Source organism: Peribacillus sp. FW305-BF15 (assembly GCF_058783805.1).
Window position 1 is genome coordinate 1 of record NZ_JBYSYV010000019.1, and the last position, 111675, is coordinate 111675.

Genomic DNA, 111675 nt, shown 5'->3' on the forward strand with positions numbered 1-111675 from the left:
TTTACGTCCTTCAAAAAATTAGAATATGGTGGGCTTATTTTGTATGGCCTTTCACGAATATATTTTCATACAAAAAAAATTTTAAAAAATAGCAGCCAGTTAACACGAAAGTGGCAGGGAAAAGCCTTGTAAGATCGCTTCCTAATTTCACGAATCATTTTTTGTGGCTTTTGCAATTCCCAATTCTTCAGGATAATTCCGTGAGTAAAAAACATAACGGAAACTGTTCTTTATAGATTTCTTTTCCTCATTATTTGCAGTTCAAATGAAGGTCATGTTCCTGCATCGTTTTAAAGATAGTTTTTACCTTACCTTGAATATCTAATTCTGCAAAGAATCATACTTTAAGAAGGCCCCCGATGAGAGGCCTTCTTCTGGAACAAACTCAGTTTTTAGTTATGGAAAATAGCTTTATAGGGTCCAATCGATAAGCAATCCAGCTTGAGCTAATCCACCGCCGAAACCATATAATAAAACCTTCTCACCACCACGGAGCTTCCCTTCTTTTATCCCTATTTCCAAAGATAAGGGAATTGTTGCTGAAGAAGTATTTCCATACCCCACTAAGCTATATAAAGTTCGTTCGATTGGAAAGCCGCTTCTTTCACATATTGACTCGATCATTCTTAAATTTGCACTATGCGGTACGAACCAATCAACATCATTCAATTGATATTCTGCATTTTTCACCACAGTTTGCATTCCTTTTGGAACGGTCGTGACAGCCCATTTATAAACCTCACGTCCGTTTTGTACAAGGTTGCCGCTATCATTTAAGTCTTCACCATTTATGCGTGTCGACAGGTTTGTACTATATAAATGTTTTCCGCCTTCACCCTCCGAATATAAATGTGAAGAAAGAAAACTTGGCTGTTTTTCATCATATTCTACAAGAACTGCTCCTCCGCCATCTCCAAATAAAATACAAGTGGCTCGATCTTCATAGTCCATAAGTTTTGATAAAGTATCCGCTCCAATAACTAGGATTTTCTTATTTAATCCCGATGTTACTAATCCGTTAGCTACATGGAGCCCATAAGTAAATCCTGCACAGGCAGCGTTTAAATCAATAGCTCCAGTATTCTTAATGCCTAGCTTTGCTTGGACTAAAGATGCTACACTTGGAGTGTTGAAATCAGGAGTAAAGGTACAGACAATGATCATATCAACATCTTCGACAGATTTATCATACCGTTCCATTAAATCCTTTACAGCTTTATAACCTATATCACTAGTAAACTCCTCTTCATGTGCAATTCTTCGTTCTTTAATACCGGTACGTTTAACAATCCATTCATCATTGGTTTCAACCATTTTTTCTAAGTCTTTATTTGTTAACCTTTTTTCAGGAACATACGAACCTATCGCAGTAATACGTGCTTTGGATTTGAACATAGAATAGCCACCTCGTGTGTATGAATTGCATCATTTTATAACTTGATATTAACACCTGGTACTAATTATAAAGCAAAAAAAATCTTATGCAACTAACCGTTACATTTAAAAAAGAGCGGGCGGGGCAAAGCAACTTTAAAGGAAAGCACCTGTTAGTTCAATACAATCTTTAGAGAGAATGCCAAAAGTCATCTTCAAGACATTTCCTCTAATAATATTAAATTCTGCTTGCCTTACTGAACTTATCAAAAAAATCCATACTACTAGTTGATGCAGATCTTATTTATGATGACGACAGATTTGATCTTGCCTTTCGAGGTTTTGTTCGACTGCATATGTAGTGCCCCATTCACACATTGTATTTAATACAGGTACAAATGATTGACCTAACTCAGTTAAACTATATTCTACTTTTGGTGGTACTACTTTATATACTTCTCTTCGGACAAGCCCATCTCTTTCCAGCTGCTTTAATTGGTCGGTTAAGACTTTCTGGGTTATGGTCGGTATTAGAATATAAAATTCTTTTGTCCTCATTGGTTTTTGACTCAGAAAAAAGAGGATTAAGCATTTCCACTTTCCTCCTACAGTATTCATGAAAATATTTATTCCCGTATTTAGACTCTTCATTCCTCATTCCTCCTGAATAGGCACATAAAGGTGGCTATGCCACTTTATTGTGCGTTATTTTCTTCTACATCATGGGTCCATTATACTCTGATTATAAAGCAAATATAACATTGGGAGTGAACACGATGAGTGTAAGAGAGACTATAGAAAAAAGACGTTCCGTAAGGCAGTATGATCCCCATTATAAAATTAGTCCAGAAACGTTGGCGACACTTATTGAAGGAGCAAGTAAATCTCCTAACGGAAACAATATTCAAGCAACCCGATACCTGGTTATAGATGAACCATATTTAAAGAATTTGTTACTGCCCATCGCTTTTAATCAACAACAGGTAATTGAAGCCTCAGTACTGATTGTTATACTAGGTGATTATCAAGCATTTGAAAAAGAAAATATCATAATGATACATGAGGATGAATTTCAAAAAGGTTATTTTGACGCATCTGTAAGAGATTATCTAACAAACGCGGCAATCAATTATTATCTAAATAAATCAAAAGAAGATTTAAAGGTTGAATTAATAAGAGACGCAAGCCTGGCGTCAATGTCGTTAGTTTTATTGGCGAACGAGGCAGGTATAGAAACCATTACAATGTCCGGGTATGATTCCGAACAATTAAAGTCAGCCTTAAACATTTCCGATAGGTATTTAGATGTTATGCTTATTGCCATGGGGAAAGGAATGAAAGAAGGTCACAAAACAGTAAGACACGATGTTAGCAAAGTCATTTATAAAAACAAAATATAGTGAGTGTATTGGAAAGAGGGTTAAAAAGAACCCTCTTCCTCTTTCTTCTTAATTTTTCGTAAAACTTTAGTGTTTTAGCTTGTAATAGGTTACCGCGAGCGCTAGGGCAAGAACTGTTCCTTTGATGATATCAATCGCATCCATGATAAGGAATCCGCTCAGGACTGCACCGCTGAAGCCTCCAAAGGCATTCGGTTTCCCGCTCCTAAAACGGAGGAACCAATGAAGGCTGCTGCGACGGCATCAATAGCGGGATCCTGAATTGATTTCCGATTTCATGCCCCTTAATGCAAGGACAATTCCCCCGATTGCAGCAAATAGAGCTGGAATCAGATGGGTATTAACTGATATCCCGGAAAGTCTAGCTGCTTCCTTATTTCCCCCAATCAAAAGGAATCAATCACATCTCTTACAAATTCCCATTCCAGGCGCTTTTGTTTAAAGCCTTCTTCCCCCACTGATGTAAGTCAATTTTGGCTAATTCAAAGCCGTACATATCCCTCCTATATAAAAGTGACTATCTGACCTTTTAAGATTCCCTTATTAACATCTTCTTCATATTGGAATTTACAGATCGTTTTTTTAGTTAAACCTGATTTAACACTCTCCTTTAGGTAAGTACCTATACTAAAAGTGCATACTTACGCACTTGCAGAGTGCACTTTATACTTAAAATAAATAATAGTTAAGGAGGAGAAATCTTTGAAAACTCTTGTTATCGTAGCACACCCCAGTCTGGAAACATCCATCATAAATAAGCGATGGGTAGATTCGCTAAGGAAATATCCGGAGAAGTATACAGTACACGAATTGTATAAGGTTTACCCTGACGGAAACATGAATGCGGAAAAAGAACAGCAATTAATCGAATCGCATAGTAATCTTGTTTTACAGTTCCCTTTTTATTGGTTTAATTGTCCGCCTCTCCTAAAAAGATGGCTTGACGATGTTTTTACTTATGGTTGGGCTTATGGTTCAAATGGAGGCGATAAATTAAAGAATCGCAAAGCGGCTTTAGCTGTATCTGCCGGAATTAACGAAGAGGATTATAGTGAAGAAGGAAGATATCGCTATACACTTGAACATTTATTATCTCCCTTTGAAACTACCTTCCTATACTGCAATGCAGATTATCGTTCATTCTTTGCGTTTTATGGTGCTGAAAATGAGCCAGCCGTGAGCGAATTGGAAAAAAGCGCACAAGATTATTTGAATTTTGTCGATAACCTATAATAGGCAGTTCATTAAAAAAGTATTTCCTTGTCAGGGAAATACTTCTTTTGATTTATCAAAATAGCTACACCTCCGGCTGTTTAGTATCCTGAGCTGGCAAACTGTTTTTCTCTCCCCACTCGCACATCATATTTAACAATGGGATGAGAGATAGACCACGATCAGATAATGAATATTCTACTTTTGGAGGTATTTGGGGAAATTCCTTGCGTATGATAAGGCCGTCTGCCTCCAACTCTTTTAACATGATGCTTAGCGTTTTAAAGGAAATGGTACCGATACTTCGCTTCAGTTGATTATGACGCATGACCTTATTTTCAGACAGCCAATACATTATGATCATTTTATATTTGCCACCTATCAAGGACAGCGTATATCCAAAGCCAGTTTCATTCGGTTTCACACCTGCCGGAACACAGGTTTCACGCATAAATTTACACTCTCCTTTAGATAAGTATATGATATGAATGTTCATACTTTACAATAGATCATTATCAATCTTATTAAAAGGTAAATAAGGTTCCTATAAAAATTACAATTGCGGTCAATCTTTATACTCCGACAATGAGGGTTCAAAAAGTGCTCCTGCCACCATTTTAGCGTAAGTAAAATGATGATGATCTCCTTAACCCATCCCTTTTTAAAAAGGAAAAATCCTGTTGCATTACAACAGGATTTTTTCATATTTTTGGATTTCTGTAGAGTAACGTAACGAATTCTTTTTAATGTTTTTGCTTATAATAGGTTACCGCGAGCGCAAGGGCCAGCACAGTTCCTTTGACGATATCCATCGCATAATACGGAACGGACATCATGATGAGTCCATTTTGAAGGATTCCGATCAGGACTGCACCGATGAAGGTTCCAAAGGCATTAGGTTTTCCCGCTCCCAAAACGGAGGAACCAATGAAGGCTGCCGCGACGGCATCCATTAAATAGGGTGACCCTGAATTGATTTCCGATGTCATGACCCTTGAAGCAAGGACAATCCCCCCGATTGCAGCAAATAGAGCCGAAAGCAGATAGGCAAGGATTTTGTATTTATTAACCGATATCCCGGAAAGTCTCGCCGCTTCCTTATTTCCCCCAATAATGTACATATAACGACCGTGCTTCGTATAAGTCAAAAAGATATGGGTCGCTATCACAATGACGGCCATGATCAGGATTATCCACGGTACCTGGCCAATTTTGGCGAAAAACGGGCTGATCAGTCCTGTTGCGAACGTCCCGTCTGGCATGACCATATTTTGCGAAACCGTGGCCCCTTTTGTATAGGTAAGGGCAATTCCCTGGATAATGAACATGGTAGCCAATGTCATCAGCATGTCGGGAATTCTCAATTTAACGATCATGAATGAATTCAAAGCCCCTACGAAAAGTGAGGCACCGACCGCAGCTAATATGGCGATGAATGTATCCTGGGAAAACCAGACAAACATCGAGATGACGATGGCATTGGCCAATGATGCGACGGAGCCGACGGAAAGGTCGAAGCCATCCACGGTCAGTGATATCGTAATGCCGATCGCAATGATGGTCACGATTGAAATGGAACGCAGGATGTTTATCAGGTTAGACGTTTGGATGAAAGATGGATTGGATACGGCGAAAATTCCAATCAGAATGATAATCGTCAATATTGTGCCGTATTTATAGAAAAAGTCGAATAGTTCCACCTTTTTCTTCGCTTTCGCTGTCTGTGTAACAGGAATGGGTATGCTCATCCTATTTACCTCCTGTTGAATAGAATAGTAGTTCTTCTTCATTCGTTTTGCTTGTTTCTAATTCGATGACAGTGCTCCCGTCATATAACACATAGGTCCGGTTGGTAATGCCAATGATTTCGGTAAGCTCGGAGGATGCATAAATGATCGCTTTTCCATTCCTTGCAAGCTTTGCAATCAATTCGAATATATCCTTCTTGGCTCCGACATCGACCCCTTTCGTTGGTTCATCGAATATGTATACATCCGCATCTGCCATAAGCCATTTTCCAATCGCAACTTTTTGCTGGTTACCACCGGATAGGTTTTCGACCTTCACTTCCCCTGAAGGTGTTTTAATGCCGAGACTTGCGATCATTTCCTTCGCCTTTTCCTTTTCCGCCTTACGATCGACGACACTGAATATTTTGCAGAATTTGCCGAGACTGGCTGCAGTCAAGTTTGCCGAGACTGATTCCTGTACAAGGACCCCTTCTTTCCTGCGTTCCTCAGGTACAAGTGCCAGCCCGCTTTTTACTGCTTCATGCGGTGATTTCAGAGAAAGCTTTCGACCATTCAGTATGACTTCACCCGCTGTGATGGACGTATGACCGAAAAGGGTTTTACACAGCTCCGTTTTCCCAGCCCCGACCAGCCCAGCCAAGCCGATTATCTCTCCTGCTTTAATATTCAGACTGACATTCTTAACTTTCTCGGCATCTGACAATCCGTTCACTTCCAGAATTACGTCTCCAATCGAAGCATTCACTTCAGGAAACTGTTCATCCATGGTTTTCCCGAGCATGTTCTCTACCACTTCGGTACGGGTTATGTCCTCGATTTTTCGACAAGTGACACGCTCCCCATTCCTCATGATCGTAATTTCCTCACAGATTTCAAAAATCTCAGGCAGACGATGTGAAATGAAAATGATTGCCACGCCTTTTTGCTTTAACTCATTTACAATTCGAAAAAGTTCTGTCGTCTCCGTATGACTTAACGGAGCAGTTGGCTCGTCGAGAATCAGGAATTTGCATTCTGTCGAAACGGCTCTTGCTATCAGGACCATCTGTTTTTCAGCCAAGGTCAGGTCTCTAACCAACTTTTTCGAAGGGACATGAATTTTCATATCTTCAAGAATAGAAGTGGCTTTGTTGTGCAGTTCTTTCCAATGTACCCTTTGTTTTTTTCCCATGTTTTGGACCATATCATTCAACATTACATTTTCCCCAACTGTTAAATAAGGGATGAGGGCGGTATCCACTTCCTGATGAACTATTTGAATGCCCTGTTCCTGAGCAGCTTTTGGCGAGCGGATATCCCGCTTCATCCCATCAATAAAAATGTCACCTGAATAATGAACATGGGCTCCCGATAAAACTTTCATTAACGTCGATTTCCCTGCTCCGTTTGCACCGACCAATGCGTGGGCTGTTCCTGATTGTACGGAAAAATCAACATCACTTAGCGCCTTCACCCCCGGAAATTCAATCGAAATCATCTTCATTTCTAGTTGCTTGCCCATGTCCATTCCCCCTTATAGAACAGACACTCCCTTCGCTGGAAAGAGAGTGTCTCTTTTTATTTTTTATAATGATCTTTCAAAACCTTCATCCAATCTTCTTCAAATTCCGTCGATACACCCCAGCCATCGACAATATCAGACAGGTTTGCCATGTTTACCGCTTCTTTTGAAGCTTGGATTTGCTTTTGCGAAATGAGTGATGCCTCCAAATCATATGTTTGCGGTGTTTCTTCACCCGCTAATTTTTTAGCCAATATCCTCATATTCACTGCACCGATCAACTTGGGATCGACTGCTGCCGTGTAGGACCAAGAGCTATCAGCCGATTGGATTTCCTGGAGATCTGCATTCGAAACATCAATTCCATATATCTTCACTTCATCGCGGCCCGCTTCTTTAATCGCCCGGGCTGCACCGATGGCAAAGGCATCCCATGTTGCGAAAATGGCATCCAATTTGCCTTTAGGGTATTTATTCAGCATTGCGGCTACAGCATTTTGTGTCTGAACCGAAGTATCAGCGGATGCCACTCCGAATCTTTCGACTTCTTTAATCCCTGGATTTTCTTTTAGTTTTTCCTGATAGACTGCATTTCTTCTTACCATTGGAGGAAAACCATCCACCCAAAGATATGCAATTGCCGCTTCACCTTTCTGTTCTTTTATCAGTTTATCGAAAGCCAATGTTGCCAGCGCTTCATCATCTTGTGAAGTTAATGTCACGCCCTCTATTTTAGATAGATCGCTTATTGAATCGAATGTGACAACGCTTTTACCTGCATCAACCAACTTCTGAACGTCATTTACAGTTGCGGCATCATCACCATGTGAAATGATATAGCCGTCGTAATCTTCCTCCAAAGCCTGTGCTATCGCATCATGGAATTTAGCCGTATCACCATTGGCTGTGTACGTATCGACCTGAAACCCCAGTGCTTCTCCTTCTTCTTTCGCCCCCGCCAGGTATTGGGCAGTATGATCATCACCGCCAATTTTACGGATCACTTTGATTTTGGCTCCATCGCCATCAGCAAATCTCTCCGGGACATTTTCAAATGATACTTTTTCTTCTTTCTTCGATTCTGTGGAACTCTGCCCTGCAGAGCAACCCGTTAAAAGCAAAGCCGAAGCGATGGCAGAAATGAATATCCCTTTAATAGACCTTCTCATCTTGTTCCCCTCCATGTTTTCTAATTAGTCTTATCAGTTAAGTCGGTGTAAATCCCAAAATAAAAACCTCTCTAATATAGAGAGGTTTAATCGGCTGTTTTGCAGACTTGTCCCTCTCTTATCTGTCAAAACATTTCTGTTTTGCAGGATTTAGCACCAATTCCTAATGGAACGGTTGCTGGGCATCTTAGGGCCAGTCCCTCCGCCACTCTTGATAAGAGATATATTGTGTTACGTTTTCGTAATTATCACTTTATAGGGATATAGTCGTAAAGTCAATAGATTTTTGAATATTTGAAATGTTTCCTGTTATTTTTATTTTCTTTGGAGCTGGGCTAGACGCTTTTTCTCGATTTTTTCAAGCCTCTCCAACTGCCTTAATTTCACTTCGAACAACGTGATCGGATCACGGTAAACCTCAGGATTTTCTTTCATATGCTCCAATGCAGCCTGGTAGTCTTTTATTTCAGTCTGAGTCTGCTCTATCGTTTTTTGAAGTAAGGCAAATGAACTGCGATAGAAAAGTGAGATGTCCCGATCCAATGATTTTTCAAACAATCCAAATTGGGTTAGGAAACGTTCCGTGATCATTTCAGCAACATCCAGGTAATCTTCACTTTCCAGGTATTTCTTGTAACGATTGTACATATTGGCCTTATTTTGCGGTATCGCCCCAAATAGCTTACCTGCTCCTTTAAGCAGCAATTGTGATGGAGTCCTGCGCAAAAGGATATTGACGTTTTCGATGCGGATACTGCTTGTCATCCGGTCGGCATCACGGCGCCAGTCATCCAATACCCTGAAGTCACCTGCCAGTGTAATCCGTTCTTCTTTGTATAATTCATTGAATCCGGCACTCATCTCATCCATGAACTGCTGGCTTTGTGAGAACTCCATTTGGGAACTGGCAATCCAGTCTTGAAGAGAACGGTAATATTGAGGCATGATCTTGTCAGAAATGAAGTTTTGAATCCGCTCATTCATTTCCTGGTTTAACTGTACATGGACCTGACTGAAATCACTGCTTTCCGTTAACGATTTAGAGCAATCCCTCAGTAATTCAGGAATTTTTGAATATAGCTGACTTTTCACTTCGTCCTTAAGCGAACGATACGACCTTATGATATTTTCACTTTTTTCTTTTTCCAGATCAGCCAGTTGATTGACCGCTCCATTCAGTTTGACTTCCATCTGCTCATTCCAAGAGATGGAATGCTCGCATTTCCGCTCATTGGCTGTCCGTTTTTCTAATAGATAAGATAAAGTTTTACGAATGAATGCCAGGATTTTTTCAGATCTTCTTTCCTTCCAATTATCATCTTGATAATTCGATTGAAGGAAGGCTGAAAGGTCCTTCAATTGCTGCCTGCTGTCATAATGTTTGGAGAAAGCGAACACTTTCGCATTCGGGAAATATGCATTCACTTTATCCCATGTTTCGTCTTCCATCCGGACTGCGACCTGATCACTGTATATCGTATCCATTTTATTTAATAGGAAATGGATCGGCAGTTTAGGTGCCATCATTTGAATTTCCAATAACAGATCCCTTTCGCTGCCGGTGAAAGGAGCCCGGGCGTCAAGAACGAACATCAGGCCATCACTGCCATGTAAATAGCCTTGGAAATCGGATTCCACGCTTTGTTCCCCATTGAACCCCGGTGTATCCAATAATCGCAAATGATTATTTCTTAGGTAGTCACTGATGATTGTCACATCGACTATAGTCCCGCGCTGACGGCGTGTTTCATCCAAATCAGTTAGCTCCTCGACAACTTTGCTATCTGTATCGGTAATTTCAAGGATTTCCAAATCATCCCCGTCTTTGACACTGACTAGGGAAGAATGGTCCTCAGCAGCAATGCTCTCTCCAACGATTGACTGAATAAAGGATGTCTTGCCATTTCCTGTACTTCCTGCAAGAAGGAGATTGAAATTGCTGGTATCTTTAAGCCCCTCCACCATCCATTTAAGCTTATTTCCAACCCTTAAATCATTATCTTCAGCCCACTGGATAATGGAATTGAACAGTTTCTCTCCCGCTTCCAGTCCGCCTCCCAATTTAGGCGATTTCGAAAGCAGGCTCTCCGCATCCTGAATGACCAGCGCATTAATCGTATCCGGGAAGATTTCATTCCAGGACAACGTGGATGCCGCCGCAAACAGCGAAAGCTCCCCGTCTGCGATTTTGAGCCAGTTTTCCAGCAACCTTGGCACGACAGGACTTAATTCTTTGATTAGATGCGTTCCTTCTAACAAACCTGCATATGCATCCCTGTAATAGACGGAAAGCTCATCCCATACATCCGCATGGTTCAATTCGATGTTATCTATCAAATTATTAATCACTCTTAACCATTCGAAATAAGCATCCGTATATTTATAATTTTTCCAAAGGGCAACCGTCATTTTCTCGAAACGTTCCTGGTCGAGTGTGTATAGCGAACCAAGGACAGTTGAGAAATAATCCGGCTCCATCGATTGGGCAACACCCTGCTGGATATACGTTTTCAGCACATCGAACCAGCCCATTGACTCTGTACGGATACTTTCATTCGCCGCTAATACCACCGCACTGTTCCAATCCTTTTGTTCTTCAAAAAAGGCGCGTGCAATTTCAGTGACATTCGGGTAGTCTGGTTGAAACTCGACTGCTTCTTTCACGACTTTGGAAGCCAAATCATTTCTTGATTCCACTATGTACAGGGAAAACAGCTGCAAAAGAACTTCTGTTTTCAAGACAGCTTCATCCGTATCGACGGATTTATAGATATCCTCTGCGGTTGAATACATTTCCAATTCAAAATACGCATCAGCGATGTTTTTCTTCGCCCATGAACCAAGTTCCCCTTCTATGTTTTCCCATTTAAAAATGGCTGCTTCATAGTCATGGTGCTGAAAATATACCTCTCCTTGAGCAAATCTAATTGCGGTTAAATCGGATCTTTCCTTTTTTTGTTCCACGAGGAACATTTCACCCAAAGCTTGAATGGGATGCTTCCTTGTATCCTCAAGCATCGTTTCATAATATTTTTTTCCGATCAGACGTTCGTCCATCTTTATTCCCCCGATATATTTCATATTTTCAATTAAAGGATCATCACTGATTCTATAAGACTCATAGCAGACCTAATATTCAATTTATAGGTTCCTTTAGTTAAAAAATCATTTACAAAACCTTAAAATGTTATTTTAACAAAACAATATGGTAACAACATGTCACCACTCTTACAATTTTAAAACAGAACCAACTAGAACTGTAATGTTTTTAATAAACCGATACAGAGATGTCATTTCCATTTTCGAGAAAATATGTTTTTCTAGTTTTACCACATATCAGCTAGAAGTGAGCGAACCATTCTCCATCCCTCTAAATGACCAGAAGCCCAGCCCTTCAACTTACCTATAAACGGTAAAAAACAAAATCACTCTGGCTCGTCCATTACTTGATCCCCATTTTTGCATTCATATAAAAAAGCAGTACCCTCATTCATAAAAGGTAACTGCTCACTGATAAGCTCCGAACAGTACTTGTCCTTTGACGAATTAGGATTATACCCCTGTACGCTTACGTTGGTTATTCGGCTTTTTGGTCAACTGGCTTTTTAGCTGTTTCGTTTTCTTCACAACGCCTGTTTCCAGTTTATCTTTACTTGATCCTGCTTGCTTTTGAGCCAGTTTTTGTTTGACTGCATCCGCCAGGCTTAATTTTTTATTTTCAGACATGTTGTTGTCTCCTTTAGTGTTCTGCCTTCTATTATAATATAGTTGCGATTAGAAAGATAATAGGGAGTAATATCCTATTCTTCTTCAAAAAACACTCTTGATAAAGTTGGTTTCGCCAAATGGGGACTAATTTCCTGCTCCTTTGAAAGGATTAATGATAAATTATGTTGACTTCATAATCAGAATTTGCTAAATTATCTTTATATTATAAAATCTATGAAGAGAAAGAGTAAGATGAGAACCCTGTTCCACAGAGAGTCGACATGTGGTGGAAGTCGATGTCCAAGGCCTATCCGAAAATCATCTCTGAGATGCAAAGCTGAAAATGCAGTAGGCTTTGACGGGTTTCCGCCGTTACAATGGATCACGTATGAATTCGTACGTTGACTGAGTGCCGCAGCTTCTTTGAAGTGCGGAATATGGGTGGTAACGCGAGCACAAACTCGTCCCTGATTTTTCAGGGGCGAGTTTTTTATTTGCACAAAACACTTTAATTAGCCTTTTTCAGGCCAGTCGGCGGGAGTTATCATTTTAAAAAAAGGAGAAATCACCATGAAAAAAACAGACACATTATTTATCGGCCTTATGCTTTTCTCAATGTTTTTCGGAGCCGGGAATCTCATATTCCCTCCATTTTTAGGAGCATCTTCTGGAACTTCTTTCTGGCCAGCCATCGCCGGTTTTGTCGCCACCGGAGTCGGCCTGCCAATTTTGGTGCTTCTTGCAGTCTCACTTGTTAAAGGCGGCGCACAAACCATCGGTGCCCGGGTACATCCCCTATTCAGCACGTTGTTCATGGTCGTAATCTATTTAAGCATCGGGCCGTTTCTGGCCATTCCGCGGAATGCGAATGTTGCCTATGAAATGGGCTTCAAGCCGTATCTTGGCGACTCTGTGGATCAACCACTATTTCTATTCATGTTCACAACCATATTTTTCATCATCGTTTATGCCATTTCATTGAATCCGGAAAAAATGGAAACCTTCATGGGACGCTGGATCACTCCCGTTCTACTTTTGTCGATGGTCATTCTCTGTGTCGTTGGGTTCGTAAAGCTTGATGCTCCTTTCCAAGCTCCAACCGAAGCATATGCTGCAGGTGCCTTTTCGAAAGGGTTCATCGAAGGCTACAACACGATGGATGCTTTAGCTGCCTTGGCCTTTGGGATCGTCATCCTTACTTCAATCCAGCAAAGGGGGATTTCCGAACGAAAACAATTGACGAGATATACAGTAAAAGCGGGTCTCATCGCTGGCGTTTTGCTTTCTTTAGTTTATATCTCCTTAGGTGTAATGGGAGCACGCATGGCGGCCGGTGGGTCATTCAAAAACGGAACGGATATCCTCACTGTCGCTTCCACCCTTTTACTAGGAACCGGCGGGAAGGCCCTTCTTGGCATCATTTTCACTTTGGCATGCTTCACCACCGTTGTCGGGTTGACGACTGCTTGCGGACAGTATTTCTCGAAACTTTTCCCCAAGCTGAACTATAAAACCGTCATTCTGATTGTAACAATCGTCGGTTTCATCCTTTCAAATATGGGTCTGAATCAAATTCTGAAAGTATCTGTACCATTCCTTGTGATGGCTTATCCGCTAACGATCGTCCTGATTGTCCTGACATTCTTCAGCCGTCATTTCAAAAATCCTAAGAAGGTTTATCGCAGTGCAATGACTTTCACAGGAGTCTTCGCCTTGATGGATGGGCTGAATGCTTTTGGCTTACAATTAGGACCCGTACAAACCTTGACTGATGTCCTTCCCCTTTCCGCTTACGGCATGGAATGGGTCATCCCTGCTCTCGTCGGTACAGCCCTTGGCATTCTGCTCAGTCAAATCGGACAAACAGCTTCCGCTGAGGAGTTGGAAGTCGAAACACTATAATAATGAAGTAAGCAGGTGATCTTTCCGGTCATCTGCTTATTTTGTACACACCTTCATTGCTTTATTTTGGAAATCGGCAACTACTTTTTGTTATGATGGTGTCAAAGGAGATGATAAGTAATATGTCTAAGCAAACCCGTATTGGTAAAACAGATCTGTATGTAAACCCGATTGGCCTTGGCACGAATGCAATTGGCGGACATAACCTTTTCCCTAATCTAAGTGAGGATACAGGAAGGGATGTTTTGAGAACGGCATTGGAAGAAGGAATCAACTTTTGGGATACAGCTTACATTTACGGTCCTGAACGTTCAGAAGAACTTATCGGTGAAATCCTTAAAGAGAGCCGCAAACGCGAAGACATAGTCCTTGCCACTAAAGGGGCACACAAATTTGTCGATGGCAGCATCGTTTTTGATAACTCTCCCGCTTTTCTGAAAAATGCCGTGGACTCGAGTCTAAAAAGGCTCCAAACAGACTACATCGACTTATTCTATATCCATTTCCCTGATGGTGATACCCCTAAAGATGAAGCAGTAGGTGCCTTAAAGGAATTGAAGGATGCAGGCAAGATAAAGTCAATCGGCGTCTCTAACTTTTCGTTTGAACAATTGAAGGAAGCGAATAAAGACGGCTATGTCGATGTCCTGCAATCCGAGTACAATCTATTCAAACGGGAGGCAGAACAAGACCTGCTTCCCTATACAGCCGAAAATGATATTTCCTTCATTCCTTATTTCCCCCTTGCTTCCGGTTTGCTCGGCGGCAAATATAATCAGGATTCAACATTCGATGACGGCCGGGCAAAAAGTCCGCTTTTCCAAGGACAAGCCTTTGTAAGCAACCTGCAAAAAGTGGAAGAAGTACGGGCGATCGCCAACAGGAAGCATACCGATGTCGCCGATGTCGTACTAGCTTGGTATTTAACCAGGCACTCGATAGATGTACTGATTCCCGGAGCGAAAAAACCAGAACAGGTCACACGCAACCTACAAGCATTGGACGTCGATTTAACCATGGATGAAATCGCCGAAATCAGTGCCATTTTCGCTTAATATAGATGTGTGAAAAGGCTGTTCAGCTAAAGTTGAACGGCCTTTTTATCCTGTCCAAAATTGACTGATAAGGCCCCCTATATTGCTTAGGTACCCCTATTTTGCTATATTTAGTGAATATTCCATAAATTTAGGGAGAGGCAGTCTGATGAAAAAATCTATTGTTATTTTATTTCTTATCTTGGCAAATTTGTTCTGGGCCGGTAATTATATATTCGGAAAGTACGTTGTGACCGAACTTTCCCCGATCCAACTAACCTTTGCGCGATGGCTAATCGCCGTTTTCTTATTGTTTCCTTTAGCGCAATGGATTGAAAAACCAGACTGGAAGAGTGTATGGAAAGCCTGGAAATTACTATTAGTCATGGGTGCACTCGGAATCATCAGTTATAATTTTTTCCTTTATTGGGCTCTGACCTATACAACTTCCATGAATGCAGCTCTTGTCAATTCCATGAACCCTGCATTAATTGTTCTTTTTTCCGCTTTGCTGTTAAAGGAGAAAATTTCATCCCTACATGCACTTGGACTTATCATATCTTTATTCGGCGTTTTATTGGTCTTGACAAAAGGACACCTTCTGGATATATTCCAGCTCAATTATAATAAAGGCGACCTATTGATGATCCTGGCGATTCTCGTTTGGACCTTCTATTCTATAATCGGTAAAAAACTGAAAAACATTCCGATCATCTCAGCTACTGCCGTTTCCGTATTTCTCGGTTTGTTTCTCATTGCTCCATTTGCCATTGGCTCGGGAATGAACCTTGATTTAAGCAGTAAAGCCATCACCGGTCTTTTATATATCGGGATTTTCCCTTCTGTCGGCTCATTTATTTTCTGGAATATTTCCCTTCGCCATATCAATGCCGGTCAGGCTGGGATTTATCTAAATCTGATTGCTGTATTTACCGCCATTCTTAGCCTTATTTTGGGTCATGCGATTACGACCATCCAAACCCTCGGTGGCCTCCTTGTTTTCCTCGGCGTCTACCTGACAAGCAAAAAGAAAAAAGCAGATCCGTCAGCTGTCACGAAGAACATGTAAAGGGCATCCAGTGATACACATCAACGAACGCTTTCTTCTCTTTTCCCCTTGTCTATGCACCATGATTTACGTTATCCTTTAAAGAAGAAAATCTGAATGTAAAGGTGTGCTTTAGTTGAGGATCAATAAATTTATCAGTGAATCCGGAATTACCTCGCGACGAGGCGCAGACAAATGGATAGCCGAGGGCCGTGTGACGATTAATGGCACTGTAGCTGAGCTCGGCAGTCAAGCTGAACCCGGCGATGATGTCCGGGTGGACGGCAAGCCGATAAAAGTCGAACAGCAAAATGTCTATATTGCACTGAATAAACCGATAGGGATTACAAGTACGACCGAAAAACACATAAAAGGGAACATCGTTGATTTTGTAAATCATCCGCTTCGCATTTTTCATATCGGACGGCTGGACAAAGACTCAAGCGGTCTGATCCTTCTTACAAATGACGGAGATATCGTTAATGAAATCCTTCGTGCAGAAAACAAGCATGAAAAAGAATACATCGTAACCGTGGATAAGCCACTTACCGCTTCCTTCATCAAAGATATGTCATCCGGAGTGGAGATTTTGGATACGAAAACACTTCCTTGTAAAGTTGAGCAGTTGACCAAATACACATTTAACATCACTTTAATGCAAGGACTGAACAGGCAAATCCGCCGTATGTGCTCCGCACTAGGTTATGAAGTCCGAGATTTACATCGAATCCGGATCATGAACATCCATCTGGACGGACTGGCGATCGGACAATGGCGCGACCTGACCGAGGATGAATTGACGGAACTATTTAAGGAATTGGATTATTCCCCTAGGAAAAGATGATAATGATGATGCCCCCAGAATTCCGGGGGCATCGCTTTTTTAATTTCAGAAGGATTTCCTGTAATCATTTTGCTTTTATTCGTAGTTTTGCTGATTTACTCGTGAGCTTTGCGGTTTTACTCGTGAGCTTTGCGGTTTTACTCGTGAATTTTGCGGTTTTACTCGTGAATTTTGCGGTTTTACTCGTGAGTTTTGCACTTTTACTCGTGAATTCCGCGGGGAGCTCCACGCATTTTATGATAATGAAAGGAATCTATTTTTAAAGACATTGATTACCAAAGCGGTTTTGTTTCTGGATCTACTCTTTTCCTGTCAATTACTATGGGCTTTATTCTTTTCATTTCTCCTCTGCGAAGGACCCACTACCCTTTCGCTGTAAGTTCTTCTCAAGCAAGCATGGCAAAACACATGATGGAATAAGTGGCCGCCACCTATCACACCAATTTTAAGGTTTCCATGATTTCATCGATGGTTGCCCCGGCATGTAAGCAGTCCTCCATGTGATGCATCATCGCATCGGCTGACTATGAAATGACCAATCCGATAATGGTGTACTTACCCGAACTGGCGTTTAAATACTTTACTGGCGAAGAAGTAAGCGATGACCATGATGCCGACGCACCAGGCAAGCGCAATCCAAATATCGTTCCCAACAGACCCTTCATACAAAAGGGCACGAATCGCATTCACGATTGAAGTCACTGGCTGGTTCTCGGCGAACGCACGGACAATTTTAGGCATGGTTTCGGTGGGGACGAAGGCCGAACTGATAAACGGCAGGAAAATCAGCGGGTACGAGTAGGCTGTCGCCCCTTCCAAAGACCCCGCTGTCAATCCAGGAATGACCGCCAGCCATGTCAGCGCCAGCGTAAACAGCACGATTATCCCAGCTACCGCTAGCCAATCCAGGATATCAGCGCTGGAACGGAAGCCCATCAAGAGTGCGACGAGGATAACCACGACGACAGTAAGCAAATTGGATATTAGCGAGGTCAACACGTGAGCCCACAATACCGACGAGCGCTTGATGGGCATGGTAATGAAACGCGCCATCAACCCGCTCTTTACATCTGTAAACAGCCTTACTGAGGTGTAAGCGACGCCGGATGCGATAGCCATCAGCAAGATTCCCGGCAATAAATAATTGACGTAGTTGTCCGTGCCTGCCTCTATGGCGCCGCCAAATACGTAGACAAACAGCAGCAGCATCATAATCGGCGTGATCGCCACCGTGATAATTGTATCCGGGCTGCGCATGATGTTGCGCATTAAACGCCCTAGTAATACCCCTGTTTTGCTTTTCATTTACATCTCCTCCTTTTTGCCGATGATTGCGAGGAAAATTTCCTCCAATGTCGGCTGCTTCTCGATGTACTCTACTTTCGCTGGCGGGAACATCTCCTTGAGTTCGGTAAGGGTCCCGGTCGAGATGATTTTTCCGCCATGCAGGATGGCGATACGGTCCGCCAATTGTTCGGCTTCCTCCAGGTACTGGGTCGTCAGCAAGATTGTCGTTCCGCCGCCAGCTAGCTCCTTGACCGTATTCCAGACTTCAATCCTCGCTTCGGGGTCAAGCCCTGTCGTCGGTTCGTCGAGAAAAATGACTGCTGGCGTCCCGATCAGGCTCATGGCGATGTCAAGCCGGCGCTTCATCCCGCCGGAATATTTATCCGCCCGGCGGTTGGCCGCATCGGTCAGGCTGAATCTTGCAAGCAGATTGTCGGCGACTTGAGCGGGATTGGAAACTCCCCGCAACTTGGCGATCATCAGCAGGTTTTCCCGCCCGGTAAGCATGCCGTCTATAGCTGCAAACTGCCCTGTCAGGCTGATGCTCTGGCGAACCTGATCCGGTTCACGCTGAACGTCAAAGCCGCAAATACCTACTTCGCCGCCATCGGACTTCATCAGCGTCGAGAGGATGTTGACCGTCGTCGTCTTGCCCGCTCCATTTGAGCCCAGCAGGGCAAAGATTTCGCCACGCCGCACCTCAAAATCCACCCCCTTTAAGACTTCATTGTCTTTAAAGGATTTTTTTAACCCTTTTACAGTAATCGCTGCATTGCTCATACTTTTTCCTCCTTTTAATAGCGCAGTAATGCCGCTTGTAAGATTCGTATTTATCCTTCCGAGCGCCTAGCGGACTAGGTTGCCTATTCTCCTCTATTTAGTCTGACTGATAATCTGTATAACTTACTACCGAGTTAAAAATATAACTGAATAGCGAAGGTGGCATTTCACATTTGTAACCAGCTATTCAGTCGGAATTATTTATTGAATTTATTTTTTCCCAATCGCTTCATGATACTGTCATTCAAATCCTCACGATATTTGGCGAAATAGGTTCTAGCATTTGCCACTAGTTCGTCGGCAAAGGACGCCACATCGTCCCCAGTGATTTCTAGCACTTGCCTGCCTTCCGCAGCACCGGCTTCGAACAACTCGATTAATTCATACTGCATGTGCAGCATATCCATCCCGTTGCCCGCTGAGAAATTCCACATATAGTTTTGAATTTTCTTAAATACAAATTGGTAGTCCTCTGGTAGGGCTTCAACCCGTGCCATCATCATTTTATACTCTTTTTTATCACCAATCATTTTTTTGAATAATTCCATCATGTTATTTTTCCTCCTTTTTTATAAACAAGACACTCCAAAAATAGCGTACGGAATATCTTATGAAGCTAGATTGACTTTAAGACATTGATTTTTGATGATACAAAATCCCATTTTTTCCAAAACAATTCAAGTTCCTGGCGTCCAGCCTCATTAAGTGAGTAAAACTTGCGGGGCGGCCCCATATCTGACGGTTTCTTCTCTATGTTCACCAGTTTTTTCTTTTCTAATCGCACGAGGATGGTGTAGACCGTCCCTTCCACGACTTCAGTAAACCCAAGCTCATTCAGGCGGCGGGTAATCTCGTAGCCATAGGTTTCATGGCGGCTGATGATTTCCAGCACGCAGCCTTCCAGCGAACCCTTCAGCATTTCAGTTAAATTTTCCATGTTCAGCCTCCTCTATTTGTGACTTATATTAAAACGTAGTTCCGAGGGAAATTTTTATACTGAATAGCTTTTGGGAAATCACGCTATTTAGTATTACTTATTACAACTAAACTGTAACACCGAGTAGCAGAAGTGTCAACTTTCTTTCTTAAAAATATTTCTGCAACTTCACTACTCGGTGATATTGGTATCTTGCGTTACTTACTACAAGGTATGCTGTAACACGCAGTAGGGTGACTGTCAAATTGATTTTTTTAAAAAACCAGCTCTCTCCATAAGATACAGCCGACGTACATTATGCTGTTTTACTCGTGAATTTCACTTTTATCCGTGAGTTTCGCACTTTTACTCGTGAATTTTATGCTTTTACTCGTGAGTTTCGCACTTTTACTCGTGAGTTTCGCACTTTTACTCGTGAGTTTCGCACTTTTACTCGTGAATTATACTGTTTTACTCGTGAGTTTCACGCTTTTACTCGTGAATTTCACTTATCCACTTTTGCACGAGTGAGGGCGAAAATAAAAAGCAACCTGCATTAGGCTGCTCTTTTCGGCTCTAAATTATACCCACCATAAATCAGTTGGACTTTCGTTGATGAGTACAGTTTTCAGATTGGTTACGGCCCGTTGGAATCCTTCTTCAACTGACATCAGCGGATCTTCGTGTTCGATGCTGACGACGTAATCGTAACCGTATGTGCGAAGGGCGCTCATGATGTCGGACCACTCTTGCAGGCTGTGGCCGCATCCTACAGAGCGGAAGTTCCAGGCACGGCTCTGGATATTGCCATAAGGCTGCATGTCGGTCAATCCATACATATTGATGTTATCCTGATCCAGGTATGTGTCTTTTGCGTGGAAGTGGTAGATTGCTCCCGCTTTCCCTAGGATTTTGATGGCTCCGACTGGTTCGATGCCCTGCCACCAAAGATGGCTTGGATCAAGGTTGGCGCCTATTGCATCAGATGTAGCTTCCCGCAGTTTTAATAAGGTGTAGGGTGTGTGGACGAGAAAGCCCCCATGCAGTTCAAGGCCGATTTTTATATTGTGTTCATCGGCAATGGCGGCCACTTTCTTCCAATAGGGGATCAATTTTTCTTCCCATTGCCATTTCAGCACATCTGTATACTCATTCGGCCATGGGGCTACGGGCCAGTTTGGATATTTAGCTCCTTCGTGATCACCCGCTGTACCAGAAAAGGTATTGACCACCGGGACGTTCAGTAAGGATGCAAGTTTGATTGTTTTGATCAGTGTTTCATCACTTTCTTTAGCGAAGGTTTCATCAGGAGAGATTGGATTGCCATGGCAGCTGAATGCACTGATCGTTAACCCTCTTGTTTGAACGGCTTCGAGGTATTCTTGGCGCTTTTCTTCACTTTCGAGCAGTTCATCGAGTGGACAATGGATATTCCCTGGATACCCGCCTGTACCGATTTCAACTGTTTTTAATCCGGAATCCGCGACATAATCAAGCATATCCTCGAATGATTTTTGAGCAAATAGCACTGTAAAGATCCCTAATTTCACATGCCCCACCTCACCTTTTCATTAATTTATGCTCATGACCTTCCCACTTGCCGAGCTTTGATAAATCGCTTCGATTATTTTCGAAACTTTCATGGCTTCCGATGGTTTTACCAATGGTTCCGCTAACCCCAGGCAGCTGTTGATAAAGTTCTCTGCCTGTTGCAGGTCTGGTGTATCCTCTCCTGGCATCCATACAGCCTCACTGTTTAAAAGCATGCCGTGCTTAGCCTGATTCAAGACCAGCGGAAATACATCAAGTCCGCCCTGCGTTCCGGATAAACTCAAAACAGTTGCTTCTTCACGGATATTCGCGGCCCAAGATGTTTCGAATAATAGAGATGCTCCGTTGGCAAATTTGATATATGCCGTGGCATGGTCATCCACTTCAAATACCGAGGCATCGAAATTGCCCCATAAATTGACCTGATCGACACCCTTACTGACATAATTATATGTCGAACCTACGATTTCAATCGGTTCTGGGTCATCCATCAGCCATAATGCCAAATCGAGCAAATGGCAGCCGTAATCGATCACGCTTCCCCCGCCTTGCAATTCCTTGCTTGTAAAAACCCCCCAGCCAGGGACTTTGCGCCGCCTGATTGCCTGTACACGCGCTACATACGGTTCACCGATTTCACCGGCCTGAATCATTTTCTTTGCAGCCTGGGCTTCCTTCATGAAGCGGTAATGATAGGCAGTCGATAACACTTTACCGGATATGTTTGCAGCCTCGGTTATCGCTAAACATTCCTCGGTTGTAATGGCCATCGGCTTTTCGCATAACACATGTACACCCGCTTGCAGGGCAGCAATGGAAATCTCAGCGTGAAACTTGTTTGGCGTTGCGATTGTAACAGCATCCACTTCAGCAAACATTTCTTCATAATTCGTGAAAACCTTTTCGATATGAAATTCCCGCGCCACTTCCCGCGCCTTCATTTCATCTATATCCTGAATGGCGTATAAAACCACTTTATCTTGAAATTTTTGAAAAGCTGGGATATGCCTTTTTTGGGCAATTCCGCCAGCACCGATAATACCCATTTTTAATTTGTACATGATGACTTTTAACCCCTTTATAAGCGGATGATTTTTCGGGATGCATTTGATTCCATCGCGCCAAGAATGACTTTTAATGACTTTAATCCTTCAACTCCTGAGACAAGAGGCTCCTCATTGTCCACCACACATTTTACAAAGTGGCTGATCACTTCGGAATCATGCTGTCCTTCTGAGTCATTAGTCTGGATGCTTCCTAATTGGGTGGTTTCTGTCTTTCCATTATCATGATGGATGATCAGTGAGTATTTCGGATCGTCTTCAAGGCGCAATACCGCTTTTTCCGCATAAATGACCGTAGCATTGTCTTCTTTTGCATAAGACCAGCTGGCGGTAAGAGTTCCGATGATACCGTTCTCCGTCCGGAGGATACAGGCCGCACTGTCATCAACGTCCGTGTTTTTCTTGGCAGTCGTTTCCACAAAGGCTCCCACTTCAACAAATTCTTCTCCAAGGATATACCGTAATAAATCAGCTTTATGAACGCCTAAATCGCCCATTGCACCAATGACCGCCTGATCCTTTTTAAAAAACCAGCTTTCCAGTCCGTCCACGCTCCAGGTTTCCGGCCCGGAATGTCCAAAAGCCGTCCGGAAGCTATAGATCTTCCCTAGCTCCCCGCTCTCAATAAGCTGTTTCGCTTTTTGATGAGAGGGAACAAATCGCTGATTATGGCCAATCATTAGTATTTTGCCGCTTTTCGCTGCTGCTTCATTCATTTTTTCAGCGTCTGCTAAAGAAGTAGCCATTGGTTTCTCACATAGGACATGCTTACCCGCTTCCAAGGCCGCAACCGTGATGCGCGCATGCAGGTAATTCGGTGTACATACACTGATCGCTTCAATCTCCTCATTCTTCAAAAGTTCTATATAATCAGTATATGCTTGCGCTCCATACCTTTGTGCTGCTGCATTCGCCCGGTCCGGCACAATATCACAAACGGCAATGATCTCCGTTTCCTGATGTGATTCATACTCCGGAAAATGCCTGTTTTTTGCGATACTCCCGCATCCAATGACTCCTACCTTCACTATGCCCATTTTGTTCTCTCCTTCACTTCATCTCTTTGGATGAGATGGATTCCAACGGTTCGGCTTTACCATAGTTCGTTGCGATTCCGAATTCCGGCTTGACCCAATCAACGGCATTTTTAATCACACGCTGAATCTCCGGATTATGGTAGGTAGGATATGTTTCATGTCCTGGACGGAAATAGAAAATCCTCCCTTTACCCCGCTGATACGTGCAACCGCTTCTGAATATCTCCCCGCCTTCAAACCAACTGACGAATATTAATTGATCTGGTGCAGGAATATCAAAATATTCCCCGTACATCTCTTCCTTTTCAAGCTCGATATATTCTCCGATTCCATCAACGATAGGGTGACTCGGATCGACTACCCAAAGCCGTTCCCTTTCATCCGCCACCCGCCATTTCAAATCACAAGTCGTTCCCATCAATCGTTTGAAGATCTTTGAAAAATGACCAGAATGGAGGACGATGAGACCCATTCCCTCAAGTACTCGCTTGTGAACCCTTGCAATGATTTCATCCTGAACTTCATCATGTGCAACATGCCCCCACCAAAGCAGTACATCGGTTCGTTCCAGTACTTCCTCGGTTAATCCGTGCTCTTCTTCATCGAGAGTAGCGGTCCTCACTTCGACCTGTTCACTTTGTAAAAATCCGGCAATTGCACCATGGATGCCATCCGGATATACTTTTGCTACTTCAGGCTTTGTTTTCTCGTGACGAAACTCATTCCATACAAGGACTCTCATGAACAACCTCCTCCATTCAAGAATCATTTCACGGCAACTTGTTTTGTTGTTTAACTATTACCTCTTTATTCAAAACGCAAACGTTTGCGTTAGGGATGATCAAAATATAAGAACATACTTATCGGCCTTAGAAAGTATGAATTTTCAAAAATAATAGTGATAATCTATATTGTAAATTTATGTTAGCAAAAATCAAGCTTTAATTGGTAAAACTTTTCTACAATTTTCATTTAATTTCCTTTTCAGCAACAAAATGCGACTCTCGTTTTATGATTTTGGTAGGAATGCTGATGCTCTTTTCCATCATTTCCGGATTCGCAATAAGATCGAACACGCATTTTGCGGCTTCATACCCTAACTGATACGTATGGATATCAACCGTTGTCAGCGGGGTACTTAAAAATTCTATGAATTCTGAGTGGTTAAAACAGACGACGCTTATTTGCTGCGGCACTTTCAAGTTCTTTTCGGCTAACACTCCAAGTAAGAGCACACCCAATAAAAGATCCATAACCAAAAAAGCGGTTGGTGCCTCCTTCAATTCCAGCAATTCGTCAATCGCCTTTATTCCATCCGTTCGATTTAAAGGAATCAATTTGATATATTCCTGTCGCACATCCACCCCGGCCTGTTCCATCGCTTGTTGAAAGCCTGTCAAGCGGTCCTGGATCACTTCAAACTCGGGGCTGCCTCCTAAAAAGGCGATTCGCTCATGTCCAAGATTGATTACAAACTCCGATACTTCCCTGGCCGCTTGAACATTATCGTTATCAATGAATGTGATACCGCTCATGTTCGTACTTGGCTTCCCGATCAAAACGAACGGGAAGCCCTGCTTCAATAAATACGGCACCACTTGATCGTCCTTTTTAGAGTACAAAACAATCATGCCATCCACTCTTCTGCCCTGGACCATTTTCACGACATCCTCAAAGATGGAATCCTCCGTCTCGCCGGTAGTCAGAGAAAGACTGTACCCTTCTTTATTACAGAAATCTCCGATGCCCCGGATCACTTCGGGGAAAAAAGGATTATAAAGTGATTCCCTTGCCGAACTTTTCATGACGATCCCAATGGCCTTAGTTGACTTCGTGACTAAGTTCCGGGCATTTTCATTCATATGATAGCCCATTTCCTTTAATACCTTGCGTACCTTGCGCTTGGTCTTTTCACTGATTGTCGGGCTGTTATGGATTACACGCGATACCGTTGATGGAGCGACATTTGCTTTTTTGGCAACGTCTTTTATAGTAACAGACAAATTCATCAACACTCCCCGTTCACCGCACATGGTTTAATATTCCCTATATTTAAATAGTTATTTAACGGCTCCATCTGCAATTCCTTTAATAATTTGCCTCTGAGCAAAAAAGTACGCAATGATGACTGGAATGATGGATAAAGTAAGTCCAGCCAAGGCGAGATGCCATTGCTTCGTATATTGTCCGAAGAAGAAGAATAATTTAAGTGGAATGGTCTCCGATCCCGCGCCGCCAATAACAAGGGATGGCAGCAAATAGTCGTTCCATATCCAAATGACATTCAAGATCCCAACTGTAATGGACATCGGCTTTAATAGTGGAAATATGATATACCAAAATACTTGAAATCGGTTTGCACCATCAATCTTTGCTGCCTCATCTAGTGAGAGGGGAATCCCTTTTAAGGTACCATGATATAGGAATATGGATAGACTGCAGCCAAAACCTAAATACATGAAAATCAGTCCAGCCTTGTTCAGCATCCCAAGCTGTCCGAATTGGGCAACGAGCGGTATCATCACAGACTGAAACGGGATCAGCATGGCTGCTACAAACACAAAGAAAAGCAGGGAACTTATTTTACTTTTGTTTCGGGAAAGAGCGTATGCTGCCATCGCAGAAAAGATGATGATGATGACTACACTGACGCCCGATATCAATAAAGAATTGAATAAAGTCCGGAGGAAATCCAATTGCTCGAAAGCTTGAGTGAAGTTTTCCAATGTCCAGGTTTCAGGCAGTCCCAATGTATCGGCAAATATATCCCGTTTCATTTTAAAAGCATTGACAAGCATTAAATAAAACGGAGTGAGCCATAATATGGCCAAAATGAATCCGATGAATCCAATCAGCCACAATTTCCATTTTCCCCTCATTACAGCTCAACCTCCCGTTTTTTATTGAAATAGACTTGTGTCAGCGAAACGACCGCCACGATTATGAAAAAGATAACGGCTTTTGCCTGTGCATATGCCATATCGTTTTCGGTGAAGGCGGATTTTACAATGTTCATCGCAACCATTTCAGTTGAATTATAGGGAGCTCCATTCGTCAGGGAAAGGTTTTGATCATAGATCTTGAACGAGTGGGAAAGCGTCAAAAACAAACTGACGGTAAAAGCAGGTGCTACTAGTGGAAAAGTTATATGGCGAAAGCGCTGGAAACTGTTAGCTCCGTCAATTTTTGCCGCTTCGATCAAGTCTTCAGGAACTGCCTGCAGATAGGCGATATAAATGATCATGATATATCCGGCCATTTGCCAGGACGTTAAAATGATCAATCCCCAAAATCCGGTATCAGTCGTCGATAACCACCCATTAAATGCTTCGATCCCCGTCAAATCACCAATCGCACCGAAGACCTTAATAAAAATGAACTGCCAAATAAAGCCGAGTATCAAGCCGCCAATTAAATTGGGCATAAAGAAAACTGTCCGCAATATGTTGCTTGATTTAATTTTCGAAGTCACGATGAGAGCCAAACTTAATCCGATGATATTGATTACCACAATTGCCGCTACGGAAAATTTAATCGTGAACCAAAATGTATCAAGGAACCCTTTATCCGTAAACAAGTCTATATAATTCTTAAAACCGATGAAATCCGGTGTCCCTAAACCGTTCCAATTCGTAAAGGAATAATAAAATCCGTAGATGAGTGGCACGATCACAACCAAAATGAGTGCAGCAAGAACAGGTGTTAAAAACAGCCAATATGCGGCATCCCGATTTCTCAACGAAACCGACCTCCTTGAAATGATTTAATAGTTAATGGGTTAGATCATGACTGGGTTATTGGGATGAATCCCTTTGCGACTTTTCTATTAAGAAGGAACAACCAATCGACACGTTTTTCTTGCCGATTGGTCACTTGCATTTCCCAACTCTTATTTGCTATGAATCTTCTCCCAATTTTCAATGTTCTGTTGGACAAGTTCCTCCCAAGTCAATTTACCAGTTACGTATTTTTGGACACTTGCACCAAGATCATCATTCCAACCGACCGGATATCCATTAAACACCCATCCAATCGTATTTCCTTCTTGAGAGTATTTATAAATTTCTTTTGAAATTGGATCGGCAATTTTTTCTACATCATATCCTTCATAAGCAGGAATGAATTTAAAATCTTCCAAAACAGCTTTTTTCCCTGCTTCGGATGTATACATCCAGTCGAGGAACTTCTTCGCTGCTTCCTGTACCTTTTCATCCGATTTCTTGTTCACTGCCCAATAGTTCGGTACACCGACCGGCATGCCTGCATTGTCTCCATTTGGAATCGGGATGATGCCAATTCCCTTTTCAGCTAACTCAGGATCCATATCATAGACTGTGTTATAAACCCAGTTACCTTGCTGAATGATCGCAACCTTTTCAAGCGAGAACAGCTCCTCCACTTGTTGGGAGTAATCAAGACTTGCTGTCGGCTGGACGGAATACTCATTTTGGATATCGACCAATTGTTTAAACTTGTCACCATCCGTGAATTTAACCGTTGGTGCCTTACTTGCTTCTAACACATTCCCATCAAACTCCGGTGATAAGAATACATTGGATAAATGGTTTCCTGTCACCCACTTCTCTTTGACCGGATACGCGAAAACTGCATCGATTTTCAATTTGTCTTTTTGTGAATCGATTTTCTTAACTGCCGCCTCTAATGTTTCATAACTTGTAATGTCATCAGGATTAATTCCGGCTTCTTTAAATATCCGTTTGTTATAAATCAAGCCGTATCCTTCCTGGTTAAATGGAAGTCCAAGGACTTGCCCGTCCTCTTCCACGCCATCCAAAGTACCGTCAAGCGCTGCAGCAGCAGCCTTCGTGTCCTTTAAATCTGTTAATCTATCTTTATATTGTGCGACATCTACCGGTCCGCCAATGTTAAACACCGCTGGCTCCTCACCTGAAGCGAACTTTGCCGTAATGGCTGATTTATAATCATTTCCGCCGCCGACTGTCGATACCTTGATCTTCACATTTGGATTTTCTTTTTCATATTGTTTTGCCAATGTCTCGAATTGCGACTTGAATTCTACCTTGAATTGAAATATATCCAGCGTCACGACGTCCTTTGAGTCGCTGTTTCCGCCTGTTGAAGAAGAGCATCCAGCCAAAATCACACTAAAAATCAATAAAACAGTAAGAATTCCCCCGTACCATTTTTTACGCTTCATGCCTACCCACTCTCCCTTTTTCTCATAATATTCATGCAATTTTAAGAAAACGTTTGCATAAAATTAGTAAAATAAAAGCCATTCATTCTATAAAATTCGTAGTCTATCGTACTTCTTTTACATCACCCCCTCACAAAAACATTGCAAACGTTTACATTTATGCGCTTTATATTACCACCAAATTCCATACTTTACAATAAAATTGTAGTATATTGTAAAAAAAGGATATTAAGAACTCTCTTAATCTAATTATATGATTCAGAAACCTTTGATTATTCCTTTATCCGATTATTTATTGTACGGGCATTTTCATTCCCGGCATTATACGAAAAAAGGGAAACCCGTCGGTCCCCCTCTTTTCACTTCAATATCATCTTTACATTGGAAGGACCGTATTCATCCTTCAATTCATAATATTTATCGCTTGCTTGTCCAAATTCCTTAAACACACCGCTAATGATCAATTCATTCGTTTCCTTATCAACGACACTGTACTTGATATTGCTTTTCCCAAACTTTCTGTCATCCACTTTTAAAAGGATCATCTTGGACACCTCCACATTTAATGGCTGCACTCCTCAGGGTGTGTGGTTTCTTACTTACATAATATAACAAATTATTCAGAATTTATAGATTTTTCGCCATACAAAATAAAAAAGCCTATTAGGCCTTTTCATTTCGCTTATACATTATTACCATCAGGACTTCGAGATATCCAGGAAACCTTCACCGAATACGTCCCGAACATCATGTATGGCTATAAAAGCATTGCTATCCGTTGACTGCACTATTCTCTTTAACTTCAGTACCTCTTGCTTACTTATAACGATATATAAAATATCCTTGGATTCTTTTGTATAGTATCCATGACCACTAAAAACAGTGACCCCCCGGTCCATCAATTCGGTTACTTGTTTTGCAATCTGGTCCGCTTCTTTTGAAATGATGGTGATCGCTTTTTTCGGATTCAATCCCTCAATGATGAATTCCATCGTTTTTGTTCCAATATAAAGCATTAGTATAGTGAGCATCAGACCTTCAGCGCCAATTATGAAATAAGATGAGAACGCAACGATTAAATCGAAAAACAGAAGTCCGTAGCTTAAGCTCCATCCCAAATACTTATTCGTAATTCGGGCAAGGATCGTCGTACCGGCAGTAGTGCCTCCAACACGAATGATCATGCCAATACCTGCACCGGCAAAAACCCCGCCAAATATCGCATTGATGACCAATTCATCTGAAGATATCGTCCAGCTTTCGGTTAAATGAAGGAAAAGTGAGTTAAAGGCAACGGCTACGATTGTATATACCGTTGTCATTTTCGACAAAAATTTATAACCGACAATGAGCAGGAAAGCGTTAATGATCAAACTTAACAGCCCTGGTGACCATTCAAAAAGATAAAACAGTATGATGGTTATCCCTGTGACCCCTCCCTCACCAAGCTCATTGGGAATGACGAAAAGATTTATTGCCAAAGCGAAAATAAAAGCTCCTATTAATATAAAGAAAACATCTAAAGAAATCTTTTTCATATTTATACCCTTCCTTTATGTAATGGTTAATGTGAATTCTGTTAATTTTCACTGCTCTATAGTAACATGGAATTCCATTTAATCCTTCAAAGATTTGAAGGTTTAACAAAAAGACTACCTTGGAAGTTAGATTATCTTCAATGAACGAGCTTAATACAAATTTTTATACATTAGCTTAACAAAACCACTGCTGCCCGATTCTCCTTAAACTGATTTTTCTGGTTAGATTCATGTTCCTGGCTGGGACCTAAATAATCTACCAGCCTTTTCCGACCCTTGAATTCTCCCAGATTAATGGATCATTACTTTATTCTCATGCTCGTTTTCAAAGCTTGACAGTTTCATTGAGTCATGATTAGAATATTTTATGTGTTAACATATATTATTTTTAGTTGACATATAAAAAGGAGAATGGCCATGCACAGTGAAAAACGTTTACTTTGTTGGGAAGAAAAAATAAAAAAAGAACTGGCTCATTTAGAAGAGATTTCGCAAAAGCGCGAACTCGTATCAACCGTATGTGCCGAGCAGCCTTGGCTTACGATCAACGGGTGCAGGATGCTTAATCTAGCTTCTAATAACTATTTAGGATATGCAGGAGATGAGCGGCTGAAAACGGCTATGGTTGATGCCGTACATACATATGGTGCAGGAGCAACGGCTTCACGTTTAATTGTTGGCAATCATCCTCTTTACGAGCAGGCGGAACAAGCTCTTATCAATTGGAAGAAGGCCGAAGCAGGACTCATCATCAACAGTGGTTATAACGCGAACCTTGGAATAATCTCCACCCTGCTGTCCCGTAACGATATTATTTATAGTGATAAATTGAATCATGCAAGCATTGTCGATGGAGCTCTTTTAAGCAGAGCAAAGCATGTACGCTATCGTCATAATGATTTAGATCATTTAGAAGCATTTTTGAAAAAATCACCGATTGAAGCACGTAAATTAATCGTGACGGATACGGTCTTCAGCATGGATGGTGACTTCGCTTATCTTGAAGACCTAGTTCGGTTAAAGGAACGTTATAACGCAATGTTAATGACAGATGAAGCACATGGAAGCGGCATTTACGGTAAAAACGGTGAAGGCTATGCAGGTCATCTCCATCTTCAAAATAAAATAGATATCCAAATGGGAACATTCAGTAAAGCGCTTGGTTCATTCGGTGCCTATGTTGTCGGGAAAGAATGGCTCATCGACTATTTAAAAAATCGCATGCGCGGATTCATCTATTCAACTGCACTTCCCCCTGCCATACTCGGTGCTATAAAAACAGCGATTGAACTCGTACAGCAAGAACCAGAACGCCGCTCACTGCTCCAAACACATTCAGAATACTTTAGAGAAGAACTCACAAATTACGGGTTTAACATTTGCGGAAGCCGATCACAAATTGTTCCTATCGTCATCGGGGAAAACGAAAAAGCGATGGAATTTGCTGCACGTTTGCAAAAAGAAGGAATTGCCGCTATTGCTGTCAGGCCGCCGACCGTTCCTGAAAATGAAGCGAGAATCCGGTTTACCGTAACGGCTCTCCACGATAAAAAAGATCTTGATTGGGCAGTTCAAAAAGTTTCGATCATTGGAAAAGAAATGGGTGTTGTTGAATGAAGCAGCCGAATTTAGTCGTGCTTCCTGGCTGGGGAATGGAAAAAGAGGCGTTTCAACCGTTAATCAAACCGCTGTCAGAACTATTTCACCTTTCATTTATAGATTGGAGAGATATGAAGGCACTAAATGACTTTGAAGAACGGGTCATAAACACAATCGCTTCCATCGATGGTCCTGTTTATTTATTGGGCTGGTCATTAGGATCACTAGTATCACTTGAACTTTCAAGTTCTTTTCGAGAAAGAATAAAAGGTTTTATCCTTTTTGGCGCAACAAGTCGGTTCACTACAGGGGAAAATTATTCAGTTGGCTGGGATCCGCGAATGGTCGAGCGCATGAAGAAACAACTGCCGCGCAATAAAGAGAAGACTTTGACTTCCTTCTATGAAGCGATGTTTTCCGATGCTGAAAAAGAAGCAGGTTTTTATCATCAATTCACCAGGATCAGTCAAAGCGAGTTTAATGGAGATGATGTGTTTTCGCTTCTGATTGGACTGGATTATTTACTTCAGAAAGATGCTCGAGCAAGACTCGACCGGATTGAAGCCCCCTTTTTAATGCTTCATGGGAGGGAAGACAAAATTTGTCCACTTGAAGCTTCATCTTTCATTAAAGAGAATCTGGGTGGGAAAGCCGAGGTTCGTATTTTCGAAGGTACTGGTCATATTCCATTTTTCACAAAACCAGAGGAATGTATGGATCATATAAAAACATTTATTCAAAAGGAGTACGTTCATGATAGATAAACGATTGTTAAGCAAGCGATTCAGTGAACACGCGCAAACATATGATGCGTATGCCAATGTTCAAAAAAACATGGCAAAGCAATTAGTGGATTTGCTTCCTCAAAAAAAAACCAATCATAAAATCAATATTCTTGAAATCGGCTGCGGCACCGGTTACTTAACCAGGTTACTCGTCAAAACATTCCCTAATGCCGCCATTACGGCTGTTGATTTGGCACCCGGTATGGTTGAAGTGGCAAAAGGATTAACAAAGGAAGACCGTGTTACATTTTTATGTACGGACATCGAAGAAATGGCGCTAAATGAAAATTACGACTTGATTATTTCCAATGCAACGTTTCAATGGCTGAATGATCTTCCTGCAACCCTTGAAAAACTTTTTACACGATTAACGGCGGAAGGAAGCCTGATATTTTCAACGTTCGGAATAGATACCTTTCAAGAGCTTCATAGTTCATATGAACAAGCGAAAGAAAAGCTTCAACTTTCCATGGATAGTTCACCAGGTCAAACGTTTTACACTCTGGAAGAATTATCCCAAGTTTGTGAAGCAGCAATCCCCTATTCAGCAGCAGCTCCAATCGAGATTACAAAAATAGAAAAGCTTGAACTGGAGTACTTTCAGACAGTTCGTGAATTTTTCACTTCAATCAAAAAGATTGGCGCTGCTAACAGCAACAAAGAAAACTACTGCCAGCGCCCTTCCCTTTTTCGAGAGTTAATCAACATATACGACACAGAATTCCGAAATGATTCAGGTGTGAAAGCAACCTATCACTGCTTGTTCTTTAAAATAAAAAAACATGAATGATCCGAAGATAACCAGCTGGGATACAAGCAAAGTAAGTATTATACATAATCGCAAATCGTTTATATAAAGTAACTACTAGTATTCCATCCGCTTACTGTCGGTTAACCATCCCCTTCAAGCAATTCAGTCCGCCGCCACTCCTAATTCCTTTGGAGAGGCGGCGGACTTTTTACGTATAACTTCATCCAAATACCTTGCCATCCGTAATATTGACCACTCGATCACATAAATCCAACATTCTTTCATCATGCGTTACCATGATGGCCGCTTTATTTCTTGATTTCACCTCATGTGCAAGCATTTCAACAACATCCCTGCCTCTTTTGGAATCAAGACTTGCGGTTGGTTCATCCGCTAAAATGATTTCTGGATCATTCATCAGCGAACGGGCGATGGCTACACGCTGCCGCTCACCGCCCGACAGTGCTTCTGGCAGGTGATCTGTCCGATGTCCAAGTCCAAGGTGGCTAAGCAATTCGTCCGCTTTTTTCACAGTTGTTTTATCTCGCTTGCCGATCAATTCGGAAAGCAGCAGAAGCTGATCTCGTACGGAGAGATATGGCACAAGATTCGACGATTGGAATACAAACCCGATCTTTTCAAGGCGCACCCGAGTCAATTCTTTTGGGGATAGTGTTGTAATATCCTCACCATTCAGCAGTAAGCGGCCTTTGCTCGGGGATAGTAACGCACCTGCTATCGAAAGAAAAGTACTTTTTCCTGAACCTGAAGGACCGACGATGGCGACGAATTCCCCCGCTCTCACATTCAGGGAAATATCATCAAGGGCTTTCACCTTATTATCGCCTTCCCCATAAACCTTACTGACGTTTTCAAATAATAGTTTATCCCCCATCATGATACCCTCCCTATTGCTTCGATCGCGTCTATCTTCGCTACTCGGTATAGGGATAGCAGCGAACCCAATACGGATACAGCCAAAAGTAATACGGAATATTTAATGACCAAATCGGCACTCAATTCAAATGGCATTCCTTCTGGCATGATTAAAGTGACGCCGAATGTCAGGGCAACACTGATGGCTATGCATGTCACGGCAAGCAGCATTACTTGACCAACGATGCTTTTTGCCAGGTAGCCCGTATTGGCCCCCAGTGCTTTAAGGACTCCAAATTGATTCGTCTTCTGCAAAGTAATCACATAAAAGAATACGGCCAAAACGAAAGCTGCAATGACAAACAAAAAGGCAATCATCATCGTCAATGTCCCCTGTTCCTCTTTGAACCCTGGTATACTCTGAAGTGATTCTTCTTTCGAAATGAGCGTTACACCTTCAGGCAATGATTCACGTACATTCTCTTCTGACTTCGAATCCATTTGCACGGCTATTGCGCTGATTGAGTCTTTACCTTGATTTTTCAATCCAGGATTAATCTCCTGCCACCCCTTAACATTCATGTAAACTGCCGGTGTATGGCTGTAAGACTGATTTTCAGTAAAACCAACAATGGTGAAAACCTTACCTGATAGGTCATCTTTAAGTGAATCACCCAATTTATAACCGACTTCTTTTAAAGAACGATCTGCAACGACTTCACCTTGTTTCTTATTGTCATAGCTCGTTCCTTCTATGACCTTTGGTGCTAAAATCCCACTGGCATCGGTCGCAAAAATAGTGGCATCCGTTTTCTCCGATGATCCGATTTTATTCAATGTGATCATCATTTGCCCCAGCCCTTCGGCTTCTTTAACATCCGATATAGCCCGGATTTCATCAAGCTTTTCCATCGATATGATCGATCGATTCAATTTATTTTTAGAGTCATGCTCCATGACGAAATAGTTGCCTTTCATGTTTTGTATGGATGAAGCATTATCTGATGAAAGTCCATTAGCTAATCCTGAAATGATAAAAACAAGCAAAGCGACCAATACCATGATCAGTCCAACCAGCAGATAACGTAACTTTGAATGCTTTAGTTCACGCATTGCCAAAAACATCATTTCATCTCCCTTTCTTTTGTTTACCAATCAAGTCCTGCTTCAATCGGTATGACTCGATTGTAAACACTCAATATGAATGGAAGATGAACAACTGATTACATAAAGGGCAGCCGTATATAAAAAGTGGTCCCTTTACCAAGTTCACTTTGGACTTCAATCGTTCCTCCATGAAGTTCAACCGTCTTCTTCGTGATCGAAAGTCCTAATCCGCTGCCTGTTTCACTTCTGTTCCTCACTTTGTCGACTTTATAAAAGCGATCAAGGATATAAGGGAGGTCTTCTTCTGGAATTCCAATGCCCGTATCCGCGATCATCACTTCAACAGTACTGCCTATACTTTTAATCCGAATATGGATTGAACTGCCGCTTTCCGAGTATTTAATGCTATTGGTTATCAAATTCGTCCAAACTTGATTTAAAAGTTTCTCATCTGCAGAAATGGCGGTGGACGGCAAATCCATTTCGATCACCATATCCTTTTCCCGCCAATTCCATTCCAGCATGAACAACACCTGCCGGATTTGCTGCGCTAAATCGAACTTTGACCGCTGCAGCGGATCATCTACTTTATCCAACGAAGCAAGCATGAGCAGCTGTTTGCTTAACGACGACATGCGCCTGCTTTCTTTTTCAATGATGGATAAGTACTGATTTCTTTGTTCCTTTGTTAATTCCTCCGATTGAAGGGTTTGGGAAAAACCTTGGATGGATGCAAGCGGAGATTGAATTTCATGAGATACATTCGATACGAACTCCTGCCTCATATCATCCAACCGCTGTATGCTTTGAGTCATTTTCGAGAAGTGCTGTGCCAAGTCCCCTATTTCATCCCTTCGGGAGACATTCAATTCACTACTATAATCCCCATCGGCGATTCTTTTTGTAGCCTCCGTTAATTTCGTAATCGGCTTAACGATGAAACGTGTATTAATGATCACAAATAAAAAACTAAGAAGTAGCGTCAGAACGAGTAAAACTGCAAGGAAAAAGCGAAATTCGCCAAACTGCAGCTCTATATTGGGCCTTACAAACAATGCATGCTTTTCACCATTCACGTTCATCGGGACCCCAATGCTATTAATTAATACATCTTCAAAAAAACCCGTAATAAATAACCCATTATTATAATTGGCGATCCCTTGATAGGTATTCCCATTCAAAACTCCGGAAATCGTGTCGCGGTCCAAATTCGTTTCCCGAAACGGCTCACCATATAAAGTTCCTTCACCCTGCTCATTAAATAGATACATTTGATAGTGCAATCCTGCAATATGGGTTAAATACGCATCAATATCCTGATCAGGATTCTCCTCATATAAGGAGACGATCTCACTTGCGACTTTGCTTATCTTCTCACCATTGTTGGGTTTTTGAACCTGATGATAATAGACATTGGAAATTAAAAAAGCGATGACACTGGCAAGCACCATGATCAAAATGGTTTGAATAACTATCCTGAAATAAAGTGTTTTCACTTCTTGTTGACCTCCAGTTTATAACCTAAGCCACGGACAGTCGTTATGACAAAGTCATCGGTCCGGCAGGCAAAACGTTCCCTCAACCGTTTAATATGGACATCAACCGTTCGATCATCCCCTGCAAAATCAGCACCCCAAACCAGTTCAATAAGCTGCTCACGCGTAAAGACCTGATCAGGAAAACTTCCCAGCTGAGCCAGCAGCTCAAATTCCTTAAGCGGCAGGAGCAGCGTATTCCCCTTTATTCGCACTTCGTAACTTTTACGGTCAATCACCGTTTGATTCAATGAGATGGATTCAGAATTCACCATACGGTATCTTCGCAATAGCGCTTTTATCCGAAATAGAAGTTCCCTTGGCTCAAATGGCTTCACGAGGTAATCATCCGTACCCGCAAAGTACCCCTTTTCCTTATCGATAAGTTGATCTTTAGCTGTCAATAAAATGACGGGCAGATCATATTGATCCCGGATTTCCTTACAAAGATCCAGTCCGTTTTTATACGGCATCATTATATCGACAACAGCCAGATGGATCCGTTCCTTCTCCAGTAACAAGGAAGCTTCATTACCGTCCTTCGCTTCCGATACCATGTACCCTTCCTTTTCCAAGTGAAATTTAAGCAACTCCCGAATATGCCGATCATCATCCGCAATTAATATATGTATCAAAGAAACCACATCTCCACTTCTTTTATAGCCCTGGCTAAACATACAATAGCAATAATTAAACCTGTAAAACAACAAATACTAATTCAATTTCCGGTTCCTTATAAACTAGTTTGCCGCTAATATACAGCACCTTCTTATTTTTTTAAAAAAATAAAGTCAAAAGCAAACAGATTCTAAAAACCCTGTCCGCTTTTTTCCTATAGTAAACCGTCATATTCACACAAGTTCAGCCCTATTGATATTTTTATTGTCCAAAAGGGTTTTAAATATTCTGAATATAAATTATAATTGTTTTATTTTAAAACATCTAGGAGGTCACTATGGGAGTAGTAGAGAAAATCAGCGGATTTGCTGGTAAAACGTTTACCTTATGGGTCATTTTATTTGCAGTTATTGCGTATATCTTACCTAATCATTTTATATGGATTGGAGCCTATATTGTTCCATTATTAGGAATTGTCATGTTTGGCATGGGACTTACATTATCAGCAGCGGATTTTAAAGAAGTATTCCGACGGCCGAAAGAGGTCGCACTAGGGGTAGCAGGTCATTTTATCATTATGCCCTTATTGGCATTCGGATTAGCAATAGGGTTCGATTTGCCCAAAGAAGTCGCTGTTGGTGTTATTTTGGTAGGATGTTGCCCTAGTGGAACGGCTTCGAATGTCATGGTGTTTCTTGCGAGAGGAAATGTTGCGCTTGCAGTTGCCATTGCTTCTGTTTCCACTATTCTAGCGCCTATCGTAAGGCCCCTGCTTATTCTGCTCTTGGCAAGTAAATGGGTCAACATCAGTATTGGGTCATTATTCATTTCGATCATTCAAGTGGTGATTATCCCACTGATACTGGGATTTCTTGTTAAGAAGTTTTTCGGCAAACAGGCAGAGGCCGGTGCAAAGGCTTTACCTCTAGTATCTGTCATTTCCATCGTTCTGATCGTATCTGCCGTAGTAGCTGGCAGCCAAGATCAGCTGGCTAAAACAGGGTTGCTGATTTTTGCAGTAGTCGTTCTTCATAATGTTCTTGGCTTTTTACTCGGCTTCTTCTTTGCTCGTTTATGCGGGATGGATTTAGCTAAACAGAAAGCTGTTGCAATGGAGGTCGGTATGCAGAACTCTGGTTTAGGTGTAGCCATAGCAACAGCCCACTTCTCGCCTTTGGCCGCTGTTCCAAGTGCCATTTTCAGTGTTTGGCATAACATATCAGGTTCCGTTCTGGCCTATATCTTCAGTCTCATGAAAGATAAAAAAAATCTAGGCACCGATAAAAATAATTCGATAAAAACAGACGCATCATAATATGTTGGAGATGAACAAAAAAATGCTTTTCAGTAAATGAATAAAAAAAGCCGATTGAGTGAATCGGCTTTTTTTGTGCATTTATCATCAGAATATTGAACATTCAAGGGAAAATGACAATATTCAAGGCCCAAAAATAATGAACTTACTGCCTTGTTGTGGTTATTTTTTTGTACTACCTGCTATACTACTAGATGAAAGTAAGTTATAAAATTTGCTAATGATTCGGGTTATAGTAATTGACTATCATTTTAAGGATGAGGGAATATAATGTCACCAAAAATAAAATCTTCAAGAAAAATAGCTAGATATTCACTAATTATCATGGGGGCGGGTTACATTGCAACCACTCCATTTCAAGGTACATTGCCTTTAGATTTATTACATGGAGGGTTTGAGGCTGGTTTAGTCGGCGGATTGGCAGATTGGTTTGCAGTCACTGCATTATTCCGCCATCCGCTTGGATTACCAATCCCCCATACAGCGCTTTTGCCCAACAATCGTAAAAGAATGACAAATGCACTTGTTTCGATGTTAAAAAACGACTGGCTTTCTAAGGAAAGCATTCAGGACAAAGTAAAACATATTCCTTTTACTGAAAAATTGATCCCTATTTTAGGAAAAGAGATTCAAAGTGATACTTTTAGAAAAGTCCTGATTAAACTGATCAAGCAAATGATTGGTTATATAGATATAGAAAAGATTTCGCCTTTCGTTGCAAAAAAAATTAAAGCATCACTTTCTGGCATAGACATGAGCAAGATTCTTCATTTAGTAAGTTCAGAGTTACTTAACGAAGAGTTTGATAAGAAGGCTTTGGATCATGTTTTGAAAAAAGCTGAAGATTGGTTAGGAAAAAAAGAAACCAGTCACCGACTTGGCATTGTTTCCATGGATGTACTCAGCAAGATTGAACTGGAAGGTATGCTTCAGTTCGCCGTTAAGTCCATTCAAAGTCTACTTAACGAAGAGAAACTTGGGAATATCATCCAAAACCTGCTATTAAGTGTCGTAAATAATTTACAAAACGAGAAAGAACCAAATAGAGAGGCTTTAATCTTATATTTCAGGAAAGAGATACAAGGCATTAACCATAACCGGGAACTGTTAGAAGGAGTTGAAAAATGGAAAAAACAACTTCTGACAAAATGGGAGCCTGAGGCGACAATAAAGGGAAGCCTAAAACAAATTCAACAAGAAGCATTGGATTTCGTCGAAGATGAACATTTCATGGATACTTACCTGACTCCAATGATTCATCATATACTGGACAATATTAAGGAAAATAGCACCCGCATCGATCAATGGATACAGAAACAAATTACTGTTCTCATTGAAAAAAATCATACGCAAATCGGCAATCTTGTACAAGAAAACTTAGATAAGTTAGACAACGAAACGCTGATTGATATGATGGAAAATGGTGTAGGAAAAGACTTGCAGTGGATTCGGGTGAACGGGGCGGTCTGCGGTTTTATCATAGGGCTTATCCTAACAGGTGCACAGGCTTTGCTTAGGCTATTATAATCCAGGCATAACGGCAGTATACAGTCGTTACCAAATCAACTGGGACTGATTCGTTTTTCTGAAAATGAAGAGATAAACAAAAAGCCAGCCAAGGTTTTCATGAAACACCTCGGCTAGCTTTTCCTTTTTATCAATAGACCTAGATTACAGGTATACATATAAGTCAAAGCCCCACTTAAAGCAGGGCTTCAATTAACTAAGGGTTGCATTGCTGATCATTAAGCCAGCCATCAATATGATCCAAATTAAAAATCAGCAAATTATCGATGGGTCTGAGATGGGGGATCTTTTTATTCAAAATTAGATCATTGATTTCCTCTTCGGTAATTGGATAATTTACCGACTCAAGGTAAATCATCAAACTTTTTATACCATAGGCTTTCCTCATTTAATCACCTCCCACCAAATTCTCCTTATTCAACATAAAGAAAACTTAGTGCTAGATATTAAATGAAAGACCGCTTAACTCTTAATACCCACTTTTTGAAGAAATAATCGCTTTTACTTTATGTGGGCACTTTAAATCAGGAAATTAATCTAATGTATAGGGTTTTCTCTCCTCGATTATTTTCACTGCATCCCATTCCACAGATTTGGAGTACATATATTTATCTGTCTGTTCAAAACCCATCCTTTTAGTAAGTTCAGTGTTTGTTGTATCCAACAATACTTTTCCAGTTCTTCTTTCTTCAGATGCTGGAAACAACTCTCCCTTATATATTGCCTTCGAATTTATCTTAAATAAATTTTCTACCTCTTCTACAGAAACATTTTTTATATAAATATTTTCATCTAAATGTTTGATACCTTGAGATAGATCAGCATGCTTATTACTTATTAACCTTAAAGACTTTTCTTCCAGTAGACTAATACTATACTCGCTACCATTATGTATTGCATACCTTCCTTTTCTTATCATAGTTTTCTCCATTTTTCAGGTAAGTATTTATCATAAAAATAAAATTCCATTTCATTCATATACTATTCAACTTCATTATATAGTCTCTAACTTCTCCCCTAGGTATAACCTTCCTGCTTTCAGGTAAATCTTCAAATATTAATAGTGGTTTTTTCATCTCAATAATCGCTTCTATGTCGTTAAGAGGCACGTCCTTTTTAAAAACAAATTGCTCTTGCTTTTCGAATTCATAGCAGGCTGCATCATTACTATCCATACTAAATAACGAAATCTCATTTTCATCCAAGATATGCCTGCCTAATGAATATGGCTCAAACTCTTTACCTTTGTAAGCTACCAAAAACTTTAGTTCATAAACTAAATCAACTTCTTCTTTAGTCACATCCTTGATAAATAGATTTGTCTTATTCCCTGTTTGATCAAAAACTTCACGAAATCCTTGTTCAGGTTCATGGGTTCTTAGTCTTAACCTGTCGTTACGGATATTTAAGAGGTAATCCTTATGATTATATATGGCATATTTCACCTTTAGCTTCACCTCGTCTAACTTGATCTTATTTAATATTTTATAATGTCACTTGTATTGAAGAATGAATATTAATTCAGAAGTTCCAAAACTGTTTTATAAAAATATTCACATGCATCATCTTCTGTATCAAATTTCTTTAAATTTGATTTCAACCCACGTTCACTATAATAGACTTCCAAAATATTATCTCTTTTATTTAAGCAAAGTACCTCATTATGTAGTCCACCATTAAGGCTATATAGATTTTTTGGAACATTATCTTTAATTAATAATTTCTCCAATTCCAACTTTTTCAAATTAATTCCCTTCTCGTCTAATTATGTACATTTTCTTTTATATACTTAACCTCAAGAAATATATAATCCGAGTTATCTTCTTAGACGATTCGGATATACACCTTTTTCTTTTTATCTTTGAAAATATAGTATGCTGATTCCTGCATCACATGACCTTGGATCATACCATTGCGTAATCTTACCCCATTCGAAAACATTTTCAGACATTATACCTTCTGGATACCCAATTTGCTCTGTAAGCCATTCGCCATGCTGCGAAAGTTTTTCTTCATAGTCCCATTGGTTAATGGATGGATCACTAACTTTTAAGCGTATTCCTTGTATTATGTTATTTTCGAAAGAAATTCTAACAGAAAATCTTTTGCTTCCCAATTGTATAGGCCTTAAAGATCCAACTGTTGCTTCATTTGCCTGCCTTTTCCTAACCTCAAAATTAGGATTTTTTGAAAATGACTTCTCCAAAAAATCTAAATTTGTATCTTGTTTTACTTCAATTCCATCTATTATCATTATTCCATTTTTTAAGTTATTCATTAGCGAATCCCCATTTCAAAATAAATCAGCAACTCCTATCGCTTCAATATGCTCAGCTTTAGTTAATTTGAAATTGTTTAATAACACTAGAGCCTCTTTTAATATCTTTTCATATTCACAATAAACTTTTAAAGTACATTATATACAAAGAAGAAAGTGAAGCCTTACAAGATTTTATTGACAGGATAAGAGGAGACAAAGCAATGAGAACTTCTGCAGTTTCCCCTTTTTGGGAACTGGGACACCAAGCATCGCCAATAATACCGCCATACATACTCGGTAATACTCTTTTCTTAATAGCTAAACTCTTGTTTATGCTTCCTATCTGTCTACAATTCTTCTGCCTGCTATTCCTTACACTTACTTTTTGTTTAAGTCTAATACAAGATGCAATTCTTTATGTAAGTTTTCAGCTTTATGTAATTCTCCTAATAACGGATTTTGATAGTCATTATAACTATCCATATAAGCCCTTACGCCGCCAATAATATTTAATTCCCTTATATCTTCATTACACTCCATTACATCCAATGCATTCTTATATCTAATATATATAAGTTGAAAAACGCCGCTAGTAATTTCATTACTATAATCTTTTTCAAGATTATTTATCACAACTTTTAATTGATCGATTAACTGCTTTTTCTTATCCATTTCATATTCCTATCTACTCGCCTATAAAGGAGACCCTTAACAAAACAGTTCCAAAGCTCATTAGAGGGGATAGTGCAATAAATATTAATCGAGTTTGAAATGTGGAAATTAATCTAATGAATAAGGTTTCCTCTCCTCGATTATTTTCACTTCATCCCATTCCACAGATTTGGAGTACATATATTTATCTGTTCGTTTAAACCCCATCTTTTTAGCAAGTTCAGTGTTTGTTGTAACCAACAATACTTTTCCGGTTTTGCTTTCTTCTGATGCCGGAAACAGTTCTCCCTTATAAACAGCATAGGGATTAATAGAATATAATTCTTTAACTTCACTTACACCTACCATTTTCGTGTAAATATTATTTTTGTAATAAGTAAAACCATTGTCCATATCTTTTTTATCATTGCTAATTAATTCAATAGCTTCTACTGTATCAGATTCTGTGAATCTATACTCTTTCCCATTATAGATCGTATACTCACCTTTTCTTAGCATTTTCCCACACACTCCATTATTTAATTTTCCATCACCCAAATTAAAACTGCTTCGCTTCCCGTTTAACATAGCATAAACTGGACTCTGGACATAAAAACCCCCTATAAAGGACCTTTATAGGGGGGTTTTTATGTTTATATGGGGGATTTACATCAAGCCCCATACTCTTCTTTAATTGCTTTATCTGCACAAAAACTATGGAATTGCTTGATTAATTCATCGATATCTTCTTTTCTTGTGATTTTCTCAAGCCATTCTTTAGGAATGTCGTCCATTTTATAGTACATACCTGCCATTGTCCCTGTAATGGCACCTACTGTATCCGTATCATCCCCTAGATTCACTGCTGTTAAAACGGCATCGCTAAATGAATCTGAATTTCCTAAGCACCAAATGGCTGCTTCCAACGTATGAACGACATAACCATCTGACTGAATTTCTTCATGTGGTAATGAAAAGAAATCTTCCTCAAAAATCCTTGAATAGGATTGAAGCTCTTTTTGGTATATATGATCTTTATCAAAATTCTCATCAAAAAGTTCTTTTATTTCCCTTTTTGAAACTTCAGGAGAATTATTATAAGAAAGTCTAAGTAAAAACTCGACATAAATAATGGAACCTACCACAGAACGCGGATGAGAATGTGTAACTTCCGTATATTTTTTAATGGTTTGGATTTTTTCAATGAAATTAAAGTTATTAAAAAGGATAAATGCTACTGGAGCGATCCTCATCAACGCCCCATTTCCATTATCAAACATGGCATTTCCGCCACATTCTGGTGCCGGGGTTCCATTCCTAAACTTGGTTATGGCTTCACTGGTCGATCTGCCAATATCGAACATTTCATGATGCGGGGTCCAATAACCAGATTCCATATACTGAACGAATTTTTGCATGAGCTCCGCTGAATCGCCTTTTTCAATTAAGTTTTCAATTAAACATAAAGTTAATGAAGTATCATCCGACCAAGTGCCTGGCGGCTGATTATAGGTTCCATATCCCGTTATATCATTAATAGTGAAAGTCCCTCTTTTTTTAAATTCAACTGGGACACCAAGCAAGTCTCCAACAATACCGCCATACAGACTTGGTAACATTCTTTTTTTTAGATTATATCTCAAAAAACTTTTACTATCGTCTTCCCATCTGTCTACCATTCTTCTGCTTGTCATTCATTACACCTACTTTTTGTTTAAGTACCATTTTGTCTGCTTCTATACTCCTTGCTAAATTCAATGTACTACTAATTGATTAAGGTAACACTTTGGTTTTATACAAATTAACACCTATACTACAAAATTACTATAGGTTTTTCCCTTTTATAAAAAAACCTTGAATGGCTTTAGCCACTCAAGGTTTCATTTTATTCTAGCAAAATACATACGGTTTTCATTTTCGATAATCTTAACTCTGTTACCACGGCTTGCAATGGTTTTGGAGCTTTGGTTAAGTAGTCTGGTTTTTAAATCAATTGGATTATCTCCAATAATTCTACTTTCCTATTTTCCCCATCGTTATCATATATAAAAATTTGAAAATTCGATCCTCGTAACCTCTTTCGATAATTGAAGAATTTTGTCTTTCATCCACATCATACAATATCCAATTTCCATCTTCAAAGTAACAACCTGTTGAAATTGGTACATTAGTTTTTCTTCCTATAACAATATTGAGTTCTTGTAAATCTACACCTAACTCTTTTATCTTATTTTCATATTCACTTCGTGTCATTTTACCACTACCCCATTGAACAAATTCGGCATCTTGACCATTATTATTATTCAGGTTAAAAAAATTCAAGCATTTGAAGGTGCGGTAAAACAATTAAAAAACTTCTATATGAGTTCCTTAGGTTGGTATTTTAGGTTTGAAAGATGGTTATAATCGGCACTAGGTAACCTCATCTTAAACGCTTCATTACTTATTCTTGGAGACTAAAACAATAATTTTTCCGTTCTTAATCTTTTTATAAAGTTTTCTAAAGCATCACTTTCATTATTAAATTTTGTAATAGAACCTGTAACCACACTAGCCCTTTCATCAGTTACATATACTACCCATTGATCACCATCAACTCTAATTCCTACCTCATTTTCTCTTTGTGGATGTTCATTAAACCAATTATATCTTTTTAATTTCTCTTGCTCGATTATTTCTTTTGCTTCCTGTTGTGTCATTTGTTTATTCTCCTTTAATTTAAATAAATAGAAAAATATCTTTTTGAATTGATTACTTAATTTCTTTTAACATCCCTAACCCCTCAAGCCATTCTACAGGTAAAGGAAGTTCATATTGTATTCCACCTCCTGGTGACCCAAAACCTTCTGCAATTCCTCCTTTTTGGGTTAAAACTTTACTGTAATCTCCATTGTAGTACCTTTCAATTTGAGCTTCTACTTTCATCTTTAATTCTTTATCCGTACAATTCATAACATACTCTTTTAATCTTGAAAAATCCCCTATTACTTTGTACTGATGATATTTCGTCGCATCCTCAACATAAGGCAATGACCTCTGTACATATTCATACGGTTTTCCATCCATAACTGGTGAGGTATATCTACCATTTGGTGGCCCGTACCTATCAATGATTCCCCCTACTTTAGGTATAAATTCTTCTTTTATTGCATTTCCATTCTTATCAAGCACATATCCACCTTGAGGAACTTCTGACCAATTAATTGAACCATCTGCATTCAGTAAGCTAGAATCTTTGGGTATCTGGATGTCCTCAGGCCACTTACCAAATGATTCAAATTTGTCAGCATAATTTGTTCCTTTGTATTCATCTATTTTCATGAGATAAGTTTTAAGCTCAACTGCATTGCATGTCGATTTCTTTAATAAGTTTTCTACATGTTTAACCGTACCCTTAGAAATACTCTCCCCTGAAACACCCTCTACTTTGCTATCCTTCACCGTGAATTTCTGATAGGCTTCCTTAATTGTCTGCTTTTCCATCACAACTTGGGGAAGGGTTGGTCCTCCTGCGAGGGATACTTGTTCCATACTTATCCGTTTAGGGATCTCTTTTTTACCGATTTCTTCACCTATATTTTTTAACGTGGTTTTTCCTGATCTCGCTATGTCTGTTATTGTAGCTTTTGCATACTGAACCTGCTTTTGCGCAAATTCTTTGCTGTAAGGGACGAACTTTGTACCACTTGCTACTTTATCGGCGACTTTAGCCGCACCTGCCACACCGCCGATTCCAAGTGCCATTAACAGCCCGTTCTGGCGCTGTTCCTCGGTTAGCTGGTTGCCGAACATGTCTTTGCCGGTGGCCGCTTCACCGAGGCCGTTGGCTGCGAGGAGCCCGTATATTCCGTATTCGGTTTTCTGGAGGAGGCTAAAGCCTTTTGTCGTTTTATAGGCATCGAGCGCGTGGTTTGCTGCGTTGAGCCCTTTCGCCGTTTTGTAGATGGCGTTGCCGCCTTTGATGGCCCGTCCGGCCCAGCCGACGACGGGGATGAATCCAGCGGCGGCCATGGCGCCGGCGGCGATTCGTTCGGCATCGGACAGCTTGCGGCCCGTTACTGGATCGACTCCGGTCGAGGCCCTGATTGAATCATAATATCCCGTGAATTCCCCTGTAAAGGTTTTTGTCGTATCCCAGGCCTTTTCGTACCATGGACGATTTTCGAGTTCTTCCATTTCCTGTTCGATTTTCCGGGCTTCTGCTTGTTCCTTTTTGAAGGTTTGATAGTCTTTCATCTGACCGGCGACTTCATCCTTCACTTGATAGACGTCACTGCTCTTGAATGCCGATTGGTTGAATGTCATCGGCGAAACGTGGCCGTCCTGTTTGGTGGCATCAAGCAGGGCACGGAAGAGGCCAACGGCCACGTTTTCCTGCCCGATGGACACATCATATTCCTCGACCAGTTGCCGGTCGACATTCTCGACCTTTGTCACGGTGTCATCCATCCTGTGCCCGGCCAGCGTGATTTTTTCATTAAAGTCCTTTTGGTCGAACATATCAAGAGGCAGGATATCGTCAATGCTGTTCAGGATCCTTTGAAGATCGTTCGCTTGTTGATCGACAAGCGACTTCGCTTGGTTGATGCCGTTTGAGACTTCGCCATCTAAAAAGGGGACCTCGACCACCGTATTTCCGGAGAGGTCCGCTTCTTCCAGACTGGCCCGTATGCCTTCCAAAAAACTGATCTGGGTTGTGAATAATTCCATCCAGGCGTCCGCCACCTCGATTTGTGCTTCATAGAAGCTTTTGATGGCGGTAGCACCGGCTCCCTGGAACTCGTCATCCAGGCCGACAATGCCCTGAAATTCCTTTTTCAGGGCTGTGACTTCCTTCTTTAGTTCTTCATATTGCTTGGCGCGCGACTTGGTTGCGGCCGTCAATGTCTCGGATTCAAATATCTTCATCGCTGATACCCATGTGAAGACGTATGGGCGATGGCTTCATCCTGTTCTTTTAATAAGTCAATGTTAGCACGGGTATCTTCCACATTTTTCTGGACGATTTTGATATATTGCTCAAAGACCTTCTCCAGGTTCGTTTCGCGATCGATCCATTTCGAGGTGAATTCCAATTTATTGTTGCCAAGCTCGCCTGCCGGTAAATTTCCAAGCGTGACTGTACCAAGTGCCGTCTTCACTTGATCGACTTGCTTCGTTACGGCAGGATGATTCAGTTTGATTGTCGTCATTTAAAACAACCACCCTTTTAAATATGATATTTTACTTTCCAATTGATCTATGACGGCTTCTCCTTTGCCTAAAAGAACATCCGCTTCATGTGCTATCGTACCTGCTGCACTCAGAGCCTTTTTCTCTATATTAAGCATCATGATTTTACCGTCGATTTTCTCTTGATAGTCATCATAATCATCATGAATGATCGTTGACATTGCCTTGTATGCATCACTGCGGGCATCTTGAAAGTCTTCTGCCCGGTTTCCCGTCCAGCTTTTTGCCAAGTCCGGGTTTTTAATTTTAGCTATTTCCCCAAGACAAGCATTCTGTTCTTCTTTGATTTGTCTTTTTGCCTGCTCCAAACGATTGATTTTTTCATTCACATCGGAAGTTTTACTGGAGAGGGCAGAGTGAATTTCACTCAATGAATTTGCATACACCTAAAAAATCACCTCAAACATACTATTCTCATTATGTAGACTGTCATATTTTTCATAATTTTTATTATAAGGATTATAGTCTTAGAGTTAAATAGGGATAAATAAGCTATTTATGCTACGGAATTAGGAGATTCAGCCCGCACGCTCCAATTCCAAATTAGACTTTTTACCCTCACATTTCCATTTTTAAACATAAAGAAAGGGTGCAGGCTGCACCCTCTGAATATTTACTGCATTATTTGAATTCCTTTTCGCCAAATAAATGCGGAACTTTCACTTTTTTCCCTTTTTTATGATTGAAATCAGGTTTTTTAGCTTCGATTTTTGCTTGGTCATAGACAGCTGTGCCGACAATTTCAGCAACATCTTGAAGCTTTTCTTTTGAGATTTTATCAATGGTATCATCAGGAGTATGATACCAAGGTTCTGATGGACTGTGGATGAATAAAGCAGCGGGTATTCCAGCCTCAGCAAATGACACATGGTCACTTCTCCCGCCTTGTCCATATGGAGTCGGCTCACCATTCAGTCTTGTACTTGATGCCTGGGCCAGCTCGGTTACAAGGTTCATTTCTCCATCATTAGTCAAAATGACCAAATCTCCGGCATCCCTGCTTCCCACCATATCCAGATTGAAATTGGCAATGGTCCGCTTGATTTCATCATCAGGGAGATTGCTCACATAATGCTCCGAACCCAACAATCCATTTTCCTCTGCCCCAAAGGTGACGAAGCGAATTTCCGTATCTGTAGGAAGATTCTTCAGAACACGAGCAAGTTCAAGGGTGACGGATGTTCCAGATGCATCATCATTCGCTCCGGGTGCCCCCGCGACGGAATCATGATGTCCAGTAATATAAATGATATCGCTCTTTTTTGCTTTATTGTTCTTTGTTGCTTTTTTCGTTGCCACTACATTATAAGAGGTTTTTTCTCCTGAATGGGCTCCTTCAATTTTTAATGATGCTGTCAATTTGACTCCATCATTCAATTTTTCCAAAAGGGCTTCTCCATCCTTTTTGGTGATCGTGACGGATGGAATATACTTGTCATTATCCTCTCCGAGTGTCCCGTTTAATTCCCCATCTGCATTATTGAAAAGGATGACTCCCGCTGCCCCTTTTTCCGCTGCATTCAATACTTTCTCTGCAAAAGTGAGGTTCCCTCTTTGTATAAGGGCAATCTTCCCTGCAACATCGGTTTCCTCAAGCTCTTCTTTTGTTCCTAAACCGGCATATACCACTTCACCGGATAGGTCCCCATTAACTGAATAGGTTAAATGGTTCGCTTGGATTTCCCCATCGAATCCGGCAACGGACAGCTCGACCAAATTTGGGTCTGTATAAGATAAAAAATTGAACTCTTCAATATCGGCTTTATAGCCATAAGATTGAAACTGATTTTTGATGAATTGGACGGCTTTATACTCAGAATCCGTACCGGCCACCCGAGGTGTTTGTGAGAGGTATTCAATATTCTTGTAGATTTTATCGGCATCGATTCTTTTAATGACTTGCTTGTCCGTGGATGGCGCTGATAGCACCGGCGATGAATGTGGCGCTGATAATGCGGTGGTTGTCCCGGCTGTCCCGAGTGTCAATGCTGTGATTAATGTTAACGACAGAAATTGTTTTTTCATAGAATGCCTCCCAGTTTAATAGTTTCTACCACGATTTTACAATATATAGAAATTACTAACTAGGTAGGTTTATCCCTATTCATGCATGTCTAAAGTACCGAAATTACAAATACAAGAAATTACCAAGCTATTTGACCTGCATCAAAAGACCTTATCCATTCGATATTTTGTCATATTATATAAAAATACCTGTAATCCAAACAGGATTTTCGCACTTTTTCGGGAAAATAATACAGAAGATATTGAATTTTTACAGGGAGAAGGCGCAAAGATGTCGATAACTAAATTCGTGATGCCGGAAGTGATTTTCGGTAAAGGCTCGATTGAACAAGCTGGCGAGGCCTGCTTGCGGCTGGGTGCCAAAAAGGCGCTGATCGTAAGCGACTCCGGGGTGGCCAATGCTGGCTGGTTGGATAAAGTCATTGAATCCTGCCAAGATGCAGGCCTTGCTTTTGCTACCTTCATTGAAATGACAACCAATCCGAAGGACAGGGAGATCGAAGCCGGCTGTTTGACATTTAAAGAACAAGAATGTGATGCCATCATCGGTTTGGGCGGAGGCAGTGCTTTGGATGTTGCCAAAGGGGTAGCCCTTTTAGTAACGAATGGCGGCATCATCAGTGATTATGAAGGTGTTGATAAAGTCCACTCTCCCCTCCCTCCCATGGTGATGATCATGACCACTGCAGGATCGGGTTCGGAAGTATCCCAGTTTTCGGTGATCGTCGATTCATTCCGCGAGAAAAAAATGACGATCATTTCAAAATCACTCGTCCCCGATATTGCAATAGTCGATCCTGCTACCTTAACCACCTTGGGACCGGATTTGACCGCAGCTACCGGAATGGATGTTTTAACCCACGCCATTGAATCCTATGTTTCAATCGCTGCGACACCTTTGACCGATGTACAAGCTAAAAACGCGCTTTCCATCGTTTCTCGCCACTTACGCCCCTCTGTTGCATCCAGGCATAATGAGGAAGCAAAAAAAGCGATGGCGATGGCGAGCCTGCAGGCTGGACTGGCTTTTTCGAATGCCATTTTGGGAGCTGCTCATGCCATTTCACATGCCATAGGCGGCAAGTACCTCCTTCCGCATGGTGAAATCAATGCGATACTCCTTCCCCATGTCATGGATTTCAATCGAATTGCCTCACCAAGGCGATTCAGCGCGATTGCAAACATCATGGGCATCGATACACGGGCATTGACGGAGCAGCAAGCAGGAATGGCTGCCATTCACTTCGTAAGGGAATTATCCCGGGATATAGGGGCTCCCAAGAGTTTAAGTGATGTCGGCATTACGAAAGAAATGATAGATCCCATAGGGATGACCGCTCTTGAGGATGCCTGCATGATCACAAACCCCCGTGATATGTCATTAGAACAGATTAATCAGCTGCTTCTTACAGCCCTATAAGAGGTGAAAAGCATGAACAAACATGAATTGATAGATTTAATGACAGGCGTTAAATCTTCAAAAAAAACGTATTACACGGAACTTAAGAAAACCGTGGATCAGCTGAAGAAGAAGAATATGCAGCTTGAAATCATGAATGACATCACAAAAAATATGAATATGGAAATCGACATCCAAGAGATTCTCCGAAATGTTATTGAAAAACTTAAGCAGCTCATTACCTTCGATGACAGTCATTTTGTCATATTGTACGAGGAAGAACCTGCCCTGCTTCACATCTGCCCTAATGGTCACTGCGATCTTGAAATGGATCCCAAAAACCTGTTACACCCTTTTCAGGAATTCTCATCGGCCTTGAAAGAAAAGCAGCCGATTCAGGTGGAAGTTAACCAGTTACCGGACTTCCCAGAAAAGGATCGTCTATTATCCCTTGAGATCGAATCACTTCTATTAGTCCCTTTATACGGAAAAAGTAAAAAAATCGGAATTTGGACTTTCGGCAGGAAGAAAAAGAAAACATGGCAGGAAGATGAACTCGAATTTCTTGAGCAACTATCCAATCAGCTTGCGTTAACTTTGGAGAATGCCCAGCTTTATAAGGAAGTTCTTCATTCCAAACAGGAGTGGGAGGATACATTCAAGGCAGTTGAAGATATGATCATCGTCTTCGATCACAAAGGAAAGGTCTATCAATCCAATGATTCAGCCAGGGGCTTTTCCAACTTGGTTCCTTTAATTGAAAAATCACAAAATCTGATTCAAGATACCTTTTCATTTAATAAGCCAGGGTTTCAGGAAATACTCCTTCAGCATGATACCATCTTGGAAATGCATGCTTACCCGATTCAGAATAAGGAGCATCAAGTATATGGGGTCATTGCTTATTATAAAAATGTCACCGAAAGAAGACAGATGGAAGTCCAGCTATTACATGCCGGTAAACTTGGGGCGATTGGTGAAATGGCAGCTGGGATTGCCCATGAGTTGAACAGCCCATTAACGGCCATTCTTGGTAACTCGCAAATTTTATTACGGAAAACCCCACAGGACAATCCGGATTATATGCTATTGGACGACATTAAGATTTGCGGGGACCGATGCAGGCAAATCGTGAAAAGCCTGCTTACCTTTTCTAGGCAGGATGAGTATAGGTTCCACTATTACTCTATTAACGAAGCCATTCACCAGGTTCTGAACCTATTGAAGTTCCAACTTGGGAAGAAGCAAATCTCCCTCCATCTTAGCCTTCAGGAAGACCTTCCTTTCATAAAGGGCAGCCAGCCGCAGATCGAACAGATCATCATCAACTTGCTATTGAATGCCAAGGACGCATTGGATGAGTCTGCGCAAACGGAAAAATCGATTTCGATCGCTACCTATTCAGAAAACAAGTTCATGGTGGTTCAGGTGACTGATAACGGAACGGGGATTGAACAAGAACGCCTTCCCTTCATATTCCATCCCTTTCATACGACTAAAGACCGTGAAAAGGGAACAGGTTTGGGGCTGTCTGTAAGCCTTGGCATCGCCAAGGACCATGGCGGAAAGATCGACGTTTTGAGCACACCAGGACATGGAAGCACTTTTTTTCTGAGGCTTCCTATACAAGGAGAGGAAAGGGGATGATAAGGTGATTCATTTACTTGTGGTAGACGATGAGAAAGAGGTTGGGACTTTTCTATCCCGCCTTTTTACGATGAAAGGTTACCTCGTACAAGTTGTGAATAGCGGGAAGGAGTTTCATGAAATCGACTGGAATCAGCAGCGTTTTGATGTCGCAATGATAGATTTGAAGCTTCCGGATTGCGATGGACTTTCCCTCCTGCGGCATCTAAAACGACTTCAGCCGCGTTGCAAGGTACTGATCATGACCGGATACAGCACCGTCAAGACCGCTGTTGATGCCATGAAACTCGGCGCGAGTGATTACATGGAAAAACCCTTCGTGGATATTGAAGTACTGGAAAGGCAGATTGACAACCTATTGAATGAAAATGAAGCTTTGAACCAGCATTTCATCCATAAGCTTGCCGAGGATTCAGGACTCATTGTCGGTGAAAGTCCTTTAATGAAGAATTTGATTGAAACGGCCTTCAAGGTTGCCCAAAAATCCGTCAATGTATTAATCGAAGGAGAAACCGGAAGCGGGAAAGAAGTGCTTTCACGCTTCATCCACATAGCCAGCCCCCGAAACCATGAACCTTTTATCGGCATCAATTGCGGAGCGATCTCTGAATCCCTGCTTGAAAGCGAATTATTCGGTCATGAAAAGGGCGCTTTCACCGGAGCGACCCAGCTGCGAAAGGGTTTTTTCGAAATTGCTGGGAACGGGACGCTTTTCCTTGATGAAGTTGCGGATGCAAGTCCGGCCATTCAAGTCAAATTGCTTCGGGTTTTGGAAACGCGGGAATTCATGCGGGTTGGCAGCAGCGTGACATTACGGACGAACGCCCGGTTAGTGGCGGCCTCCAATGAAAACCTGCAAAAGGCAGTGGACAAGAATAAATTTCGGGAAGACCTATTTTACCGACTGAACGTCGTGACTCTGGATATCCCGCCATTAAGGAGCCGAAAAGAGGATATTCCGTTGCTTGTCCGACACTTGGTTGAGAGAAATGGTCATGGAGATATCTCATTTTCCAATGAAGCCATTGAAAAATTACAGCAATACAACTGGCCAGGCAACATACGCGAACTATCTAATGTGGTCTTGCGCACGCTAACTCTTGCAGACAATAAGTCAGTAATAACCGCCAATGATATCTCACTATCCAACAGCCAGATCACACCTGACAAAAATGTGTCACCTGAGATACAGTCAACAGAAAACCTTCTTGAAGAGTGGCGAAAAAGGCTGGTGGCTGATTTTAATGAGAAGGATGAACTGATGCTTGAAGAAATCCTTACGGAAATCAAACAGCTTCAATCAACAATTGGAAAGGAGCTCGTCATGCAGGCACTGCAAAAAACCTACGGCAACCGGAATGAAGCTGCCAAACGCTTGCAAATATCCATAAGGAAATTGCGTTATATATTAAATGAGAAGAGCCAGACATAATAAAAAGGAGGATGCCCCGGTTCCAGGGCTTCCTCCTCTGTTCCTATTCTAGCGTCAATACGATGCGGCCGTTGATTTCTCCCTTTTCCATCATTGAAAACACGTCATTGATTTCATCAAGCTTTCTTGTTTCAATATTCGTTCTGACTTTACCCTCAGCCGCAAATTGAACAGCTTCCTGTAAATCTTTTCTCGTCCCGACGATGGACCCTTTTACAGTCACCCCATTTAACACTGTATCAAAAATCGGGATTGGAAGTTCATCATTCGGCAATCCGACTACAACAAGTGTGCCGCCCCTCTTGACTGAACTGTAAGCCTGTTCGAATGCTTTTTTCGTAACCGCCACAGAAATGGATGCCTGCACGCCGCCAACCTTATCCTTAATGGCCTGTACAGGATCGGTCTTAAGCCCATTAACCGTGTAATCCGCCCCAAGTTCCGTTGCCAGATCAAGCTTATCATCTTGAATATCGACAGCAATGACATTAAAGCCCATCGCTTTTGCGTATTGCAGGGCAACATGTCCCAATCCGCCAATTCCATAAATCGCTACCCAATCGCCAGGTTTTGCTTCTGATACCTTAAGCGCCTTATAAGTCGTTACACCTGCACAGAAAATCGGTGATACCTCCGCAAAGTCAAGCCCTTCAGGAACCTTCACCACATACTTGGCTGGTGCTTTACAATACTCCGCATACCCGCCGTCCACGGAATAGCCTGCATTCAATTGATCCAGGCAAAGCGTTTCCCTGCCGGTCAGACAATATTCACAATCGCCGCAGGCCGAATAAAGCCAAGGGATCCCAACACGGTCACCCACTTTCAAGGAAGTTACGCCTTCCGCCACCTTTTCTATAATGCCCACACCCTCATGTCCCGGGATAAGAGGAAGCTTGGGTTTTACCGGCCAATCACCATGTGCAGCATGTAAATCGGTATGACACACGCCACAGGCTTTAATTTTCACTAATATCTCACCATATTCCAATTCCGGAATCGGTACTTCCTTAATCTCAAGTTTTTGGTTAAATTCATTGACGACCGCCGCTTTCATTGTCTTGACCTGTTGTTTTGCATTTACAGTGCTTGCCCCTTGTTTTACATTCATGATTACTATTCCTCCCTTAATCTAGTGGATATTATTTCTTGCTACTACTTATACAAGATGCAAGTGCCATGCCACTGCAAAAAGGCCAAGACGACAGCATTCACAAAAAAAAGTGCCGAAAGATCGGCCCATTTGGACGAATTAACGGCTCAAGTTGGACGAAATCCGGTTTGTATATTGCAAGAAAAATGGTTCACCCTATAAATAGGAGGTGTCTAAACCATGGACCAATTTGAAGAAGCCTATGAGTCATATAAACAGCAGGGAACACCGCAAGCAAACCAAAGTGATTCAGCAGCAGGAAAAGAAGAAATCATCGCCGTAAGGAAAAATGAAGAGGACAATATTATCGCCATCAAGACGAACTCCGGCCGCGAACTCGACTACCCCTCAGCCCTTGCGGAAGCCAAAGCTGGTAACCTGGCCAACGTTGACGTCTTTCATAAATATGGACGTGACATATTACGGAGTGAGCCCGATGGGATAAAAGAAAATAACCTGGATCAACTGCCGGAGTTTTGAATTTTTCGGGGAGACTGCCTGATACGGGCAGTTTTTTTCTATCTGGATGCGCAAAAAAAAGAACCAGCATGATTAGCCGGATCTTATTTTTCATAAGGATAGGATTCAGAGATTTCGAGCAGTCGGCCGCAGGACTCGACAACCTCGATGATTTCCATCCATGACATGTCTAGACCCAGTTCATTAGCATGGGAAATCTTATCCCGTAATTTTCGGATGGCATTCGCATCCTTCTTCCCTTTACTTTTCGAAGGGATTTGGAAGAAGTACCTCAATTCTTTATCTTTATGTATAATATCGAATTTATCACTGATTTGCAGGCACTCTATTATATTGATATCCTCATTTTTATCGATTCTCCTTTTATATAATTCGGTTGCCTTTTCTAAACGGTCTTCGCTGATCATTGGATACCAGCTGCCATCGCCGAATCTATCCAGGATGATATCGCTCATCCTCATTTCCAATAAGGTAATATATCCAAATATCAGCATCCTGATCGGAGGCTTTTGGAGGTCGGCATGGGTAATCAACATTTTAATTGAATTATTCTCTAATACGAACACCCTTGTCTTATTCTTAAAAATATTGAGAAGCTGGATCAAAGGGGTTGAATTCGAAACCATTTCCCTTGGTGAGAAGTTTCTCATATATTCAGAAATACTTCCCTCACCTAGTTCTTGCCTTTCTATATATCCGATGATTTCCCCTTGATCTTGGACTGCCAATATATCAAAATTCTTTTTTTTCATTGCTTTCTGGATATCCAGCGCCAGATCGTTTTTATGGCAAAACTCAAGTTCCTGGGCAATGCTCTTAACCGTTATATTTTCTTCATAAAGAGTTTTAAGACTCAGATAGCTGCTATTGCTTTTTCTTTCGCTTCCATTTAACATCTTTCAACCTCCGATCAGGAACACTTTCTGCCCGTTTTCCGCTTTAATAATAGAAATGAATGCGGCCCCAAATAAAGTTCACTTTAGTGGACTCCATCCCATTCATCAAATGCCATCAACTGCATTTCCTGCTGCCGTTTCCACATTCCCCTTCTCTTCCCACCCCTTACAAACATCCACCCAATCCTTGGCACCTGAATATTCAAATAATTCAGCGAGTGTAAGTTCTATTGCAGAGTTGGAACTGCCGCAAGCCGGAAACAATGACTCGAAGCGCTTCATCGATACATCAAGAAAAACAGCTAAATCGTTTGCCAGGCCAAACGGGCAAACGCCTCCGATTGCATGGCCGGTCTGTGCAAGCACTTCATCAGGTGAAAGCATTCGTGCCTTGAAACCGAACGTCTGACGAAATTTCTTATTATCCACTTTCGCGTCCCCTGCGGCAACGACCAAAATCGCGTGTTCACCTTCCCCTTTAAAGGAAAGGGTCTTGGCAATCCGCGCTGGGATAACACCGATGGTTTCCGCTGCCTCAATCACCGTGGCACTAGATGTTTCGAACTCCTTTACGTCGCCTTCCCGATTCCATTGTTTAAAATGGCTTTTGACACTTTCGATCGACATATTAATATTCACTCCTTTTTATGTACATATTGAAATAATATCATCCTTCATTGCAATAATTCAAAATCCAATTGTGCTGCTTCATCTGATTGGAAACCTATAAATTAAAACCATTCTTTACAAATTGACGAAACAAGCTTACATGGGCTACTATTAAACATCGGGTAAACGCCTGCACGTGGTTCGTAACCATCCCACGATAAAAAACTAGGGAGAGAGTAAAATGAATGTTCGTACACTCGTGATAAACGGGTTATTGGCTGCCTTGTATGTGGCGGTCTCATTGGTGTTTAAACCAATAGCTTTTGAGATGTTCCAATTCCGTGTACCGGAAATGTTGAATCATCTGATTGTATTCAATAAAAAGTATATCTACGGTATCGTTGGAGGAGTCTTCATATCGAATCTGCTCTTTTCGCCGATGGTGCCATATGATTTGATTTTTGGGGTGGGCCAATCCCTGCTCGCCTTATTGCTTGTCATTTATGTGTCTCGTTTCATAAAAGGCATTAAAGGACGTATGGTCGCTACGATTATCTTTTTCACGTTCACAATGTTTTTAATTGCAATTGAACTGAACCTTGCCTTTGGCTTGCCATTCTGGCTAAGCTGGATGACTACAGCTGTCGGTGAGTTCGTTGTCCTTTTGATTGGAGCGCCAATCATTTATGGAATGAACAAAAGAATTCAGTTTGAAAAGTGGCTTTAAAAGGAATCTCCGGGCCGTTAAGCCACTATAATGGAAAAGAGCTGTCTGCATGATGCGGCAGCTCTTTTTTTTCACCATTGAACTCGAAAATGATAAACTATTAGTAAGAATGGTGGTGGCCCTTTGAAAAAAGTCCTGACCATAATCGGTCTACTTGTAATCGCAATTTTTATATACTCTAATGCAGAACTGTTCACTTTGGTTTGGAAAAGTGATTTGGATTCTGTTATTGGCATATTGAAGGAAAATCTTTTGCTTACATTTATTGTGACATTCGTATTGATGTTTGTACAAAATTCTTTTACAATCATCCCCTTAATTTTGCTCCTAACCATCAATGTCACGATATTCGGATTCATATATGGCTATCTATGGAGTTGGTTTACAAGTGTTGTTGCCTCAGGATTCATTTTTTATGCAGCAAGAAACTGGTTTCAGGAGCTTCTTTTAAAGAAGATTGGTGAAAAGTGGCAAGAATCTGTAGTGGAGCATGGCTTCATGTACGTGTTTACAGGCAGGATTTTCCCGCTTATCCCCACAAGCTTAATTAACTTGGCAGCCGGAGTCAGCACCGTCACTTTCAAAGACTTTTTATTGGCGACGGCACTTGGCAACCTTATATACTTTTTCTTCCTATCACTGATTCCCTATGGACTGCTATCTGTTGAAATGAACCAATATACGCTAGCTGCTCTTGCACTCCTCTTCTTACTATTCTTCATGATCTATAAGCGTGCAAAAAAGAAGAAGAAACTAACCCTCTTCAGAAAAAACAGGTGACCACATTGGCCCCTGTTTTTTTATTTAGAGATTCTGCATATATTTTTTTCCGATAGTTTGTTAAAATGTGTATGTATTTTTACCTTTGAAATGTCTTAAAAACAGGGAGAATCTCCATGTCCAAACGCTCCATCTTAGCAATATATATCCTATCCGGGATTCTTACATTAGTCGTATTCGACTATTTTTTAACTACAAATATCCATAATAAAGAGGTCTTCATTCAACTCCAAAGGGTGGAAGGCATTGTTTTCCTTTTATCAATAGGCTTAATTCTATATCTTTATTTAGCTAAAAAGGAAGAATTCAAACGATTAAAAGAGGCGGAACAACGTCGGCGCACACTCATCAATTCAATGGTGGATTTCGTTAATTTCAAGGATGGGGATGGCCGATGGCTTGAATCCAATACCTTCGGGCTGCAATTATTTCAATTGGAGCATGTAGATTATAAGGGAAAAAGAGACAGTGAGCTCGCAGAATACACCGAATTTTATAAAGAATCGTTGATCTACTGTGAAATTTCCGATGAAGAAACGTGGGTAAAGGGGGAAATTACTAGGTGCGAGGAAATCATCCCTCTTCCCGATGGCAATCACAAGACCTTTGATACGATTAAAGTTCCCCTGTTCAATGAAGATGGTTCACGTAAAGGCTTAGTCGTCATTGGCAGGGATATATCTGAAAGAGTTGTCGCGGAGAATCAATTATTTGATAGCGAACAACGCTATAAATCATTGTTTGAGCACAACCCTTATCCGATGCTGATGCTTGATTTAAATGGAATGATCACGACCGTGAATCCAAGGTTTGAAACGGTAACAGGCTTTCAACAGGAAGAAATACATGGCGCTTCATTCATTAATTTGAATTTTTCAGCAGAAGACGCGGAATTGATCCGTACATCATGCCAATATGTCATGGAAAACCAAAAGGGGATCAAAAAAGGGAAAGATATAGAATTCCTGACGAAGTACGGGAAGTCCATCTTACTTTCTTGTACGTTTGTCCCGATGATGGTTGGCGAGGATTTAGTCGGAATCATTACTTATGCTAAAGAAGTCACTCAAATTCGAGAAACCGAAGCACGCTTAAGAAGAACCGAAAAATTATCGATAGTCGGCGAACTTGCCGCAAGTGTAGCCCACGAGGTACGAAATCCGCTGACTTCTTTAAAAGGTTTCGTCCAACTGCTTAAAAAGAGCGACCATCCCTTTGAACAATACTACACGATCATGTTAAGTGAATTGGACCGGATCAATCTTATTGTAAGCGAGTTACTCGTTCTGGCAAAACCACAGGAACTTCCATTCAGCAAACATCAAATCATCGACCTGATGAATGATGTCAAAACCTTGTTGAAACCAGAGGCGGACTCGTACCCCACCAAAATATCAATATCTGTCAAAAATGAAATACCGCTTCTATTATGTGAGGGAAATCAATTAAAACAAGTTTTCATAAACATGCTCAAGAATTCCATGGAGGCATCCGCCGACCACATTTGGATTGATTTTGAACGAATGAACAATAACCTTTCCATCACCATCAAAGATAACGGTAGCGGAATAGAAAAAAACCGCATAAAACATCTTGGAGAGCCTTTCTATTCTTCAAAAGAAAAAGGAACCGGATTAGGACTGACAGTCAGTTGCCGAATCATTGAGGCGCATCGGGGAAAGGTCCGGTTTAACAGTGAACTGAACCAAGGAACCGAGGTCCAAATCATTTTGCCCATATAAATATGAACTTCGAGGACAAGCCTGAACCTTGTCCTTTTTTTGCAGGATTCAAAACCATCCTATTTTACCAGAGAGTGAAGAATTCCTTTATATTCCCAAAGAATGAAACCGTCTCAACAGGTTGTTTCCCATTAGTCTGGCCTCCTGGATCATTGGATGTTTCGTTCTCCGTCATACCAGCTGTACTCGTTTGCGCTGCCTCAACTTCCACCTCTTTTGTTTTGACATCATCCACGGTTTCTTCCTCATCCATTTCAACATCCATGTCCTTTTCGAAAACAAGGACGTAAGTACGACGCTCCCCATCCTTTGAAACGGTAACGGAAATGGCCGTTTTTGCTTTATCCTTGATCTTCACTTTCGCACTGCTCGCACCGTCATATTCAATCGTTGCTCCGCTGGCATTTGTCGTTGCATTCAATTTGACTGAAGAAATATCATTATCGACCTCTATATGATAGGTATGCTCATTAGATTCAAAAGATTTGTTCCATACGCCGGATGATACCGTCAGGCTGTTCAACACTGGTCCATTATTGCCTTCCTCGCCTAAAGAATCTGCGGACGTTACTTTCTCAATAGAATCCGTTTTCACTTTTTGTGCTGAAATACTTTCAATTTGCTGTGCATTCGTTACTTCACTGACACCACTGCTTGGCTTTTGATTATTAGAGGATTCCGCTGATGTTAAAGATGTTTTACTCCCCTTATCCGTGGAAGGTTGGGCTTTACTCGTTCCTGTTGAGGGGGCCTTTTGAACTTCATCCTCTTTTGGAGCAGCTTTCGATTCCGTTTCCTTTGCTGCGGCTGCAGCCCGTGTAATCGTGAGTGTATATGTTTTTTCATCACCATTTTCCGCTGTAACGGTTATCTTCACCGTTGTCTTACCGACTGGAAGGGTAACCTTTACACCTGCACTGGTTGCATCCTTTCCATTTACCTTTACAATTGCCTTACTGTCACTCAATGTCGGAGTTACCGTAACCGACTGGACTTCATTTTCAACTGAAGCATGATAAGCTGTCACCTTAGAATCGAATGTTAATGAGCCTTTTGATAATCCAATCGATGTTAAAAGGTTATCATCATTTTCATGTTTTTCGACCTTGAGAGTATAGGTTACGGTTTCATTTTCCCCATCGCTGACGGTGATTACAAACGTATTCATGCCAGTTTGAAGAGTTAAATCCTTCAATTTACCATCCGTCATTTTGACACCATTCACATATATGGCTGCATTCTCGTTAGGGCTTGCTGCAAGCAAGGTAATCTTTTCCACATCATTCCCCACTGTTGAACTATAGTCGTGTACATCTTCTGTAAACTTTTGATCCAGTGCTATACCCTCTATCTCTAGCTTTGAAAGACTATTTACCGTTTGGGCCTCTTCCAAAATGACAGAAGTGCCTTCCGCAGCTTCTGTCATTGGCGTATAAATGGATGTTCCCATCCCCACAAGGGAACCAACCAAGATCACCTTCACACTTGTTTCTTTTAATCCCTTCTTCATCAAAACCTATCCCTCCAAATTCCTTAAACATGATAGGCTCAGATTACTAAAGGAACCTTAATTATTTCTTAATGGAGTTTATATCAAAAGGAGGATGTCTATTTGGTATAAACTTTATGCAAAGTGGAATTCCCACCACTTATTTATGGCTATACTGGAATGGAAGGCAAAACTAAAACTTATTGTTCTCATTTTATAGCGAACCTCTTAAACTGCCTTTAGATAACTAAATTATTTTCACTGTTTTTTCACATTTTCCTTTTATAATGGGCTTACATAATCGGATGAAAGGATGATGGCACACCAAGATGAAAAAATATTTATGGCTGGTAGTCAGCCTATTCAGTTTGCTTTTATACCCGGCAATGGCTTCTGGGCATGCTACAGTAATCAGCTCTAATCCTAGCCCGAATGAAGCAATAGATACTCTTCCTGAAAAGATCACCATTCAATTCAGCGAGAATATACAACCAGCTTTTCATTCGCTTGAGGTATTCAGCCAAGATGGAGACAAAATTCAAACTCAAGACAGTACAATCTCTGAACAGAGTGAAAAAATACTGGAAGCTAAGTGGAAGGGCACGATCGATGAAGGGATTTACTATATTAAATGGAGAGTGGTTTCGAGTGATGGCCATCCTATTGAAGGAACTATCCCCTTTCAATTCGGAGATTCGGCAGGCCTATCAGATCAAAATAAATCCGAAGTGAATGAAAGTTTTCCGAATTCCATCAACGTTTTTCTTCAAAGTCTACAATACATATGCTTCGCTGCCCTTACCGGAATCCTTTTTTTCAGATTATCGCTAATGAAGGATTCCCGACTTTTTGAAGCCAGCAGAAGAACCCGTCTATACCTTTGGCTTTCATATGCTGGTTTAGCATTTTCCATCTTCTGCAGCCTGCCTTTAAGAGTTACGATCGATGCTGGCGTAGGTTGGACCGATGCATTTAATGTTAGTTATATAAAGGAAGTATTGAATGCTACAAACTTTGGGACAATCTGGATCATGGAAATTCTAATATTGCTCCTTCTATTTTTAGTAATTTATTTCATGCTCGAGAACTCATTGAATAAATCACTACCTTTCATTTCATTCATCATAATTGCCAGCTTGATGATTTGTAAGGCATTCACCGGACATACAGCAGCCGTTCCTAATCAGGCTCTGGCCGTTTTGATGGATTTCCTTCATTTATTGTCCATGGCTTTATGGCTCGGCGGACTTATGGCCATATTGGTGATTTTGCCTGGGCTTGCAGATCGGCAGGCAGTCCAACAAGATAAGAAAACCTTTTACTGGTCGATCATTCAAAGGTTTTCCAAATGGGCATTTCTGTTTGTAATCATCCTGATTATTAGCGGAATATATAGCAGTTTTCAGCATGTGCCAACTATCCATTCAATGTTTAACACAACATATGGCCAATTGTTACTAGCGAAAATCGGTCTCATGTTAATCATGATCGTTTTAGGCGGCTTTCATTTTCTCAGAGGGAAAAAGCAAACGAAAAAACTTGGTTATAGTGTGGGAATGGAGTTTGGTTTAGGAATCGTCATCCTTCTCGTTGCAGCTTTATTAACAAATGTCCAAACTGCCATGTCTTCTCCCGGCCCCATTGAAAAAACGTTACGGACTGATGAAAATAACGAGGTTACATTAATGGTGACGCCCAATGAAGTCGGGGATAACATGATTCAAGTAAATCTATCCAATGAAGGCAAGCCAATTGCTGAAATAGAGCAACTTACGATCACGATGCAGCCATTGGATACGCCACGCGGTGAAATAAAGCTGCAAATGAAGGAGAAAAACACAGGGACATTTACATCAAAGTCTATATTAACCATGCCAGGAAAGTGGAATATCCATGTTCATGGATTGACTGAAAGCCTGGATTCAATCAATGCTGATTTTATAATTTTCATCGGGAATTCATAATAGGAGGGATTTATAAAAATGAAAAACATTTCAAAGCTACTTATTTTTACATTTGCTGCATTATTCATTTTTTCCGGTTCAGCATATGCTCACGTTTCGGTCAAGCCAAGTTCATCTGCACCTGAGGCGTGGGAAACTTATACAATTAAAGTACCCGTAGAAAAAGAAACTGCCACTACAAAGGTGACTTTAAAAGTACCTGAAGGGGTTACTTTTGAAAGCTATCAGCCTGTACCGGGATGGAAAGTAACGACAGAAGGTGACAAAGATGGGCATGTAAAAACGGTAACTTGGGCAGCAACTGACAAAGGAATAGCTGCTGGACAATTCCAGCAATTCTCTTTCGTAGCACAAAATCCTAAAGAAGAAACGAAAGTTGCCTGGGATGCATTTCAATATTACGAAGATGGTGAAATCGTTGAATGGAGCGGTGAAGAAGGCTCAGACCTACCGCATTCTGTAACTGAAATCACGGTTGCTCCCAAGGCTGATGCTGAACCTGCGGATCATGGTCACGAAGATGAAGCTGACACTAATGATTCCACGACACCTGACAATTCAAAGGATGCAGCAACAACAGAAGGTGATGGCAACCAAACGCTGATCATTACCCTGGCTGTCATATCATTAATTCTTTCCATTGTAGCCCTTTTTGCTGCTCTAAGGAAAAATAAAAAATAAAATAATCATTATGGAAGGTGCCCCAAAAATTTCTTGGGGCACCTTTTTTCTCTACTATTCCATGACCACCGATTTACTCGGTAACTTTAGATTTTCTGATTCTATCGTAATCTTAATCGATTTTTCAGCTCTTTGTTCCGTAATCGTTAAGTTAAGCAGTCCATTTCCCTGCGCTTTTTTGCTTATTCCCAGATCTTCCGTACTTTTCACCAGCTGTGCATATAATTCCGCTTCAGTTAAATTGCGCTCAAATTCTTTTTCAGCAATCACTTTCAAGAGAGCTGCCGCACCGCTTACATGAGGCGTAGCCATTGACGTTCCGCTCAACCTGGCATATTTATTTCCTGGATACGTAGAGAGAATATCAACCCCTGGCGCCACCAAGTCAATTTCATCATTTGTATTTGAAAAATCCGCTAAATTTCTGTTTAAATCCACAGCCCCCACTTCCACTACCTCGGGATATGCTCCTGGATAATCCAATTCATCCGTTTCATGACGCCCATCACCGCTATTTCCAGCTGCACAAACAACAAGGATATCGTTCTGAAGGGCCTTTTGAATGAGTTTGTGTTCAGTCTCATCGGGAGGTCCGCCAAGCGAAAGTGAAATAACCGAAACCTTTTCTTCATTTGGCCCCCGCCAATTGATGGCATACTCTAGAGCACCATTAATCCAATCAATGTCGCCTTGTCCTTGACCATTCAGGGCCTTTAACGCTAATATGCTTGCCTTCGGAGCAACTCCCACTACACCAGCATTATTAATGGCAGCAACAACCGTACCGCTAACATGTGTCCCATGTCCGTTATCATCTTGATAATCCCCGGTATTGGTAAAATCCTTCCCGCCAATGATTCTTTCCTTGAGGTCTGGATGTCCCTTGTCTATGCCTGTATCAATGACGGCAACTACCACGCCCTCACCATAACTGCTTTTTTCCCAAATTGCCGGTGCTTTCACAAGCTCGACACCCTCAGGAATCTTCTCTTTCACCGTTTCCATCACTTCAAGAACTTTGTAAGGTATTAATCTTTTTTCTCTTGTCATTTGATTACCCCTTCCTTCGTTCAATAAGTTAAACTGCCATCAGTGTAGGGATTTTCATCCCGTCTGGTTGCCGTCTACCGTTGAAAGAGATGAGATCAAAAAACTCTTCTCTCTTATATATACCAGATTTATGAAAATAAAAAAGAAGTTTTCGGAAAATTCCGTCTAAATAACTAGTTTTTATTTCTTTTCGTGTTATTATCTGGTACTCTTATTATAGAACAAATGTTCGTTTTATGCTACACTTTTTTCTCTTTTTTTTCCCAAGCACGCTCTTTTCCAATAAAAAAGAAGCGACTCCGAATCGAGTCAGCTTCCAAGATGTTAAGCTGCACCGCAGCATTTTTTGTATTTTTTCCCGCTTCCGCATGGACAAGGCTCATTTCTGCCAATGACCGGTTCTGCATGAACATGCGGCATTTTAGCTGCCTTTGCACTTTCCGTGATAATTTGCGTGCCTTTTTCCTTCATTTGCTGATACCGCTGTTTAAATAACTCCATTACATCTTTACTGTACTTCAGCGTATCTTCCGCGATATCCATCGCCTTTTGCTTCGAAATATTATAATCCTCCAGGACGAATTGATTATCCCCGAAAGAAACCCTCACTCCAAAATGCTGTCCCGCCTGTTTATTGCCTTTAAGCTCCTCAACGAATTCAAGGTATACTTCCTGGCAATCACAAGTCTGATGCATGCAATAATAATCATATATCCAATACGATTTATCTTCGTATTTACTCTTTAAAGCAATGCCATCCTCAACGCCAAATACATCCAAATATTTTATCGCTTTTCCATCGAGTATCTCAAATGGATCAATCGTTCTCATCTATAGACACATCCTAATTCATCAAAATTTATTCTTCCTTTGTATTGTACAACCTAATTCACCAATCGTCACTTGAAACGAAGCCTGACAATGTCAAATCCCTTTCAGTAAAAGCATAATTAAAGAGGCCTTATTGAAGGCAATAAAAAAAGCTGCATCAGTGTCTATAAACTGATGCAGCCCCTAATCCTAATCCTCATCCGATCCATGTGGTCAATTCGTCAATCGGTGTTTTCTTAGCAGGTTTCGGCTCCATGTCAGGATAACCCAAGTATATGAAAGCCAATACCTCTCCCTTGGAGGATAAATTGAAAAATTCACGGACTTTGTCATGATAAGTTATTTTCCCCGTTCTCCATACTGCTCCCAAACCTAGAGAATGTGCTGCAAGAAGCATATTTTGGATGGCACTGTTCACAGCCGCATATTCTTCTGCGACGAGGACATTATTCTTATCACTAGGCTCCATGCCCACCGCGATGATGACTGGAGCCCTTAATGGATTCTTTTTTTGCCTTTCGAGCTTGCTGATTAAACTTTCAGGGGTATCATCAGCATTTTCGATTCTTGTTATTTCTTCGAATACCTGCCCAAGTTTATTTCTTCCTTCCCCTGTCAAAACAAAAAAACGCCAAGGCTCCGTCCGATGATGATTAGGTGCATATGTTCCGGCTTCAATGATTTGCTCGATCATTTCTTTAGGAACCGGATCTTGCTTAACGATTCCGATGCTTCTTCTCGTTTTTATAGCCTCGATAGTCTCCATGTTATCTCCCCTTATCCCTTTATCTCTAATAGTTTCTGTTTCAGTTCATTTTCCATTGACGCCAATTCCTGTTCAGCTTGACGGCGTTTATGCCTGCCTTCTTCTTGGATCCGCATGGTCTCCTCAAGCGTGGATATCAAGTTAGCTTGAGTTTTCTTTAATGTTTCGATATCGACAAGTCCGCGCTCATTTTCTTTTGCGGTTTCAATGGTATTCGTTTTCAGCATCTCGGAGTTCTTCAATAATAAGTCATTTGTAGTCTTGGAAACCTGTTTTTGGGCTTCTACAGCATGCCTTTGCCTGATTAGGGTCAGTGCAATCGCAACCTGGTTTTTCCAAAGTGGGATGGCTGTCATGATCGAAGATTGGATTTTTTCGACTAGTGCCTGATTCGTGTTTTGGATCAGCCTGATCTGCGGTGCGCTTTGAATCGTGATTTCACGGCTCAACTTCAAATCATGAAGCCTTTTATCCAACCGTTCAGCAAATTGCAGCATATCATTTACTTCTTGAAACTTCATTTGATCATTACTTGATTCAGCGGACTTCCTTAGCTCCGGAATCGTTTTCTCATGGATTTCTTCGAGTTTGATTTCCCCAGCTGCAATATAGACATTCAATGCCTGGAAATATTCCTTATTCGTTTCATATAGCTTTTCGAGAATTACGATATCCGATAACAGGATATTCTTGCTCCGATCGAGTTTTACGCTGATTCGGTCGATTTGGGCACCGGTTTTTTGATACTTGGATAGCACCTCCTGTACAGATCCCGAGAGCTTCCCGAACATACGCGCAAAAAATGAGGGCTTATCCGGTTTTAACTCATCCGGGCTGAGTTCGTTTAACTTTTTCATTAAATCATTGATAATGCTGCCCACTTCACCCACATCTTTTTTCTGGACATGCTCAAGCATGGAATTAGAAAAGGTCAGGAGCTTTGATTGGGCGGGTGTACCATAGGATATCATTGCCTGATGATTCGTTGGGTCGATTTGTTCGGCAAGCTGATAAGCTTTGGCCCTGTTCTCTTCAGGAATGACATCAATCAGTTTAACCGGTTTCGCTTCCTGGGAAGATACTTTCTCAAGCTCCTGCACCCCATCAAATGGATTGGCTAAAAGGTCATCGATCAAACTGGCGTTATTCGTTTTATTCAACAGGTTTGGATCATTGTTATTCATTTTAACCTCCTGCTTTCATCAATTACTTGTGACTCTTTTCTAGTTTTAATGGATTGCTTAGCAACATCCAATTCGAAGTTAAGGTCATCGATATCATCGGCAATCACTTTATATAAATCCTTTTCTATCGTATTAGTAAGTTCCTTTAAAGTTTTACGAGTCTCCGTTAAGGAAAGTTCAAGTTCCCTATTCTTTTTTGGCTGCTGTGCTAGAAAAACATATTTCTCCGCAAGCTCCATGGCAGAATCCAGATGCGAGTAATAAAACTGTTCCGCTTGATAAAACCGCTTCGGTTCTTTTTTTGTCAGACTGTATATTTTCCTGATCATTTTAATCATCTCTTTCCTCTGTTTAAAAGAAGAGATATGCCTGACCGAGATTAGTGCTTTTTGCACCCTCCATATCTTCGGTTTTGCTTCGATTAAATTTTTCTTTATATATTGATATTCTTTTCTCGTCAATTCATGTTTTTTGAGGTATCTTGATGAAAAATATACGGAACTCAGCCAGTATGCAAGTACCCCTCCTGCTAAAGATATGACAATGGACAGGGCAAACGGTTGATTCAATACGAAATAGCTAATCATCCAAACCGGCAAAACCATTGGAAATGCAATCAATATTGGAACAAAATCAGCAACAAATCGATTCATTATCATTACACTCCTGACTTACACTCTTTTCTTTATATACGGATTATCCTTGGAATTGGTTTCAAGATGAAAAAAAGAATTTCTCCTACCCTAAACGATATATGAACCGGATCGTTTCTGCAAATTTATTGAAATTTTTTCTGTGAGTTCCCTCTTCTTCCCATTCATATGGGCTAACGCCTAGTCACTTCACCGGAACTGACATAAGTTATAGGGTATCCATCCTGATTTTAAAAAGGAGAGTTGACCATGAATTCATACGGATTTTATCCTTATCCACAACAAAACGGAAATCATCAGTACTTTGAACCAAATTTTAATCCATACTTCCAACAGCCTGAACGATTTGATTATATGCCACAGCAAGATTGGAACTTTCAGCAGGTACAAGAAAATCCATATAGCCAGGTGCCAGACCAATTCGATATTGAAAGGCAGCCTCAACAACTTGAAAGAAGAATCCGGGAACTTGAGCGTCAAAACGAGCGTCAAACGAGGGAACTCAATCGGCAGAACCAAGAAATCACGCGGATAAATCGTGAAGTGAACCGAATTAACCAGGAAATCACCAGGCTAAGTCAAGCGGACCAGCGACATACGAATAGGTTAAACAGACTGAATCAAAGACTTCGGGCCGTGGAAAGAAACCTTAACATCCCCTTCACCGCAACAGATGATGGTTTTTAATGAAGGAAATAGCAGGAGCTCATTGTGAGCTCCTGCTATTTGCTTTGAGATTTAATCAAACGATTGATTAATCTTTAAAGGTTCAACAAACCCTTGTCCAGGGTTACAAAGCTTTACGATTTTCACTATTTGTCATATACACAATTGTTTTCGCCGCCTTAAATATGAATCCTGCTACTTGCTTTAAAAAAGTAGTTACACAATACTGATCTGCAGAATAAAAAATAGGAATCTGCCATATTCCCGCGGAATTCATCAAGTTATTTATAAGAAAATGGATGTTTTTACATACTTTGTTGCTATTTACCAAGTGGTGAGGTGTGGTTGATTTCCCCTCCAGATGCTCGCTTTCCGCTCCAATCAACCTTAGATAGTTTCGTTTTAAAACAACAACCTTTACGAAAAGAGCCAAGAAAATAAAAGAGCAGGAGTCATATTTACACTCCTGCTCTTTCTGATTTACAACATGATCCGTTTCAACTTTTCGTTTCTAGATTCCTGTTCCTCCTGGGTAGACAAGTCATACTTCTTCAATAGATGAAAAAGTTCATTCAATGTTTCCTGCGAATTCCCTTTTTCAAGATATCGATCTAATGTTTGACTCAATTGTGTTGGTAAAAATGCCTTTTGGCTCTCAAATTTCAGCCTGACATCTTGCCGCGAATGATTAAGATTGCATACACCCATTTAAAAATTCACCTCTTACTTGATTTTACCATTGTATTATAGATATTACCTTGTCAATTCTTCATCCTGCTTATAGTAATCCTCCACCTTGATGAACTCCGGCGAGGTATGTGTGGCCATGATGCCATGATAACTGATATCCAACCCAAGTTCTTCTTCTTCTTCAGTCGATCTTATCGGCAGCCATACATTTATAACTTTAAAAACAAGCCAAGTCACTGAAAAGCCCCAGATGCATAACACCACTAATCCTAATATTTGAACTCCGAGCAAATGCCATCCCCCGCCGGCAAACAATCCATTTTCAGTGGAGAAAAGGCCTATCGCTATCGTCCCCCACATTCCTGATGCCGCATGAACAGGAAAGGCACCGACCGGATCATCGATTTTCCGGGCTTCCAACCAATTTGTCGCAGCTAACATCAACATTCCAGAAACTGCTCCAATCAGCAACGCCGCCAGATCACTAACGAATGCACATCCAGCTGTAATCCCGACAAGACCAGCAAGTGAGCCATTGATGACGGAAGGTGCATCCGAGCGTCCATATCTAAACAGTGTATAAAGCAGGGTAACCGCTCCCCCTGATGCCGCTGAGAGCATCGTGACAATGGCAATATGTCCAATTCGGACATCTGTAGCTTGCAAGGTGCTTCCTGCATTAAATCCAAACCAGCCAAACCATAAAAGGAATGCCCCGACAGATGCCAAGGGGAGATTACTCGGCAGCGAAATGGAGCTGGTCCCCCTTGAAGTGAATTTACCTGCTCTCGGCCCGATAACAATGGCAGCCGCAAGTGCTGAAAAACCGCCTAGTGCATGAATGACAGCAGACCCTGCGAAGTCCTGCATGCCCATCCTACTTAACCATCCGCCACCCCATACCCAGTGACCGGCAATCGGATAGATGAATGCTGTCATCATTACGACAAAAATAAGATACGCCCGAAAATTGATCCTTTCCGCAACTGCTCCCGAAACGATGGAAATGACGGCGATGACGAATGCCCCTTGAAATAACCAATATGCATCCATGGAAATCGTAAGGTCGATGTGCGACAAATCACCTTTCAGCAGAAAGCCACTTGCCCCGATGATTCCAAATACATCCTTTCCATACATTAAGCCAAAACCAACGACGAAATAGCAAAGCGTTCCGATCGTAATATCGGCAAAAACCTTCATGATGATGTTCACATTATTTTTCGTACGGACGAACCCTGCCTCCAATAAGGCAAACCCGCCCTCCATCAATAGTATCATGGCTGCTGTAAGAACCACCCAAATCGTATCCAAGCCTGCGTTTAACGTTTCTAGAGTCATCTCGGCGTTCCCTCCGCTTTCTGCCAGGCCATTATTTCTTTAATGATGTCTGATGGCAAATTCATTTCCCTTTTTTCTGGTTCAGCCTCAAGTAAACCGATCACCTCATCTAAAAAAGCGACCCGCTGTTTTATTCTCTCGATTTGTTTATATCTATCTTTCACATTCACCAAATGTTCAACCGCCTGGTGATGACTTGGGGCACGCCCTGTAAAAAAACGTTTAAATGGTGACAGTGATTGATACCAAGCTTCCTCAGCTCGTCGTTTTTGCTCATATTTATGAATTTTACCTTTGATCGATTCAATTTCCGACTCCTGTTTGCTTTTGTGGAATAGCAGTCCTTTCATCACTTCTTCAGATGAAATTTCAATAACAACCCTACTATATAAATCGTCCATAATATAAATGTCATATCACCTCACGTAACAACGTTATGTTTTCTACAATTATATTTAAAATTCTGAATTCGGTCAATGATTAAACAATAAAAACGAGTCGCACAACGAAAAAGGAGGATTAAAACAATGAATTCTGCCTGTTTCCATTCCATTAATCAAACGTTTGATTAATGGAAGAAGCTAAGTGATTTCAATCATGGATATATTTAGAAGGTATGTATATTCAATTTTTCCTCACTCTAATAAGGCAGATAAAAACTAGGGGGTTCATATATGACAGTTATAAACGATGTCAAAACAACTATAGCAGGGTTAAAAAGCGCTCAAGCGAGCTTTGAAACTTTCGCCCTTTCAACAGATAATGAGCAAGCCAAACAATTGTACCAACAAGCTGCCCAACAAACACAAACGATTGTCGACAGCATCACTCCTCGCATAGAAGAGATTCAAAACGAGGAACCTCAATATAAACAATGATCATCCATATAAAAAAGGTTGGTTAAAGCAACCAGCCTTTTTTATATCTTTCCATAACCAAGAACAAAATCTTTAAGCCAATCACAAACTACCAAAGGGTTACATACCTGACTTGAACTGCGGATGAAAGAGCTGTAATTCTTAAAATATGATCGACTACAACTTCAGAATCATCGTAGAAGATCGTTTTGAGAATTACGATTGTCCTGGACTTCAGAAAGACTTTTAACGCCGAATGATGTGATACAAGGATGTTAAATGATAAAAAGTAAAAGCTGACTGCTTTATCTCCGGATTTTGTTTGACCGAATTGGCCGCTTTGTTCCTTTCAGGTTGCGGTGATACTGCAGCCATTGAACTCCGGGCCAAAGGTTTCGTGGCTGTACTATATTCAAATTGACTGAAGGATTTTTATGTTATTCCTTTGTTTAATCTTACTGACAATACTCATACAATGGGGTGGTTTAATAATGCTTACGGGGCATCGCACTTGGGTGTTTGATCAAAAGCCTGTCATCGTCTCCACTGGAACCGTTGGCGGTCCATTTGAAGCAGACGGTTTGCTTGCGGATGATTTCGATCTTCTCCATTCCGATTTATGGATCAATCAAGATACCTATGAAAAAGCACATAAAGTCTTATTGGAGGAAGCGAGTACAAAAGCAATCGAGAAGGCGGGTCTTCAAAAGGAACAGATACAATTTTTCCTAGGAGGCGACCTAATCAATCAAATAACCCCTACCAGTTTTGCCTGTCGAACACTAGGAACACCTTATCTCGGCTTATTTGGCGCCTGCTCCACCTCCATGGAGGGACTGGCTCTTGGTGCATACCTTGTCAACACAAAAGGGGCAGAGTACTTATTGACAGGAGCATCAAGCCATAACGCTGCAGTGGAAAAGCAATTTCGCTATCCAACTGAATACGGAGGGCAAAAACCTCCGACAGCCCAATGGACCGTTACGGGGGCAGGAGTGGCTTTATTAAGCAGTGCCGGGGAAGGCCCAAGGGTCACTTCAGCTACGATAGGCCGTGTCATCGACATGGGATTGACCGATCCTTTCAATATGGGAGGTGCCATGGCTCCGGCCGCTGTAGATACGATTGAAGCACATCTCAGAGAAAGAAACCTCGACCCATCCTATTATGATTTGATAGTGACTGGGGATTTAGGAAAGATTGGACATGAAGTTTCTTTGGCAATATTTAAAAAACATGGCACGCCGATTAAAGAAGAGCAATATAAAGATTGCGGTTTAATGATATACAGGGATGGTCAACCGGTCCTGGCCGGGGCAAGTGGCCCTGGATGTTCCGCAACCGTCGTTTATGGTCATTTATTAAATCGCATGAAAAAAGGGGAAATTAAACGATTGCTCGTCGTGGCTACCGGTGCCTTGCTATCTCCCCTATCCTTTCAACAAAGTGAGACGATTCCATGCATCGCCCATGCCGTATCGATTGAATATGACGGAGAAGCACAAAACTAAGGGTTGATGTTTGAACAGACACCTGTAGCGTTAGCGGATGTGAAAAAGAATCGATTGATCGGTTGTTGCCACTGGCATGCTGGAAGCAACCAGTGCCTGGATAACAGCTGCTCATGGTTCCGAGTCATTATTATAGACCTAAAAAGATAAGGAGGTTGCTGCATGACGATAGCTTCCAATGTCAAACAATGTGTCTCCAGCCTAAAAGGAATTGAAGCAGGCTTATCCAGCTTAGCACTCAGGACTCAAGATGATAAATCTAAACGGATTTTGCATGAAACGATGCTGGTGGTTAATGAAGTTAGGAAGGATGTACAGAAGCGCGTGGGCGAGTTAGAACGGGAAGAACCACAATATAAAGGTTTTTAATGATCAAGCAGGAGGTGTTTGGTAATGCCGGGTTGGTTAGAAATTGTTTTGCGTTCATTTTTCTTTTTAATTGTTCTTTTTGTAATCACTAAAGTGTTAGGAAAAAAACAATTGTCCCAGCTCTCCTTTTTTGAATATGTAACGGGCATAACCATCGGTAATGTTGGGGCAGAATTAGCTACAAAAGTGGAGGGCAATATTATACATGGCGTCCTGTCCATCCTTGTTTTTGCCATAGCACCTTTCATTGCAGGATTAATATCCTTAAAAAGTAAAACATTCCGTGATCTTGTGGAAGGAAAAGCATCGGTTTTCATCAAAGATGGGAAAGTCATGGAAGATAATTTAAAAAAAGAGAAATATACCATCGATGAATTGCTGGGATTACTCCGAAAAAAGGATGTCTTTGATATTTCCGAAGTTGAGTTTGCCTTATTGGAAGCCAATGGGGATTTTTCCGTAATGTTAAAGAAGCAAAATCAACCTGTAACACCTAAGGACCTTAACATGCCAGTGGCTGCAGTAAAGGAGCCACAAACCATCATCATGGATGGCCGTATACTTGATGAACCACTTTCCACGATTGGTCTGAACCGAAATTGGCTTCTTACTGAACTGGAAAAGTTGGGGGTAATCCTCGATAATGTATTTCTTGGTCAGGCCAATTCTAATGGAGAATTAACTGTGGACCTTTTTGATGATAAACTAAAAGTTCCTTCTCCTCAAGAAAAACCTCTTTTGCTCGCGACCTTGAAGAAATGCCAAGCGGACTTGGAGTTATTTGCACTTGGAACTGAATCAAAAGAAGCTAAAGAGATGTTTGGCAAAAATAGCGAGAAGCTGCAAAAGGCGATAGATAACGTAATCCATATCTTAAGGAACTGATTATATATTCATTCCCTCACTTTCATAAGCGATGTGACCAGTCCAATAATCACGATCGTCACACATGAAAAAAGAAAAATTTCGATACCTAAGGTGAATGCTGCAGCTGAAATGATTAATGTATCTATGACGATAATCGCCAAAGCAATATCCATGGAGGTGGATTTTGAGATGATTTTGGCTAGCATATCCGTCCCCCCGCTGCTTGTCTCATATCGAAGCATGAGTCCTATGCCCATCCCTATGATGACACCGCCAATCAAGGAGCTTGCCAGTATTGAAATGGAAAAAACCTTTTTCACTGGATTAAGCCAATCCATAAAAAGGGATGTCAAAAGCAATCCGTGAACGCTGCTATAGAAAAAAGGGCGTTCATAATACCAGGCATATAAAAATATAGGAATGCTAAGGACCAACATGGATAGTCCCGTTTGAAAACTAAAGAAATAATGAAGGATGAGTGCAATCCCAATTACGCCGCCATCTATTAAATGATGAGGAACCAAAAATCCATTTATTCCAATGCCCACCAAAAAGCTACCAACAATGACAGCCACCGCTTTTTGAAAATTAATAAAATCACCTTGCCTCCCAATCCATATATTTCTTAATATATGTACAAGTCAGAGCGTCAAGAATAATCATTCAAAAAAAAATCCCCCTCCCTTTTCTTCAATTTAACTACGTGAAAAAGGTCCCGGTCATTTAGACCGGGACCAACAGTTTGTTGACAAGAAGGTTCGGGAACCTATCTTTCTTCAAATATTCTCCCGAAACAACCTGACCCAAAGCAGCCCTGCAACTCCTTTAGGCATGGTCTCCTTTCTAACTGTTGTAACTAAGTTATTTGGAGAGACTCCTGCGGGAAAAGCGCGCCTAGTGAACCCCCTCCCTCAGGCGCATGCCGAGGGACGACCGCCCGCAGAGAGCGAGTGTGTGGATCGGAAGTCAATATTGTACAAACATAAAAAATGCGGGCCCAGTCAATTAGACCGGGCCCGCATTCAATCATTTCAACTCTAATAACACTACATTTTCAACATGTGTAGTCATTGGGAACATATCGACAGGCTGGATATCAACTGCTTTATATCCGCCTTCTTCCAAGATATGAAGATCACGCGCTAGAGTGCCTGGGTTGCATGATACGTATACGACTTTATTAGGCTTCATCTCGATGATCGTATTCAGAAGGGATTCTTCACAACCTTTGCGTGGCGGATCCACCACGATGACATCAGCAGTATTGCCCTTTTGATACCATTCAGCAATAACGTTACCTGCATCGCCGACCATGAATTCTGCATTTGAGATTTCATTCAATTCAGCGTTGCGCCGTGCGTCTTCGATCGCTTCTTCGACCACTTCGACACCGATTACTTTTTTCGCTTTTTTAGCTAAAAATAAAGAGATGGTCCCAATGCCGCAATAGGCATCTATCACCGTTTCTTCACCAGTCAGCCCTGCATAGTCAAGAGCTTTATTATAAAGGACTTTCGTTTGATCTGGATTGATTTGGTAGAAAGATTTTGCTGATATCGCAAATTTCACATCACCGATCATATCATGGATCACTTCGTCGCCCCATAGCACAGTCATTTTATCGCCTAAGATAACATTCGTTTTCTTGGAATTCACGTTTTGAACGATGGATTTAACTTGTGGAAGACGTTCAACGATTTCCTTCACGATGGTTTCGATGAAAGGGATACTTTTCGTTCTAGTAACAAGAACAATCATTAATTCCCCTGTTTGCTTGCCATAACGGGCCATGATGTGCCGCAATACACCTTTATGTGCCTCTTCATTGTAAGCGGGGATACCAAGTTTACTGAAAATCTCTTTAACGACTTGAACGGCTTCATTAATCAATTCATTTTGGATAATGCTTTCTTTCGTTTCAACGATTTCATGTGTCCGCGGTTTGAAGAACCCTGCTATTAGCTTGCCATCCTTTTCACCAACAGGCACTTGCGCTTTATTGCGATAATGGGTTGGATTCTCCATCCCGATGATCGGGTGAACCTTCACATCCTCAAGTTTCCCAATGCGTGTCATCACTTCACGTACTTGCTTTTCCTTGAATTCCAACTGTCCTTCATAGCTCATATGCTGCAGCTGACAACCACCGTACTTATGGTAGTCTTCAGTCGTGACCTCAACCCGGTATGGACTGTTTTCGGTAATCTCCATCAAGCGTCCGAAGCCATAACCCTTATTAGCCTTCATCACTTTGATTTTTGCTTTTTCACCTGGAAGGGCGCCCTGAACAAAGATCGGGTAGCCATCGACTTTAGCGACGCCAGCTCCTTCATGTGTTAAATCTTCAAATAAAACCTCTACTATATCATTTTTAGCAACTGGTGCTGTTTTTTTCATATCATCTTCTCTTTTCTTTTTTATGCTAGCCTGTATTTTACCACAATAGAGGCCTTGCCACAAAACCACTCACCAATTTACCCTGGTTTTCATAAAAATATAGTGGAAGGAATTACGGATTTTTCATAGTTCCATGAATAAAAGTTCAATAAAAAAAGAAAAATAAGGAAAAACAAAAGAGGTGAGGAAATGGGTTTATTTAACTCTATATCGGCCTGGAATGCTACAAGGATAGAAAAACATCGAGCGAGTATGGAGGAAAAAGGCCTCTGTCCGGATTGTTACGGACGTGGATACAGCTCCTTCGTACCTACGGAATATCATTTTTCCGATATACACGACTGTCCCGGCTGTAATGGCACCGGAGCTTACGCTGATTGGGCAGCCATGAATGGGCAGCAAATGTAATCGCATACAATGCCAAACTTCAAAGAACTAAAAAGGACCCCCTGTTAAACAGGAGGTTCTTCTATTTCCTTTACCATATAGCGAAATTCATGGCCGCTAATCGAAATGGTTTTCATTTCTATATATCCTAATCTGCCATAGAGACGATTCGCTGCTACATTTTCATTTTCAACGACTAAAGAAATTCTTGGATACCCCTTATTTTTAGCGTATTCCTCCACATATTGAATCAGTGCACTGCCAATTCCTCTTCCTTGAAAATTCGGGTCGACGGACACGGTATCCAAATAAAAGTCTCTCATTTCCGCTTCCTTATCGAGCGTAACGCTTGGGTCTTTCATTTTCATCCTTAATTGTTTCACTATCGGTTCATCCAAGCTTTCGGCATCCTTGCCATGGTAAGCAATGATCAATCCAGATACTTGTCCATCATGTTCACTGACAAGCGTATTTTCATAGCTGACCCGATTCCCACTTTTCCTGAACAAGTCGGCAAGAACGGAAAGTATTCTTTCTTCTTCCGTTTCACCTGTCAAAACCTCTGCAATTTCCTTAATCGCTAACCGGGTCAATATGGCTGCCTTGTCCGCATCCTCCGGTGTCGCTTTCCTGATATACATGTTGCAATTCTCCTTGCTTCATTAAACTGAAAAGGCCACCAGATTCAGTGGCCTTTTCACCTTATTTATTTGCCGGATCATCCGGCAGTAGTCCTTGCGGGATGAATACATCAAAATGGCGGTACTGATTGACGAATTCAGCTGGGGCCATCCCGCCAAATTCCCCATCCAAATTAAGCATCATATCCTTTTTGGCCTGTACTTTAATTCGATTGGCTTTTTCATAAATGACATTTTTATCATGGATATGCTCACCGCGCATTGCCAATGTTGCGACACGGACAATATCAGCCAGGTTTGCCTTTTTTAAAATAAGCAACGTGAACATACCATCATTCAAAGAGGCGTCAGGGGCCAGTTTCTCGAAGCCCCCGACCGAATTCGTGTTAGCCACCAAGAAAAGCATGATCTCCCCTTCAAAAAGCTTTCCATCATATTCAATAGAAACTTCCGTCGGCTTAATTGAAGGAAGCATTTCAATTCCTTTAATATAGTACGCTAGCTGACCGAGCATCGTTTTCAGCTTGATCGGCACGTCGTAGGTCAATTCGGTCAATCTGCCCCCGCCAGCAATATTGATAAAATACTTATCGTTCATTTTCCCGATATCGATCGGCATCGTATGCCCGCCGGCAATAATTTCGGCTGCCCCTTCGATCGACTTCGGTAAATGCAGCGCCCGGGCGAAATCATTGGTCGTTCCCGTCGGGATGATTCCTAGTTTCGGACGTTTCTCTGCAGTGGCCAGTCCATTAACAACCTCATAAATCGTACCGTCGCCCCCTGCTGCAATAACTACCTCATAGCCGCGTTCAATCGCTATCTTTGCCGCTTTCGTCGCATCCCCAGCACCAGTCGTCGCATGTGCAGAAGCTTCATAACCAGCTTCTTCAAGCTTCGCTAGCACACCTGGCAGGCTCTTCTTAATGGCTTCCCGGCCCGAAGTCGGGTTGTAAATCAACCTTGCTCTTTTCATTTCCCATCATCCTTATACATATTGATTCCATAATTTACATCTTAATCCTTCATTACATGAAAAGCAATATTCGAAAAAAAGAGGACCGTATTTCGGTCCATATCTTTTACATTTTACTAGAAATCTTATCAGGGAAAATTATAATGCTTTTTACAATTTTATTCTAGTAAATGATTTCAATCATGGATATTGAACGTTCACGTTAAATGTATCGGTAACCGTTAAAGTATGTTTCCCATCACCATTATTGAATATCCCATTCTTTTTTACAATGCCTTCATCACTTGTTCCTTTTTTCACTTCAGTCATCTTCCAGCCACTCTCGGGGCCTTCAAGTTCCTCTACCCCTCTAGCATCTATCTTGATATCACTATTATCCTGAAGAACTACACTTAGATTTCCGCTGTCCTTTACACTCCAGTCATTCAAGAGCTTTCTAGGCTTCAAGACAAGATCGGTACTTTGACCGTCTATCTCCACTGCCAACTCAGCAGGGATTATAAGGGTTGCCTTAAGATTCCTTGTACCACTGTCCAAAAGTCCATTTTGACTCGGTAAATCCTTGAAGCTAATATAAAGAGTATCACCATTTCTTTCAACAAGTAAATAATCTTCCGCATTGTTCAACAATGAATCATCATCTTCCATTACCCGCTCACCATATGTTCCAAAAACGGAAACTTCTTCGTCCTTACCACTTTCAATTGTCAATGGGTATGAACCAGTGTCCAGGACAACTCTCTGTATGCCCTTTCCTGCCTTTTGATTGAAACCAGGCAAATTGACCGTTTTCACTTCACTATTAACGGCAGCCCTAACTTTATCCAACAATCCGCTGGATGTAAGCAGAATTAAAACTATTCCCGTCGTTCCAAGCAATCCAACGAAAAGAATGCTAAGAATATCATATTTTACAAAAGAACTTTCTTTTCTGGAAAAATAAATATAGAAGAGAATCTCTGTACCCAAGATTATGAACAGCAACGGCCACCATGATAGCAGAATCGTCGTCAAATTCATATCCAAAATTCGGGAAACGAGTAAAACAAAACCCAAACCAACCAGGGAGATCCCCATTGAAATCGTTCCGACTCTCCATGTTCTCATTTTGTCTCCTCCTTGACGCTCCCTTTTTTACTTCCCGACAGCAATTTGATTCCTCCGCCTATTAGAAGGATGCATACAAGGCCTTTTTGAAAATAATCCCTAAACCAATATTCCAAGTTGCTTCCAATCCATTCATCTAAATGGGGAGCGATGGCCGGGACGATCATATTACTGGCCAAGAAATAGATTCCAATTCCCACCAAACCCAATCCTAACCATTTTTGATGATTGACCATTCCCGAAATGATGGGCGTATCTTCTACTGGCCCCTCCTCCATTTTTGATGCTTTTTGCAATCCATCAAAAAAACTATAAAACCAGATAATCGGAATAAGGAAGAAGAAGAAACCCAACCGGAGTAAATCCAGTATGTAAATGGCGAATAAAAAGCCGGCCATCAATTGTATCCCGCGTTTTTGCAGCCCCAAATATAAGTGACCTGCACCAGGGAAAATAGCGAATAAAGTCGCGACCGCTTTACTCTTCTTCCCGGATTCCCGTCTCTCCTCGAAATCTTCCAAAACGGTCCGATCGATAAGCTCCTCACCTCTTTGCTTTTTATTCAGCTGTTGAACAGAATCAAAAAAGCTGTAAATCCAGATAACAGGCAATAGTGCCATGAATATTAACAGGCCTTCCATTTGTGTCATCACACTGATGAATATCACCATGATGCCAAAGCCTAAAAAGCTGATGAGAAAAATGAGCCCACGGTTCATGAGGCCTAGCTGAAAATGCCCTAACCCAGGAACGAATGAAAGGATGATTACATAAAACCTTTCCGCTTCCGGCGGATTTGCCATTCCCTCTTCATCCTCTTCACTTTTAGGATTCCTCAGTGAGGTGACCACCAAATCAAATATACTGATGAAATAAAACACCATTCCAATAACGGAAAATGCCAGAAACGCATCCGATTGACTGATTAACGAAAGAAAAAGACCTCCAAGCCCCAATCCAGCTGTGGCAAGAAAATAAAATAGCCCTTTATATTGCCTTCCTAGGTAAAAATGTCCGAAACCTGGCAGAAAGGATAATAAAAAAGCTAATACCGGACTTTTATTCATTTCTAAACCCCTCCTTATTTTTCTTTTCGATTGTATCCATCCAATTAAATGTTTTATCAATAAGGTCCTCGGTCAAGGACTGCGTTTTCTTTTCACTGCTTGATTCCACAGAATCCACGTATTCTGTCAATGATTGAAATACCCCGCCTGCCATTAATAAAATCGTAAATCCTGCCGCAATCAGGTAATGCCTTGTGATTGTCCGAAGTGACTTCTCTTTTCGATGTGGCCAAGACTCTTCAACAGAGCCGCCTTTCAATCGGCTAATCGAGTCCATGACTGGACCTGCAATATCAAATCCTTCAAGGTCAAGACTTGTTTCTTCTTTTTCCATCGCTTCCATATAGACGGACAAACACTTGTCACAGGAGTATAGATGATTTTCATATTCAATTTTTAAAGCCTCTGGTATTTCATCTGCCAAATATGCAACCCATTGTGCCTCTGAAACATGATTCATGAAAAATCCTCCTCTTTCCAATGTTTTCTCATCCAATTTCTTGCCCTGTATAGCTTTACTTCCACAGATTTCACTTGTATCTGCTGTTCCTCTGCAATTTGCTTGAATGTCTTTTCCTTTATGTAATAGCCATATACAACGTCTCGATATCCCTCTGGAAGGTCATTCAGCTTCCGTAATACTTGCTTTCGCCTTTCATTCCGAAAAAATACTGCCTCGACATCATCCGTTAAGCCCAAATTAACTTCCGATGAATGTTCGTCCTGTAATTCTTCCTTTTGGCGTTCCCTCTTTCTCTTTAGATCAATTGCATGATTGACGGCAATTCGGGTAATCCAAGTTTTGAAGCCTTGGTTCTTATATTGAGGAAGAGAAGTGTAGATTTTGATAAAGACTTCCTGGGTAACATCTTCTGCATCCTTTTGATTCCGCAAGACGGAATAGACGGTTCTATAAATCGTCTGTTTATAATTTTCAATCAACATTCGGAATGCATGATCATTCCCAGCCCTTACCTTCTCAACTAACTCATCGGACACTTCTCTTCCCCCTTTCCTGATAAACATTCATGTAATAGACGACACAAAAAGGAGTTACCCCTACAGATAACTCAAAATTATTTTTCCGCTTATTATTTTTCTCAGCCTTAGTCAAGAGAAAACCGTACCACTTTAAAAGTGATACGGTCAACATTAACGTTTATTGATTTCTTCCACCAAAATTTTATTAACAAGTTGTGGATTGGCTTGTCCTTTTGTCGCTTTCATAATCTGCCCGACAAGGAAGCCGATTGCCTTTTGTTTACCGGCTTTAAAATCTTCAATGGATTGCGGGTTATTATTCAATGCTTCTTCAACGGCTGTACGCAATGCGCCTTCGTCGGAAATTTGGACTAGTCCCTTCTCCTTGACGATCGTTTCAGCATCCCCGCCGTTTTCAATCAATTCTTTGAAAACCTTTTTAGCGATTTTAGACGAAATCGTGCCATCTTCAATCAGCTTGATCATTCCAGCCAATGATTCAGCAGTCAATTTGACATCATGCAGCTCTTTGCCTTCTGCATTCAAGAAAGCGGAAACCTCACCCATGATCCAGTTAGATGCTAGTTTTGCATCGGCACCTGAAGCAACTGTCGCTTCAAAGAAATCCGCACTTTCTTTCGTTACCGTTAAAACGGCTGCATCATATTCAGGTAAGCCAAATTCTTCGACATAGCGTTTTTTCCGGGCATCCGGAAGTTCCGGAATTTCGGCAGCGATACGAGCTTTCCATTCTTCATCAATATGGATCGTCAATAAGTCCGGTTCCGGGAAATAACGGTAATCATCGGAGCCTTCCTTAATTCGCATTAGTACGGTTCTGCCTGTAGCTTCGTCGAACCGGCGAGTTTCCTGTTCGATTATGCCGCCTTCATTCAAGATTTCCGCTTGGCGGATTTCTTCATGCTCCAACCCTTTGCGAACGAAGTTGAATGAATTCAAGTTTTTCAATTCGGTTTTCGTACCGAATTCCTTTTGGCCAACAGGTTTCAAGGAAATGTTAGCATCACAACGGAGTGAGCCTTCTTCCATTTTACAATCGGAAACGCCCGTGTATTGAATGATGGATTTCAGCTTTTCCAAATAAGCATACGCTTCTTCTGGGGAAGTGATATCCGGTTCGGATACGATTTCAACAAGAGGCGTACCTTGGCGGTTATAATCGCAAAGCGAATAGTTCCCTTTATGTGTTAGCTTTCCAGCATCCTCTTCCATATGAATACGGGTAATGCCAATTTTCTTTTTCTTGCCGCCCACTTCGATTTCAATCCAACCATGTTCACCGATCGGTTGATCGAACTGTGAAATTTGGTATGCTTTAGGATTGTCCGGGTAAAAATAGTTTTTCCGGTCGAATTTCGTAACTTCCGCCACTTCGCAATTCAGGGCAATTGCAGCCTTCATTGCAAAATCAACAGCCTTTTTATTGACGACAGGCAATACACCTGGGTAGCCTAGGTCAATTACAGTTGTGTTACTATTTGGAGCGGCACCAAAATGATTTGGGCTCGCTGAGAAAATTTTAGAATCCGTTTTTAATTCTACGTGTACTTCTAGACCAATCACCGTTTCAAAGTCCATTATTTTCACCCCTTACAGCTTAGGAAATTGTTTATGAAAATCTGTTGCTTGCTCAAATGCGTGAGCCGCGCGGTAAATCGTGCTTTCATCAAAATGCTTCCCAATCATTTGCAGTCCAAGCGGAAGACCATTCGCTGCGAATCCACATGGCACGGATATACCCGGTACGCCAGCAAGATTGACTGGAATCGTCAGGATATCATTCGCATACATCGTTAATGGATCGTCGACTTTTTCACCAATTTTAAATGCAGGCGTAGGTGTAGTCGGTCCAACGATGACATCGTATTTTTCAAAGACATCTTCAAAGTCTTTTTTGATTAATGTACGTACTTTTTGAGCCTTTTTATAATAAGCATCATAATAACCGGAACTTAAGGAGAACGTTCCAAGCATGATACGGCGTTTCACTTCGTCACCGAATCCTTCTGCACGGGTTTGCTTATACATTTCTATAAGAGTTTCTGCATTATCTGTCCGGTGTCCGTAACGTACACCGTCAAAACGTGAAAGGTTAGCCGAAGCTTCCGATGAAGATAGCAGATAATAGGCAGCTAAAGCATATTTGGAATGCGGCAAGGAAACCTCTTCCCATTGAGCTCCAAGACCCTCTAATACTTTTAATGCTTCAAGTACGGAATTACGCGCTTCTTCACCAACGCCTTCACCAAGGTATTCTTTAGGCACAGCTATTTTCAATCCTCTAACATCGCCTGTTAATGAATTCACAAAATTCGGCACGTCAACATTAGCAGAGGTCGAATCCATTGGGTCTACTCCTGAGATCGCTTCAAGCAAATAAGCGTTATCTTCAACAGTTCTTGTAACAGGTCCGATTTGGTCCAATGAAGACGCAAATGCTACAAGGCCGAATCGGGAAACCCGTCCATATGTAGGTTTTAAGCCGACGACTCCACAATATGCCGCTGGTTGGCGGATCGATCCACCCGTATCGGAACCTAAAGAGAATAGGACTTCACCGGAAGCGACAGATGCAGCTGAACCACCCGAAGAACCGCCTGGCACATATTCCGTATTCCAAGGGTTGCGTGTTGCTTGAAATGCGGAGTTCTCATTGGAAGAACCCATCGCAAACTCATCCATATTCAATTTACCGATCGTAACCGTTTCTGCCTTCTGTAGCTTTTGAACAACGGTTGCATCATAGATTGGATCAAAGTTCTCCAAAATTTTGCTCGCGCAAGTCGTACGTAAATTTTTAGTGACAATATTATCCTTCACTCCGATTGGCATACCAAATAAAGCGCCTTCGTTCTCGCCTTTTACCAATTGATCATCCAAACGTTTTGCTTGATTGCGGGCGTTTTCTTCATCAAGTGTCAAAAATGCCTTCACCTTGTCCTCTACCTGTCCGATTCGCTTATACGATTCGTCCACAAGATCAGTGACACTTATCTCTTTCTTATGTAATCGTTCATGAAGCTCAGAAACCTTTTGTTCGAACAACGACATCATTGTCCCTCCTTATTCAATTATTGATGGTACACGGATATATCCTTCTTTGCTATCCGGTGCATTTTTAACTACTTCTTCCACTGGCAATCCTGGTTTTGCGACATCTTCGCGCATAACATTCTTCATATCCAAAACGTGAGAAGTCGGGTTTACTTGATCCGTATCAAGCTCATTCAACTGCTCCGCGAATGAAATCATTTGGTCAAGCTGATGCTGAAACTGTTTTGCTTCTTCTTCCGTAATGGCCAATCGGGCCAAATGGGCAACGTGTTTAACTTGTTCCATAGTAATACGTGACATTCTCTTCACCTCCGAAAAAATATCCAAATCGACTGAATTTCGTCGCTTTTCTCCATATAATCATCGTTTAAATCATATCAAACTATTGCACAGTAAAGCAACAAGAGATACAATGTCGAAATTCAATTATTTCATAAGGAAAAAGAGATATTTTCCGGGAAATATGGGAAAGTTGCCGGAATTTCCGGAGAAATGACAATAAGGCTTTTAAAATTCGACAAATGTTGCCTTTTTAAAGCACTTGTTCCCTAAGATGAAAGGGTTTACTTTCCATTATATATCTTTGTTCATTGTTAAAGATTATTTTGACATTCACAAGAAATAGATTCCAGTCGAAAAAAAGGATGAAGCCGCTAAGCTTCATCCTTTTTTCATTCGTATATATGAACGGTTGGTTCGTCCTGATTCGCTTCACGGACTATGAGCGCTTCAGGTCCATTTACAGATGTAATGGATACCTGTACGGCAATATAGTTCGGGAAACGCTCCATTATGAGCCCAGCAACATATTGGGTAAAGCCTATCGCTTCCGAGTTCCCATAAAATTGAATGGGGATATCGATGTTCAGGCTTTGCAATTGATCATCCATATAGAACGCCCTGCCGATGACTCCATTAAAGTTAGGGAAGTATTCTTCGACATCTTCTTTAAAGTTCGTGAAAGTATTGACGTCATCACGGTATTTCTTTTCAGCAGCAGCAGAAGGAAATAGGAAATACTCTTCGTCCAAGTTCGTCCATTTTCCAATATTGTTCGAGTTTTTATCGATATTTGTATAGGAAATGAAATTCCCAGGGACTACTGAAGATTTTTCATTTTGCTCGAATAAGGCAATCGTAATCGGAACATTTTTCAGCTTGTCCATTTTACGCAGCCTTTTTAAAACTTCTGCAGCAATTTTTTCCCCTTCTTGCTTTAGCTTTTTACTATCGATTTTTTTTTCATAGGTGGCACCGAATGCCTCTTTTTGATAGTAATGCACTGAATTCAACGCTAGACCGATTACAACTCCGCCAAGGCTTACTGAATTATCTTTTGTTTTGACCAAGTAATTATGTTCTAAAATATGGGCGAGATAGATCGGATTTTCTTCATTTCGCTTATCAATGTCACCTTTGCCCGGATCAACCGGATTCAAGCCAAGGTTCTCTTTGGCCTTCATCTTCTTTTCTTTTAACTGACTATCGGTATATTTTCTGTTCAGCCAGGAAGATATCTCGGAACTATCTAGCATTTGCCCCTCTTGAAACAGGTAATCTTCCGGGTCGAATTGGGTTTGGGCCAACCGCATCAATCCATTTTCGAATTCTTCAATGTCATATCGGGTATTTAGATTGGATACGACCAAACCGCGTGCTTTTGATGGTTCAAACGGTAGGATTGTTTGATAATATTCTTCCGAAATTTTATACTTCGGAATAATTGCCGTTTCTTTTTTGTCTTTGGAGTCTTGAACTACCTCTTGCTTATCCTCGAAACTAGGCGCACATCCAGCAAGAAGCAGTATAAGAATCATCCCCAAAATGGAGTGTTTCCTCATAGCTACACCTCTTATTTATTTAGTTCCTCAATCAGTCTCTCTTCATCCCATACCATGACGCCTAGGCTTTCGGCTTTTTCCAGTTTGGAACCGGCATCTTCACCAGCTACGACCAAATCGGTTTTCTTGCTGACACTTCCAGCAACGTTAGCTCCTAGCGCCTCTAATTTCTCTTTAGCTTCGTTACGTGTTAACTGATGCAGTTTTCCCGTTAAAACGACTGTTTTACCGGCAAAAAAAGAGTCGATATCTTCTAAAGCAACAGCTCTTTGCCCTTTGAAAGTAAGATTCACACCGGCTGCATCCAGCTCATTCAATAATGCATGGACTTCTTCCAATTCAAAATAAGCTACGATGGAATCAGCCATCTTATCGCCTATTTCATTAATGGCCGTTAGTTCTTCACGGCTCGCCTTGCTTAAGGCTTCCATCGTCCCGAATTCCCTCGCAAGCGTCTTGGCAGCTTTGGAACCAACATGGCGAATGCCCAGCCCGAATAGTAATTTTTCCAACGAGTTGGTCTTCGAAGCTTCGATTGCTTGAAGAAGTTTAGTGACGGATTTATCCCCCATCCTTTCCAAAGCAATCAGTTGATCGTATGTAAGCTTATAAATATCAGCCACATCTTGTATGAGTTCTTCTTTAAATAACAAGCTAATCACTTTTTCACCAAGACTGTCTATATTCATAGCTGTACGGGAAACAAAGTGAATCAAACCTTCCCGTATTTGTGCAGGACACTTCGGGTTGATGCAGCGTAAAGCAACCTCCCCGTCCAGCCGGACAAGTTCACTGCTGCACTCAGGGCACTCAGTCGGCATCTGAAACTCGACTTCTTCCCCTGTACGGCGCTCTGCCAGTACATTGACTACCTCTGGAATGATATCACCCGCTTTTTTCACAACCACTTGATCTCCGATTCTGATGTCCTTTTCACGGATTAAGTCTTCATTGTGAAGTGAAGCTCGCTGCACAGTCGTACCTGCTACCCGGACGGGATCCAAAACGGCAGTCGGGGTCAATACACCCGTACGGCCCACATTCAGCTCGATATCCCTTAGGGTTGTAATGACTTCTTCAGCTGGGAATTTATAAGCAATGGCCCATCGCGGACTTTTTGCAGTAAAACCTAATTCATCCTGCTGTTCAAGGGAATCCACCTTTACGACAATTCCATCAATATCATAGGCTAAGTTTGGACGTTGTTCCGTCCATTCTACTATATAGGCCAGTACTTCCTCTATATTCGAGCATGTTTTTCTTTCCCGGTTCGTCTTAAACCCGAGTCTATCCAATAAATCCAGACCCTCGCTATGGGAACGGACCCCCGTTTCCCCCAAATCGGCAATCGCATAAAGGAAAATATCCAAGTTCCGTTTCGCAGCAAGTTTCGGATCAAGCTGCCTTAACGAGCCGGCAGCGGCATTTCGCGGGTTTGCAAATGGTTCCTCACCGCGTTCTTCCTTAGCCTTGTTTAATGATTCGAATGATTTTTTTGGCATGAATGCCTCACCGCGCACTTCTATGGCGACCGGCTCCCGTAACTTCAATGGAATCGACTTGATCGTTTTCAAATTGGCGGTAATATCTTCACCGATCGTTCCGTCTCCACGGGTTGCCCCCCTTACGAAATATCCATTCTCATATTGAAGTGTGACAGCAAGTCCGTCAATTTTCAATTCACATACATAGGAAAAATCGTCACCTACAGATTGTCTGACCTTTCTGTCGAAATCCCGTAAGTCACTTTCGTTGAAGGCATTGCCTAAACTAAGCATCGGTGTGGTATGCTCCACCTTTTCAAACATATCCAAAATGGCGCCACCGACCCGTTGTGTCGGTGAGTCCGCCGTTTGCAGTTCCGGAAATTTCTCCTCATACCCAATAAGTTCACGTAGCAGCCGATCATATTCAGCATCAGGTACTGATGGCTGGTCCATCACATAATATTCATAGCTGTATTGGTTCAATAACGTTTGCAGTTCCAGAACTTTCTTCTCTGCAGCTTGTAAGTCCATACGTTCAATCCTTTCTAAAGAAGACTCCACCGCACTTCTTATAGAAGAGCGGTGTCTAAAGTCAGATATCCCTATTCTTTACCAGCAGGAGCATATTAATAGCTTATGCTTTTTCAACTGGTGCAAATTTCGCCAATAGGCGTTTGATGCCGATTGGACTTGGAAAGGCAATATCCAATTCCTTTCCTTCGCCTTCCCCTTTTACGCTCACCACGGTTCCTATACCCCATTTTTTATGGGAGGCACGGTCACCGACAGCCCAGCCAATTTCTTCACCGCCCGTTGCGGATGGTGCAGAAACAGCTTTTCCAAAGGCAGGCACTTTTCTTGTTGAAGCTGTTGAAGGAGACCCGGTCCTCGAAGAGCTGAAAGGCGTTTGCCTAGCCCTAGGAGCAGGTTTCGGTTTTAGGTCTTCTAGAAGTTCCTCTGGTATTTCACTGATGAAACGTGAAACGGGATTCATGCTCGTCCGTCCATACAATGTCCGCATTTGGGCATTGCTTATGAATAGTTCATTTTCGGCCCTTGTAATTCCCACATAAGCCAGGCGGCGTTCTTCTTCCATCTCCTCTTCATCCATGAGAGAGCGGCTGTGAGGGAAAACCCCCTCTTCAAGGCCCAATAGAAAGACTACCGGATATTCAAGTCCCTTCGCTGAATGCAATGTCATCAACGTTACCGTATTTGTAGCTTCTTCGGTATTCTCGTCAAGTTGGTCTATATCGGCAACCAACGCCAAGTCAGTCAAAAAGCCCACCAATGATTTGTCCTCGCTGTTATCTTCGAATGCTTTCGTAACAGATAAAAACTCATCTATATTTTCAAGCCGGCTTTGTGATTCAATCGTTTTTTCTGCCTGCAGCATCTCACGGTAACCGGTTTTCTCGATGACTTCCTCCACAAGTTCCGTCACGGATAAGTACTCCTGCTGATTTGTATAATTAGTGATCAGCGTATGGAATTCCCTTGCCGCTTTGGTGGCCTTCCCGCTTATCCCTGCCATTTCCACAGACTCCAGTGCTTTATATATGGAAACATCAAATTGATCAGCATAATCTGCCACTTTGTCCATCGAAGTTGCACCAATTCCGCGTTTTGGCACATTGATTACACGGCGAAGGCTGATGTCATCATCAGGGTTCGCAATAAGTCGAAGATAGGCAAGTAAATCCTTAATCTCTTTACGGTCATAGAACTTAGTGCCCCCGACTATTGCATAATTAATATTGGATTTAAGCAGAACTTCCTCCATGACACGTGATTGTGCATTCGTTCTGTAAAGTATTGCTATATCTGAATACTTCCTGCTGCCGTCCTGAACTAACTCATTTATCTTTCCGGCTACGAATTGCGCTTCCCCTTGTTCATTGTCCGCACGGTAATAGAATATCTTATTGCCATCTGCATTCTCGGTCCAAAGATTTTTCGGCTTACGGTTTTGATTGTTATCGATGACCTTATTCGCTGCTGCAAGGATCTTTTTCGTCGAGCGGTAATTCTGTTCAAGGAAAATCATGTTGGCATTCGGATAATCTTTTTCAAATGAAAGGATATTCGCAATATCCGCACCGCGCCAACGATAGATCGATTGATCGGAATCCCCGACAACACAGAGATTACGGAAGCGTGAAGCCAATAATTTAACAAGCATGTATTGAGCCCTGTTCGTATCTTGGTACTCATCAACATGAATGTATTGAAATTTACGCTGATAATATTCAAGCACCTCAGGTACGAGCTGGAACAATTGAATCGTCATCATGATCAAATCATCGAAATCGAGCGCTGAATTTTTGCGCAGCCGTTTTTGATATTCCGTATAAACATCGGCCGTTACTTTAGTGAAGTAATCAGACGCCGTCTTCAGGTACTCTTCCGGCCCGACCAATTCATTTTTCGCTGAACTGATGCTGCCCAAAATGGCACGATAATCATATTTCTTTGTATCCATATTACGGTCTTTCATGATTTGTTTTATGACCGATTGCTGATCCGTCGTATCCAATATCGAGAAGTTCCTATTAAATCCGATACGGTCGATATCTCTTCGGAGAATACGGACACACATCGAGTGGAAAGTCGAAATCCAGATATCTTCGGATGCACCGCCAAGTATGGCACGGATCCTCTCCTTCATCTCACGTGCCGCTTTGTTGGTGAACGTGATTGCAAGGATGTTCCAAGGCGCTATTTCCTTCTCGACCATCAAGTATGCTATTCGGTGAGTCAGCACACGCGTCTTTCCACTTCCTGCCCCAGCCATGATTAAAAGTGGACCATCTGTTGCTTTCACTGCTTTTTGTTGCTGTTCATTCAAACCAATTAATAATTTTTCCGCTAAATATTGCATTATCACACCACCTATACGAACATTCGTTTCTGTTTTAGTATACTATATTTCTTACATGTTTTCATTTAACTGCCGTAACTGTTGCAAGGGCCACTTTCAAATCTTCATAAATCACATTGCCGACAACGATGACATCCGCAATCTTGGACATCTCTTTGGCCTGTTCAACCGATTTTATCCCACCGCCATAGAATAGTATGGTATCTTCCAAACTCTCTTTGGCCGCTTCCACCATCTGGACATCGCCATAATCACCGCTGTATTCCAAATAAAAGATCGGCAGGTTGAACATCTTTTCCGCCATCATCGCGTATGCACCCACATCATCCATATCCAAATCAGTATTGGCTTTCGTCAATTGGGCCGCCTTGCACCCAGGGTTCAGGATACAGTACCCTTCAACGAAAATTTCATCCCAATTCAAAAGGTATCCGTATTCCTTGACTGCTTGCTGATGCAATTTCATCATCCAATCCGGGTTGGTGCTATTCAGGACACTCGGAATGAAATATAAATCAAACCCCGGCGTCACCGTTTCAACTGAAGAAATTTCCATCACACATGGGACCGTATATCGCCTGACACGTGCCATTAAATGAAGCACATTCTCAAGCGTGATACCATCCGTTCCCCCGACCATGATTGCATCAGTACCGGATTCACAGACTTTCTCAAGTGCCTCATCACTTATTTCTTTATTTGGATCGAGTTTGAAAACATGTTTCCACTCGCGAAAATCGTACATTATAATCCTCCATTCACACTTCCCATTACACCATTATAGCATTAAGATTTTTCATTAAAAAAGAGAAGTATCGATAAAATGTTATTACCAAATGGAACCTTTTAATCTAAAATCCAATATAACATGGATACGGCTGAAAGACAGCCGGCAATGAGCGTGCTGGACACAAAATAAAAAGCCGGGAAATGAATTCCCCAGCTTTTTATTATAATCGAAAGAATTATGATTCAGTTGTTTCCTCTACGTTATCCTTAATACGGTTCAGAGCCATGGAATAAGCATCATTTCCGTAGTTCAAGCAGCGTTTGACCCTGGAAATCGTAGCCGTGCTTGCACCTGTTTCCGTTTCGATTTTATGATAGGTTTTTCCTTCTTCAAGCATGCGGGCTACTTCAAGACGCTGTGCCAATGATGAAATTTCATTAACTGTGCATAGATCATCAAAAAATCGATAGCATTCGTCCAAATCACGCAAGGAAAGGATCGACTTGAACAGCTGATCCGTTTCTTTTCCTCTTAACTTATCAATTTGCATGTTACTCCCCCTCAATTTCATGGGTATCAAAATGAGACGTCTCCTACTAAACCAGGTTCATCCGGAATAATATTGATCCAAGTTTTCCCTGGAACCAACCCTACCTCTTTATCGTTTTTCACTGGTGTAATACGACCATCCTTATTCACCCATTCTACTTCATTCGCTTTTCCTTTTTGAAGTAAATAACCATTTCCGCCACTTTTCAAGTCGATTTTCCGACGCCCTTTGTCGTCGATCACTTGATGAGCAGCCTCAATGATCAATATATTATCCAGTAAAATAGGTTTATTCGATTTATGCTCGACTGTTTGCTCTCCATTCGAATAACGTTTATATTTCTCTTCCGTGGCTTCGTATTCATACTGTACATCATACTCGTCTGATCCGTAGGAAACCTCGGTTTTCAATGCCGGTTCCCCTTGAAGTCCAGCTGCCTCTTCTTTTGTAAGGAAAGCATAAGGCTTCGGTGCACCATTCAACTCATAACCCTTTTCCTTTGCACCTTTTTCGATATCCTCAAAGGAGGTGTAGGAATTATGCGGTGCTTTTCGATCTGCCGAACGTTGAAACAAAGTACCATCATAATATAATCCGTTCAAGTTATCAATATACCCTCTGTCCAGCATGGTCTTTGCCTCAGGGCTATACCCATGACAGACATAGATGCAATCAAGGCCTTTAGCCAATTCGATATAATAGTCCCTTGCACTCCGAATCGGACCGATTTGACTAGGCATTTCACTTTGGAAGATAGCTAAAAATCTGGTTATGTCACCTTCTGCGAGCATTTCGTAAACCATATCGGCTTCTGAGAGGCCCGATTGCGGGCGTGCTTCCGGATGATTATTAATCATCACTGCTGCAGCCCTTCGCTCACTGCCTGCTTCGGTGGCCATACCTGTAAGTGGAAACTCATTGGAAGGTTCATTTTTCACATCTGTATTTTTGATGACAGCTTGGTCTTTCGGCTTACCGTCATCCGATGCAGGATCCTCTTTCGTCGAACAGCCTGCCAGCAGTAAAATAGCAATAACGATGAAAAGAACTCTCTTAAATTTCATCTTTCCACTCCTCTGATTTATTAGCCATTTCTTCTCTTATATTTTAACGCATTATAGTGGGAAAGAGTATAGTTTTATTCATTACATCATATACTCCTCGCTGGGTCAGCCTTATATATGGCAGATGGGTTGTCGAAAAGAATGAAAGGGTATACACAGGATCGGCGAAGCGATAACCTCTTTCCCGCAGCAAATGTTTCAATTCATTTTCTTCTTTTATCAATTCAGGAACCTCCTTGGTCGACATGACTCCCTTTAATTTCAGAGGAAGTTCATGAATCACCTTGCCTTGTTCCGTCAAAATGATTCCACCGCCAATTTCCTTCAGCCGGTTAAATGCCAAATGCATATCCTTTTTCCTTTTACCGATCAGTATGATATCACCTGTATTTGTATAAGAGCCAGCAAAGCCACACAATTTGTCCGCAAACCCTTTTAATATCGTATTGATGCGCCATTTCCCTTCCCGGTCGATTAGCATGAAAAAGCATTCATCATCCTCAAAGTTCAGTTCTTCATGCCCAACATCATTGGCAAGGGAGTATGGTTTCGTAATTACATTATTAACCAGTTCTATCCCGAACGGCATGGAAAATTCAAAATCCTCCTTTAAACTGAGATCCCAATCAAGATCGAGCGGTTTAAAATCGAAATCACTCCATTCGATTTCCTGTTTATCCGGAATGATCTCACCATCCCTTTTCACCCATTTCCCTTTCGCCATTACCGAAACCGGTGCGGGTTCCTTTACATCGGTCAGGAAGTTGATGTTCGCCACCCTCCCTGTGGCAATATTGCCATGAAGGTATTCAATGTTATAATATCGTGCGATGTTGATGGTCGCCATATTGTAGGCATCAATGACCGGAACCCCATGCTCTATCGCTATTTTGATCAAGCAGTCTATGAAACCACCTTCATAAAAGGACGGAGGTGATCCATCTGTCGTATAAAAGATTTTGTCATAATGATCAATGCCCAGTTCATGGATTTCCTGTATCAGCTTTGGTAAATCCGGACGGATCGAAGAATGTCTTAACGATACATAATAGCCCTGCAGCAAGCGTGACATGACTTCATCACCTGTCATTGCCTCATGATCACAATCGGCGCCGAACAAGGTCATTTTTGCTAAAGTCTTCTCTGAAGCACCTGGAAAGTGTCCTTCTATTTTCTTCCTCATTCGCTTGGCTTCCTGAATCCAGTGCAACATCATGTCATCCCCATCGAGAAGCTTCGGCCATCCAGTTAGTTCCCCGCCCTGTAATACGGCGTCATGCTCCAGCCATGATTTGACGGCCCCATGGGAAAAGACCATATCTTCATCGATCAATTCCGTTTGTCCGTCAAAACGGCTCCACCAATACATTGTTACAGGAATGTTACGTAATTCTTTCAAAAGAGAAAACGCTTTCTTTTTATCTAACTGCAATAGAAACGGCAAGTTATCATTGATCAATGTCGTTGTGCCAAAATGAGATGCATAACGTGAAAAAGAAAGGGGATTATATAATTGAGAAGGGTGTGAATGCGGCTCAATATAACCCGGAACCAAGTACTGGTTTGTACAGTCGACCATTTCACAGCGGTCTATATTATCAGGAAGCTTATCACCAACATATATGATGCGATCTTCATATATCCATATATTCGCTTTTACCCATTTTCGTAAAGCCTGATTTAAATAAGTCGTATTTTTTAGCAGAATGTGTGGTGCCCTATTGCCATCCAGCACATCTATATGTTCTCTTAGATGTTTATTTTTCCATCTATAGCGCTGTTCAAGCATAAACATTCCCCCATAAGTTATTAGAAACAGTGTATGAAAAAAACCATTTTCAATCCAATTTTATTTCATAGTAACATACTTGCCCCATTAGAACAGTAATGTTATCCAGATTATTGTTAAATTTTTGTGAAGGGATGGATTTTATATGAAGTTTAAACAAAATATCAGTATAATAAATGCTTTAATGCGAATTACTTGTGGTTTTACATTTCTAACATGGGCTACGGCTAAAATGGTGAAAAAACCATGGAAAAACCAATCTTATATAATCGTGGCCATGCTTTCCGCCATGAAAATAGGTGAAGGGATCCTCCGTTATTGTCCTGTCGTCGATGCGATGGAAAACGGACAAAACTTGATGACAAAAGAACCAAAACAGGAAAATGAATCGAATCAATCTGATTCATATTAAGTCTTATAGAAGAAGCTGACTCCGCTTAGAGTCAGCTTCTTTATATTATGATGAAAAATTGTATTTTATTGCTCGGTAGCCAATATCCGTTCGCCAAAATAAACCGTCTTTCTCAATATGCCCTAACTCTTTATATACTTCAGCTTGCGCAGAGGCCAAATCTTTCCCTTTTGCAGCAACCAGAAGTACACGTCCGCCATTCGAGATGAAGTTCCCTTCATTATTGAGAGCCGTTCCAGCATGATAAACATGGGCTTTCGGATCAATCTTTTCCAAGCCTTTAATGATAGATCCCTTTTTATATTCCCCTGGATATCCATCAGCTGCGACGACCACTCCGAGCACGGCCTCTTCATGCCATTCAAGTTGTAAATCCTCTCCAGAAAGAACCGCTTCAAGCGTATCTACGAAGTCTGTCTTTAGACGAGGTAAAACGACTTGCGTTTCCGGATCGCCAAAACGGGCATTGAACTCAATGACTTTTGTGCCCTTTTCAGTGGCGATCAACCCGGCATATAATATTCCTGTAAAACTCCGATTCTCAGAAATCATCGCATTTACCGTGGGTTTAAGAATCGTTTCGACTGCAGTCTGGATCATTTCATCGGATATTTGCGGTACCGGTGAATATGCACCCATTCCACCTGTGTTCGGACCCTGATCTCCATCAAAAACCCGCTTATGATCTTGAGCAATGACCATCGGATACACTTTTTCCCCATTAACGAATGCCATCAATGAAAATTCCTCGCCATCAAGGAATTCCTCAATAACGACTTTGGCAGATGCTTCCCCGAACTTTGCTCCGACTAGCATATCATGGATGGCGTCTAACGCCTCTTCCATCGTCATAGCAACTACGACACCTTTTCCTGCTGCCAAACCATCCGCTTTTATGACAATGGGGGCACCCATTTTTTCGATATATGCCTTTGCTGAATCATAATCAGAGAATGTTTCATATTCCGCTGTCGGAATGCTATAGTTCTTCATTAAATCTTTAGCAAAGGATTTACTTCCCTCGATGACAGCAGCACGGCCATTAGGGCCAAATACCTGTAATCCTGCCTCCGCAAAATCATCTGCAAGTCCATTCAACAATGGTGTTTCGGGCCCGATCACCGTTAATGCAACTGCATTATTCTTGGCAAAGGCAACCAATTCCCTGTGATTGTTTTCATCAATTGGAACAAGAGTCGCTACATCGGTCATCCCTGGATTTCCCGGTGCTGCAAAAACGGTCCCAACCCGTTTACTTTCAAATAGTTTGCGGGCTATGGCATGCTCCCTGCCGCCCCGGCCAATTACTAGTACATTCATTATCGCACCTCGTTTTTGATTAATGTTTAAAGTGACGAATTCCTGTAAACACCATTGTAATCCCATATTCATCAGCTTTCTTGATTGAATCCTCATCTTTAACAGATCCACCAGGCTGAATGATTGCCGTGACGCCCGCTTTTGCTGCCGCTTCTACAGTATCATCCATTGGGAAGAATGCATCTGATGCCAATGCACTTCCTGTCGCTCTTTCCCCAGCTTGTTCCAGAGCAATTTTTGCAGCTCCCACACGGTTCATTTGACCTGCGCCAACACCTAATGTCATTTGATCGTTACAAACCACTATTGCATTCGACTTGACATGTTTCACGATTTTCCAGCCAAGTTCCATGGCTTTCCACTCTTCAGGTGTAGGCTCACGTTTCGTTGCCACTTTTACCTCTGCATCCTTTAAGCTATGTGCGTCCCGATCTTGAATAAGTAATCCGCCTTCAATGGATGTCAATTTACGTTCAGGCTTTTTAACCGCGTCAAAATCGATCGTTAATAAACGTAGGTTTTTCTTGCTTGTCAATACTTCCACTGCCTCTTGTGTAAACCCAGGGGCAATGATGATTTCAAGGAAAATTTCATGAAGCTTTTCCGCAGTCGCTTTATCGACTTCACGGTTCAAAGCGATGATCCCACCGAAAATGGAGGTGGCATCTGCCTCATAAGCTTTTTCATATGCTTCCAAAATAGTCGCACCGACGCCGACGCCGCAAGGATTCATATGTTTGACTGCAACTGCAGCAGGCTCATTGAATTCTTTTACGATTTGAAGTGCTGCATCAGCATCATTGATGTTGTTGTATGATAGTTCTTTTCCATGTAATTGCTTCGCTTCTGCAATCGAGAAAACGGAACCAAGCGGTTTTTTATAGAATGCGGCTTTTTGATGTGGATTTTCCCCATAACGAAGCGACTGTTTCAATTCATAGGTAACAGTCAATGATTCAGGATTTTCTTCATCGGCAAGCTCTGTCATATACTCTGAAATAACTGCATCATATGCTGCTGTATGACGGAAAACTTTTGCAGACAGTCGGCGATTCGTGGTTTTTGTTACCCCGCCGTTTTGTTTCAGCTCAGCCAACACGGTAGGATAATCATTGGAATCAACGATAACAGTCACATATTCGTGGTTTTTAGCAGAAGAACGAAGCATTGTCGGTCCACCGATATCGATGTTTTCAATAGCATCTTCCACAGTGACTTCTGGTTTGGAAATAGTCGCTTGGAATGGATATAGGTTTACACAGACAAGTTGAATGGGTTCAATGTTATGCTCAGCAAGCTGTGCTGCGTGACCTTTGTCATCATGTTTTGCCAACACTGCTCCATGGACATTCGGGTGAAGCGTTTTAACACGTCCATCCAAAATTTCCGGGAAACCGGTGACGTCACTGATTCCAATTACCTCAATACCATTTTCCTGAAGCGTTTTTTTGGTACCGCCTGTAGAAATGATTTCAAAACCTGCTTCAATTAAACCTTGAGCAAATTCTACGATACCTGTTTTATCCGATACACTAATTAATGCGCGTTTCTTCATGTTATGTTGGTCCCTCCATTAAGTAAGTTTCTTGTGGCATAGCTCCTGCAAAACTGATGGGTACAGGTCATGCTCCATTTCCTGTATCCTTTTTTGAAGGATGTCTCTCGTATCCCCTTCAAGAATCGGCACTGTTTTTTGGGCAATGACCGGTCCTGTGTCCATTCCATCATCAACATAATGAACGGTTACCCCCGTTTCCTTCACTCCGGCATCAAAAGCCTGGCCAATTGCATCCTTGCCTGGAAAACTTGGCAGAAGTGAAGGGTGGATGTTCACAATCCTCTGTGAATACTTTTGTAATAATGTCGGACCGATCAAACGCATATAACCAGCAAGAATGATGAACTCTATCTCATACTGGCGAAGTTTTTCCAGGATTTCCGATTCATATTCAGTCTTGTTGGAGTAATTCTTTGCTGAAAAGGAGAAAGAGTCAATATTCTCAAGCTTTGCTCTCTCAAGCACATATGCGTCTTCACGATCGCATACGACAAGACAGATTTCCGCCTCCAACTTTCCACTTTTTATTGCTTCAGCAATTGATTGAAAATTACTACCGTTACCTGATGCAAAGACAGCAAGGCGTCTCATTATTTGAACGACACTCCATTTCCATCCACGATCGTTCCAATAATTGAGGCTTCTTCACCGCAAGACTTTAGGTGGGCTAGCACATCCAATGCCACTTCTTTTTTGACGACAGCCGTCATCCCAATACCCATATTGAAGATATTGAACATTTCCTCTTTTACAAGGTTCCCTTTTTCTTCAAGGAATGAAAATATAGTTGGAATTTCCCAGCTTCCAAGCTCGATTTCAACACCGCATCCTTCAGGAAGGATACGCGGAATATTCTCGATGAATCCTCCACCGGTGATATGGGCAAGACCATTAACCTCAAATTTTTCCAACGTCGATAAAACGGACTTCACATAGATTTTCGTCGGTTTTAATAATTCCTCACCCAACTTGCAATCCAGTTCCGGTACGAAGTCATGAAGCCCCATGCCTGAGTCTTCAAGAAGGATTTTACGAACAAGTGAATACCCATTACTGTGGATGCCGCTTGAAGCGAGTCCAATAACGACATCACCAGCCGAAATCGCTTCACCAGTAATAAGACGTGATTTTTCAACGGCACCTACAGTAAAACCTGCCACATCGTATTCTTCCGTCTCATACATGCCCGGCATTTCAGCCGTTTCTCCGCCGATTAAAGCACAGCCCGCCTGCTCACAGCCATCTGCAATCCCTTTGACGATCATTTCAATTCGTTCAGGATCTGCTTTACCGCAGGCAATATAATCTAAAAAGTATAAAGGTGCAGCACCTTGAACGACAACATCATTGACGCACATAGCTACACAATCCACTCCAATTGTATCGTGTTTATCCATCATGATCGCTAACAAAAGTTTTGTTCCCACTCCATCCGTACCAGAAATGAGCACAGGTTCTTTAAGGTTCAAGGAAGATAAATCAAACATGCCGCCGAAACCGCCCAGACCATTCATTACTTCTGGACGAAATGTGCGCTTTACATGTTTTTTCATTCGATTTACCGCTTCATAACCAGCCTCAATATCCACACCAGCCTGTTTATATGCATTAGCCATTTGAAATCCTCCTCCGAAAATCAATCATCATTGCCGACTTGATTAACATTTTGTTTTTTCTCGTTCGTATTCAAAAATTTCAGTCGGATAATTTCCGGTGAAACAAGCTAGGCAAGAACCGCGCGTTTCTCCAGGAAACGGTCGTCCAATTGCTTCGACCATACCTTCGACACTTAGAAAAGTTAAGGAATCAGCTTCAATGATTTCCCTTATTTCCTCCACAGATTTTGAGCTTGCAATCAGTTCTTCCTTTTTAGACGTGTCTATGCCATAAAAACATGGATTCTTGATCGGTGGTGAGCTGATTACTACATGCACTTCTTTCGCTCCGGCATCTTTTAACATGCGGACAATCCTTCTGCTCGTTGTCCCGCGGACGATTGAATCATCAACCATTATGACCCGCTTGCCTTCCACTACCCCTCTTACAGGTGATAGTTTCATCTTTACGCCTTGTTCACGCAGACTTTGTGATGGCTGAATGAAAGTCCGTCCAACATAACGATTCTTTATTAAGCCCATTTCATAAGGAATGCCCGCAGCTTCAGCATAGCCAATCGCTGCCGAGATGCTGGAATCAGGTACACCTGTAACTACGTCTGCTTCAATTTTGGTTTCGAGTGCCATTTGCTTACCAAGGTTTTTCCGTGCCGTATGAACATTGATACCATCAATGTTGCTATCCGGACGGGAAAAATACACGTACTCCATCGTGCACATTGCCTGTTGGCTGGAAAGCGAAAAGTATTCGGATGTGATTCCCTCATCATTTATGACAACGAGTTCACCCGGCTCAATATCCCGGATGAATTCTGCACCTACAATATCAAGTGCACATGTTTCAGATGCAGCGAAATATGCATCGCCTATTTTCCCCAAGGAAAGTGGACGGAAGCCATGCGGATCTCTTGCCATGATCATTTGGGTTTCGGTCATGATGACAAAGGCATAGGCTCCCTTCAGCATACTTAAACTGTTCTTCACAGAATCTCTTACATCCGAGTAGCCGGAGCGTTTAATCAGATGGGCCAGAACTTCCGTATCAGAGGTCGTTTGAAAAATGCTTCCTTGTCCTTCAAGCTGTGCTTTTAATTGATGGGCATTGACGATATTCCCATTATGAGCAAGGGCCAGCCCTCCTGTATGAGAATTGAACAGGAAAGGCTGAACATTTTGATACCCGCCGCCGCCTGCCGTTGTATAACGGACATGGCCTATTGCCGCTTTACCGCTACCGGAAAGTGCCTGCATTTTTTCCGCAGTGAATATCTCTGTGACAAGTCCTTCGCCCTTAGAGATGGACATCTGCTCACCATCCGTCACGACGATGCCCGCTCCCTCTTGACCACGATGTTGCAAGCTATGCAAACCGTAGTAAGCAAGCTGCGCTGCATCGGGATGTCCCCAGACTCCAACAACACCACACTCTTCGTTTAGGCTTCTTATTTCAGCAAGCATGGTATGGCTCCCTTCCAAGCTGTTTGTAAATCTTCAACGTCCGCTTCCAATACTTTGCTATCACTTGTTGCCACGACTAATTTATTATCAGCCGTTACTGAGCCTATGCAAATCGCATCTTCAACAAGAGCTTCAAATGACGCTTGATTTTCAGGATTGATGGACAGTAAGAATCGTGATTGCGTTTCACTGAATAATTCAGATACAGGTTCCCCGGATATATTCACTTTTGCCCCTAGTTTGCTTGCCCCGAATAAAGATTCAGCTAAAGCCACTGCCAAACCGCCTTCCGAAAGGTCATGGGCTGATGCAACAAGTCCTTTTTGGATTGCTGTCAGAATTTGCTGCTGACGTTTTTGTTCAAGGTCCAAATCAAGTTCTGGAGCGCGTCCAAAGATTTTACCCTCGAGCATTTTCTGTAATTCACTGCCTCCGAATTCCACTTTCGCTTCGCCAACCACGTAAATCAAATCGGATTCATTTTTAAATGTTTGTGTTGTGATGTGCTTAAGGTCATTGACTAGACCAACCATTCCAACTACAGGCGTCGGATAAATCGCTTCACCATTCGTTTCATTATAAAGGGAAACATTTCCGCCGATTACAGGAGTACTTAAGCTTCTGCAAGCTTCACTCATACCGTCTGCCGCTTTTTCCAGTTGCCAGAATATTTCTGGTTTTTCTGGATTCCCAAAATTCAAGCAATCCGTAATCGCTAAAGGTTCCGCACCCGAGCAAATGATGTTACGGGCTGCTTCAGCCACAGCGATTTTGCCGCCTGTTTCAGGATCTAAATAAATAAAGCGGGAGTTACAATCCGTCGTCATGGCAAGGGCTTTATTCGTACCACGTACACGCACTACCGCTGCATCCGATCCAGGTGAGACGACTGTATTCGTACGGACCATGTAATCATACTGGTCGTAGACCCATTCCTTACTCGAAATTGTCGGTTGCTTCAATAGGGATACCAATGTTTCTTTATAATCTTCAATGACTGGCACTTCTGCCGTCATGCTTTGGAAGTCACGGAAATATTGCGGCTCTGCAGATGGCTTGTGATAAATAGGAGCTTCTTCAGCCAATGCATCAACCGGAACCTCGGCAACGATTTCACCTTGATGGGAAAGTGTTAGATTTTTATCATCCGTTACTTCACCAACAGCAACCGCTTCTAGGTCATATTTCGTAAACAAGTCGACGATTTCCTGTTCGCGTCCTTTAGTGACAACGATCAGCATCCGCTCTTGTGATTCAGAAAGCATCATTTCATATGCTGTCATTCCCGTTTCACGCTGCGGTACCAAATCCAGGTTCATTTTTATTCCTGAGCCAGCTTTACTCGCCATCTCGGCAGATGAGCTTGTAAGACCTGCTGCTCCCATATCCTGAATGCCAACAAGGGCATCATTTTGAATCAATTCAAGGCATGCTTCCAAAAGCAGTTTCTCCATGAATGGATCGCCTACTTGTACGGCAGGCCGTTTCTCTTCCGAAGACTCTGATAGCTCTTCAGATGCAAATGTTGCTCCATGAATGCCATCACGTCCAGTTTTGGCACCCACATACATCACTGTGTTGCCCACTCCATGCGCTTGGCCTTTTTTTATGTCCTTATGATCGATCAAACCGACACACATTGCATTGACAAGAGGATTTCCTTCATACGATGGATCAAATTGAATTTCTCCGCCGACAGTTGGAATTCCGATACAATTCCCGTATCCTGCAATCCCTGCAACCACTTCTTTAAATAAATATTTCACGCGATCATTGTCTAGCTCACCGAAGCGAAGTGAGTTCAACATCGCGATCGGACGGGCTCCCATGGAGAAAACATCACGGATAATTCCGCCGACACCGGTAGCAGCACCTTGATAAGGCTCTATTGCCGAAGGGTGGTTATGACTTTCAATTTTAAAAACGACAGCCTGATCGTCACCGATATCAACGATACCTGCTCCTTCACCAGGACCTTGCAGCACTTTCTCCCCTGTAATCGGGAATTTCCTTAAGATGGGTTTTGAATTTTTGTAGGAACAATGCTCTGACCACATAACCGAAAACAAACCAGTTTCCGTATAATTCGGCAGTCTGCCTAAGATTTTCTCCACCATTGCAAATTCATCATCGGATAGTCCCATTGTTGCGTACAATCGATCCGATTTAATTTTTTCCGGACTTGGTTCAAGCTGTAATAACATGTGATTCCCTCCAGTTTTTTACGATGGATTGAAAAATCTTTAAGCCGTCTTTACTGCCAAGCAGCGAATCAACAGCACGTTCGGGATGAGGCATCATTCCGAGGACATTTCCTTGTTCATTTGTAATTCCCGCTATTTGCTCCAAGCTTCCGTTTGGATTTTCACCATCATACGTGAACAAGATGCGGTTATTTTGTTTTAATTCAGCCAATGTTTCATCATCGCAGTAGTAATTCCCTTCACCATGTGCCACAGGGATCGTAATCGTTTCATTTAATTCATATCCTGTCGTGAACATCGATTGGTTATTTTCAACCTTCAGTCCTACATTGCGGCAAATGAATTTCAAGCCTTCATTACGGCGCATCGCTCCAGGTAAAAGTCCTGCTTCAAGTAAAATCTGAAAACCATTGCAGACACCCAAGACAGGCTTTCCTGCTTGTGCCGCTTTTACGACTTCAGCCATTACATTCGAAAAGCGTGCAATTGCTCCAGAGCGTAAATAGTCTCCATAAGAGAAACCTCCAGGAAGGAGAATCCCATCATACTGATCTAGATTGTCTGTAGAGTGCCAAACATACTCCACTTCTTCCCCCAGTGCATCCTTTATCGCATGGTACATATCGACATCACAATTGGAGCCAGGGAAAACTATGACAGCAAATTTCATTGGGTGATAACCTCCTCAACATCATAACGGTAAGCTTCAATTACCGTATTGGCCAATAGTTTTTCACACATTTCCTTCACAAGTTGATCTAAATCACGATCCGTATCCTTAATTGTAAGTTCAATGTATTTCCCCACTCGAACATCACTAACTTCGTTATATGTCAAGCTATGAAGTGATTGTTGCACTGCTGCTCCCTGTGGATCTAATACACTTTCGCGTAGTGTGATATATACCTTAACCTTATACATGTTGAGTGCCCTCCAACTTTGCTAGTATTTTTTCGTAAGCATCTGTTAAACTTCCTAAATCACGGCGGAATACATCTTTGTCTAATTTTTCGTTCGTGTTAATATCCCATAATCGGCAGGTATCAGGTGAAATTTCATCTGCCAGCAGAATGTCTCCATTCGGGGTTTTGCCGAACTCTAATTTAAAATCAATCAATTTAATGTCCAACTCTTTAAAGAAAGACGTTAAGACGATACTGATTTCTTGTGCCTTTTCTTTTAAAATCGCTACATCTTCCTTGCTTGCAAGTTCCAATTCTTCAATATGGTCTTCCGTTAACAGAGGATCGCCGAGCTCGTCGTCTTTATAGTAAAACTCAATCAGCGTTTTCTTGAGCGGCTGGCCTTCTTCAATGCCAGTCCTTTTAGAAAAACTGCCGGCAGCCGTATTTCTGACAACGACTTCTAGCGGAATGATGGATACCCTTTTGACTAGCTGCTCCCGTTCGGAAAGCATTTCAATAAAATGGGACGGGATATTCTCTTGGGCAAGCTTTGAAAATAGTAAGCTAGTAATTTGATTATTCAACTTGCCTTTTCCGGCAATCTCTGACTTCTTCTCACCATTGAATGCCGTTGCCGAATCCTTGTATTCCACCCATACTATTTCACTGTTGTCCGTTGCAAAAATCTGTTTCGCTTTTCCTTCATACAACAATTCTCGTTTTTCCATCTGTCCAGACCCCCACATTGTGAATATTATGAATCTTCCTGCCATTGATCAGGCTTGGCAAACATATCACCATTAAAGGTGCCATGTTTGCCGCCTTCACTTTTATAAACCTAAACGATCAAAGATTACATCAACATTTTTCAGGTGATGTGTAGGATCGAAACAATCATCAAGTTCTTCTTTCGTAAGCAAGCTTGTGATTTTATCATCCTTTTCGATCAGGCTTCTGAATGGAACCTGAAGCTCCCATGCTTCCATCGCTTTCGGCTGAACCGTATCATAAGCTTCTTCACGGACAAGTCCTTTATCGATAAGGGATAGCAGCACACGTTGTGAGAAAATCAATCCCAGCGTACGGTCCATATTGCGTTTCATATTTTCTGGATAAACGGTCAAGTTCTTCACTATGTTGCTGAAACGGTTCAGCATATAGTTTAATGCGATCGTTGCATCCGGCAAGATGATGCGCTCAGCAGAAGAATGCGAAATGTCGCGCTCATGCCATAATGGCACATTCTCATATGCTGTCATCATGTAACCGCGGATTACACGAGCCATACCCGTCATATTTTCAGAACCGATTGGATTCCGTTTATGAGGCATTGCAGAAGATCCTTTTTGTCCTTTTGCAAAGAATTCTTCCACTTCGCGTGTTTCACTTTTTTGCAAGCCGCGAATTTCCACTGCAAACTTTTCAATAGATGTCGCAATTAAAGCCAATGTACTCATATAATGTGCATGGCGATCGCGTTGCAATGTTTGTGTTGAGATTGGCGCTGCTTCAAGGCCAAGCTTTTCACAAACGAATTTTTCAACGAACGGGTCGATGTTTGCGTAAGTTCCGACAGCCCCAGAGATTTTCCCAACCTCTATGTTCTTTCTTGCTTCTTCAAAACGTTCGACATTGCGTTTCATTTCTTGATACCAAAGTGCCAGTTTCAACCCAAATGTGGTCGGTTCCGCATGAACTCCATGTGTACGTCCCATTTGAACCGTGTATTTATGTTCTTTCGCTTTGTTTTTCAGGATCTCCACGAAGTTATTTAAATCCTTGGCAAGGATCTCATTCGCCTGCTTTATCACATATGAAAGAGCTGTATCCACCACATCAGTGGAAGTCAGTCCGTAATGGACCCATTTCCGTTCTTCACCCAACGTTTCGGAAACCGCACGTGTAAAAGCAACAACATCATGGCGTGTATCTTTTTCGATTTCATTGATACGGTCGACATCGAATGTAGCATTTTCGCGAAGAAGCTTCACATCTTCTTTTGGAATGACACCTAGCTCTGACCATGCTTCACAAGCTAAGATTTCAACTTCCAACCACGCATTAAAGCGGTTCTTTTCTGTCCAAATGTTTCCCATCTCTGGGCGGGTATAACGTTCAATCATTTTACTTCCTCCGTTTCAACCTGTTGATTCCATATTTTGCTTCGATCACTTTCCAAAAGAGCTTCCTCAATCGTTGGACGTAAAATATTCACATGACCCATTTTCCGCTTAAGCTTGGCTTCTTTCTTACCGTAAAGGTGAACCTTCCAATCTGAAAGCGTCGGAATTTCATCCAACAAGGGTTCGATATGCTCACCAAGGATGTTTATCATTACCACGGGCTTCAATAACGCCGTATTTCCGAGAGGCCAATTGCAGACAGCCCTTATATGCTGTTCAAACTGTGAAGTCTCACATGCCTCCATTGTATAATGGCCTGAGTTATGTGGCCTTGGCGCTAATTCATTAATGATGATATCATCCTGAGCGGTTAAAAACATCTCGACTGCCAATGTCCCCACCAAATCAAGTTTCTCTGCAAGCTGCAAAGCTTCATCAATAGCTTTCCGTTCAGCTTGGATACTGATACGGGCCGGAACAATGCTTTTATGAAGAATGTTTTCAATATGAATGTTTTCCGCAATCGGAAAATGACTTGTCTCGCCATCAGCCTTACGCGTCACGATGATGGATATTTCTTTCACGAAAGGAATCCAGGCTTCCAGCACACATATACCTGTTTTGAGCAGGGATTCAGCCTTTTTGATATCGGCTTCTTCCTTAATGACCAACTGCCCTTTTCCATCATAACCGCCCCGCGTCGTTTTTAACACACTAGGGTACCCTAATTTCTCTATATGAAGGTAAATTTCTGAAATATCCTGTATTTCGTGATATGGAGCAACGGAAGCTCCTGCATCGGATATGGCTTTTTTTTCTGTCAATCTATCCTGTGTCAACTTTAATAATTCTGAGCCCTGTGGAAGAAATGCATGTTGCTTTAACCAATCCAAGGCTTCCGAACTGATATTTTCAAACTCGTATGTTATGACATCACTGACTTCAGCTAACCTTTTCAATGCTTCGATATCATCATAAGCACCAATGATTTCAATATCCGCCACTTGAGCACATGGGCCTTCTGCAGTCGGCTCAAGGACCGCTATCTTAAAGCCCGATGCCTTAGCTGACAAGGCCATCATCCTGCCCAATTGCCCACCGCCGATAATTCCAATGGTCTGTCCCGGTAATATGATTGTATTATTTAAGTTGTTCACTGCTCTGTAACACCTTTTCTCTGGTTTCGTCTCGTAAAGCCTCTAGCCTATCAGCAATGTCAGAATCAAAAGCCGCTAATATTTGAGCCGCTAACAAACCGGCATTGACTGCGCCGGCTTTTCCGATTGCAACCGTTGCAACCGGTACGCCACCAGGCATTTGAACAATCGATAATAACGAATCCATCCCATTTAATGCCTTCGACTGTATTGGCACGCCAATCACAGGGACAATCGTTTTAGCGGCGGTCATACCTGGTAGATGTGCAGCCCCGCCTGCTCCGGCAATAATCACTTTAATATCTCTATCTTTTGCACTCTCTGCATATTCAAATAATAAATCCGGCGTCCGGTGGGCGGAAACGACTCTTTTTTCATAGGGGATCTCAAGCTGTTCCAATGATTCACAAGCGTACTTCATCGTTTCCCAATCCGAGACACTACCCATAATAACCCCAACTTGCGGTTTCATATCATCTTTCCCTCCAACACTCATATTATGGCGTCCCGAGTATGCAGACAGACGCTTATCATTTATCTATAATTCATTGTAAATTAAAAAACCGGACAGGTTGCTTCCTCATAGAGAAAGCAACCTGTCCGGAAAAGAAAGCCCTTTTGGAAATACAAAAAGACTTGGCTAGTTTCCGAAATAGTCAGATGCTTTTCTCATAGTCCGATGATTTACGGTCATCAGGTAGAAACTTTTGGGCCATATCCCCATGATTATATGAGATGTATTAATGTAACTTCATCTTACCTTCCGGCCATTTTAATGTCAAGTTAAAATCGAATATTTTTACATGATATTAATTAATCGTTCGTGTTTTACTCAATTAGCTTTGCTTCGAATACAATTTTTCGATTAACTGGCACATAATGGACTTTGCCATTCTCAATTCTCTCGGCAAAGATAGGCTCTTCCGTTCGCCTTACGGGAAAGTAACCTGCCGCTTTAATTCGATCTAAACATGCATCGATCGTCTCGCCCTCGATAACTTCAAACTTTTCCTTACTCTTCTTACTCACAATACCGATCCCTTCATGGTTCTATATTTGTCAGCCTTCTTCCTTACCCATCCAACTTGCATATTATCAATTAAATTCTTCCTAGTATAATGAAAAGAATAAGTAAAGACAAGAATGCATGTAAATAAAATCGATTACTTTATAATGGTAATTCCATAATACCTCAGAATATGATGCCCCTGTCTTCCGTAAAAACATCAACACTCATATACTGTACATCTCCTTCAATATCCTGCCCTTCTCCCCCTGAATTACAATCGCTTGATTCATGAAATTCCCTCTGCTCCATGATACATATTCGTATCTTGCTCCCATGAATTATTTCAATTCAAATTTAGGCCGAATAAATAAGCCAGCTGTTGGAATTAATTAGCCTGCAGGTTGATTTATCTGTTAATTCACGTCACTCCTCCCTGAAACTGAAAAATATCACAATACAAAAAAGACCAGCCGGATGGCTGATCTTTTTAAATGGCTTGGCGGCGTCCTACTCTCACAGGGGGAAACCCCCAACTACCATCGGCGCTGAAGAGCTTAACTGCCGTGTTCGGAATGGGAAC

At 41.6% G+C, this 111675-nt stretch carries 109 protein-coding genes, 1 rRNA gene, 2 pseudogenes, 3 riboswitches and 1 other annotated feature; of the genes and pseudogenes, 27 read left to right on the plus strand and 85 right to left on the minus strand.

What is annotated here, in order from left to right; translation table 11 throughout:
- Nucleotides 1-411: 411 nt before the first annotated feature.
- A complete protein-coding gene (locus tag AC3WLU_RS18930) occupies nt 412-1395 on the minus strand; it encodes a ketoacyl-ACP synthase III (RefSeq protein ID WP_187050439.1) in 984 nt (327 codons plus the stop codon).
- A 279-nt stretch (nt 1396-1674) separates the two neighbouring features.
- Nucleotides 1675-2025, minus strand: a complete 351-nt coding sequence (locus AC3WLU_RS18935) for a winged helix-turn-helix transcriptional regulator (protein ID WP_057278559.1) — start codon at nt 2023-2025, stop codon at nt 1675-1677.
- Between the two features lie 125 nt (nt 2026-2150).
- On the opposite strand from AC3WLU_RS18935, the gene AC3WLU_RS18940 reads away from it, so the two are divergent.
- On the plus strand, nt 2151-2774 hold the full coding sequence (locus AC3WLU_RS18940; RefSeq protein WP_057278558.1) for a nitroreductase family protein: 624 nt from the start codon (nt 2151-2153) through the stop codon (nt 2772-2774).
- Nucleotides 2775-2840: 66 nt separating this feature from the next.
- Here AC3WLU_RS18940 and AC3WLU_RS18945 read toward each other — a convergent pair.
- Nucleotides 2841-3164: pseudogene (locus AC3WLU_RS18945) on the minus strand (ABC transporter permease); the annotation flags it as partial.
- Between the two features lie 312 nt (nt 3165-3476).
- Between AC3WLU_RS18945 and AC3WLU_RS18950 the strand changes: the two are divergent.
- Entirely contained in the window at nt 3477-4007 is a 531-nt protein-coding gene (locus AC3WLU_RS18950) for an NAD(P)H-dependent oxidoreductase (protein ID WP_492597738.1), read from the plus strand.
- 64 nt (nt 4008-4071) lie between these two features.
- On the opposite strand, the gene AC3WLU_RS18955 is transcribed toward AC3WLU_RS18950, so the two are convergent.
- The 6 genes from AC3WLU_RS18955 to AC3WLU_RS18980 form a co-directional block, all read right to left on the minus strand.
- The gene (locus AC3WLU_RS18955; RefSeq protein WP_063577474.1) at nt 4072-4437 is read right to left on the minus strand and encodes a winged helix-turn-helix transcriptional regulator; all 366 of its coding nucleotides are present in this window, start codon (nt 4435-4437) and stop codon (nt 4072-4074) included.
- Nucleotides 4438-4729: 292 nt separating this feature from the next.
- On the minus strand, nt 4730-5734 hold the full coding sequence (locus tag AC3WLU_RS18960; RefSeq protein ID WP_034305912.1) for an ABC transporter permease: 1005 nt from the start codon (nt 5732-5734) through the stop codon (nt 4730-4732).
- Nucleotide 5735: 1 nt separating this feature from the next.
- Nucleotides 5736-7238: a sugar ABC transporter ATP-binding protein gene (locus AC3WLU_RS18965; RefSeq protein WP_413003004.1), complete on the minus strand. Its 1503-nt coding sequence runs from the start codon at nt 7236-7238 to the stop codon at nt 5736-5738.
- Between the two features lie 56 nt (nt 7239-7294).
- Nucleotides 7295-8407: a sugar ABC transporter substrate-binding protein gene (locus AC3WLU_RS18970; RefSeq protein ID WP_048685529.1), complete on the minus strand. Its 1113-nt coding sequence runs from the start codon at nt 8405-8407 to the stop codon at nt 7295-7297.
- Between the two features lie 115 nt (nt 8408-8522).
- Nucleotides 8523-8628, minus strand: a riboswitch (SAM riboswitch).
- Between the two features lie 94 nt (nt 8629-8722).
- The gene (locus AC3WLU_RS18975) at nt 8723-11464 is read right to left on the minus strand and encodes a GTPase domain-containing protein (RefSeq protein ID WP_413003008.1); all 2742 of its coding nucleotides are present in this window, start codon (nt 11462-11464) and stop codon (nt 8723-8725) included.
- A 495-nt stretch (nt 11465-11959) separates the two neighbouring features.
- Nucleotides 11960-12133 (minus strand): hypothetical protein, encoded by a 174-nt coding sequence (locus AC3WLU_RS18980; protein ID WP_164468807.1) that lies wholly within the window; start codon nt 12131-12133, stop codon nt 11960-11962.
- Nucleotides 12134-12340: 207 nt separating this feature from the next.
- Nucleotides 12341-12587 (plus strand) — a binding site (T-box leader).
- 98 nt (nt 12588-12685) lie between these two features.
- Here AC3WLU_RS18980 and brnQ point away from each other — a divergent pair.
- The 4 genes from brnQ to rluF all read left to right on the plus strand — a co-directional run bounded on the left by brnQ (nt 12686) and on the right by rluF (nt 16943).
- A complete protein-coding gene (brnQ, locus tag AC3WLU_RS18985) occupies nt 12686-14017 on the plus strand; it encodes a branched-chain amino acid transport system II carrier protein (RefSeq protein WP_492597739.1) in 1332 nt (443 codons plus the stop codon).
- A 122-nt stretch (nt 14018-14139) separates the two neighbouring features.
- Nucleotides 14140-15072: an aldo/keto reductase gene (locus tag AC3WLU_RS18990; protein ID WP_098184936.1), complete on the plus strand. Its 933-nt coding sequence runs from the start codon at nt 14140-14142 to the stop codon at nt 15070-15072.
- 148 nt (nt 15073-15220) lie between these two features.
- Nucleotides 15221-16120 (plus strand): DMT family transporter, encoded by a 900-nt coding sequence (locus AC3WLU_RS18995; RefSeq protein ID WP_492597740.1) that lies wholly within the window; start codon nt 15221-15223, stop codon nt 16118-16120.
- Nucleotides 16121-16235: 115 nt separating this feature from the next.
- The gene (gene rluF, locus AC3WLU_RS19000) at nt 16236-16943 is read left to right on the plus strand and encodes a 23S rRNA pseudouridine(2604) synthase RluF (RefSeq protein WP_034305927.1); all 708 of its coding nucleotides are present in this window, start codon (nt 16236-16238) and stop codon (nt 16941-16943) included.
- A gap of 555 nt (nt 16944-17498) precedes the next feature.
- Here rluF and AC3WLU_RS19005 read toward each other — a convergent pair.
- From AC3WLU_RS19005 to AC3WLU_RS19070, 14 genes are all read right to left on the minus strand, one after another.
- Nucleotides 17499-18248, minus strand: a complete 750-nt coding sequence (locus AC3WLU_RS19005; protein ID WP_187050434.1) for an ABC transporter permease — start codon at nt 18246-18248, stop codon at nt 17499-17501.
- Nucleotides 18249-19010: an ABC transporter ATP-binding protein gene (locus tag AC3WLU_RS19010; RefSeq protein WP_145506820.1), complete on the minus strand. Its 762-nt coding sequence runs from the start codon at nt 19008-19010 to the stop codon at nt 18249-18251.
- 197 nt (nt 19011-19207) lie between these two features.
- On the minus strand, nt 19208-19561 hold the full coding sequence (locus AC3WLU_RS19015) for a DUF1048 domain-containing protein (protein ID WP_034305937.1): 354 nt from the start codon (nt 19559-19561) through the stop codon (nt 19208-19210).
- A 65-nt stretch (nt 19562-19626) separates the two neighbouring features.
- Nucleotides 19627-19947, minus strand: coding sequence for a PadR family transcriptional regulator (locus AC3WLU_RS19020; protein ID WP_016131412.1), 321 nt, complete (start codon nt 19945-19947; stop codon nt 19627-19629).
- 560 nt (nt 19948-20507) lie between these two features.
- Nucleotides 20508-21476: a sugar phosphate isomerase/epimerase family protein gene (locus AC3WLU_RS19025; RefSeq protein WP_057278546.1), complete on the minus strand. Its 969-nt coding sequence runs from the start codon at nt 21474-21476 to the stop codon at nt 20508-20510.
- 21 nt (nt 21477-21497) lie between these two features.
- A complete protein-coding gene (locus AC3WLU_RS19030; RefSeq protein WP_034305944.1) occupies nt 21498-22538 on the minus strand; it encodes a Gfo/Idh/MocA family protein in 1041 nt (346 codons plus the stop codon).
- A 17-nt stretch (nt 22539-22555) separates the two neighbouring features.
- Nucleotides 22556-23578: a Gfo/Idh/MocA family protein gene (locus tag AC3WLU_RS19035; RefSeq protein WP_057278545.1), complete on the minus strand. Its 1023-nt coding sequence runs from the start codon at nt 23576-23578 to the stop codon at nt 22556-22558.
- A gap of 13 nt (nt 23579-23591) precedes the next feature.
- A complete protein-coding gene (locus AC3WLU_RS19040) occupies nt 23592-24320 on the minus strand; it encodes a ThuA domain-containing protein (RefSeq protein ID WP_440438186.1) in 729 nt (242 codons plus the stop codon).
- Nucleotides 24321-24546: 226 nt separating this feature from the next.
- Nucleotides 24547-25581 carry a LacI family DNA-binding transcriptional regulator gene (locus AC3WLU_RS19045; protein ID WP_098184992.1) on the minus strand — a complete coding sequence of 345 codons (1035 nt, stop codon included), beginning with the start codon at nt 25579-25581 and terminating at the stop codon, nt 24547-24549.
- 57 nt (nt 25582-25638) lie between these two features.
- Entirely contained in the window at nt 25639-26457 is an 819-nt protein-coding gene (locus tag AC3WLU_RS19050) for a carbohydrate ABC transporter permease (protein WP_057278543.1), read from the minus strand.
- A complete protein-coding gene (locus tag AC3WLU_RS19055) occupies nt 26457-27317 on the minus strand; it encodes a carbohydrate ABC transporter permease (protein ID WP_098865664.1) in 861 nt (286 codons plus the stop codon). The genes AC3WLU_RS19050 and AC3WLU_RS19055 overlap by 1 nt, the downstream gene beginning before the upstream one ends.
- A 150-nt stretch (nt 27318-27467) precedes the next feature.
- The gene (locus AC3WLU_RS19060) at nt 27468-28757 is read right to left on the minus strand and encodes an ABC transporter substrate-binding protein (RefSeq protein WP_098184943.1); all 1290 of its coding nucleotides are present in this window, start codon (nt 28755-28757) and stop codon (nt 27468-27470) included.
- Nucleotides 28758-29116: 359 nt separating this feature from the next.
- Nucleotides 29117-29302, minus strand: a complete 186-nt coding sequence (locus AC3WLU_RS19065) for a hypothetical protein (protein ID WP_034305959.1) — start codon at nt 29300-29302, stop codon at nt 29117-29119.
- A gap of 153 nt (nt 29303-29455) precedes the next feature.
- Nucleotides 29456-30295, minus strand: coding sequence for a YitT family protein (locus AC3WLU_RS19070; RefSeq protein WP_328130088.1), 840 nt, complete (start codon nt 30293-30295; stop codon nt 29456-29458).
- A 417-nt stretch (nt 30296-30712) separates the two neighbouring features.
- On the opposite strand from AC3WLU_RS19070, the gene bioF reads away from it, so the two are divergent.
- Genes bioF through bioC form a run of 3 tightly spaced genes read left to right on the plus strand, consistent with a single transcriptional unit; the run spans nt 30713 to nt 33469 of the window.
- Nucleotides 30713-31912 (plus strand): 8-amino-7-oxononanoate synthase, encoded by a 1200-nt coding sequence (gene bioF / locus AC3WLU_RS19075; protein WP_328110132.1) that lies wholly within the window; start codon nt 30713-30715, stop codon nt 31910-31912.
- A complete protein-coding gene (locus AC3WLU_RS19080) occupies nt 31909-32658 on the plus strand; it encodes an alpha/beta fold hydrolase (protein WP_400450378.1) in 750 nt (249 codons plus the stop codon). Before bioF ends, AC3WLU_RS19080 begins: the two co-directional genes overlap by 4 nt.
- A complete protein-coding gene (gene bioC / locus AC3WLU_RS19085; RefSeq protein WP_413022645.1) occupies nt 32648-33469 on the plus strand; it encodes a malonyl-ACP O-methyltransferase BioC in 822 nt (273 codons plus the stop codon). Before AC3WLU_RS19080 ends, bioC begins: the two co-directional genes overlap by 11 nt.
- A 181-nt stretch (nt 33470-33650) precedes the next feature.
- Here bioC and AC3WLU_RS19090 read toward each other — a convergent pair whose 3' ends face one another.
- From AC3WLU_RS19090 to AC3WLU_RS19105, 4 genes are all read right to left on the minus strand, one after another.
- Entirely contained in the window at nt 33651-34328 is a 678-nt protein-coding gene (locus AC3WLU_RS19090) for an ABC transporter ATP-binding protein (RefSeq protein WP_057278537.1), read from the minus strand.
- The gene (locus AC3WLU_RS19095; protein ID WP_400450375.1) at nt 34325-35431 is read right to left on the minus strand and encodes an ABC transporter permease; all 1107 of its coding nucleotides are present in this window, start codon (nt 35429-35431) and stop codon (nt 34325-34327) included. The genes AC3WLU_RS19090 and AC3WLU_RS19095 overlap by 4 nt, the downstream gene beginning before the upstream one ends.
- Before the next feature lie 98 nt (nt 35432-35529).
- Complete coding sequence (locus AC3WLU_RS19100; protein WP_400450374.1) at nt 35530-36909, minus strand: sensor histidine kinase; 1380 nt, start codon at nt 36907-36909, stop codon at nt 35530-35532.
- Entirely contained in the window at nt 36906-37583 is a 678-nt protein-coding gene (locus tag AC3WLU_RS19105; RefSeq protein ID WP_264640162.1) for a response regulator transcription factor, read from the minus strand. Before AC3WLU_RS19105 ends, AC3WLU_RS19100 begins: the two co-directional genes overlap by 4 nt.
- 320 nt (nt 37584-37903) lie before the next feature.
- On the opposite strand from AC3WLU_RS19105, the gene AC3WLU_RS19110 reads away from it, so the two are divergent.
- Together AC3WLU_RS19110 and AC3WLU_RS19115 are read left to right on the plus strand one after the other, a co-directional pair.
- Nucleotides 37904-38881, plus strand: coding sequence for a bile acid:sodium symporter family protein (locus tag AC3WLU_RS19110; RefSeq protein ID WP_492597741.1), 978 nt, complete (start codon nt 37904-37906; stop codon nt 38879-38881).
- Between the two features lie 270 nt (nt 38882-39151).
- Nucleotides 39152-40408, plus strand: coding sequence for a DUF445 domain-containing protein (locus AC3WLU_RS19115; RefSeq protein ID WP_492597742.1), 1257 nt, complete (start codon nt 39152-39154; stop codon nt 40406-40408).
- Nucleotides 40409-40604: 196 nt separating this feature from the next.
- On the opposite strand, the gene AC3WLU_RS19120 is transcribed toward AC3WLU_RS19115, so the two are convergent.
- The 14 genes from AC3WLU_RS19120 to AC3WLU_RS19185 form a co-directional block, all read right to left on the minus strand.
- The gene (locus AC3WLU_RS19120) at nt 40605-40796 is read right to left on the minus strand and encodes a hypothetical protein (protein ID WP_413003036.1); all 192 of its coding nucleotides are present in this window, start codon (nt 40794-40796) and stop codon (nt 40605-40607) included.
- A gap of 144 nt (nt 40797-40940) precedes the next feature.
- Nucleotides 40941-41327: a UCP033725 family protein gene (locus tag AC3WLU_RS19125; protein WP_492597743.1), complete on the minus strand. Its 387-nt coding sequence runs from the start codon at nt 41325-41327 to the stop codon at nt 40941-40943.
- Between the two features lie 55 nt (nt 41328-41382).
- Entirely contained in the window at nt 41383-41853 is a 471-nt protein-coding gene (locus AC3WLU_RS19130) for a UCP033725 family protein (protein ID WP_400450368.1), read from the minus strand.
- A 71-nt stretch (nt 41854-41924) separates the two neighbouring features.
- The gene (locus AC3WLU_RS19135) at nt 41925-42152 is read right to left on the minus strand and encodes a hypothetical protein (protein WP_106027500.1); all 228 of its coding nucleotides are present in this window, start codon (nt 42150-42152) and stop codon (nt 41925-41927) included.
- A 111-nt stretch (nt 42153-42263) separates the two neighbouring features.
- Entirely contained in the window at nt 42264-42686 is a 423-nt protein-coding gene (locus AC3WLU_RS19140; protein WP_400450366.1) for a hypothetical protein, read from the minus strand.
- A 360-nt stretch (nt 42687-43046) separates the two neighbouring features.
- Nucleotides 43047-43340: a hypothetical protein gene (locus AC3WLU_RS19145; protein WP_400450365.1), complete on the minus strand. Its 294-nt coding sequence runs from the start codon at nt 43338-43340 to the stop codon at nt 43047-43049.
- A gap of 108 nt (nt 43341-43448) precedes the next feature.
- The gene (locus AC3WLU_RS19150; protein ID WP_492597744.1) at nt 43449-43877 is read right to left on the minus strand and encodes a UCP033725 family protein; all 429 of its coding nucleotides are present in this window, start codon (nt 43875-43877) and stop codon (nt 43449-43451) included.
- A 113-nt stretch (nt 43878-43990) separates the two neighbouring features.
- Nucleotides 43991-45013, minus strand: coding sequence for an ADP-ribosylglycohydrolase family protein (locus AC3WLU_RS19155; protein ID WP_413003039.1), 1023 nt, complete (start codon nt 45011-45013; stop codon nt 43991-43993).
- Between the two features lie 319 nt (nt 45014-45332).
- Complete coding sequence (locus AC3WLU_RS19160; protein ID WP_222620064.1) at nt 45333-45665, minus strand: hypothetical protein; 333 nt, start codon at nt 45663-45665, stop codon at nt 45333-45335.
- Between the two features lie 110 nt (nt 45666-45775).
- Nucleotides 45776-46018 carry an Imm59 family immunity protein gene (locus AC3WLU_RS19165; RefSeq protein ID WP_187050422.1) on the minus strand — a complete coding sequence of 81 codons (243 nt, stop codon included), beginning with the start codon at nt 46016-46018 and terminating at the stop codon, nt 45776-45778.
- 52 nt (nt 46019-46070) lie between these two features.
- Nucleotides 46071-48227, minus strand: a complete 2157-nt coding sequence (locus AC3WLU_RS19170; protein WP_492597745.1) for a T7SS effector LXG polymorphic toxin — start codon at nt 48225-48227, stop codon at nt 46071-46073.
- Nucleotides 48224-48511, minus strand: a complete 288-nt coding sequence (locus AC3WLU_RS19175) for a YwqI/YxiC family protein (RefSeq protein ID WP_034306007.1) — start codon at nt 48509-48511, stop codon at nt 48224-48226. The genes AC3WLU_RS19170 and AC3WLU_RS19175 overlap by 4 nt, the downstream gene beginning before the upstream one ends.
- On the minus strand, nt 48512-48937 hold the full coding sequence (locus tag AC3WLU_RS19180) for a YwqH-like family protein (protein WP_063577498.1): 426 nt from the start codon (nt 48935-48937) through the stop codon (nt 48512-48514). It lies immediately after the preceding gene.
- 235 nt (nt 48938-49172) lie between these two features.
- Entirely contained in the window at nt 49173-50576 is a 1404-nt protein-coding gene (locus AC3WLU_RS19185; protein WP_492597746.1) for a M28 family peptidase, read from the minus strand.
- Between the two features lie 271 nt (nt 50577-50847).
- On the opposite strand from AC3WLU_RS19185, the gene AC3WLU_RS19190 reads away from it, so the two are divergent.
- Genes AC3WLU_RS19190 through AC3WLU_RS19200 form a run of 3 tightly spaced genes read left to right on the plus strand, consistent with a single transcriptional unit; the run spans nt 50848 to nt 55054 of the window.
- Nucleotides 50848-51996 (plus strand): iron-containing alcohol dehydrogenase, encoded by a 1149-nt coding sequence (locus tag AC3WLU_RS19190; protein ID WP_492597747.1) that lies wholly within the window; start codon nt 50848-50850, stop codon nt 51994-51996.
- 12 nt (nt 51997-52008) lie between these two features.
- On the plus strand, nt 52009-53622 hold the full coding sequence (locus AC3WLU_RS19195; RefSeq protein ID WP_492597748.1) for a sensor histidine kinase: 1614 nt from the start codon (nt 52009-52011) through the stop codon (nt 53620-53622).
- 4 nt (nt 53623-53626) lie between these two features.
- A complete protein-coding gene (locus tag AC3WLU_RS19200) occupies nt 53627-55054 on the plus strand; it encodes a sigma-54-dependent transcriptional regulator (protein ID WP_400450358.1) in 1428 nt (475 codons plus the stop codon).
- A gap of 43 nt (nt 55055-55097) precedes the next feature.
- Here the strand turns inward: AC3WLU_RS19200 and adhP are convergent, their stop codons facing one another.
- Nucleotides 55098-56111, minus strand: a complete 1014-nt coding sequence (gene adhP, locus AC3WLU_RS19205) for an alcohol dehydrogenase AdhP (RefSeq protein WP_098184993.1) — start codon at nt 56109-56111, stop codon at nt 55098-55100.
- A 276-nt stretch (nt 56112-56387) separates the two neighbouring features.
- Here adhP and AC3WLU_RS19210 point away from each other — a divergent pair, with 276 nt between their 5' ends.
- Nucleotides 56388-56687 carry a DUF3892 domain-containing protein gene (locus AC3WLU_RS19210; protein ID WP_057278519.1) on the plus strand — a complete coding sequence of 100 codons (300 nt, stop codon included), beginning with the start codon at nt 56388-56390 and terminating at the stop codon, nt 56685-56687.
- An 83-nt stretch (nt 56688-56770) separates the two neighbouring features.
- Here AC3WLU_RS19210 and AC3WLU_RS19215 read toward each other — a convergent pair whose 3' ends face one another.
- Together AC3WLU_RS19215 and AC3WLU_RS19220 are read right to left on the minus strand one after the other, a co-directional pair.
- A complete protein-coding gene (locus AC3WLU_RS19215) occupies nt 56771-57583 on the minus strand; it encodes a CBS domain-containing protein (protein ID WP_492597749.1) in 813 nt (270 codons plus the stop codon).
- A gap of 105 nt (nt 57584-57688) precedes the next feature.
- Nucleotides 57689-58210: a YbaK/EbsC family protein gene (locus tag AC3WLU_RS19220; protein ID WP_063595345.1), complete on the minus strand. Its 522-nt coding sequence runs from the start codon at nt 58208-58210 to the stop codon at nt 57689-57691.
- A 172-nt stretch (nt 58211-58382) separates the two neighbouring features.
- A riboswitch (PreQ1 riboswitch) is annotated at nt 58383-58427 on the plus strand.
- 6 nt (nt 58428-58433) lie between these two features.
- Here AC3WLU_RS19220 and AC3WLU_RS19225 point away from each other — a divergent pair.
- The 3 genes from AC3WLU_RS19225 to AC3WLU_RS19235 all read left to right on the plus strand — a co-directional run bounded on the left by AC3WLU_RS19225 (nt 58434) and on the right by AC3WLU_RS19235 (nt 61441).
- Nucleotides 58434-58919, plus strand: a complete 486-nt coding sequence (locus AC3WLU_RS19225) for a QueT transporter family protein (RefSeq protein WP_034306030.1) — start codon at nt 58434-58436, stop codon at nt 58917-58919.
- Between the two features lie 123 nt (nt 58920-59042).
- A complete protein-coding gene (locus AC3WLU_RS19230) occupies nt 59043-59699 on the plus strand; it encodes a TVP38/TMEM64 family protein (protein WP_145506867.1) in 657 nt (218 codons plus the stop codon).
- Nucleotides 59700-59815: 116 nt separating this feature from the next.
- Nucleotides 59816-61441, plus strand: coding sequence for a PAS domain S-box protein (locus tag AC3WLU_RS19235; protein WP_492597750.1), 1626 nt, complete (start codon nt 59816-59818; stop codon nt 61439-61441).
- 64 nt (nt 61442-61505) lie between these two features.
- Here the strand turns inward: AC3WLU_RS19235 and AC3WLU_RS19240 are convergent, their stop codons facing one another.
- Entirely contained in the window at nt 61506-62951 is a 1446-nt protein-coding gene (locus tag AC3WLU_RS19240) for a cadherin-like beta sandwich domain-containing protein (RefSeq protein ID WP_492597751.1), read from the minus strand.
- Between the two features lie 308 nt (nt 62952-63259).
- Here AC3WLU_RS19240 and AC3WLU_RS19245 point away from each other — a divergent pair, with 308 nt between their 5' ends.
- Both AC3WLU_RS19245 and AC3WLU_RS19250 read left to right on the plus strand, forming a co-directional pair.
- Nucleotides 63260-64894 carry a copper resistance CopC/CopD family protein gene (locus AC3WLU_RS19245; protein WP_492597752.1) on the plus strand — a complete coding sequence of 545 codons (1635 nt, stop codon included), beginning with the start codon at nt 63260-63262 and terminating at the stop codon, nt 64892-64894.
- 18 nt (nt 64895-64912) lie between these two features.
- A complete protein-coding gene (locus tag AC3WLU_RS19250) occupies nt 64913-65575 on the plus strand; it encodes a YcnI family copper-binding membrane protein (RefSeq protein WP_057278512.1) in 663 nt (220 codons plus the stop codon).
- Between the two features lie 54 nt (nt 65576-65629).
- On the opposite strand, the gene AC3WLU_RS19255 is transcribed toward AC3WLU_RS19250, so the two are convergent.
- The 5 genes and pseudogenes from AC3WLU_RS19255 to AC3WLU_RS19275 all read right to left on the minus strand — a co-directional run bounded on the left by AC3WLU_RS19255 (nt 65630) and on the right by AC3WLU_RS19275 (nt 70059).
- Nucleotides 65630-66625 carry a S8 family peptidase gene (locus tag AC3WLU_RS19255; protein WP_492597753.1) on the minus strand — a complete coding sequence of 332 codons (996 nt, stop codon included), beginning with the start codon at nt 66623-66625 and terminating at the stop codon, nt 65630-65632.
- 324 nt (nt 66626-66949) lie between these two features.
- Nucleotides 66950-67027 (minus strand): annotated as a pseudogene (locus AC3WLU_RS19260) (SEC-C metal-binding domain-containing protein); the annotation flags it as partial.
- A gap of 625 nt (nt 67028-67652) precedes the next feature.
- Entirely contained in the window at nt 67653-68222 is a 570-nt protein-coding gene (locus AC3WLU_RS19265; RefSeq protein ID WP_054398091.1) for a nitroreductase family protein, read from the minus strand.
- Between the two features lie 11 nt (nt 68223-68233).
- The gene (locus tag AC3WLU_RS19270) at nt 68234-69406 is read right to left on the minus strand and encodes a toxic anion resistance protein (RefSeq protein ID WP_048686182.1); all 1173 of its coding nucleotides are present in this window, start codon (nt 69404-69406) and stop codon (nt 68234-68236) included.
- The gene (locus AC3WLU_RS19275) at nt 69403-70059 is read right to left on the minus strand and encodes a 5-bromo-4-chloroindolyl phosphate hydrolysis family protein (protein WP_492597754.1); all 657 of its coding nucleotides are present in this window, start codon (nt 70057-70059) and stop codon (nt 69403-69405) included. Before AC3WLU_RS19275 ends, AC3WLU_RS19270 begins: the two co-directional genes overlap by 4 nt.
- Nucleotides 70060-70413: 354 nt before the next feature.
- Between AC3WLU_RS19275 and AC3WLU_RS19280 the strand changes: the two genes are divergently transcribed.
- Nucleotides 70414-70746, plus strand: coding sequence for a coiled-coil domain-containing protein (locus tag AC3WLU_RS19280; RefSeq protein ID WP_034306570.1), 333 nt, complete (start codon nt 70414-70416; stop codon nt 70744-70746).
- A 459-nt stretch (nt 70747-71205) separates the two neighbouring features.
- Here AC3WLU_RS19280 and AC3WLU_RS19285 read toward each other — a convergent pair whose 3' ends face one another.
- The 3 genes from AC3WLU_RS19285 to AC3WLU_RS19295 are packed head-to-tail and all read right to left on the minus strand — an operon-like array spanning nt 71206 to nt 73157.
- Nucleotides 71206-71433 (minus strand): hypothetical protein, encoded by a 228-nt coding sequence (locus tag AC3WLU_RS19285; RefSeq protein ID WP_430024627.1) that lies wholly within the window; start codon nt 71431-71433, stop codon nt 71206-71208.
- Between the two features lie 45 nt (nt 71434-71478).
- Nucleotides 71479-72756 carry an ammonium transporter gene (locus AC3WLU_RS19290; protein ID WP_098865643.1) on the minus strand — a complete coding sequence of 426 codons (1278 nt, stop codon included), beginning with the start codon at nt 72754-72756 and terminating at the stop codon, nt 71479-71481.
- Nucleotides 72753-73157 (minus strand): hypothetical protein, encoded by a 405-nt coding sequence (locus tag AC3WLU_RS19295; RefSeq protein ID WP_222620063.1) that lies wholly within the window; start codon nt 73155-73157, stop codon nt 72753-72755. The genes AC3WLU_RS19290 and AC3WLU_RS19295 overlap by 4 nt, the downstream gene beginning before the upstream one ends.
- Nucleotides 73158-73430: 273 nt before the next feature.
- Here AC3WLU_RS19295 and AC3WLU_RS19300 point away from each other — a divergent pair, with 273 nt between their 5' ends.
- The 4 genes from AC3WLU_RS19300 to AC3WLU_RS19315 all read left to right on the plus strand — a co-directional run bounded on the left by AC3WLU_RS19300 (nt 73431) and on the right by AC3WLU_RS19315 (nt 76378).
- On the plus strand, nt 73431-73634 hold the full coding sequence (locus AC3WLU_RS19300; protein WP_057278507.1) for a DUF1657 domain-containing protein: 204 nt from the start codon (nt 73431-73433) through the stop codon (nt 73632-73634).
- Nucleotides 73635-74104: 470 nt separating this feature from the next.
- Nucleotides 74105-75124: a stage V sporulation protein AD gene (gene spoVAD, locus AC3WLU_RS19305; protein WP_063577515.1), complete on the plus strand. Its 1020-nt coding sequence runs from the start codon at nt 74105-74107 to the stop codon at nt 75122-75124.
- 162 nt (nt 75125-75286) lie between these two features.
- On the plus strand, nt 75287-75493 hold the full coding sequence (locus AC3WLU_RS19310; protein WP_492597755.1) for a DUF1657 domain-containing protein: 207 nt from the start codon (nt 75287-75289) through the stop codon (nt 75491-75493).
- Between the two features lie 24 nt (nt 75494-75517).
- Entirely contained in the window at nt 75518-76378 is an 861-nt protein-coding gene (locus AC3WLU_RS19315; RefSeq protein ID WP_492597756.1) for a DUF421 domain-containing protein, read from the plus strand.
- An 8-nt stretch (nt 76379-76386) separates the two neighbouring features.
- Here the strand turns inward: AC3WLU_RS19315 and AC3WLU_RS19320 are convergent, their stop codons facing one another.
- Nucleotides 76387-76935 carry a YitT family protein gene (locus AC3WLU_RS19320; RefSeq protein ID WP_283929857.1) on the minus strand — a complete coding sequence of 183 codons (549 nt, stop codon included), beginning with the start codon at nt 76933-76935 and terminating at the stop codon, nt 76387-76389.
- Nucleotides 76936-77386: 451 nt separating this feature from the next.
- Nucleotides 77387-78757, minus strand: a complete 1371-nt coding sequence (gene rlmD / locus AC3WLU_RS19325) for a 23S rRNA (uracil(1939)-C(5))-methyltransferase RlmD (protein WP_492597757.1) — start codon at nt 78755-78757, stop codon at nt 77387-77389.
- A 189-nt stretch (nt 78758-78946) separates the two neighbouring features.
- Here rlmD and AC3WLU_RS19330 point away from each other — a divergent pair, with 189 nt between their 5' ends.
- The gene (locus AC3WLU_RS19330; RefSeq protein WP_034306063.1) at nt 78947-79165 is read left to right on the plus strand and encodes a hypothetical protein; all 219 of its coding nucleotides are present in this window, start codon (nt 78947-78949) and stop codon (nt 79163-79165) included.
- Between the two features lie 44 nt (nt 79166-79209).
- Here the strand turns inward: AC3WLU_RS19330 and AC3WLU_RS19335 are convergent, their stop codons facing one another.
- From AC3WLU_RS19335 to AC3WLU_RS19410, 16 genes are all read right to left on the minus strand, one after another.
- Nucleotides 79210-79785, minus strand: a complete 576-nt coding sequence (locus tag AC3WLU_RS19335; protein ID WP_063577517.1) for a GNAT family N-acetyltransferase — start codon at nt 79783-79785, stop codon at nt 79210-79212.
- 61 nt (nt 79786-79846) lie between these two features.
- A complete protein-coding gene (locus tag AC3WLU_RS19340; RefSeq protein WP_034306067.1) occupies nt 79847-80761 on the minus strand; it encodes a diacylglycerol kinase in 915 nt (304 codons plus the stop codon).
- A 180-nt stretch (nt 80762-80941) separates the two neighbouring features.
- The gene (locus AC3WLU_RS19345) at nt 80942-81868 is read right to left on the minus strand and encodes a hypothetical protein (RefSeq protein ID WP_492597758.1); all 927 of its coding nucleotides are present in this window, start codon (nt 81866-81868) and stop codon (nt 80942-80944) included.
- Nucleotides 81865-82935 (minus strand): hypothetical protein, encoded by a 1071-nt coding sequence (locus AC3WLU_RS19350; protein ID WP_063577519.1) that lies wholly within the window; start codon nt 82933-82935, stop codon nt 81865-81867. Before AC3WLU_RS19350 ends, AC3WLU_RS19345 begins: the two co-directional genes overlap by 4 nt.
- Complete coding sequence (locus tag AC3WLU_RS19355; RefSeq protein ID WP_098865639.1) at nt 82928-83395, minus strand: hypothetical protein; 468 nt, start codon at nt 83393-83395, stop codon at nt 82928-82930. Before AC3WLU_RS19355 ends, AC3WLU_RS19350 begins: the two co-directional genes overlap by 8 nt.
- Nucleotides 83392-83934 (minus strand): RNA polymerase sigma factor, encoded by a 543-nt coding sequence (locus tag AC3WLU_RS19360; protein WP_235568396.1) that lies wholly within the window; start codon nt 83932-83934, stop codon nt 83392-83394. The genes AC3WLU_RS19355 and AC3WLU_RS19360 overlap by 4 nt, the downstream gene beginning before the upstream one ends.
- A gap of 153 nt (nt 83935-84087) precedes the next feature.
- Nucleotides 84088-85515: an Asp-tRNA(Asn)/Glu-tRNA(Gln) amidotransferase subunit GatB gene (gene gatB, locus AC3WLU_RS19365; RefSeq protein ID WP_034306078.1), complete on the minus strand. Its 1428-nt coding sequence runs from the start codon at nt 85513-85515 to the stop codon at nt 84088-84090.
- Nucleotides 85516-85527: 12 nt separating this feature from the next.
- Nucleotides 85528-86988: an Asp-tRNA(Asn)/Glu-tRNA(Gln) amidotransferase subunit GatA gene (gene gatA, locus AC3WLU_RS19370; protein WP_034306080.1), complete on the minus strand. Its 1461-nt coding sequence runs from the start codon at nt 86986-86988 to the stop codon at nt 85528-85530.
- A gap of 12 nt (nt 86989-87000) precedes the next feature.
- The gene (gene gatC, locus AC3WLU_RS19375; RefSeq protein WP_063577522.1) at nt 87001-87291 is read right to left on the minus strand and encodes an Asp-tRNA(Asn)/Glu-tRNA(Gln) amidotransferase subunit GatC; all 291 of its coding nucleotides are present in this window, start codon (nt 87289-87291) and stop codon (nt 87001-87003) included.
- A 371-nt stretch (nt 87292-87662) separates the two neighbouring features.
- Nucleotides 87663-88832 carry a CamS family sex pheromone protein gene (locus AC3WLU_RS19380; RefSeq protein WP_098865637.1) on the minus strand — a complete coding sequence of 390 codons (1170 nt, stop codon included), beginning with the start codon at nt 88830-88832 and terminating at the stop codon, nt 87663-87665.
- A gap of 11 nt (nt 88833-88843) precedes the next feature.
- On the minus strand, nt 88844-90850 hold the full coding sequence (gene ligA / locus AC3WLU_RS19385; protein ID WP_492597759.1) for an NAD-dependent DNA ligase LigA: 2007 nt from the start codon (nt 90848-90850) through the stop codon (nt 88844-88846).
- Nucleotides 90851-90953: 103 nt separating this feature from the next.
- On the minus strand, nt 90954-93200 hold the full coding sequence (gene pcrA, locus AC3WLU_RS19390; RefSeq protein WP_268563981.1) for a DNA helicase PcrA: 2247 nt from the start codon (nt 93198-93200) through the stop codon (nt 90954-90956).
- A 61-nt stretch (nt 93201-93261) separates the two neighbouring features.
- A complete protein-coding gene (gene pcrB / locus AC3WLU_RS19395; RefSeq protein WP_057278492.1) occupies nt 93262-93945 on the minus strand; it encodes a heptaprenylglyceryl phosphate synthase in 684 nt (227 codons plus the stop codon).
- 220 nt (nt 93946-94165) lie between these two features.
- Nucleotides 94166-94480 carry a YerC/YecD family TrpR-related protein gene (locus tag AC3WLU_RS19400; RefSeq protein ID WP_034306094.1) on the minus strand — a complete coding sequence of 105 codons (315 nt, stop codon included), beginning with the start codon at nt 94478-94480 and terminating at the stop codon, nt 94166-94168.
- A gap of 26 nt (nt 94481-94506) precedes the next feature.
- Nucleotides 94507-95544 (minus strand): DUF3048 domain-containing protein, encoded by a 1038-nt coding sequence (locus AC3WLU_RS19405; protein WP_278088494.1) that lies wholly within the window; start codon nt 95542-95544, stop codon nt 94507-94509.
- 43 nt (nt 95545-95587) lie between these two features.
- Nucleotides 95588-97333 carry an adenine deaminase C-terminal domain-containing protein gene (locus tag AC3WLU_RS19410; RefSeq protein WP_098865633.1) on the minus strand — a complete coding sequence of 582 codons (1746 nt, stop codon included), beginning with the start codon at nt 97331-97333 and terminating at the stop codon, nt 95588-95590.
- 145 nt (nt 97334-97478) lie between these two features.
- On the opposite strand from AC3WLU_RS19410, the gene AC3WLU_RS19415 reads away from it, so the two are divergent.
- Entirely contained in the window at nt 97479-97745 is a 267-nt protein-coding gene (locus tag AC3WLU_RS19415) for a YgaP-like transmembrane domain (protein WP_034306101.1), read from the plus strand.
- A gap of 45 nt (nt 97746-97790) precedes the next feature.
- Here the strand turns inward: AC3WLU_RS19415 and purD are convergent, their stop codons facing one another.
- The 14 genes from purD to rrf all read right to left on the minus strand — a co-directional run.
- Nucleotides 97791-99065, minus strand: a complete 1275-nt coding sequence (gene purD / locus AC3WLU_RS19420; protein WP_057278489.1) for a phosphoribosylamine--glycine ligase — start codon at nt 99063-99065, stop codon at nt 97791-97793.
- A gap of 19 nt (nt 99066-99084) precedes the next feature.
- Nucleotides 99085-100620 (minus strand): bifunctional phosphoribosylaminoimidazolecarboxamide formyltransferase/IMP cyclohydrolase, encoded by a 1536-nt coding sequence (purH, locus tag AC3WLU_RS19425; RefSeq protein ID WP_492597760.1) that lies wholly within the window; start codon nt 100618-100620, stop codon nt 99085-99087.
- Between the two features lie 18 nt (nt 100621-100638).
- Nucleotides 100639-101214: a phosphoribosylglycinamide formyltransferase gene (purN, locus tag AC3WLU_RS19430; RefSeq protein ID WP_034306109.1), complete on the minus strand. Its 576-nt coding sequence runs from the start codon at nt 101212-101214 to the stop codon at nt 100639-100641.
- Nucleotides 101214-102239, minus strand: a complete 1026-nt coding sequence (gene purM, locus AC3WLU_RS19435; RefSeq protein WP_492597761.1) for a phosphoribosylformylglycinamidine cyclo-ligase — start codon at nt 102237-102239, stop codon at nt 101214-101216. The genes purN and purM overlap by 1 nt, the downstream gene beginning before the upstream one ends.
- Before the next feature lie 42 nt (nt 102240-102281).
- A complete protein-coding gene (purF, locus tag AC3WLU_RS19440; RefSeq protein ID WP_048680621.1) occupies nt 102282-103697 on the minus strand; it encodes an amidophosphoribosyltransferase in 1416 nt (471 codons plus the stop codon).
- The gene (gene purL, locus AC3WLU_RS19445) at nt 103682-105901 is read right to left on the minus strand and encodes a phosphoribosylformylglycinamidine synthase subunit PurL (protein WP_063577529.1); all 2220 of its coding nucleotides are present in this window, start codon (nt 105899-105901) and stop codon (nt 103682-103684) included. The genes purF and purL overlap by 16 nt, the downstream gene beginning before the upstream one ends.
- Nucleotides 105885-106571 carry a phosphoribosylformylglycinamidine synthase subunit PurQ gene (purQ, locus tag AC3WLU_RS19450; protein ID WP_048680628.1) on the minus strand — a complete coding sequence of 229 codons (687 nt, stop codon included), beginning with the start codon at nt 106569-106571 and terminating at the stop codon, nt 105885-105887. The genes purL and purQ overlap by 17 nt, the downstream gene beginning before the upstream one ends.
- Nucleotides 106568-106822, minus strand: a complete 255-nt coding sequence (gene purS / locus AC3WLU_RS19455; protein ID WP_034306118.1) for a phosphoribosylformylglycinamidine synthase subunit PurS — start codon at nt 106820-106822, stop codon at nt 106568-106570. The genes purQ and purS overlap by 4 nt, the downstream gene beginning before the upstream one ends.
- Nucleotides 106815-107534: a phosphoribosylaminoimidazolesuccinocarboxamide synthase gene (gene purC / locus AC3WLU_RS19460; protein WP_048680630.1), complete on the minus strand. Its 720-nt coding sequence runs from the start codon at nt 107532-107534 to the stop codon at nt 106815-106817. The genes purS and purC overlap by 8 nt, the downstream gene beginning before the upstream one ends.
- A gap of 102 nt (nt 107535-107636) precedes the next feature.
- On the minus strand, nt 107637-108929 hold the full coding sequence (gene purB, locus AC3WLU_RS19465; RefSeq protein WP_034306123.1) for an adenylosuccinate lyase: 1293 nt from the start codon (nt 108927-108929) through the stop codon (nt 107637-107639).
- Nucleotides 108926-110086 carry a 5-(carboxyamino)imidazole ribonucleotide synthase gene (gene purK / locus AC3WLU_RS19470; protein ID WP_268563978.1) on the minus strand — a complete coding sequence of 387 codons (1161 nt, stop codon included), beginning with the start codon at nt 110084-110086 and terminating at the stop codon, nt 108926-108928. The genes purB and purK overlap by 4 nt, the downstream gene beginning before the upstream one ends.
- Entirely contained in the window at nt 110070-110558 is a 489-nt protein-coding gene (purE, locus tag AC3WLU_RS19475) for a 5-(carboxyamino)imidazole ribonucleotide mutase (RefSeq protein ID WP_252279620.1), read from the minus strand. Before purE ends, purK begins: the two co-directional genes overlap by 17 nt.
- Before the next feature lie 180 nt (nt 110559-110738).
- A riboswitch (purine riboswitch) is annotated at nt 110739-110840 on the minus strand.
- Nucleotides 110841-110914: 74 nt separating this feature from the next.
- The gene (locus tag AC3WLU_RS19480) at nt 110915-111115 is read right to left on the minus strand and encodes an NETI motif-containing protein (RefSeq protein WP_034306130.1); all 201 of its coding nucleotides are present in this window, start codon (nt 111113-111115) and stop codon (nt 110915-110917) included.
- A 474-nt stretch (nt 111116-111589) separates the two neighbouring features.
- A 5S ribosomal RNA gene (gene rrf, locus AC3WLU_RS19485) occupies nt 111590-111675 on the minus strand; the annotation flags it as partial.

Coding starts and splice junctions, on each gene's coding strand:
- AC3WLU_RS19250 (WP_057278512.1), top strand. CDS start 64,913: ATGAAAAACATTTCAAAGCTACTTATTTTTACATTTGCTGCATTATTC.
- AC3WLU_RS19240 (WP_492597751.1), bottom strand. CDS start 62,951: ATGAAGAAGGGATTAAAAGAAACAAGTGTGAAGGTGATCTTGGTTGGT.
- AC3WLU_RS18935 (WP_057278559.1), bottom strand. CDS start 2,025: ATGAAGAGTCTAAATACGGGAATAAATATTTTCATGAATACTGTAGGA.
- AC3WLU_RS19170 (WP_492597745.1), bottom strand. CDS start 48,227: ATGAAGATATTTGAATCCGAGACATTGACGGCCGCAACCAAGTCGCGC.
- AC3WLU_RS19145 (WP_400450365.1), bottom strand. CDS start 43,340: ATGGATAAGAAAAAGCAGTTAATCGATCAATTAAAAGTTGTGATAAAT.
- AC3WLU_RS19070 (WP_328130088.1), bottom strand. CDS start 30,295: ATGAAAAAGATTTCTTTAGATGTTTTCTTTATATTAATAGGAGCTTTT.
- AC3WLU_RS18990 (WP_098184936.1), top strand. CDS start 14,140: ATGTCTAAGCAAACCCGTATTGGTAAAACAGATCTGTATGTAAACCCG.
- AC3WLU_RS19340 (WP_034306067.1), bottom strand. CDS start 80,761: ATGAAAAGAGCAAGGTTGATTTACAACCCGACTTCGGGCCGGGAAGCC.
- AC3WLU_RS19140 (WP_400450366.1), bottom strand. CDS start 42,686: ATGAATAACTTAAAAAATGGAATAATGATAATAGATGGAATTGAAGTA.
- AC3WLU_RS19290 (WP_098865643.1), bottom strand. CDS start 72,756: ATGACTCTAGAAACGTTAAACGCAGGCTTGGATACGATTTGGGTGGTT.
- purS (WP_034306118.1), bottom strand. CDS start 106,822: ATGTATAAGGTTAAGGTATATATCACACTACGCGAAAGTGTATTAGAT.
- AC3WLU_RS19015 (WP_034305937.1), bottom strand. CDS start 19,561: ATGATGGAATTATTCAAAAAAATGATTGGTGATAAAAAAGAGTATAAA.
- AC3WLU_RS19005 (WP_187050434.1), bottom strand. CDS start 18,248: ATGAAAAGCAAAACAGGGGTATTACTAGGGCGTTTAATGCGCAACATC.
- AC3WLU_RS19330 (WP_034306063.1), top strand. CDS start 78,947: ATGGGTTTATTTAACTCTATATCGGCCTGGAATGCTACAAGGATAGAA.
- adhP (WP_098184993.1), bottom strand. CDS start 56,111: ATGAAAGCGGCGGTCGTCAATGAATTTAACCAAAAACTTGAGATTAAG.
- AC3WLU_RS19380 (WP_098865637.1), bottom strand. CDS start 88,832: ATGAGGAAACACTCCATTTTGGGGATGATTCTTATACTGCTTCTTGCT.
- AC3WLU_RS19225 (WP_034306030.1), top strand. CDS start 58,434: ATGAATGTTCGTACACTCGTGATAAACGGGTTATTGGCTGCCTTGTAT.
- AC3WLU_RS18940 (WP_057278558.1), top strand. CDS start 2,151: ATGAGTGTAAGAGAGACTATAGAAAAAAGACGTTCCGTAAGGCAGTAT.
- purC (WP_048680630.1), bottom strand. CDS start 107,534: ATGGAAAAACGAGAATTGTTGTATGAAGGAAAAGCGAAACAGATTTTT.
- AC3WLU_RS19235 (WP_492597750.1), top strand. CDS start 59,816: ATGTCCAAACGCTCCATCTTAGCAATATATATCCTATCCGGGATTCTT.
- AC3WLU_RS19065 (WP_034305959.1), bottom strand. CDS start 29,302: ATGATCCTTTTAAAAGTGGATGACAGAAAGTTTGGGAAAAGCAATATC.
- AC3WLU_RS19040 (WP_440438186.1), bottom strand. CDS start 24,320: ATGAGAGTCCTTGTATGGAATGAGTTTCGTCACGAGAAAACAAAGCCT.
- AC3WLU_RS19405 (WP_278088494.1), bottom strand. CDS start 95,544: ATGAAATTTAAGAGAGTTCTTTTCATCGTTATTGCTATTTTACTGCTG.
- purQ (WP_048680628.1), bottom strand. CDS start 106,571: ATGAAATTTGCTGTCATAGTTTTCCCTGGCTCCAATTGTGATGTCGAT.
- AC3WLU_RS19415 (WP_034306101.1), top strand. CDS start 97,479: ATGAAGTTTAAACAAAATATCAGTATAATAAATGCTTTAATGCGAATT.
- purN (WP_034306109.1), bottom strand. CDS start 101,214: ATGAGACGCCTTGCTGTCTTTGCATCAGGTAACGGTAGTAATTTTCAA.
- AC3WLU_RS19410 (WP_098865633.1), bottom strand. CDS start 97,333: ATGCTTGAACAGCGCTATAGATGGAAAAATAAACATCTAAGAGAACAT.
- gatA (WP_034306080.1), bottom strand. CDS start 86,988: ATGTCGTTGTTCGAACAAAAGGTTTCTGAGCTTCATGAACGATTACAT.
- AC3WLU_RS19210 (WP_057278519.1), top strand. CDS start 56,388: ATGGACCAATTTGAAGAAGCCTATGAGTCATATAAACAGCAGGGAACA.
- AC3WLU_RS19215 (WP_492597749.1), bottom strand. CDS start 57,583: ATGTTAAATGGAAGCGAAAGAAAAAGCAATAGCAGCTATCTGAGTCTT.
- AC3WLU_RS19345 (WP_492597758.1), bottom strand. CDS start 81,868: ATGAGAACATGGAGAGTCGGAACGATTTCAATGGGGATCTCCCTGGTT.
- pcrB (WP_057278492.1), bottom strand. CDS start 93,945: ATGTACGATTTTCGCGAGTGGAAACATGTTTTCAAACTCGATCCAAAT.
- rlmD (WP_492597757.1), bottom strand. CDS start 78,757: ATGAAAAAAACAGCACCAGTTGCTAAAAATGATATAGTAGAGGTTTTA.
- AC3WLU_RS19280 (WP_034306570.1), top strand. CDS start 70,414: ATGCCACAGCAAGATTGGAACTTTCAGCAGGTACAAGAAAATCCATAT.
- AC3WLU_RS19300 (WP_057278507.1), top strand. CDS start 73,431: ATGACAGTTATAAACGATGTCAAAACAACTATAGCAGGGTTAAAAAGC.
- bioC (WP_413022645.1), top strand. CDS start 32,648: ATGATAGATAAACGATTGTTAAGCAAGCGATTCAGTGAACACGCGCAA.
- AC3WLU_RS19090 (WP_057278537.1), bottom strand. CDS start 34,328: ATGATGGGGGATAAACTATTATTTGAAAACGTCAGTAAGGTTTATGGG.
- AC3WLU_RS19265 (WP_054398091.1), bottom strand. CDS start 68,222: ATGGAGACTATCGAGGCTATAAAAACGAGAAGAAGCATCGGAATCGTT.
- AC3WLU_RS19120 (WP_413003036.1), bottom strand. CDS start 40,796: ATGAGGAAAGCCTATGGTATAAAAAGTTTGATGATTTACCTTGAGTCG.
- AC3WLU_RS19355 (WP_098865639.1), bottom strand. CDS start 83,395: ATGAATCATGTTTCAGAGGCACAATGGGTTGCATATTTGGCAGATGAA.
- AC3WLU_RS19275 (WP_492597754.1), bottom strand. CDS start 70,059: ATGAATCGATTTGTTGCTGATTTTGTTCCAATATTGATTGCATTTCCA.
- AC3WLU_RS19165 (WP_187050422.1), bottom strand. CDS start 46,018: ATGACACAACAGGAAGCAAAAGAAATAATCGAGCAAGAGAAATTAAAA.
- AC3WLU_RS19335 (WP_063577517.1), bottom strand. CDS start 79,785: ATGTATATCAGGAAAGCGACACCGGAGGATGCGGACAAGGCAGCCATA.
- AC3WLU_RS19350 (WP_063577519.1), bottom strand. CDS start 82,935: ATGAATAAAAGTCCGGTATTAGCTTTTTTATTATCCTTTCTGCCAGGT.
- purF (WP_048680621.1), bottom strand. CDS start 103,697: ATGCTTGCTGAAATAAGAAGCCTAAACGAAGAGTGTGGTGTTGTTGGA.
- AC3WLU_RS19270 (WP_048686182.1), bottom strand. CDS start 69,406: ATGAATAACAATGATCCAAACCTGTTGAATAAAACGAATAACGCCAGT.
- AC3WLU_RS18980 (WP_164468807.1), bottom strand. CDS start 12,133: ATGTCTGAAAATAAAAAATTAAGCCTGGCGGATGCAGTCAAACAAAAA.
- AC3WLU_RS19255 (WP_492597753.1), bottom strand. CDS start 66,625: ATGACAAGAGAAAAAAGATTAATACCTTACAAAGTTCTTGAAGTGATG.
- purM (WP_492597761.1), bottom strand. CDS start 102,239: ATGGCTAATGCATATAAACAGGCTGGTGTGGATATTGAGGCTGGTTAT.
- purD (WP_057278489.1), bottom strand. CDS start 99,065: ATGAATGTACTAGTAATTGGCCGGGGCGGCAGGGAGCATGCCATAGCC.
- purB (WP_034306123.1), bottom strand. CDS start 108,929: ATGATTGAACGTTATACCCGCCCAGAGATGGGAAACATTTGGACAGAA.
- purH (WP_492597760.1), bottom strand. CDS start 100,620: ATGAAGAAACGCGCATTAATTAGTGTATCGGATAAAACAGGTATCGTA.
- AC3WLU_RS19010 (WP_145506820.1), bottom strand. CDS start 19,010: ATGAGCAATGCAGCGATTACTGTAAAAGGGTTAAAAAAATCCTTTAAA.
- AC3WLU_RS19115 (WP_492597742.1), top strand. CDS start 39,152: ATGTCACCAAAAATAAAATCTTCAAGAAAAATAGCTAGATATTCACTA.
- AC3WLU_RS18970 (WP_048685529.1), bottom strand. CDS start 8,407: ATGAGAAGGTCTATTAAAGGGATATTCATTTCTGCCATCGCTTCGGCT.
- ligA (WP_492597759.1), bottom strand. CDS start 90,850: ATGGACTTACAAGCTGCAGAGAAGAAAGTTCTGGAACTGCAAACGTTA.
- AC3WLU_RS19195 (WP_492597748.1), top strand. CDS start 52,009: ATGAACAAACATGAATTGATAGATTTAATGACAGGCGTTAAATCTTCA.
- AC3WLU_RS18955 (WP_063577474.1), bottom strand. CDS start 4,437: ATGCGTGAAACCTGTGTTCCGGCAGGTGTGAAACCGAATGAAACTGGC.
- AC3WLU_RS19185 (WP_492597746.1), bottom strand. CDS start 50,576: ATGAAAAAACAATTTCTGTCGTTAACATTAATCACAGCATTGACACTC.
- pcrA (WP_268563981.1), bottom strand. CDS start 93,200: ATGCAATATTTAGCGGAAAAATTATTAATTGGTTTGAATGAACAGCAA.
- AC3WLU_RS19095 (WP_400450375.1), bottom strand. CDS start 35,431: ATGTTTTTGGCAATGCGTGAACTAAAGCATTCAAAGTTACGTTATCTG.
- AC3WLU_RS19245 (WP_492597752.1), top strand. CDS start 63,260: ATGAAAAAATATTTATGGCTGGTAGTCAGCCTATTCAGTTTGCTTTTA.
- bioF (WP_328110132.1), top strand. CDS start 30,713: ATGCACAGTGAAAAACGTTTACTTTGTTGGGAAGAAAAAATAAAAAAA.
- AC3WLU_RS19080 (WP_400450378.1), top strand. CDS start 31,909: ATGAAGCAGCCGAATTTAGTCGTGCTTCCTGGCTGGGGAATGGAAAAA.
- AC3WLU_RS19035 (WP_057278545.1), bottom strand. CDS start 23,578: ATGGGCATAGTGAAGGTAGGAGTCATTGGATGCGGGAGTATCGCAAAA.
- AC3WLU_RS19175 (WP_034306007.1), bottom strand. CDS start 48,511: ATGACGACAATCAAACTGAATCATCCTGCCGTAACGAAGCAAGTCGAT.
- AC3WLU_RS19315 (WP_492597756.1), top strand. CDS start 75,518: ATGCCGGGTTGGTTAGAAATTGTTTTGCGTTCATTTTTCTTTTTAATT.
- AC3WLU_RS19155 (WP_413003039.1), bottom strand. CDS start 45,013: ATGACAAGCAGAAGAATGGTAGACAGATGGGAAGACGATAGTAAAAGT.
- purE (WP_252279620.1), bottom strand. CDS start 110,558: ATGAAACCGCAAGTTGGGGTTATTATGGGTAGTGTCTCGGATTGGGAA.
- AC3WLU_RS18930 (WP_187050439.1), bottom strand. CDS start 1,395: ATGTTCAAATCCAAAGCACGTATTACTGCGATAGGTTCGTATGTTCCT.
- AC3WLU_RS19400 (WP_034306094.1), bottom strand. CDS start 94,480: ATGCAAATTGATAAGTTAAGAGGAAAAGAAACGGATCAGCTGTTCAAG.
- AC3WLU_RS19110 (WP_492597741.1), top strand. CDS start 37,904: ATGGGAGTAGTAGAGAAAATCAGCGGATTTGCTGGTAAAACGTTTACC.
- AC3WLU_RS19295 (WP_222620063.1), bottom strand. CDS start 73,157: ATGGACGATTTATATAGTAGGGTTGTTATTGAAATTTCATCTGAAGAA.
- AC3WLU_RS18965 (WP_413003004.1), bottom strand. CDS start 7,238: ATGGGCAAGCAACTAGAAATGAAGATGATTTCGATTGAATTTCCGGGG.
- AC3WLU_RS18975 (WP_413003008.1), bottom strand. CDS start 11,464: ATGGACGAACGTCTGATCGGAAAAAAATATTATGAAACGATGCTTGAG.
- AC3WLU_RS19060 (WP_098184943.1), bottom strand. CDS start 28,757: ATGAAGCGTAAAAAATGGTACGGGGGAATTCTTACTGTTTTATTGATT.
- gatC (WP_063577522.1), bottom strand. CDS start 87,291: ATGTCACGTATTACTATGGAACAAGTTAAACACGTTGCCCATTTGGCC.
- brnQ (WP_492597739.1), top strand. CDS start 12,686: ATGAAAAAAACAGACACATTATTTATCGGCCTTATGCTTTTCTCAATG.
- AC3WLU_RS19020 (WP_016131412.1), bottom strand. CDS start 19,947: ATGGAAAATTTAACTGAAATGCTGAAGGGTTCGCTGGAAGGCTGCGTG.
- AC3WLU_RS19310 (WP_492597755.1), top strand. CDS start 75,287: ATGACGATAGCTTCCAATGTCAAACAATGTGTCTCCAGCCTAAAAGGA.
- AC3WLU_RS19050 (WP_057278543.1), bottom strand. CDS start 26,457: ATGAGGGGAAAATGGAAATTGTGGCTGATTGGATTCATCGGATTCATT.
- AC3WLU_RS18960 (WP_034305912.1), bottom strand. CDS start 5,734: ATGAGCATACCCATTCCTGTTACACAGACAGCGAAAGCGAAGAAAAAG.
- AC3WLU_RS19125 (WP_492597743.1), bottom strand. CDS start 41,327: ATGATAAGAAAAGGAAGGTATGCAATACATAATGGTAGCGAGTATAGT.
- AC3WLU_RS19220 (WP_063595345.1), bottom strand. CDS start 58,210: ATGTCGATCGAAAGTGTCAAAAGCCATTTTAAACAATGGAATCGGGAA.
- AC3WLU_RS19285 (WP_430024627.1), bottom strand. CDS start 71,433: ATGGGTGTATGCAATCTTAATCATTCGCGGCAAGATGTCAGGCTGAAA.
- AC3WLU_RS19030 (WP_034305944.1), bottom strand. CDS start 22,538: ATGTACAAATTAAAAATGGGTATTATCGGTGCTGGCGGAATTGCCCAA.
- spoVAD (WP_063577515.1), top strand. CDS start 74,105: ATGCTTACGGGGCATCGCACTTGGGTGTTTGATCAAAAGCCTGTCATC.
- AC3WLU_RS19190 (WP_492597747.1), top strand. CDS start 50,848: ATGTCGATAACTAAATTCGTGATGCCGGAAGTGATTTTCGGTAAAGGC.
- purL (WP_063577529.1), bottom strand. CDS start 105,901: ATGTTATTACAGCTTGAACCAAGTCCGGAAAAAATTAAATCGGATCGA.
- AC3WLU_RS18995 (WP_492597740.1), top strand. CDS start 15,221: ATGAAAAAATCTATTGTTATTTTATTTCTTATCTTGGCAAATTTGTTC.
- gatB (WP_034306078.1), bottom strand. CDS start 85,515: ATGGACTTTGAAACGGTGATTGGTCTAGAAGTACACGTAGAATTAAAA.